The organism is Nocardiopsis sp. ATB16-24 (genome assembly GCF_030271535.1).
Taxonomy (GTDB): Bacteria; Actinomycetota; Actinomycetes; order Streptosporangiales; family Streptosporangiaceae; genus Nocardiopsis.
On record NZ_JASCXJ010000001.1, the window covers coordinates 230,687 to 346,029 of the forward strand.

Here is a 115,343-nt window from a genome sequence, read left to right on the forward strand (position 1 = left end):
AACGGCGGCCAGAGAGGTCGTGAAGCTGACCACGTCCTCCGCGAGGGAGACCATGGGCGCGGCGCAGCCCGCGGTCACGGTGTTGACGACCGGTCGGGCCAGGGCCTTGGCCACGTGGAAGAGCAGGGCGATGACCACGCCCGCGACGACGGGTCCCCAGGAGACCCCGTCCGGGGCGGAGGCACCGGAGGCGGCGCCGGTGATCTCGGCGAGCTCCACCGTGGAGGCTCCGGCCCCGAAGGTGATGCCGCCGGAGGTGGGCCGCACCACCGTCTGGATCACGTCGTTGACGCTGTCCAACGCGGGCACCTTGTCGGCGGCGAACTCCACCACCAGCAGCACACCGAGGGTCACGAGCGTGACGGGGTGCTCCAACCACTGCCAGGAGGCGCCGAGCGGGAGCAGGTCGGTGAAGCGGGCGATCAGGCCGATCACGAGAAGAGGGATGTAGGCGTTGAGCCCGGCGGCGGAGGACAGGCCCAGACCGGTGAGTGTGGCGACCATGCGTTTCCTTGCGTGCTCCGAGGGGTGGGGGGCGTGCGGTCATCGCCCCGACTCCGATGTACAGATGTCGACGCCCGCGGAGCTCACCTGGTTTCGCCTTCCGATGCCTACTGGGGGTAGTTCCGCACCTCCGAGGCGGGACGGATCTCGGCCTCGTCGGGATCCCGGCCGGCCTCACTGCGGGCCCTGCGCTGTCGGAGCAGGTCCCAGCACTGGTCGAGCGCCTGCTCGATCTGCCTCATGCGTGCGCGCTCACGCTCGTCCACCCCCTCGGGGGTGGAACGCAACGCGTGCTCCTCGTCGATCAGCCCCCGGATGGTGGCCAGGATGTCCTTCTCGGCCTCGTCGGTCATAGCGTCATGTTCACCCGACGTCCGGCCCTTGGGCAAGGACCGCCCTCCGGCGGTTCTTCGCGGCCTCCACCCGATGGGGCCCGGTCGGGTACGCACCTTCGAGGCCCCGCGGCCCCCGGGGTCTGGAGAACTCCTCCCGACGGCCGCTCGGGCGAACGCGCGCGTACCCGCGCGGCACACACCGGCGGAACGCCCTCCTCCTCCCTCCGGGGGATACCGCAAGGGGGTATGGTGACGGCATGCGGGCAGGAACGACACGGAAGCAGGAGCATGGCTGCGACCCACGGTTACAGTAACGACAAGCAGAGTCACATCAACCGGCTGCGCCGTATCGAGGGGCAGATCCGCGGCCTGCAACGCATGGTGGAGTCCGATCAGTACTGCATCGACATCCTGACCCAGACCTCAGCCGCGAACAAGGCGCTACAGTCCTTCGCGCTGTCCATGCTCGACGAACACCTCAAGCACTGCGTGTCCCACGCCGTCGCCAACGGCGGGGCGGAGGCCGACGAGAAGGTGCGTGAGGCCTCCGAGGCGATCGCTCGCCTGGTCCGCTCCTGAGCCATCGGCCATCCGGGCCGGTGGACCGGGACGGCCCGTCCGGCCCGGACGGCTCCTCAGTCCTCTCCGTAGCGCTCCCGTAGGTTCTCCAGCAGGCGCTCGCCCTCACGTCGCGTTCTCTGGGCGTCCAGGTAGTCGACGGCCTCGTTGGCCACGAACGACGACGGTCGCCCCTCGTGGGCGAAGCCCAGCCGCGCGGTGTCGCCGCCGGTGAACCTGCGGATCGCCCAGTTGGCGAGGATGCGCGCCCGAGCGGTCGTGGAGGGCACCGACAACGTGTGGTATCCACGGGTGACGGCCAGGGCGGGCAGACCGCTCAGCTCCATCTGCATGATGCGTGCCAGAGCGTCGTTCCCGCTCAGGTCGACGACCAGGCCCATGTCCCGGTGTCGGAACTCCTTCAGCCGCCGCCCCAGGATGGAGGAGACCACGTTCTCCGCGACCGTCGCCGCCTGGCGACTGGCGTACTGGGCGGTCGGCGGGCAGTAGGCGCTCTCCTCGTGCGCGAGGTTGGGCACCGCCGCCGCGTCACCGAGCGCGAACACGTCGTCGAGACCGGGCACCCGCAGATCCGCCCCCACTTCCAGACGCCCCTTCTGAGTGGGCTTGTCCAAGGTCTCCATCAGCGGGCTGGGAGAGACCCCCGCCGTCCAGATGAGGGTACGGCAGGGCAGCGCGCGTCCATCGGTGAGCACCACCTTGTCCGCGGTCACCTCGCGCACGCTCACCTTGAGCTTGACCTCGATGCCCATGGACCGCAGCAGGTCGAGCGCCTTGCGGCCCAGGCGGTCACCGAGTTCGGGGAGCACCTTGGGCGCGATGTCCACCAGGTGCCAGCGGATGACGGAACGCAGTTCCGGATAGCGCCTGGCCGCCACCTCGCACAGACGCATCAGGGAGGCGGCGGTCTCCACACCGGTGTAACCGCCCCCGACCACGATGAACCGACAGCGCTCCTCACGCTCGATCGGATCGCGGCTGTCGTTGGCCAGTTCCAGTTGTGCGAGCACGTGGTCACGTAGGAGCACCGCCTCGGCCAGTGTCTTGGCCCCGTAGGCGTGTTCGGCCAGACCCGGGATGTCGAAGGCCCGGGTGACCCCTCCGGGAGCCAGGACCAGACGGTCGTAGCGGACCGGGGCGAGTTCCCCGGTGGGCCGGCACACGATGACCACGCGAGACGCGGGGTCCACGCCGATGGCGTGTCCGGGAACGAGCCTGGTCTCCTTGGTGAGCCGGTGGACGGACATGGCCACCGATTGCGGTGTGAGCAGCCCCGAGGCCACCTGGGGCAGCAGCGGACTGTAGAGCATGTAGTCGTGTGGCGCGACGAGGGCGATGTCCGCCATCCCCGTCGGGATACGGCGCTCAAGGTGGCGCACGGTGTGCAGACCACCGAAACCCGCGCCGACCACCACGATCCGAGGCCGAGACATAGACGGCGCTCCTCTCCGTGACGTGGGTCGGGACTGGTACCGCTGGTCGCAGCACTACCCACTTCGACCGCGGCGAATGTCCGGTCCTGCGCGTCCCCGGGCCCCGCTCCCAGACCGTTCTCCGGCTTTGCCCTCCGTTGAACCGCGCATGGAGGTGTCGGTGGACCGTTCCGAAACTCCCGACCGTCGAGGGGTTCGTGACACCGAACACCATGTGTAACAGAATAATAACGGTACGTGTTTCCGCTCGACAGGAAGGGAGTCGTGAACGCGTATGCGTGCGTTCACCAGGATCACCGCCACCATGGTGTTGGCCGCGGGGCTGGCCGTGCCCGGCTCGGGGGCCGCTCTCGCCGCCACCGCCGAGGGCGACGAGCCCGGGGGCCCGCTCCAGGGCATCTTCGGTCTGCTTCTCGGTGATCTGCTGGGCCAGGGCGACACCACCGCCGAGGCCAACCCCGAGGACGACGCCGACCCCGTTCCGGCGGATGTCCCGGGCTCGGCCGGGGCGGAGACCCCGACCACCACCGCCCCGGCGGAGGGGGCACCGACCGAGGAGGCACCGAACGAGGGGGCACCGGCCCAGGAACAGCCCACCGAACAGGCGCCGTCCGAGGGCGCCCCTTCGAGTCCCACGGCCACCGAGGAGGCTCCCGTGGAGGGGTCCCCCACCGCGGGCACGTCGGAGGCCGACGGAGCCCTGCCGTAGGACACGTGTCCGACCAGGAGGACGGGCCGTCCCCGGTGGGCGGCCCGTCCTTCGTCCTGTCGCACGCGGCGTCCGCCCGCCCCGCTCCCCCGCATGAGGAGACCACCCCTCCGGTCGTTCCCGGTCGAGGAGCGGGCCTCAGCTCGACGCCGCCGTGGGGACGGTCAGAGCGGCTCTTCCCATGTCCAGCAGCAGCCGCTCCATCTGTTGGCGTGGTAGTTTCCCCCGGCTGTGCGGGGTGGAGTTGAGCAGCCCGAACACGGCGTGCACCGCGGCCCGCAGAACGTGGAGCGGGGTGTGGGGACGCAGGTGGGCGAGCACCCCCACCCACTGTTCGACGTAGCCGCGTTGCAGACGACGCACACGACGGCGATCGCCGTCGGTGAGGTTGCCCAGTTCCCGGTCGTGCACGGTGATCAGGGCGGGCTCGTCCAACGCGAAGGCGATGTGCCCGCGCAGCAGTTCCTCCAGGGCCTCCTCCGCGTCCCCGGCGCTCTCCACCAGTTCCCGGCCCCGGCGCTCCAGCCGTTCGCTGATGTCCACCAGGACCTCCCCCAGGAGCGCCTGTTTTCCGGAGAAGTGCCGGTACAGGGCGGGCCCGGTGGTGCCGACGGCACGGCCCAGGTCGTCGATGGACACCCCGCGGTAGCCGTGTTCGGCGAACAGATCCGCCGCGGCGCCCAGGATCGCCGTCCGGCGCCGCCCCCTGACCGTCATCGACTCCCCTTCCCTGTGCCCTGGACACCCATGTTAGTAGTCACTAACATCTGGGATGTTAGCGAGCATTAACATCCCTCCACGAGAGGACACCATGAGCAGGGCATCTGTGCTCGACACGGCGGTGGACACCGCCGGGCCCGCGTTCGCCGCCAACGACGCGGCGAACCACGCCCTCGCCCTGGAGCTGCGCGAGCGGATCGCCACCGCGGCCCTGGGCGGCCCGGAGAAGGCCCGGGCACGACACGTCGAACGCGGCAAACTCCTACCGCGTGACCGTGTCGACCTCCTTTTGGACCCCGGCTCCCCCTTCCTGGAGATCGCCCCCCTGGCCGCCTACGGGCTCTACGGTCGGGACGGTCAGGACGCCCCAGGGGCCGGAATGATCGCGGGCGTGGGCCGGATCATGGGGCGGCCGATGGTCGTGGTCGCCAACGACGCCACGGTCAAGGGCGGCAGCTACTACCCCATGACCGTCAAGAAGCACCTGCGCGCCCAGGAGGTGGCTCTGCACAACCGCCTGCCGTGCGTCTACCTCGCCGACTCCGGCGGCGCGTTCCTGCCCATGCAGGACGAGGTCTTCCCCGACCGCGAGCACTTCGGGCGGATCTTCTACAACCAGGCGAACATGTCGAAGCTGGGCATTGCGCAGATCGCGGCGGTACTGGGCTCCTGCACCGCGGGCGGCGCCTACGTGCCGGCGATGAGCGACGAGGCCGTCATCGTCCGCGAACAGGGCACGATCTTCCTCGGCGGCCCTCCCCTGGTCAAGGCCGCCACCGGAGAGGTCGTCAGCGCCGAGGACCTGGGCGGCGGCGACCTGCACTCACGGGTGTCCGGGGTCACCGACCACCTGGCCGACGACGACGCCCACGCCCTGAACATCGTCCGCGACATCGCCGACACCCTGGGTCCGCCCGAGCCCCCCGCGTGGCGGGTCCGTGAACCGCGACCTCCCGTACTGGACCCCGCCGAACTGTACGGCGTGGTGCCCGCCGACACCCGTACCCCCTACGACGTGCGCGAGGTCATCGGGCGTGTGGTGGACGGCAGCGAGTTCACCGAGTTCAAGGCCGAGTACGGCACCACCCTGGTCACCGGGTTCGCGCACATCCACGGCCATCCGGTCGGGATCATCGCCAACAACGGCATCCTGTTCTCCGAGTCCGCGCTCAAGGGCGCCCACTTCATCGAGCTGTGCGACCGCCGTGGTGTGCCTCTGGTGTTCCTACAGAACATCTCCGGGTTCATGGTCGGGCGCGACTACGAGGCGGGCGGCATCGCCAAACACGGCGCCAAGATGGTCACCGCCGTGGCCTGCGCCCGCGTCCCCAAGTTCACCGTGGTCATCGGCGGGTCCTTCGGGGCGGGCAACTACAGCATGTGCGGCCGGGCCTACTCCCCCCGGTTCCTGTGGATGTGGCCGAACGCCCGCATCTCGGTGATGGGCGGTGAGCAGGCCGCCTCGGTGTTGTCCACGGTGCGCCGCGACCAGCTCACCGCGCGGGGCGAGGAGTGGTCGGCCGAGGACGAGGAGAGCTTCAAGGCCCCCATCCGCGACCAGTACGAGGAGCAGGGCAGCCCGTACTACTCCACCGCCCGTCTGTGGGACGACGGTGTGATCGACCCCGTCGACACCCGCGACGTCCTCGCCATGGCCCTGTCCGCCGCCCGCCACGCGCCGCTGGACCCGGTGGGCTACGGCGTCTTCCGGATGTGAGGAACCCTTGACCACGTCACGACCACTGCCCCCCGCGACGGTGCTCGTCGCCAACCGGGGCGAGATCGCGCTGCGGATCCTGCGCACCCTGAACCGCATGGGGATCGGCTCGGTCGCGGTGTACACCGACGCCGACGCCGACTCCCCGCACACCCTGGCCGCCGACCTGGCGCTGCGGGTCGAGTCCTATCTCGACTCCGACGCGATCGTGGCCGCCGCCCTGGAGGGCGGCGCCACCATGGTCCACCCCGGCTACGGCTTCCTCTCCGAGAACGCCGACTTCGCCCGAGCCTGCGCCGATGCCGGACTGGTCTTCATCGGTCCTCCCGCCCCGGCCATCGAGGCGATGGGCGACAAGATCCGCGCCAAGGACACGGTGGCCGCCGCGGGCGTACCCGTCCTGGGCGGATTCACCGAAGAACCCGGCCGACCGCTGAACGACGAGGAGTTGCTCGACGCCGCCGCCGAAACCGGCTACCCCCTGCTCATCAAGCCCTCCGCGGGGGGCGGCGGCAAGGGCATGCGCGCGGTGCACACGGCCGAGGAACTGCTCACCCACGCCGCCGCCGCGCGTCGGGAGGCCCTGGCGGCCTTCGGCGACTCCACCCTGCTCGTGGAACGGCTGGTGCGACGGCCCAGGCACATCGAGGTTCAGGTCCTGGCCGACGCGCAGGGCAACGTCGTCCACTTGGGCGAGCGCGAGTGCAGCCTGCAACGCCGCCACCAGAAGGTGGTGGAGGAGGCTCCCTCCCCTCTGCTCACCGACGCCCAGCGCACGACGATGGGCGAGGCCGCCGTCGCCGCGGCCCGCTCATGCGGGTACGTGGGCGCGGGCACGGTGGAGTTCATCGCCGAGACGGGGACGGACGGCGAACTGTCCTTCTCGTTCCTGGAGATGAACACCCGCCTCCAGGTGGAACACCCCGTCACCGAGGAGGTCGTGGCCCTGCGCGGAAAGCGCGGCATCGACCTGGTCGAACTCCAGGTGCGGGTGGCCCTGGGCGAACCGCTGCCCTTCGCCCAACAGGACGTGTCCTGGCAGGGGCACGCGGTGGAGTCACGGATCTACGCCGAGGACGCCGATCGGGGCTTCCTGCCCACCGGGGGCCCGATCCTGGCGCTGACCGAGCCGGCGGGGGTCCGGGTGGACTCCGGCATCGCCGTGGGCGGCGAGGTCACCTCCTCCTTCGACCCGATGTTGGCCAAGGTGATCACCTGGGGGCCGGACCGCGCCGAGGCACTACGCCGGATGGACGCGGCCCTGGCCGACCACCTGCTGCTGGGGTGCGTCACCAACACCGCGTTCCTGCGCCGCCTGCTGCGCCACCCGCGTGTGGTGTCCGGTGATCTGAGCACCGACCTGATCGAGTCCTCCCCGCCCGAGCCCGCACCGGAGAACGTCCCCGAGCACGTGTACGTGGCGGCGGCCCTGGACCACCAGCTGGACCTGGAGGGACCCGCCCGCGCGGACCGCTTCTCCGTCCCCGACGGGTGGAGGATGGGCGACCCGGCGTGGACGCCATGGCGGCTGCGTGCGCCCCGGCACGACTCCGCCGTCGTGCACGTACGCCGCGACGGCGCGCCCGGGTCGTACCTGGTGCGTCTGGAGGGGCCCGCCTCCGAGGTCTCCTCGGAGGCGGAGCGACCCGTCGCCGCCCACGCCCGTCGCTCCCCCGACGGCTCCCGGCTCACGGTCACCCACGCGGGCCGGACCCGCACCTACACGCGTGCCCACGACGCGGCCACCGCGCACCGGTGGCTGGGGAACGAGGGCACCGCGTGGGTTCTGCACGAGGAGCCCGTCGCCTCCGCTCTGCGCGAGAGCGACGCCGCCGCCGACGGGACCGTGCGCAGCCCCATGCCCGGTACGGTGCTCGCCGTCCCGGTGACGGTGGGGCAGAAGGTGGAGGCGGGCAGCCCGCTCGCCGTCGTCGAGGCCATGAAGATGGAACACTCCGTCACCTCACCCGTCGACGGGACCGTCACGAACGTGGCGGTGCGTCCGGGCGCGTCCGTACCCATGGACGCCGTCCTGGTCACCGTCGAACCCTTCCAGGACGAGAGCGCCGGCACACAGGGCGCGTCCGATCCCGCCACCAGCGAGGAGATCCAGCGATGAACCGTCACCAACTCTCCACCGAGCACGCCGACCTGCGGGCCGCCGTGGAGGAGTTCGCCCGCAGCGAGGTCGCCCCGGTCATCGGCGACTACTACGAGCGGGAGGCCTTCCCGTACGAGATCATCGCCAAGATGGGCCGCATGGGCCTGTTCGGGCTTCCCTTCCCCGAGGAGCACGGGGGGATGGGCGGTGACTACTTCGCGCTGTGCCTGGCGTTGGAGGAGCTGGCACGGGTGGACTCCTCGGTGGCCATCACCCTGGAGGCCGGGGTGTCGCTGGGTGCGATGCCGATCTTCCGGTTCGGCACGGAGGAGCAGAAGAAGACCTACCTGCCCCGGCTGTGTTCGGGCGAGGCCCTGGGGGCGTTCGGCCTGACCGAGCCGGACGGCGGGTCCGACGCGGGCGCCACCAAGACCACCGCCCGGTTGGAGGACGGCCAGTGGGTGATCAACGGAACGAAATCCTTCATCACCAACTCGGGCACGGACATCACCGCCCTGGTGACCGTGACCGCCGTGACCGGCAAGCGTGAGGACGGGCGTCCGGAGATCTCCTCGATCCTGGTCCCCACGGGTACACCGGGGTTCTCGGTGGGCCAGAAGTACTCGAAGGTGGGGTGGAACGCCTCCGACACCAACGAGCTGGTGTTCGAGGACTGCCGGGTCCCCGAGACCAACCTCGTCGGTGAGCGCGGGCGCGGGTACGCACAGTTCCTGCGGATCCTGGACGAGGGGCGCATCGCCATCGCGGCGCTGTCGGTGGGCCTGGCCCAGGGCTGCGTGGACGAGAGCGTGCGCTACGCCCACGAACGGCACGCCTTCGGTAACCCCATCGGGGGTTACCAGGCGATCCAGTTCAAGATCGCCGAGATGGAGGCCCGTGCGCACACCGCGCGGTTGGCCTACTACGACGCGGCCTCACGGATGCTGGCGGGAGAGCCGTTCAAGAAGGAGGCGGCGGTCGCCAAGCTGGTGGCCTCCAACGCCGCCATGGACAACGCGCGTGACGCCACCCAGGTGTTCGGCGGATACGGGTTCATGAACGACTACCCCGTGGGCCGCTTCTACCGCGACGCCAAGATCCTGGAGATCGGCGAGGGCACCAGCGAGGTGCAGAAGATGCTCATCGCGCGCGAACTGGGTCTGCCCGCCTGACCGGAGGGAGGGGTCCCCGGTCGTGCCGCCGGGGACCCTCCCCACCCGAGGCCCCCGTGTGCACTGCCGCGGTACACGAGGACCTTCCACCGCGATGACGCGTCCCCTTCCCGACCGCCGTCCTCCCCCTCGACGTCGGTTTCCGAGCTCGTGGCCGGTTCCGGACACGTTCTCACCCTTCGCGCCCGATCCACCACCCAAGGTTCGCCCTTGGCCGGGAAACCCCTGTGCCGCACGATGCGCAAACGACGGGCGAAGGCGGAGGAGGGACGCGTTCTCCCAGGTGGTGGCCGCGCACGGGGCTCCGTGACGGCCCCGAGTCACACGACCCGGGCGAACGGGACGGGCGTCGTGACCATCCCCTCACCTCCCCGACCCCCTCGGGGCACGATGGTGAGGGGTGACAAGTTTCCGCAATCGGAACAGAATGGGTCCGTAAGGACGGCGTGGACCTCTTGCTTCTGTGCTCCGCGCATGCTGGTCCGTCACGGATCCACGGCCACTCCCACATCCCCCGCCCGGAGGAGACACCGGATGGAAGGCGCCCTGCCCACGATCGCGTTGGTCGCCGTCGTCGTGTCGGCCGGCGCGATCGCGGTCGCCGCGCACTTCCGTAAGGAGCGGGCCGCCGCGTTACGCGGCTGGGCCCGCGCACACGGTTGGACCTACACCGACCACCTTCCGCACCCGCTGGGGGAGAGCACGCTCCCCCGCTCCACCGTCGGCCCGCACTCCCGTAGCCGCCACGTGCTCGCCGGACGCCGTGGCCGGCACCCGGTGATCGCCTTCGAGCAGACGCACACCGTCGGCAGGGGCACGGACAAGGACCGGCGTACCCACAGGATCGTGGCCGTGCGCACCCCCGGTCACAACGCCGAACTGCAAATTCTGCACAGGCGCGACCCGAACGTCTCCGAGGACGCCTTCGGCGACGCCTTTCACGCTACGGGCAGCGATCCGGAGTTCACCGAGGCCGTGCTCGACGGCACGGTCACCACGTGGATGCTGCACGACCCCCGGTCCCGCTCCCTGCCCATACGCTTCAGTGGGGACTACGTCCTGACCTGGGCCGCCATGCGGTTGGACCCCGACCGCGCCCTGACCGCCGCCGACTACCTCATCGACCTCGTGGAACGGATCCCCGTGGACGCCTGGAAGCGGCGTACCTCGGACCTTTGATCCGCCTCACGCCCCGAGCGGAGGCGGATAGGATCCCGCTTGCCCCGTAGCAACAAGGAGTAACACCCTCATGAGCGACCCCAACGCCACCCACCGCATCTCCCGCGCGGAACTGTTCCGCGACGACGACGAGGACACGACCCCCGACCCCAACGCCACCCACCGCATCTCCCGCGCGGAGCTGTTCCGCGACGACGACGAGGACACGAGCAAGGACGAGGGCCGCTGAAGCGGAAAGGAGGCGCCCACCCGATCCCCGGGTGGGCGCCTTCCTCGTCATCTCACATGGTGCCTCGGGCACCGCGTCACCGCGCCGGAGCCGGCCCGGGGTCAGCGCCGCTCGCGGATGGCCTCCACGATCTGGGAGACGGCCTCGTCGACCGGCACACCGTTGTTCTGGGAACCGTCCCTGTAGCGGAAGGACACCGCGTTCTTGCCGATGTCCTCGTCGCCGGCCAGCAGCATGAAGGGCACCTTCTGCTTCTGGGCGTTGCGGATCTTCTTCTGCATGCGGTCGTCTCCGGCGTCCACCTCGACGCGGACGCCCTCGGCGCGCAGCTTGGCGGCGACCTCGCGCAGGTAGGGCACGTGCTCGTCGGCGATCGGGATACCGACCACCTGGACCGGGGACAACCAGGCCGGGAACGCGCCCGCGTAGTGCTCCAGCAGAACGGCGAAGAACCGCTCGATGGAGCCGAACAGGGCGCGGTGGATCATCACCGGGCGTCGGCGTGAACCGTCGGCCGCGGTGTACTCCAGGTCGAACAGCTCGGGCAGGTTGAAGTCCAGCTGGATGGTGGACATCTGCCAGGTACGGCCGATGGCGTCCTTGGCCTGCACGGAGATCTTCGGTCCGTAGAACGCGGCGCCGCCCGGGTCCAGGACCAGTTCCAGGCCCTGCTTCTCCGCGGCCTGGCGCAGGACGGCGGTGGCCTCCTCCCAGACCTCGTCGCCACCGACGTACTTCTCCGGGTCCTTGGTGGACAGTTCCAGGTAGAAGTCCTCCAGGCCGTAGTCGCGCAGCAGGTCGAGCACGAAGGTCAGTAGCGAGTCGAGCTCACCGGCCATCTGCTCCTTGGTGCAGTAGATGTGCGCGTCGTCCTGGGTGAAGCCGCGGGCGCGGGTCAGCCCGTGCACCACACCCGACTTCTCGTACCGGTACACGGTGCCGAACTCGAACAGGCGCAGGGGGAGCTCACGGTAGGAGCGCCCGCGCGCGTCGAAGATCAGGTTGTGCATCGGGCAGTTCATCGGCTTGAGGTAGTAGTCCTGGCCGCCGTCGAGCTGCATCGGGGGGTACATGCCCTCCGCGTACCAGCTCAGGTGCTGGGACTTCTCGAACAGGGTGCTCTTGGTGGCGTGCGGGGTGTAGACGAACTCGTACCCGCTCTCCTCGTGGCGCTTGCGGGAGTAGTCCTCCATCACCCGACGGATGACGCCGCCCTTGGGGTGGAAGACCGCCAGACCGGAACCGATCTCGTCGGGGATGGAGAACAGGTCGAGTTCGGCGCCGAGCTTGCGGTGGTCGCGCTTCTCGGCCTCCTCCAGGAAGGTCAGGTAGGACTTCAGCGAGTCCTTGTCCTCCCACGCGGTGCCATAGATCCGCTGTAGCTGCGGGTTGGTCTCCTTCCCGCGCCAGTAGGCCGCGGCCACGCGCATGAGCTTGAAGGCCGGGATCACCCTGGTGCTGGGCAGGTGCGGCCCACGGCACAGGTCCTTCCAGCACAGCTCTCCGGTACGCGGGTGGATGTTGTCGTAGATGGTCAGCTCGTCGGCGCCGACCTCCACGCCCGCACCCTCGGCGGCCTCCCCGGCCCCGCCCTTGAGGCCGATCAGCTCCAGTTTGTAGGGCTCGGTGGCCAGTTCGGCGCGGGCCTCCTCGTCGGAGACGACCCGACGGTCGAAACGCTGCCCTTGCTTGATGATCTGCTGCATCTTCTTCTCGATGCTCTTCAGGTCGGCGGGGGTGAAGGGCTCGGCGACGTCGAAGTCGTAGTAGAAGCCGTTCTCGATGGGCGGGCCGATGCCCAGCTTGGCCTCGGGGAAGAGCTCCTGCACGGCCTGGGCCAGGACGTGCGCGGTGGAGTGGCGCAGGATCGCCCGACCCTCCTCGGAGTCGATGGTGATCGGCTCGACGGTGTCGCCCTCGCCCAGTTCCCAGAAGAGGTCGCGCGGCTCGCCGTTGACCAGTGCCGCGATGACGGTCCTGCCGTCGGCTTCCAGAGCCTGACCCGCCGTAGTGGTGGCCGCCACCGCACGCTGGGTTCCGGCGAGGGTGATGTGCAGCTCAGGCGCGGCGGACACGGTGACTCCTAGAAAGACGTGGATCGCTGTCGAAGGCGCGGGCGACCGCCCCGTACGGGAGGTCGGGCGTTCGCCTTCGATGCTATCGGCTCCCGGCCGGGCCCGCCCCGCTCAACCCCAGGTCGGCCGGCCCCGCCGTCGGCATGGTCTCCTCGCGGGAGACGGGGATTCGGACTGAGGGCCGGTCATCGGCAAGGCGTCCGAATGAAGAGCAGGAGACAGGGAAGAAGGGGAGGTGGAGGTCTGGTCTGCCCTGGAAAGTCGCCTTTTCAGAAGTCGTCCACAGCTTCGCGAAGGACCATTGCTCCTCGCACCGGGATCAGTGAGAATCAGCAGACGCCCGACGACCGCCCCCAGTCGACCCGAATGCACCCACCCGCTTCGACCGAATACTGTGAGCGCATGTCACCGAGCCCACCTCACGGCCCGCCGGCCCCGGAGACATCCCCTGGTCGCATCACCCGTGTACGCAGGTGGCGGCGGCTCCGGGCGAGACTCCGCCTGTTCCGCAGGCGCATGCACGCCCATCCTGTCCTGCGCCTGCCCTGGCGCCTCGTCGTGGGCGTCGTCGGCACCCTCGTGCTGCTCGCCGGACTCGTGATGATGGTGACCCCCGGGCCCGGTGTGGCCGCGGCGCTCCTGGGGCTGGTGATCCTCAGCACCGAGTTCTGTTGGGCGCGACGGCTGGTACGGCCCGCGCAGATCTGGTTCCACCGCGCGGAGCGGTACGGCGTGCGACTCAAGAACGATCTCCTCCGGCGCTCACGTGAGCGCAGGGCCGCACGACGTCGGCCGCCGACCTCCGAGTAGACCGGGCAGGCCGCGGGGCGATCCCGTGCCTCTGAGGGCCGTGCTCGCCGAGCCCTTCCCAAGACCGTGGAGACGAAGAAAGGGTCGGATCCACGTGATGTGGACCCGACCCTTCGTCCTGTGGGCGATACTGGACTCGAACCAGTGACCTCGTCGGTGTGAACGACGCGCTCTAGCCAACTGAGCTAATCGCCCCGCGTGCTTCCGTCCGCTCCGTCGTTCGGACAAGAAAGACTCTAGCGCATGTTCGGGGGTGGTCGGCGCACACGACCCCCCGACCACCCCTCTATGCTGTGTTCGAGGTCACATTACCTTTTCGGGAGGTTCGCTTGAGTGTCCGCTTCGGGCCGCGAACCCCCCAGTGATAAGGAGTTCCAGCCTTCATGGCCCCGCCGAGGATCGCCCCTACACCGCCTCCGCGTGACGCGGGACACTCGACATTGGGAAATCTTTGGTTTCTCCTGGTCATTACAGTGACGAAGGATCGTGGAGCCGCGCCGCGGCGCGCTGCTTCCGCTGGGCGGGCAGCGAGACCTCCGGTCCCACCCACCAAGAAAGCCTCCGTACTCACGTCATGTCCTGCGGGAAGCCGCGTTGGAGCCAGGTGAGACGGCAACCGACCCGCGCCGCGACAGCAAGGGCGGACGAGAAAAGGTTTGGCGAACATGAACAGTAGCGACACCACTGCCACCGCCGAGCTGGGCCTGCGACTCGTGGTGCCCGAACGCACGGCGGTCCCCTTGGTCGCGCGACTCGACTACAGCGCTGACGACCCCTATGCCATCCGGGTCACCTTCAACACCGGCGAGGACAGTCCCGTCGAGTGGATCTTCGCTCGTGAGCTCCTCACCGTCGGCATCGTGCGCCCGGTCGGCGAGGGCGACGTCCGTGTGTGGCCCTCCAAGGACGAGAACGGCGAGCGCACCGTGAGCATCGTCCTGTCCTCCCCCTTCGGACAGGCCGAGTTCGACACCCAGGTCGCCCCTCTGGCCGAGTTCCTGCACAGGACCTACGAGATCGTGCCCGCCGGCCAGGAGGGTCGGTTCATCGACCTCGACGCGGAGATCCAGCAGCACCTCTACTCCTGAGCACACGATCGGGCATTCCCCACATCGAGGGGGCGACGCGGGCGCGTCGCCCCCTCGGTCGTCTCCGCCCCTCGCCGGTCAGGGATCGATGTCGGCGGCGGAGCGCTCCGCGAACACCTTCATGGCCTCGACCGTGACCGGACCCGGTTCCTTGGAGATCTCCCGGTCGTCGATGTGCAGGATCGGCTGCACGTCACGGCCCGTGGAGGTCAGGAAGGCCTCGGTGATCTCGGGAAGGCGCTCCATGGGAACGTCCTCCTCCTCGCCTCCGTACCATTCCAGGACGAGCTCCCGGGTGATGCCGGCCAGCGGCCCCGCCGACAGCGGTGGGGTGACCAGCCTGCCGTCCAGCACCACGAAGACGTTGCTGCCGGTGCCCTCGCACAGGTTGCCGCTGGTGTTGCCGAAGATCGCCTCGCCGGCGCCCCGCTTCCTCGCGTAGGCCAGGGCGCGCACGTTCCCGGCGTAGGAGGTGGTCTTGAGCCCGGTGAGGACCCCGAACTCGTTGCGGGGCCAGGGAGCGAGGGCCACGTCGGTGTGCGGGGCGATGCCGGGGAAGGGCGCCAGGGCCACGATGGCGGTCTGTTCTCCCGGGGAGCGGTCCGAGCCCAGGGGGCCGATGCCGTCGGTCACCGTGATGCGCACCCGTGCGTCGGTCAGGTCGGGGTTGGCCGCGACGGCCCGGGCGACGCCGTCGGCGAGCAGATCCAGATCGGGTTCGGCCATCCCCAGGCCCTCGGCGGAGCGGGCCAACCGCTTCAGATGGCGGGTGAGGGCGAACGGACGGCCCTCCTGGGCCCGCACCGTCTCGAAGACCCCGTCTCCCACCGTGATCCCGTGGTCCAGCACGGGGATACGCGCCTCGTCAGCGTCGACGACGGTGCCGCGGCCGTACCCGGCACCCGCGATCCACACCTTCATGTCCCACTCCCACGTTCTCGATCGCCCAGGTCGGGCCGGTGTCACCCCGATCCTGCCACCTCGTCCGGGCTCCCGGCCTCCTCCTCCCGTTACCCGCCATCCCGGAAGTTGGCAAGGCCCCTGACCGGCACCGGCCGTTCTCCCAGTACATGCGGCATGATCACCATGTCATCGCGACTGGTCACAGGCTTTGACCAGGGAGGCGATCCGGCCGGAACACGCTGTGGCGGCCGGACAGATAAGTTACGAATGACTATCATCTGGGCAACGCTTATGCGGGACCGATGACAGCCGGCCGTTCCCTCTCCCCCAGAAGGCCGGTGCCCCCGACGTACGTGTCCCCGATCACGCCCACGGACAGAGCAAAGAGAGACATGACCTCACCGAGTACCGCCCGCGGAGAGCTCAGCTGGCTGCTGGACGACCTCCTCACCCGGGCCTCCGGTACACAACACGCCATCGTCCTGTCCACCGACGGCCTTCTGATGGCCACCTCCAGCGGCCTGGATCGTCCCGCCGCCGAGCATCTGTCCGCGATCGCCTCGGGGCTGCACAGCCTCGCGGGTGGAGCGAGCAAACAGTTCTCGGCCGGAGGCATCCGCCAGAGCATCATCGAGATGGATCGTGCCTTCCTCTTCGTGGCCGCGGCCGGCGAGGGGGCCTGCATGGCCCTGATGTCGGACTCCGACAGTGACGTGGGGCTCATCGCCTACGAGATGAACAAGGTGATCGAGAGGGTCGGTCAGTACCTCTCGGCCCCGCCCCGTCCCGACATACCCTCCACCCCCGCCCACGTGGAGCAGTAGCCTCACCGCCTCGGTGGGTCGTCCCCTGGACCCGCCACGGCGGGGGCGCGCCTCCACCGATTTCACGCTTGGCCGGTGGATCGGCTAGAGTTCTTAACGCAGCGACCGGCGCTTGATCAGCAAGCCGCCGGCCTCGCCGCGCGGACGTGGCTCAGTTGGTAGAGCATCACCTTGCCAAGGTGAGGGTCGCGGGTTCGAATCCCGTCGTCCGCTCGAAAGCGGTTCCGACCCGCCGTCCTGGTCACGGCTGGACGGTTCCGGCTCCGGGTTTCCCCGGTGCACACGCGGACGTGGCTCAGTTGGTAGAGCATCACCTTGCCAAGGTGAGGGTCGCGGGTTCGAATCCCGTCGTCCGCTCGGAGAGGCCCGCATGGGTGTCATCGGACGATTCCCCATGTCGTTCCGGCGGAGTGGCCGAGTGGTTGAGGCAAGGGACTGCAAATCCCTGTACACGGGTTCGATTCCCGTCTCCGCCTCGCGTCAGGCTTGACCTCATCCCCCGATGAGGGCGGTTAGCTCAGTTGGTTAGAGCGCTACCTTGACACGGTAGAGGTCACAGGTTCGAATCCTGTATCGCCCACCACGTAGTACCAGTTCAGGGCATGTTCCGGAGCGATCCGGCACATGCCCTGAGTCGTGTCCCTCCCTCTCTGGGCCGGGACACGGGACGTCACCGGGCGCCCTCGCCCCTCGGTTCCGGTAACGCGCCGGGCCAGAGCCACAGGCCGCGTGCCACCGCCACCGCGTGTTCACCGACCACCCCGATGGACTCGTGGCACCACGAGAGCTTTGAGTCCTCGCGTGGAGGGCGCGTGGAACGTCCCAAGCCGTTTCGGGCGGATGACCACCAAGGGCTCGCCATCGTCGACGTCGGAGTCGGTACCGACCGAGAACACCTCCGCGACCAGGTGTCAAGGTCAGTGATGGTCACACACGGTCACCCACCGCGCGTGACCATCACATCGCAATATGTCGTTTCGGCGATCCCTCGAACCCGCTCAAGGAAGAAGTGGGACTCTCCACGCGGCAACAACCGGCCGGCATGATTCCGGTGAGTTCTCCAAGACACGCCGACGGCGCCACCCTGCGACTGAGCAGTGTAGGACTCAGGCGTTCGTGGCGGAATCGAAACGTACGGCAAGCGCACCCGATACCGGCCGGAGTTGGCACGCAAGCGTGAGACCGGCGGCCTTTTCCTCATCGGACAACCCCAAGTCCACTTCCATCTCAGCATCCCCTATGAGTACGGAGCATTGGCAGGTGGAGCAGATACCGGCACGGCACGAGTAGGGCGCTTCGAGTCCGGCGCTGAGCATGGCCGAGAGCAGATTCTCGTTCTCAGGCCAGCTGACCGCGTGGGTCTGACCGAAGAGGTCGATGACAGCGGTGGCCACAAGCGATGTGGTGGAGGCGCCCTTGGGAACGCTCCCGGTTCCGAACGACTCGACGGCAAGGCGTTCGTCGTCGATGCCCATGTTCGAGCACGTTTCCTTGACGAGTCGGCAGAAGCCATCAGGGCCACAGACGACCACGGCTGCGTAGTGGTCCTGGCTACCGATGAGACGTGTGATATCGGCCTCGGTGGGGCGCCCTTGGCTCGTGGAGTTCCAGGTGGTCCACGACCTCGGTGTGTTCGATGGAATCTCACTGACCAGATGCTGGGTCAGGGCCTGGGGAATCGCCGCGCAGTCTTCCTCCCTTCCGACGAACACGATGTCCGCGTTACTCAAGGTGTGATTCTCGGCCAAGCCTCCGAGAATGGAGATTCCCGATCCGGCGACCAGGCAGAGGATCTCGCTGTCCGCGACAACCGGGGGAAGTGTCATGGTCGGGATCGAGTCCCCCATCCACATCGTGTCGCTTGGTTCGAGTGTGGAGATGAGGCCGTCGGAGACGCCGCCGGTGCCGGTGGATCGTATGAGCAGACTGATCTCACCGTGGGAGTGGGTACTGAGGACGGTGAAGGAGGAGACCCTGCGTACTCCAAGTGGCGGTTGCAGGCTGAGGTTGACGGTTTGTCCGGCGACGAGGTTGGTCAGGGTCCCCTGGGGGCGTATGCGAATGATGTGGCATGACGAGGTCAACCGCTCGCGCCGGATGATCGTGGCGGCCATCCATGGGTCAGCGCGCATGGTCGACCTCTTCCAGCATGGAGTCAAAGGAGCGGCGTAACCGCAGGGCGTTGACCATGACGTCCTCGTCGTCCGTTCCCGAGACGAACACCAGGCCCAGCGCCTCGGAATCCAGTAGTGAGTGGGTCTCGGGGTAGGTCGTACCGGGGCGCGCGGGAACCTCTCCGGACAGTACGAAGTCCTGGTCGAGGATCTCGGTCGGGTTCGCGTCTTTCCGGACCGTCGCCGGCTTATCGAGGCTGAGGAACTCGATCGCTGCGTGAGCACCGAGCTGATAGCCGGTCGGTACGGAGTCCTCCAGCCCCGCCGCCGTGGCGACTTCCGCGTGAAGCTGCGAGGACCCGGTCAGCGTGTAGGTCTTGAGAGGATGTCCCGCCCCGTGGGGCCGGGCGCCCAGGTCGATCAGGCACGGACCGTCCTTGTCGAGGATGGCCTCCATGTGCACGGAGCCTTCGCGGTGGTCAAGCGCTTGGAGGACACCGAGTGCGTAGGCGGTGAGCGTGGCGGTCTCCGAGGACTCCCAGTCGAGCCAGCGCAGACGGTCGTAGACCATCGTGCCGTTCGAGGAGGGATGTTTGTCGTACGTACAGACCGCGACGACGCGGTGGTCCCCTGCGTGCGAAACGGTGTCGATGACGTATTCGCGGCCGTGGACGAACTCCTGGACGACCGCAGAGGGCTGTTCCCCGCCAAAGAACCCAGGGGCCGACACGATGGATTCGATCGCCTCCAGGCACTGCTCCACGGTGTCGACGATACACACGCCGACGCTGCCGGCTCCGACGTCGGGCTTGACCACGACGGGGAAGACCGCCGTTTGGAGCACGGAACGATGGCGGCCTGATGCCACGTCGTGCGCGGTGAACGCTCCGATCTGCTCGGGCACTCGCACCCCGGCATCGCGCACCGTGGCGTAAAGAAGGGGCTTGTCCCAGAACCGTCGTCCTTGGTCCTCGAAGGCACCGGAGGCGAGACCGAGTTGAATTTTGAGCGCCTCAGCCAACGGCACCCCGGACTCGGCGCCTGTGATGACCACATCGACGCCGCGGTCACGGCAAAAGCGCACGATGTCGTCCAGCTGTTCCTCCACAGCATGGTCGACCACCAGGGACGGCACGGCTTCACCGGTGGACAGACCGCTGTCCAAAGCGCGCTGGGTCCGAATGGTGTGGTAGGTGAGACCGGCTTCCTGTAGGAGGCCGTGGTAGTGGACACCGGAGCTGAAGGGGTCAACGAGAAGCACGGACACGTTGTCTCCTAGCACTACTTGAGTGCGCCGCGCGGGCGAAGAGGACGAGGAGGGCGGACACGAGGGTCAGCACGAGGAAGCCGATCCACGCGCCGCCGGCGAGGAGGAGGAGCATCCAGCTGCCGATGCCCGGCCCAAGAGCCGCGCCAACGGACTGGAAGGCCGCGAGGCGTCCTTGGGAACGAGACTGGTCCGCCTGCGTGGACAGGTCCGCCACGTAACTGTTGGACATGGGAGCGAAGATGCACTCGCCGATGGAGAACAGAACCCAACCGACGATGGCGATCACGGCAACACTGGCGAAGCTGCCGGTGATGGTGATGCCAGTACCCATGATCACCACACCAAGGGCTAGAGCGACCTGTGCGGGCATCCGCTTGGTCACGTAGCTGAGTGGGTATTCCACGGCGATCACGATCACGGGATTGATGATCAGCAGCAAGGAGTAGAGCTGCACGCCGTTGGGCTCTGTATCCAGCCGCAGTGGCACGGCGCTCTGGTGCTGCGCGTAGACCACCATGGTCAACGCCATCGCCACGTAGACCAGAAGCAACACCCACCGAAGACCTGGAGTGGGTGGAACAGCCTCTCCGGGATCCTGCTCGGAGGTGTCCTGAGTGCCAGGAGACGCACCAGAGTCCGGCCGGCGGGGTCTGACACCCGCGAGCAGGATCAGGGGCACGATCACCGATCCGACCATGGAGAACCAGAAGAGAGTGTCGAAGTGGTCTCGTCCGATCAGTCCCACCATCGCAGGTGCGACGATGCTTCCCACGTTGATGAAGATGCGGTAGAACGCGAATCGGGTAACTCGGTCACGCCCGTCAGTCGATTGAGCGACAAGCGCCGATGCCGGTCCCACAAACGCCTGTGAGGCCATCACGCTGACGGCCGAGATCCCGACCACCCACCACGTCTGCGTATAGTCGATCATCGCCAGGATCGCGAAAAGCACCACGTTGATCAGAGTGCTTCCCAAAAGCACCGGGACTTTGCCGAACCTGTCCGCCAACTGCCCACCGAGGAGCGATCCTCCGACGCCGGCGACCCCGACGATCAAAAGTGCGACGGCAACCGTGGTCGCGGTCATCCCCGTCTCGGAGAAGAAGATGGCCGCGAAGAGTCCCAGGAAGCCGGTGGCCCGGTTGATGAACGTGGCGAAGGACAGCGCCCAGATATCGCGTCCGATACGTCGACGTTCTCTCATGACTCGTAGTGGTGGGTCTCGGCTGCTTTGCCACCCTCGGGAAGGATGAGGTACTGGCACACGCCGTCATGACTCGTGGACTGATGGATAGTGTTCGCAGGGAGGTTGATCACCGCTCCCGGCCCCACCTCGGCGCTCCCAACGATGTTCTGCGGGGGTCCATCGTCCCATTCGAGGGTCATATGCCCTTTCAGAACAATGAGAGTCTCTTTGACAGAGTGGCTGTGCCAGGCGTGGATCTTGCCGGCCCGATCAGTCTGGAATTCGATGCCGCCCTGCTCGGGAGCAAAGGCATCGATCGCTTCGGTGAGAGTCAGTCGCTTGCCGAAGTCAATGGTGGGGGTAGGCATGGTCGTCTCTCTTCTAGGTGGCTCGTACTGACAGGATAGAGAGGTCAGAAGTGCTTGAAGGGGCAGGCCGCCGGCACGTCCGAGGTGTTTCCGTCGTCAAGATAGTACTGATTCCATTCGCGGTTGTTCTCGTCACCGAAACTGCCTAGGTTCTCAGGAAGGGGAACGGCGTCGTAGGCCGCGAGGCGCCCGCGGACCATTGTCCGAGCCGCATCCCCTCGCGGAGTGCCTTCGGCGATGTCATCGAAGACGAACCGCAGCTGGAAGGTGATGCCCACGCGGGACATGCGCCGACTCATCCGGTGTTCGTGGAGCTCGGTGTCGACAACGACGAACAACGGCTGACCGTTGAAAGTGAACTCGAATTTCGGATCGTCCAGGGTCCTGGAGATGTCTTCCGGCCACGGGACGTCATCGAGGTCGGAGACCTCAACTTTTACTACGTTACCTTAATTTGCTCGACTTTGTCTCGGGGGGCAGTAGATCACGGCGAACCGGGAGGTGATAGATATCCGGGACTATAATCCCGACCAGGTACGATGCGAGATGAGAACTGATCTGGCTCGCCTAGACCGTTGATGGAAAATCGCTGAACCGGTCCGTGGACACAGCGAAGGGCGCAAGGTCAGTGCGTGTCAAGACAAATCTGGAAGCCCTTCTGTCAGCGCTCTACGTCCATCTGGACGACAACGTGTTCCTTGCTCGTACCTTGATTTTCATCGTCTTCGGACAGCCAGCCAGGGCCACCCCCGCCTGGCACGACGAACTGCGGCCGATGGACGGCACTCTCGCCCCGTGCTGCGCCTCGCGCACCACCGTGGAACGCTCCGATCCGAGTGAGACGTGCGGCTACGGGCGCGATACCTCCCACCACCGGTTCCACCGGGGGTCGAACTCGTACTCATCACCATCGCCGAGGGCGCCGTGACGGCCTTCTCCCTGGCCCATCCCAAGGAACTGGACGAACGCGAACATACCCTGTACCCGCTCCATGGATGTTGCTTCGGCTCGATGAACAGGTGGCCGCTTCCGGACAGCTTGCCGTCGAACGAAGAGATCGCAGTGCCCAAGACCCGCCCGCGTACCCGCCGAGATGCCATGAACGGCCAGATCAGCCCGGTCGGGTATGAATGCCGTCACGTCAGAGCCATTCACGACAAGCTCGCGGAGCCACCACAGGCCGCGTGGAATTCCCGCTCACAGGTGTCCACCGAACTGAGGTGACTTCAGCACCAAGGCGCACCTGGTCATGGACCAACACTCGGTCCACCGGCCCAAGTCCGTGCGCGCCTGATACGCCATCAGAATCATCTGGTTCCGGCTCAATGGTGCCGCTCAGCCAGTACTTCAACGGCATGCTCGGTCGTATTGCTCCGCTGTCGAGGCCCGCGTTCTTTCAACCGGCCTCCCCAGCGTTTCTTGCGGTCGAAGCGCTCAGCGACCTGCGCACCCGTTGGCGGCACGCCACCCTTACGACCGTGTCCGACATCGCTGAGCGACGTCATGGAGGCAGCAGCACCCATGCCGTCCACCGACAGCGGGAAATCGAGGTCCTGAACCCACCTTGACACGGACCCCGACCCGCGCGGGCCCCCGCGCGAAGCCCCGATCCGGCACCGTTCCGGCCGAACCGAGGTGCGCCTCTCCCGTTCCCCACCCGTCCACGGCGCCGTCGGTGTCCGTCCTGTCCCGGTCCTCTCCCTCGGGCCGGCGGTCGAGACACGGAGGCGGAGTCGCGAAAACCCTCTCCCGATGTCCGTGTCCCCACCCGCCGGCGCACGTCGACCCTGGAAGGATGACCCGTCGTGGAGATGCGCACGTTCCACGTGCCGGGGTCATCTCCCGTCCCAGGACGACTCCCCCAGAAAGGGTGCCCCGTGAGCCTGTCCCGACCAAGGCCCTCGGGGCCCGTCCACTTCGCGGCCGTGCCCATGGCCGCCGTGCTGATCGCACCCCTGGCCCTGCTCGCGCCGCCCCAGGCGAAGGCCGACGTCGTCGCTCCTTCGGCCGGGATCGTCGGTGCGGTGGAGGAGCGGGTCGCCACCGGGGTGGACCTGGTGTCCGGCCCCGTCCCCGGCCCCGGAGGCGGCGAAGCGCAGTTCGTCGGTCTGCTCACCGTCGACCTCACCGAGGAGGTCGGTGTCGAGCACGTCGACGGGGGCGCCCTCACCTCACCCGCGACGGTCGAGGACATGGCGGCCGCGGCCGAGCCTCCGGAGGGTTCCACGGTCGTCGCCGCGGTCAACGGCGGTTTCTTCGACATCGGTGCGACCCAGGTCCCTTTGGGCGCCGGGATGCGCGACGGGCGCGTGCTCACCTCGCCGGAGGCGGGGTTCGCCCACGCCGTGGTCATCGACGCCGACGGCACGGGCGGCGTGCGTCGGGTGGCCTTCGAGGGGACCGTCTCCCTGCCCACGGGCGATCTCGACCTCGACGTCCTCAACGCCTCCACCGTCCCCGAGGACGGTGTCGGCCTCTACACCTCGGACTGGGGAGACCACCCCCGCGCGCACGTGGTGTACGCACCCGGGACCTCCTCCGGGGACACCGATCCCGCTCCCGTCGCCGAGGTCGTCCTCTCCGAGGGCACGGTCGAGCACGTCGGCGACACCCCCGGTAGCGGCCCGATCGACGAGGATGACCAGGTCCTGGTGGCGCGGGGCTCCGCGGCGGAGCGGATCGCCGCCCTGTCCGAGGGCGACCCGGTGGACCTGGAGCACGCCCTCACCGCCGAGGACGCCGAACCTCGTCTCGTCCTGGGCGGGCGGCACGTGCTGGTCCGCGACGGCGAACCCGTCCCCGTCGACGACCGGTCCCGCGCACCGCGCACCGCGATCGGGTTCTCCGAGGACGGTGACGTCATGCACGTGGTGTCCACGGACGGGCGCAACCCCGTCACCGCCGGGTCCACGCTCACCGAGGTCGCCGAGCTGCTCGCCTCGGCAGGGGCCACCGAGGCCCTGGAGCTGGACGGCGGCGGGTCCTCGACCCTGCTCGTCCGCGAACCCGGGGGCGTCCGGCCGGTGCTGCGCAACCGTGCCGGCGACCACCTCCGGCGGGTCCCCGACGCCCTGGTGATCACGGCGCCCGAGGGGTCGGCCCGGACCACGGGCCTGTGGCTGCGGCCCGCGCTGGAGCCCCGTCCCGTGTACGGCTCCGCCACGCCTGCCCAGGAGGACCCTCGCCGGGTGTTCACCGGCATGCGCCGTACCCTCGCCGCGACCGGGCACGACGAGGCCTTCGGACCGTCCGGTCCCCGTGCGCCCGACGCCCCCGACGACCGCACCGACGAACTCTCGCTGTCCGCGCCCACCGGAGGCGGCGACGGCCCCCGGTTCGTGGCGGGGCCTCCCGGCCCGGTGACCGTCACGGGAAGGGCGGGCGGCGTCGGGAGCACCGTGGATCTGGAGGTGCTGCCCGCTCCGGCCGCGCTTCATGCCGTGCCGGGCCGTCTGGGGCTGGCCTCGTCCGAGGACACCGCCTTCTTCGTCCTCACCGGGGTCACGGAGGAGGGGACTCGGGCGCCCGTCGAACCCGTCGACACCGACGTCGAGGTCGACCCCGAACTGGCCGAGGTCGTGGCCCGAGGCGACGGCCGCTTCGAGGTGCGGCCACGTGCCGAGGAGGGGAACGGCGCCGTCACGGTGACGGCCGGCGGCGTGAGCACCGAGGTCCCCTTCTCCATCGGTACGCGGACGGCCCCCGTGGTGACCTTCGACGACGCGCGGGAGTGGACGGCGCGGTCCGCGCGCGGCACGGCCGAGACGCGCCCCGTGGACGGCTCCGACGGCCCCGGACTGGCGTTGACCTACGACTTCACCCGCGACATCCGCATCCGGACCGCCTCCGTCCACCCGCCCGCACCGATCGCCCTCGACCACCAGGCCTTCGCTTTCACGGTGGGTGTGCGCGGCGACGGCAACGGTGCCCGCCTCATGCTCGGTCTCACCGACGGCAGCGGTGTCGGCCACGCCTTGAAAGGGCCCGCGATCGACTGGAGGGGCGGGCGCGAGGTGCGGCTGGAGGTGCCCGACGGTGTCGTGCACCCGGTCACGGTCTCCCGTGTGTACCTGCTGGAGGACGACCCGAGCCGCGCCTACTCCGGCGAGGTGGTGCTCGACGGCCTCACCGTGGAGACCGCGACGCGGCCCCACTCCCTCGGGTGAGCCCCGCGACGGAACGGGTGGAGGCGGGAACAGGCGACACGCCGTTCCGGTTCGCCATGGCGTGAGGCGAGTGCGTACATGTGAGCGCAGGAGGCCCCCTGTGACCATCGGGAGGCCCCCTTACGATCACTTCTTCCGTGTGTGATCAAGGAACGCCCTGAACCACGGAGACCTTCGGAAGCGGGTCGCCGCGGTGCCTGGAATACCTGGCGCGACAAAGCATGCGACCGGGCCCGCTTCCCGTGTCCTTCCGTCTCCTCAGACCTTCCGCAAGGGGTTGAGCGCGGAGGCCCCCAGTTCCTCACGGAACTCCGGCTCCGTGACGCCCATACCCTCTTCCGGGGCCAGGCACAGGACACCGACCTTCCCGATGTGCTGATTGGTCTGCACGAGGCGGGCGGCCTCACCGACCTCGGACAAGGGATAGACAGTGGAGAGCACCGGGACGATCTTTCCCAGTCCGAACAGTCGACCACATTCGAACTGCTCCTGGAGGTTCGCGGCGTGGCTCCCGATGATCCTCTTGGAGTTCATCCAGAGATAGCGGTTGTCGTACAGGTGGTGGAAACCAGTGGTGGAACCACAGGTGACGATGGTGCCACCACGGCGTACGACGAACACCGACAGACCGAAGGTCGACCTACCGACGTAGTCGAACACCACGTGCGGGTCCTCGCCCACCGCGTCGCGAATGGCCCTTCCCAGACGTTTTCCCTGCTCGATGGTCTCCTCGGGGGTGGTGGCCGTGCCCACCCCGAGCTCGGTCCGGTTGAGGATCACGTCACAACCCAGCGCGCGCAGCGCTTCGGCCTTGTCATCGGAGCTGACCACACCGACGGGGATGCCTCCGGCCTGTTTCACCAGCTGCACCGCGAACGCCCCGAGGCCGCCGGCTGCACCCCAGATCAGCACGATGTCCCCGATTTTGATTCGAGCACCCTTGTCGCTGATCAGCATGCGGTAGGAGGTGGCGGCGGTGAGCATCGTACTCGCCGCTTCCTCCCATGTCAGATGCCCTGGTTTGGGCAGGAGCTGGCTCGCCTTGACCACCGCGTACGTGGCCAGACCGCCGAAGTTCGTCTCATACCCCCAGATGCGCTGGCCCGCGCCCAGCATGCCGTCCGCGTGCGTCGCCGGCTCGTGGTCGTCGACCTGGACACAGCTGATCACGACGTGGTCCCCGACGTTCCAACGGCTGACGGCGGCACCCGTGCGGACCACGACGCCGACGCCGTCGGACCCGACCACATGGTGCGGTAGGTCGTGGCGTGCCGCGAGTCCTCCCTGTCGCCCGTGCCGTGCCAGGAACTCGAATGTCGGCAGCGGTTCGAAGGTCGCCGACCACACGGTGTTGTAGTTGATGGCGCTGGCCATCACCGCGACCAGGGTCTCGTCCGGAGCGAGTTCGGGCATCGGCACCGAACCCAGGCGAAGTGATCTGCGCACGTCCTTGTCGGCAACACCGTCGAAGACGCCCACGTCCTCCGATCTCAGATGAGCCGCGAGGTACTGGTCGGGCAGAGGCGTGGCCGAAATTTCTTCCGGCCGCGCCCCAGAGATCACTGCTTTGCTCAAGACGTCCATGTTGTCCTCCTGCGGAGACATTCCAAGAGCTTTCACACGACTGAACTCCGGCCGCCATATTCCGGTGGCTCTCCGACTGAGGCGCCCGAACCGTTCGACGCACACATCAGAGTCGCCCCGGAAGAGCGAACTTATTTTCTTGATTTTTGTTTGGAAATGGGGTGGCCGAATGTACTGATCAACACCGAGATGTTTCGCCGGCGAGTGATGTGCATAGACTTCGTGGGGGCCTCGGCGTGCTGTGACAGCGTATATCCGATGAGGCCGGTTGGGTACCCGTGAATTCCTCGAATCGGGTGAAGAAAGCCTCGAATTATTCTGCTTCCACCCCGACCGCGGGCCGGTTGGCGAAGGTGGAGCCTCGGTCGCGGCCGCCGTGCCGGCCCGCGCTGGGTCTCCTTGATTCCAGGTCGGACCACCGGCCGGTGTCGGCACGTGTTCCCGCGGTCCGAACGCGTCCCGGCAGCACTCGCAGGCGATCACGCAGATCGCTCCAGGACGGCCGGCGCTGCGACACCGGGATCGGTCGGCGGAGCTCGACGCCCTCATCGGACGGGAAGGTCATGTCCCGGTTTCTTCACGAAAGAACCGGAAATCCTTTTCAGGCGGGAGGAAGCCGGTGAGGGCGCGGTTCGGGGAAGTGCCGTGGAAATGGTTCGGGCAGGGGATTCGACACGCCCCCACATCGTGGGAGCGCACGTCACCCCTGTCCCTGGGCGGTCACGGAGAACGGCGGATCCGAGCCGAGCACGAGAACCTCTGGACAGACCGCCCGAACTCGGTTACGCGGTCGTCACTCGCGATCGTTCGCGGGTTCCCTTCCCGCGACACGGGGCTGACCACCGCTCTCACGTGTCATGTCCGTCCTTTCCAACAGTTCGGCCTCCTCCTCCACCGTCAGACCCGCCTGCCGTTCGCGCTCGATCCCGAGTGCGTATTCGTACTCCAAGGCGGCCACGGCGGTTTCAGCGACCGGCCGGAAGCGCAACCCCGCTTTCAATGCGGGGCCGGTGTCCCGGTCGACCACGCCATGGTGGCTCTCGGGGAGCCAGAGCGGCAGCGAGCGTGGGCCCTGCCACGGCATCACCCCCGCTTCGGCGAGACTCTCCGTGGACACCGGAACCAGCTCCAGGTCGAGCGCGCCGACAGCGCTCGCCATCTCCTCCAGTACCGATCCCAGCGTCATCGCCGGACCGGACGCGTCGAAGACGCCCGTGAGCCCTCGCTCGCCGGAGACCACGATCCATTCAGCGAGATCGCGCACATCGATCATCTGGAACGGCTGTTCGGGTGCGTCGGGAACCAAGGCGCGCCCACCCCGGGCGAACCGGGCCGGCCAGTATCCGAAACGGTCGTACGGGTCACCGGGACCACAGACCAGGCCGGGGCGCACCACCAGCGCGCGGTCGCCGACCACCTCGTCGACCGCCTGCTCGGAAGCGACCTTGATAGACCCGTACGCGCCGAAATCCTCCGGACCCTCCGGATCCGTGTAGCGCGGCTCCAGCAAGGGGGCGTCCACACCATCGCCGCGACGAGACAGGTCGGAGTACACGTTCATCGTGGAAACGAACGTCCAGTGCCCGGCCGTGTCTCCGAACTCGGCCAGGGCCTCGCGCACCCAGCGGTAGGAGATGATGGCCGTGTCGACCACGGCGTCGAACCTCTCACCTCGCAGCGGGGCCAGCCCGTCGTCGTCATCACGGTCCACTCGCACGAACCGGGCCCCCTCGGGGACGGGTCCGGACTCGCCTCGCGCCGCGCAGACCACCTCGTGCCCACGTGCCACCGCAGCGGCTGCCACCTCCCGGGACAGGAACCGCGTACCGCCCAACACCAACCAACGACTCACCGAAGAACTCCTAACCACGTCGAATAACGGCTCGGACGCTGATGATCAATCCCAAAAGGCACCACACGACGAGCACCAGCAAGGCATGGCCGCTCGGCTCGAACCTGTCCGAAAGCAGACCGGCGCGCAGCAGATCGGCAGCGGCCTGGAAAGGGAGTAGGCCATGAACGGCCTGGAACCAGTCGGGCAACTGGTCTTTGGGAAAGGTGATCGGTGAGAAGAGCATGACGAAGAACACCATCACCTGGCTGACCAACTGCGACAACATCGGCGACAGCAGCACCGCTATCGCATAACCCACCGAGACGGCCATGACCGTGGTGAGCACGAAGGCCCCCGCCAACAACAGCCAGTCGAATGAATAATCGATTCCATAACTCAGATGAGCGACCAATACCGTCACGGGGATGCCGGGCAGGGCGATGACCAGCCAGACGACCAGATCGGACACCAGCAGCAGCGGGCGCGGCACCGGCAGAGCCCGTTGGTAGGTGAAGGTGCCGCTGGTCCGGGCGCCGGCCACGCCCCACGGGCACAGGACCAAGCCGATCACCAGGATCAGGATCGTGGGGGCGCCGGTGGACAGCAGCTCCGCCGTGGGGGTGTCGATATCGGGGATGAGGAGCCCGAACCCGACGATGACGGCCCCCGCGATGGCCGCTTGGACGACGACGAACAGCGGCAGCATCGCCCCCGTCTGGGCCATCGTCCAACGCAGCAGGGTCCAGACCGTCATTCCCAGGTTGGCGCGCGGGGGGACCGCGAGGAGGCGCCTTTCCTCGGAGGGTGCTTGCATGGTCGATTCAGACATGGACGGGCTCCTCGTCGCTCGGCTCCGTACCGGCGCCGGCCGTGGCCGCGAGGTAGGCGTCTTCGAGAGTGATGGGCGAGAGCGTGTATCCCTCGATGCGGTCGGCGGCGCGAAGCGCGGTCGCCCAGGCCACCGCGCTCGCGGCATCGGACGCCGCAAGGGTCAACAGCACCCGGCGTCCGGTTCGGACACGACGGGCGAACCGGACGGGCGGCTCACCGAGAGTCCCGGACGGATCCTCACCGTCCAGCGGTAGGGAGAACTCAAGGCGCAGTTCCTCTCCCTCGGCACCGCGCAACTGACTCGGTGACCCGGCGGCGACCACCTTGCCGTGGTCGAGCACCACCGTCTCGTCCATCACGTGTTCGGCTTCAGCGACGTTGTGGGTGACCAGCAGTACCCCGGCGCCTTCGTCGCCGAGCCGACGGACCGTGTTCCACAGCCGCCTACGACGGGCCGCGTCCACGTCGTTGGTCGGCTCGTCGAGGATGATCAGCGGCACGGGGGCGACCGCGGCCATCGCGAACGCCGTCAAGCGACGCACCCCGCCGGAGATCCCCCCGCCGTCCGGTGTGGCCCGCCGGTTGGCCCAGTCTCGGATGTCCAGATCATCGACCATACGCTCGGCGGCTTCCCGTGCGGCCGCACGGGACATGCCGCGCAGTCGACCGGCGATCTCGATCGCCTCCAGCGGCGTCAGCCCGTCCAAGGGTGCCTGGGCCTGGGCCTGGAGCGCCACGCAGCGGCGCGCTGTCGCGGGGTGGGCGACGGCGTCGACCCCTACGACCCGGATGGACCCGCTGTCGGGCCGGAGCAGGCCCACGACCTGCGACACCAGAGTGGTCTTGCCGGCGCCGTTGTGTCCCAGCAGCCCGACCACTTCACCCGGCCTGACCCGCAGGCTGATCGCGTCGTTCGCCAGGACCGAACCGAACCGCCGTGTCAAGCCCTCGATTTCAAGTATCACGTCACTCATGGTGACCTCCGTAACTTCTTCACGGCTTTCAGACCAACGGACTTTTAATACCGTGAGTATCTGAGTAACGACAGTAGTTCCATACCGACAGAACGTCAAGGACGGATGTGCCTGCTCAGCGAAGTCCTCCCGCGACCGGAAGGAGCTCGATCAGGCCGCTCAGCGGGACCGCTGAGCCACTGTGCGGGTTCCAGTGGTCCAGAAGCGGCCGGTTCGGCAGCCACGGAGACGGGATCGCTCGACCGCCTCGGGAAGAGACCGGTGGTGCCGACGCGGGGCGAGGTCCTCTCACGCGTGGGGTCCCGTCGCATCCGTCGTGGAGGACCTTCTCGACACCCGGCACGGGGAAGGCCGCCGGGTCGGCGACCCGGCGATACGTCGAGCACACCCGCGCGTCCCCTCTGCTCCGGCGGGCGCGCTACCGGCGCCGGCAGCCGCCGCGTGAGACTCCCGGTGGGTCAGCGGGAAACACAGTCCCTCGGCGCGCCACGCCCGAGTCGCGCGGACGCGGTACCCTCCCGGACTCCCCCAGCGCACTCCCGGTCTCGCCTTGGTGGCCGACGGGTCCTCGGGCGGATGTCCGCAACAGACGGGACGCGGGCGACGCCGGGCCAGGCCGGGAAGAGGCCGGAACCAGCGGTGGGCGTCGGCGTGCCCGACGTCGGCCGGGTCGTCGGTCCTCTCCTGAGATCGGTTCGAGGCCTGGGCGGACAGCACCACCCGCCGGACGGCACGCGGCTCACAGCCCGTGATCATGCCAGGCCCACACCTCTCCCACAGAGCTTTTGAGACGGGCTCTAAGCGACATTGCGCCAAGAGCTATAATGCGGCCATGGACCAACATCGGCTGATGCCCGCACGACGAAAGCGACGGACTCGGGCCGAGCAAAAGCGGGAAACCCGCAACGCTCTGATCGAGGCGGGGCTGCTGACCTTCAGCCGTGATGGTTACCATGGCGCCTCATTAGAGGAAATCGCCGACACAGCCGGTTTTTCCAAGGGAGCGGTTTACTCGAATTTCGGTGGCAAGTCCGAGCTCTTTCTCGCGGTGCTGGACTATAACCTCAGCACGCTGCGCGGTGAGCACTGGGACCCCTTGGCCCTCGCCGGAACCGCCGGGGACGCCCTCTCGGAGCAGCTCGCCGGCGATCGGAACCAGGCCGAGAAGCTGGTTCGCGGGTTCGAGCTCGCGACACTGGAATTCATCACCACCGCCGCCCGTGACGACGCGCTCGTCCCGGCGTTGCGCACCCGGATTCAGACACTGCTCGATGCCTACAAGCGTGTCGTGACCGCCCACCGAGCACCGGACGAAGAACTGGCGGGTGACGAGATCGCCCAGCTCATGGCCGCGCTCGAGCAGGGCGTGTCCGTCCTCGCGCTCAGCGGCATCGCTTCGATAGACGGTTCTCTGTTGCGTCTGGGTATGCGACGACTGCTCGGCGACTCGGTCGGCACCGCCGATCGGTCCGGCCACACCTCACTGCTGCCCACGGTCGAGCAGGTACAGCGGCTGATCAACGACAGCGCGGCGGAGCCCGAGGTCCCCGAGTAGGCCTCCTTCTCGGGAACGCCGGGCTCCGGTGACGAACACGGCCGGGTGTCGCGGTGCGTCGAGGCCCCGCCGCCGGCCCGACGGCGGTCGGGGACCTCCTCCACAGGCGTCTCACTCGCACGTCAGTACCGTTGGAACTCGAACATGGTGAAGTCCACATGGACGACGCCCTGTTCGTCCGCCGCAGCGGCGGCGGCCGGCGGAGAACCCATGAGCGCTACGGGAATCCCGATCTCCTCACTGCGATACACCCGGTTCGAGAAACCGGCATCGGCCGCCAGCGACCGCAACCCTTCGGGGTCACCCAGCGTTTCGCTGGTCAACATGTAGATCCGCCCGCCATCGGCCAGATGCGGCCGGACCTCCTGGAAGAAACGCCGGTGCAGCGTGTATCCAGGGTCGAAGACCGACCGCTCGATCTGAGTGGCGTACTGGCGTGAGTCCGGTGCCCTGACCAGCGGAGGGTTCGAACAGATCAAGTCGAATTCGTCACCTGGGTCCAGGCCGGCGAACAGATCACTGGTCAGCGCCTCCACCCGGCCCGCCACGCCGTGCCGGGCCGCGTTGCGCCTCGTGTTCTCCGTCGCGGCGGGGACGACATCCAGTCCCACGACCCGCGCACACCCGCTCCGTGCGGCCACCACACAGGTGACGCCGGCGGCACAGCCGACCTCCAGGAACCGGGTGCCATCGGTGAGCGGCAGCCAAGAGGTGAACAGGCGGGTACCCGGATTGGGCTTCCAGACGCCGGGTAACACGTCCCACCGCATCCCCATCAGAGTCGTGGTCGATCGCGCGCCGCCCGATCCTCCTGTTCGCGACAGCAGCCAGTCGCCCACCTCGGCGGCAAGGGTGCTCTCCATGTCTTTCTCCTTTCTTCCCGTGTTCGCGGCCGGCCCCTCAGCGGGCCTCGCCCTCCGGGCGCCCCGACGTGCCCGCGACCGTGTGCGCCTCTCCCAACTGCCACGACAACTGGATCTTCAACTCCATCAGCGACGCCATCGCCGTACGATGCCGATCCAGGAAGAAGTGCCCGCCGTCGTACTCGTTGACGTCGAGCGGGTGAGCGGTGTAGTGCTCCCACTGATCCGCCGTCACGGTGTCGTCGCGCCCCAGCATCAGCACGATGGGGCACCGCAGCGGCACGCGCACGAGGTCCTGGTAGGAACCCAGAAGGCGCAGATCCGCCTTGATGACGGGCGCGAAGTACTTCATGTAGTCCGCGTCCCGCAGGTACTCCTCCGGCACTCCGCCGTAGTGCATCAAGACGTCCCGGAAGCCCTCGGGCGTGTCCAGGTCCTCCGCCCTGGTGAACCGGGCACGGCACGGTGCCGCGGAGCCGGAGCTGAAGAACGTCAACGGCGGACCGCCCAACCGCTCCTGACAGAGTTTGGCCACCTCGTAGCCGATCACGCTGCCCATGCTGTGACCCCAGATCGCATACGGTCCGCGAAACACATCTTCGAACTCCGCGAAGACGTCCTCCGCGAGCTCCCCGACCGAGGCGGGCATCGGGGTGTGCATCCGCTGCTCACGCAGGGGGTACTGAACGACCTGTAGGTTCACGAGGCTGCTGAAGGCGTGCTGCCACGGGCTGTAGTAGAACCTGCCGGCACCCGCGTGCGGGAAACACACCACTGGAATGCTGTCCATAGGGATCACCGGAGACCTTTCGAGTCGACGTTGGAGTCCGGGTCCTCTGCCCCGGTCAGGGCCTGCCGCGCCAGGTACTCGACCTCCTCATCGAGGATGGAGACCACCTCGGCGGGGTCCTTGACCCAGGTGGACAGGATCACGATGTCCTGCCGGGTCCCGCTGACCTTGGACACGCAATAGCAGTCGGCGTAGTCGAGCGTGTCCTGGTCCTCGGTGAGCAGTTCGAGGGTCATGTCCCAGATGGCGTCGTACTCGGCCTCGGCGTTACCGGCGAAGTTGAGCATGCACGACGGCCGGAATCCCGGCCCCCGGGCCGCCTTGGTCGTCTGAAAGACCTTCCCGTACTTGAGCGCCGTCAGCGGACCCGTGACCAAGTTCGAGAAGTTGACGTTGTACTTGTTCATCAGCTGGAGTTTCTGCTGGATGAGCGCCTCCAGGTCGTCGCGCACACCCTGCTCCCCGGAGACCACCACGGGCAGGACGTCCGCGACCATCCCCATCACTCCGGAGTAGTCCACGTCCTCGTACACACGGGAGTTGAAGACCAGGTCGAGCGCGACCTTGTCGACGCCGAGCAGACGGGCCACCAGGCGCGAGTAGAGGTACAGGACCAGGGAGAACGGCTCGACCTCCTTCCCGTCGTCCCCTTGCAGACTCCGCAGGTCGACCGAATAGCGAACGTCGCACATCCGCTCGGTCCCCAGGCGCTCCGACGCCGCGAGGATCTCCTTGCCGTACCGACCCCACGCGTGGAGGTCGAACTTCTCGATGATCTCGTCGGCGCTGATACCCACCGGCCCCTTTCCGGTCTGCTCCTTCAAGTGCCGGAAATTACGGGTGCGGGGCAGCGCCCTGGTGGTTCCCTCCATCAGCTCCTGGTAGCGCTTCAGCAGGTCGCTGCGGAAAGCCTGACCGGACGCGCCGTCGAAGATCGAGTGGTCGAACTGGAAGATCAGGTCGTAGCTGCGCTCGTTGTACTTGACCAACACCGCCTGGTACATGATCGTGTCGGTCTTGAGGTCGACGTTCCACTCCCTCTTGACCAACTCCGCCCGCACCTCCTCCTGGCGCCGCAGCGGCAGCGCCGAGAGGTCGACCCGGGGCAGTACGAACGCCATCGGGGGTTCATGCTCCTTCCACCGCCACCGGCCGAGAGACCTGACGAGAACGCTGCGCATGAGCCCGTGGCGTCCGACGACGTCGCCCAGCGCGCGCTCCAGCACGTCGACGTCGATCAGCTCCCGGAACTGCACCAGGTACAGCTGCGGACGCGCCCCCCGCGAGAAGTAGTGCTTCTGGGTCCCGCTGATGGGATAGGACCACCGCACGGGCCGGGACAGGATCGAACGCCGCATGTCCTCCTGACGCCGGTCGATCTCGTCGAACAGGCGGGCCGTCCCGCCCTCTTGGGAGGTCGGGTCTTCCCCGAGCCGCAGGGAGGCGAAGTCCCGCCCGTCCAGGAACTCCCGTTCGTCCGATCCGGGCAGGATGTAGTGCGGTGTGAAGGCCTGCGGCAACCGCAGTTCGTTGATCTGCCTGACGACCGACTCCCGCTCCTCCTCCCCGAGGCCGTCGACGAACAGGGCGACCTCCTCCTCATCGGCTCCAACGGCGACCTGGTGAAGAGCACACCTGGTGTTCAGACGTTCGCTGAGCAGGACCGCCGCGCTCTCCAGCGAGTCGCAGTCCTGGTTGACCTGCTTGTTCGACCGGGCGAGCAGGCCGGCCAGCTCACTGACGGTCGGGTGGCTGTGCACCTCACTGGCCAAGACGGTGTAGCCGTGTCGTTCCAGGGCGCTGGTGAACTGGATCAGTTTCAGGGAGTCGAGCCCGATGTCGAACAGATCGACACGCGCGTCGATCGCCTCCACCCCTACCAGAGCCGCTATCTCCCGCTCTATCACGGCGGCGATGGCACTCCGTTCGTCGACCGCACCGGATTCCTCCGAGGCACCGACCGTCTTCCGTGCCGCCGTCATCTCCAGCAGGTCCATCCCGTGGTAGCCCGTCCGCACGTCGGAGGCGCGCATCTCGTGCAGCAGGTCCAGCGCGGACAGGCCCTCGCCGCCCAGACGCCCGAACGAGTACAGCCGCACGCCGTCGGTTTCGGCGTCGAGCGCCATGTTCTCGGTGAACCGGGCGGTGACGTCCGCGTTCCACGCGAACCGGGCGAGGTCGAGGCGGGACACCACACCGTAGGAGATCCCCATCTCGCACACGGCCTGGCGGAGGCCGTGCGACGGTGTCCACGGAGTGTCGGAGTCGGTACGGGCGGCGTCCTGCAACGACGTGTCCCAGAGCACCAGTCGCTCCGTCCCCGTCAGCGTACGAAGCCGAGAGAGCAGTCCCGCCGTGATGTCCGCACCCGTACGCCCAGGGACGGCGTCCATGACGGTACTCCGCCCCACCACCCGAGCACCGACGTCCTTTGAACCGTCCGCTCCGGGGGCGAAGGGCAGCACGTCGACACTGCGGTCGGGGCCGGCCGCAGCGAGCACCTCGTCGACCGCGTCGGTCGGGCACACGACCACCGTCCGCCCGGAGTGGGCGGCGGACTGTCCGCGGTGGCCGTGCAACGGAACCATGCTGGGGACGTACCGGGCCCCGCCCCGGTACCGGGCGGCGACGGCATCCTCCTTCTCCGCCTCCAACTCCCTGCGCAGGCCTTCGCTCCAGGCTCGCGGGCCCTGCCGGGCGGTCAGCGCGGTGTCGCACCCCAGTACCCGGATCCGCAGCTGCGGGTACTCCTGATTCAGGCCGATCACCTCCGACAGCAGGCGCCCCTCCACCTCGGCCTCGACGTGGTCGGTGGCCTCCAACACCACCAGGTCGTGCACCTGCCCGTCCCGCATCCCCGAGACGACGTCGCACAGTTGCCGCACCATCGTCGACGAGACCGCTCCCGCCCGCTGGTGGACGACCACGGTGTCCCCGACCAGCGCATGTTCCTCCAGGTCCGCGGCCAGTCTCCGAATGTCGCCCTCGTGCCCCCGACGGATCTGGGCGCCGGCCGCGCCGTCGAAGCGGTACTCTTCGCCGAACCCGACGTAGAGCGGCGTCCAGTACGGGACCTCGTCCATAACGCGCCGGATCCGCGGCCGGTCGTCGGTGAACACCAGGAGCACCCTGTGCCTGCCGCTCCCGCCCGAGTCCGGGAGCAGGGCCCGTGACCACGTCAGCCGCAGAGCGTGCAGCGGTGTCTCTACGGCGGGAGGGGACTGTGACGGCCGCCGTTCGGCCACAGGGCGCGGCCGTTCCTCGGCGGAGGAGAGAAGCTGCTGGAACTCGCTGATGTCGATCGGGTACTCGGTGCGGTCGAACGCATAGAGCGGGAGCCGTACCTTGCGCGGTGCGCGGCCTCGGTGGAACGCCGCCCAGTCCAGAGCAACGCCCGCCTCCCACAACTTCTTGACCGCCGTGGCGAGATGCTCGTCGTCACCGACCTCCTCCAGCCGGTGACGCAGCATGTTGACCGCACTCGTCCGTGTGCCCCGGGCCGTGCCACGCACGAACGACGACAGCGACTTTCCGGGGCCGACCTCGACGAACAGAACGTCGCCCCGTTCCATGATCGTCTCCACGCCGTCCTTGAACCGGACCGTGTGCCGGATGTGTTCGCAGTAGTAGTCGGGATCGGTGGCCTGCTGCGGTGTCACCCACGTGCCCGTCACGTTCGAGACATAGGGGAGCTCGGGCGGTCGGAAGGTCACCGACGCGGTGATCTCCCGGTACTGGTCCAGGATCGGTTCCATGTACTGCGAGTGGTAGGCGTGGTCCGCATCGACGTGGGTGAAGGTGATCCCCTGCTCGGCGCACTGTTGCTCGAACGCGGCGATCGCCGCGGAGGTGCCGCTGACGGTGCAGTTCTCCGGCGCGTTCACCGCCGCGAGGGAGAGCTCGTCGGTCAGCATCGGCCGGATCGTGTCCTCGGAGGCCTTCACCGAGGTCACCGCCCCCTCGCGGGTGGTCTCCACCAGGGCGCCCCTGGCCAGCACCAGCCGGATACCGTCCTCCAGCGAGAACACACCGGCCACGCACGCGGCCGCCAGCTCGCCGGTGCTGTGCCCGATCATCCCGCGCGGCCGGACGCCCCAGTCGAGGAGTGTACGGGCCATCGAGTACTCGACGATGAACAGCAACACCAGGCTGAGGGCGATGCTGTCCAACTGCTTCTCCTGCGCCACGGTCTCACCGAAGAAGACCTCGCGCACCACAGGTTTTCCGGACGCGTCGGTGACGGCCAGGCAGTCGTCCACATGGGCCCGAAACGAGCTCTCCGTCTCGTAGAGGCCACGGGCCATGCGCAGGTGCTGCGCCCCCGCACCGCTGAAGAGGAGATAGACGTCGCGCCGCCCGTTCCTGGGCAGGTGCGCCGGCTCGTCCCCGGCGTCCAGCGACTCTTGCAGGCGCTCCCGAAGCTGTTCTATCTCCCCGAAGCCGACGGCGTAACGGTACGGAAGGTCGCGCTGACGGTTCTGGAGGGTCCAGGCGAGATCGGCGCCGTCCAGGTCCGGGTGCGCTGCCAGATGGTCGACGAAGCTCTGCTTCATCCGCGTGATCGCCTCGCTGGAGGCCGCCGACAGCACGAAGGTGTTGTGGGCGCGGCCGTCGGTGGCCGGGCGCTCGGGCGTCGGGGCCTCTTCGAGTACCAGGTGGGCGTTGGTTCCGCCGATACCGAACGCGCTGACGCCCGCCCGCAGCGGAAGCTCCCGCCCCGAGGAGGACCGCTTGCGCCGCATCTCCTGCTGCTTTCCGGCGATGTAGAAAGGGGTGTCGTCGAGCCTGATCCCCGGGTTGAGGGTGTCGAAGTGCAGGCTCTGCGGGATGAGGCGCTCTTCGAGTACCTTGCACGCCTTGATGAACGAGGCGACCCCGGCCGCGGTGTCGAGGTGTCCGATGCTCGCCTTCAGCGATCCGACACCGCACGAGCCCGGCTCTCCGGGGCCGAACGCCCTGGACAGTGCCTCGATCTCCACCGGGTCACCGAGGGCTGTACCGGTGCCGTGCGCCTCCACGTAGGAGATCTCGTCCGGCTTCACCCCGGCGACGCGGTGGGCCTTGCGGATGGCCTCCGCCTGCCCCTCGATGCTGGGTGCGGTGTAACCGACCTTGCGGGTGCCGTCGTTGTTGACCGCAGAGCCCTTGATCACCGCGTAGACGCGGTCGCCGTCGCGCAGTGCGGTCTCCAGCCGTTTGAGAGCCACGATCCCGACACCGTTGCCTTCGACGGTGCCGCCTGCCGCCGCGTCGAACGCCCGGCAGTGCCCGTCCGGGGAGTGCACCATGTTCGGCCGGTGCCGATAGCCGTTCTTGTGGGGCAGGCTCAGACCGCTGCCACCGGCCAGCGCGACCTGGCACGAGCCGGTCCAGATGTTGCGACATGCCACGTCGATGGCGACGAGAGAGCTGGAGCAGGCTGTGTGCAGGGTGAACGCCGGTCCCCTCAGGCCCAGGGAGTGAGCGATCCGGGTCGCCGCGAAGTCCTTGTCGTTGAGCTGCATACCGGAGAAGGCCGACCCCGCGTCCTCGTTGAACCGCCGCTGGGTGTCGACCTCCCACGGCATGTTGTTCGTCGCGCCCAGGAACAGACCGATGGCCTCGTTGCGCCCCTCCGCGGAGTAACCGGCGTCCTCGAGGGCGTGGTAGACCTCCTCGTGCAGGGCACGCACCTGCGGGTCCAGTACGGTCGCGTCGGCGGGCGTGTAGCCGAAGAACTTCGAGTCGAAGAACTCGATGTCCGGGAAGACGCCCTTCGCCCGGACGTAGTTCTCGTCTTCCAGCGCCCGCGGGGAGACCCCCATCTCGATCAGTTCGTCGTCGCCGAACCGGGAGATGCCCTCGACGCCGGCGAGCAGGTTCGCCCAGAGGTCGTCGACCGATGTGGCCGCCGGAAACCGGCCGGCCATTCCGATGACGGCGATCTCGAGTCCGGTGTACTGGTGGTCGGGCTCAGCCGCGTCAGACATTGTCGACGCCCCCTTCACTGTCGTCCATCATCCGAGTCATCAGCATCTGTGTCCTGACCACCTGCTCCTGTTCGAAGCCGTCCGGCTCGTCCGCGGCCTCCTCGCGCGTGGGCGGTCCGGTGCCCGTGGCCGAGTCGAGGTGCATCGCCAGCGCGGAGATCGAGGTGAACTCGAAGAACAGCGTCAGCGGCAGGTCGCGGCCCACCTTCGTGCGCAGCCGGTTCCTGATCGCCAGCAGGGTCAGCGACGTCACGCCCAGGTCGAAGAAGTTCTTCTCGACGTCGACGTCACCGCTGTCGGCCTCCAGGACATCGGCCACGACCTCGTGCAGGATCCGTTCGGTGTCGGGGACCGGCCCTCGATCCCGGTGGGCGCGTTCCGCCCTGCCGGGGGTGCGGGACCGCGCCAGCTCCTCCTTGTCGACCTTCCCGTTGCGGTTGAGCGGGACGGCCTCGATCCGTGTCACCGAGGCGGGGATCATGTAACCGGCCACCTTCGTGCCCAGCTCCTGCCGCACACGGTCCGGGGTCGTCGCCTCGTCGGCCACGTAGTATCCGGCGAGCTGTGTGCCGCGCTCCCGCTCGACGGCGATCACCACGGCCTCCTCCACACCCTCGACCGACCGCAGGGCGTTCTCCACCTCGCCCAGTTCGACCCGGAAACCGCCGACCTTCACCTGGTCGTCCATTCGGCCGATACAGTCCAAGGTTCCGTCGGGGAGCCCACGGACCAGGTCTCCGGTGCGGTAGAGACGTTCTCCGGGAAGTCGTGCGAGGGAGACGAACTTCTCGCGGTTCAGCTCCGGGCGGTCGTGGTAACCGGCGGACACGCCCTCCCCTCCGACGCACAGCTCTCCGATCGCCCCCGGCGGCAGGGGGTTCAGGCCCTTGTCCAGGACGTAGGCGGTCGAGTGGCCGACCGCCCGCCCGATGGGGATGCGTTCCCCTTCGAGGTCTTGAGGGCGGATCGTGTGCGTGGTGGAGAACACCGTGTTCTCGGTCGGCCCGTATCCGTTGATGAGCTTCACCTCGGGGCAGGCCTCGGCCACGGCCGCGACGTGCCGGACCGACAACGCGCTGCCCACGATGCACAGGTATCGCAGCGACGCGAAGATCTTCGGGTCGTGGTCGCAGTGCTGGTTGAAGAGGACCGTCGGGATGGTGACGTTCCGGATTCCGTGGCGGACCACCGTGTCCCGGAAGCGGTCCGCGTCGAGCAGGTCCAGCTCGTCGTCGGGAAGGACGAGGGTCCCTCCCGTCAGGATCGCCCCCCACACCTCGAGGGTGCTTCCGTCGAAGGCCGGCGAGTTGACGAACAGGACGATCTGCTCCTCGCGGAAGTCCACGAACTCTTGATCGGCGAAGAGCCGCAGTACGTTGCGGTGCGTGATGACGCAGCCCTTGGGCACACCCGTCGACCCGGAGGTGTACATGAGATAGGCGCGGTCCTCGTTGCCGACGCGTGGTAGCGCCCTTGGGGCGTCCTGACCGGCGTCCGCTCCGGGTTCCTCGACCACGACGGTCTCCACCGAGCCGGGGACCCGATCGGTGAAGTCCGTGACAGTGCACAGGTGCCGTACCCCGGCGTCGGCCAGGACGGTCTCGATACGCGCCGGTGCGTCCTTGACGTCGACCGGTACGTAGTGATTCCCGGTCTTGAGAATCGCGAGGAGGGCGACCACCAGTTCGGGGCGACGGTCGACCAGGACCCCGATCCCGGTGGCCCGGCCGACGCCTCGGTCGACCAGGACCCGGGCGAGGGCGTCCGACCAGCGATCCAGCTCCCGGTACGTGTACTCCGTACCCCGCCAGACCATGGCGGTCCGGTCCGCGTGCGTCCGAACGACGTCCTGGAAGACCTCCACCAGGGAGGAGTCGAGCGGGATCGAGGACGGCCCGGTCGGCACGGGCACCGCGGTGTGCGGCTCCGGTTCCCACAACCCGATGTCCTTGACGCGGACGCCCGCGTCCTCGACCACGGAGGCCAGGACACCCATCAGGCATCGCTCCAGCGTCTCCATCAGACCGGCCGAGTGGACACCGGCGTTGTATAGGAAGGCGACGCCCAGGCGTGCGCCGGGAGTGACCACGATGTTGAAGTCATAGCTGGTCCGCTCGAAGACCTCGACGCCGTGGAAGCGGGGGCCGTCTCCTTCCCCGGCACCGAAGTCCCGCAACTGCTCCGACAACGGGTAGTTCTCGAAGGCGATCACGTGGTTCAGCAGCGCGTTGCGCAGCGGCGACAGGCTCTGTACCTCGTGCAGCGGGAAGTGCTCGTGGCGGCTCGCCCGCGAGAAGGCCGCGTGCACCGCGCGGCACAGGTCGTCGAAGCCCGTGTCCTCCTCCGCCCTCACCCGCACCGGCTGGGTGTTGGTGAACAGGCCGAGCATGTCCTCGATACCGTCCATGTCGGCGTTTCGCCCGGAGACCACGCTGCCGAAGACGACGTCATCGGTGTGGTTGAACTTCTGTAGCACCACGCCCCACACCGTCTGGAAGACGCTGTTGGGCGTCACCGCGAGCCGGCGTGCAAGGGAGATCAGCCCGTCGTGAAGGTTCTGCGGTAGTTCGAAGCGATGGGTCGCGTCGACGTAGTCCGCGGTTCTCCCGGGGGCCGAGAGCGGTGCGCCGCGGCGGTCCCGTGGGAGCGAGGCGGGGCGTTCGTAGCCCTCCAGTGCCTCCGCCCAGAACCGGCGTGCCTCGTCCTCGTCGTGCCGGTCCTCGTACCAGGCGATGTAGTCGGCGTACGGGCGGGCCTCGTACCGTTGCGTGAGCGAACCGGTGCGGACCAGTTCGTCGTAATACCCGAACCAGGTCTGGAACAGCGGCGCCAGCGACCAGCCGTCCAGGATGATGTGGTGGAAGGTGACCACCAAACGCCATCGGTCGTCGCCGGTCCATATCACGGCGGCCCGCAACAGCACGTCCCCGCTGAGGTCGAAGCCCCTGGCCCGGTCGGCGGCCTTGAACTCCTCGACCGCCAGGTCGGCGTCGTCCCGGTCGCGGTAGTCGACCGCCTCGAGTCGCGGCGGCCACTCCTTGAGGACCAGCTGGTACGGGTCGTCGGTCCTTTCGAAGGAGAAGACCGTCCGCAGGACGCTGTAGTGACGCGAGGTGGCCGTGAGCGCCGCACGTAACAGGTCGGCGTCCACCTCTCCGGTACCGGTGAAGTCGAACTGTTCCACGTACGCGTCGGAACCGGTGTCGACGGCGTAGCTGAAGAACATGCCCTTCTGCATCGAGGCCAGGCCGGAGACCGACTCGATGTTGTCTGTGTCAACCATGAACTGAGCTTTCTCTGTGCGCCACGGGCGATACGGACGCGAGTCCTGAGGGATGGGGGGCGGTGCTCGGGCGGAGCCCGGTGATGGTCATCGTCGGTCTCCGCCTCCGATACCGGAGAGGATGTCGTCCAGCACGCCCGGCCGGACCGACGACGAGGTGCGAAAGCCCGGTCGGCCCTGTGTCGTCACCGCGTCACGGACCGTACGAAAGGACTCCCGGACGGCGTCGGTCAGAGCCCGGCCGTCGCCGCGGGCGTGCCATGCCGCCGGGTAGCGCAGTTCGATCAGCAGCGCGCCGTCGCTGCGCCAGGCGATGACATCGAGAATGTGGGGTGAGCGGAGGTCCTCGTCGACGGTGACCTCCGCCGGCAGGTGGGTGACCCCGATACCTTCTGTCCTGCCTCCCTGTTCGCCGAGGTAGTTGACGCCGACCTGGGGACGGACCCCGGTGAGCAGTGCCCTGTCCTCGCCCAGCCCCGGATCGAACCGGCACAGTGGTCCGTAGCCGCTTCCCTTGCCGGGCAGTCGGTCGAAGGAGCGGCGAATGGCGTGCAGGGTGTCCCCGACTCCGTCCTCGAGCCGTACGAGGTGGGGGAAGGTGGCGGTGAACCAGCCCACCGTCCGGGTCAGGTCGCGTTCCTCGGCGAACCGTTCCCGCCCGTGCCCTTCCAGGGTCACCAGGATCCGGTCGCGGCCCCGCCACGCGCCCAGGGCTCGGGCGACGACGGCGAGGACGGTCTGGCCGTGCTCCGCTCCGTGTGCCTTTCTGGCCGTGTCGAGTACGTCCGTGACCTCCGCGGCGGGGAAGCGGAGCACCTCCGAGACGGTGTCCGCACGCCGGATGTCGTCCTCCTCGAACATCCTGCCCGCCGCGGCCGCCCGCCGGGCCAGGCCGGTCCAGTAGGGCAGCTGCCCTCGAAAGCCTCCGTTCCGCGCGTGGGCCGCCAGCTCCGCGGTCCATGAGGGGAACGGCATGGATTTGGGAGCGAGCGGGGCGGAGGGGTCGGCGAGGCAGGCCAGCAGGTCCTCGATCAGGATCCCCCACGAGACCACGTCCACGGCCAGGTGGTGGATGGCCAGCGCGCACCGCTCGCCCTGCTCCCCGAGCCCCGTGGCCAGGGCGACCGCGGGACCGGTACGTACGTCCACCCGTTCCTGTAGCGCCCTCAGATAGTCGGTGAGATCCTCCCCGGTCAGACCGGCGGGAGCCGTCTCGGCGTGGACCAGCCTTTCCTCGTCGGGGTGGCACAGCACCAGCTCGTCGCCGTCGATGCGGACGCGCAACGCGTCGTGAAAGCGGGTCAGCCGCTCGACCGCGTCCACCAGGGCACCGCCGGGCAGCGGAGTCTCGGAGGTGATCAGCACGCATTGGGTGAACACCCGGCCACGGTCCTCGACCGCGTCCACGAACGCCTGTTGGACGGGGCTGGGAACCATCGGCCCCGACACCGGCGCCTGGTCGTGGAGTCGCTCCTCCCCTCGGTCGACCGACGCCTGCTCGGCCAGCATGCGCACGGTCTGGTTATCGAGCAGGTCCGAGGCCTGGATCGCAAGTCCGTCACTCTTGAGCCCGGCCGCGATCTGGATCGCTTTGATCGAGTCTCCGCCGAGCGCGAAGAAGTTCGCGTCGATGTCGGTCACCTCGGTACCCAACGCACGCGACCAGGCCGCGGCGACCCGCCGTTCGGCGTCGGTCCGCGGTGGGGTCGCCGACACCGCCGCGGAGAGGTCGGGAGCGGGCAACGCCGCCGTGTCCAGCTTGCCGTTACCGGTGAGCCGAACGTCCTCGTCCACCCGGACGATGAACGACGGCACCATGTAACCGGGGAGCCGCCGGCCGAGGGAGGCGCGCAAGCGCGCCTCGTCGGGTTGCGCACCGTCCTCGTAACGGACCCACAGGCACAGGCTTCTCCCCCCCTCCTCGGTCTCGTGGACCGCGGCGTGTGCCCACCGGATGTCCGGCTCGCCGGCGGCGACGTGCACGATCTCGGCCATCTCGATGCGGTAGCCCCGCAGTTTGACCTGCTGGTCGATGCGGCCGGTGTAGAAGAACAGCCCGTTGCTCCGCAGAGTGACCAGGTCACCGGTCCGGTACAACCGCACACCGGGAACGTCGGGCGACTCCACGAACCGCTCGGCGGTCAACTCCGGTTGGTTCAGATAACCGTCGCCCAGTCCGGCGCCGCCGATGCAGAGCTCGCCGGGGACGCCGATCGGTCGCAGCCGGAGATCCTCGTCGAGGACGTACAGCGAGGTGTCGTTGACGGGTCGGCCGATGGGGACGGCCTCTCGTTCGTCATAGGAGTCGAAGACATGCACGGCGGCGAAGACCGTGGACTCCGTCGGCCCGTAGCCGTTGGCGATCCTTCCCGGCCCGAGGAGGCGGAACGCCCGCTCCACATGTGCGGGTGACGCCGCCTCCCCCCCGAAGATCAGCCTGCGGACGCTGCCCAGCCGCTCGGGGACGTTGTCGATGAGGGCGTGGAACATGGTGGCGGTGATGAAGAAGCTGGTGACGCCGTGGCGTTCGATCGCCGTACCGAGCCGGTCGAGGTCCAGAACCTCCGCCCTGTCCAGGACCACGAGCGACGCGCCGTTCGTGAGCGCGGCGAACATGTCGTAGACCGCCCCGTCGAAGGAGTAGTCCGACATCAGCAGGAAGACGTCGTCGGGGCCCGCGGGATAGAACACCGGTCGGCGCACCACGCGTAGCACGCTCTTGTGCCGGATCACCGTGCCCTTCGGCACCCCGGTGGTGCCGGAGGTGTACATGACGTAGACCGGGTCCTCGCCACTGCTCGGCAGATCCGGGTCGGTGCCGTCCTCGGCGGTGGCCGCCGACTCGACCGAGGACAGCTCCACGGTCAGAGCCAGTCCATCGGCGAGCCCGCCCGCCCACTCCACCCGCCCGGCCGTCGTCACGAGGAACTCCGCGCCCGAGTCCCGCAGCATCAGCCGGAGGCGTTCGTCGGGGAAGTCGGCGTTGAGCGGGACGTAGTAGCAGCCGGCCTTCAACACGCCGAGGACGGCGACGACCATCTCCGGGGAGCGGTCCGCGAGGATCGCCACCGGTGACCCCGGCGCGGCCCCCCGCCGGGACAGGTGGTGCGCGAGCCGGTTCGCCCGCGCGTTGAGTTCGCCGTAGGAGATCCGTTCTCCCCCGGTGATCAGTGCCGTACGGTCCGGGGCGCCGGCAACCTGACGTTCGAAGACCTTCGCGATACCGCGGTTCTCCAAAGGCGGGGCCGGCGTTGTGGCGAAGTCGCGGATCAGCGCGGTCTCCCGCTCCGGTATCAGGGGGAGCTCGCCCACCGCGTCCGCGTCGTCCGCCGCGAGGACGGAGCGCAGCAGCGTCGCGTAGCGGTCGGCGTAGAGGCGCAGCGTCTCCTCCCGGAACAGCGTGGTGGAGTATTCCCACTCCAGCAGCAGCTGCCCGCCGGCCTCGCGGGCGCTGAGCGTGATGTCGTACTTGGCGCTCCCGTCGTCGAACGTCACCACCCGTTCCCCTGCCTGTTCCAGGCCCATGTCGGTGTTCTGGTAGACGAAGCAGGTGTCGAACAGCGGACTGCGCCCCGGCTCACGCGGAGGCCGCAGGTCCTCGATCATCAACTCCAGTGGGCAGTCCTGGTGCTCGAACGCCTCCAGCACCGTGGACCGCAGGTCGGAGTAGAACTGCCCGACCCCGCGTTCGCGTTCGACGGACGTCCGCAGCGGCAGTGTGTTCACGAACATGCCGACGACATCGGCGTAACCGGCGTCGGGCCGACCGTGGACCGGCGTGCCGACGACGATGTCGCGTTGTCCGCTGAGCCGGCTCAGCAGCTGCTGGAAGACCCCGAGCAGGACCATGAAGGGCGTCAGGTTGCGAGCCCGCGCATACTCCTTCACCGCGTCGAGCGTCCGGGCGTCCACCTCGGTGAACAGAGTCGCGCCCGTGGCGGAGGCGGTGTCGGTCCGCTGCCGGTCGGTGGCCAGGTCCAGCACCGGGAAACCGTCGGCGAACCGGCTGCGCCAGTAGTCGCGCCCGCGTAGAACCTCTGCGGACTTCTCGTGTTCGAGCATGCCGAGCACCGCCGAACGGTAACCGCGGGGCGGCGTCTGGGGTTCGGCGCCCTCCACGATCGCCGCGAGATCGCGAAAGAGGATTCCCATCGACGTGCCGTCGGTGACGATGTGGTGGAAGTCGATCGCCACGCAGCTCACACCGTCGCTGAAGTCGAAACAGCCGATACGGAAAAGCGGGCCCTCGTCCAGCCGGAACGGCCGGACGAAGTGCGCCATCTGTTCCCGGGCCCGCCCCTCATGGCTCTCCCCGGGGCCGGGGGCGTCGAGGCGATGGTGTTCCACCGACACCTCGACCTCGGCCCGGATGCGCTGCACCGGTTCGCCGTCGACGAGATGGAACGTCGCACGGAGGCTGTCGTGACGGCGTACGAGATCGCGCATGCCCGCTTCGAGACGGGTGACGTCGATCGTCTCGTCGCTGATCGTCAGCCCGGTGATGTTGTACGCGACCGAGTCGGCCACCAGGTGGGAGGAGTGGAACATGGCCCGCTGGGCCGCCGTGAGCGGAAGCTCGTATTCGGGGGGTTCCTCGTCACCGGTGCCGTCGCCGAGCCCCTTGTCGTACTCCTCGCGCCTCGGGCCACGGTCGAGACGGCTGCGGATCTGATCCGCCCCGAGCCCGAACTCCTCGACGACGGTCTCGACGAAGTCGTCGAACACCGGCCTCCTCAGCAGCAGTGGCGGCGGTACGCCCAGGTCGAACTCCGTGTTCAGCCACTGGACGATCTTCAGGGAGGACACGGAGTCGCCACCGAGCGAGAAGAAGTCCTCGGATCCGCTGATCTCGGGATAGCCGAGAATCTCCGACCACACCGCTGCGATGACCACACGTGCCGTGGGCGGCTCGGAGGCGTCGTCGGCCCCGTTCCCGTTCCCCGCCCACCGTGCCAGGACGTCTCGGAGCCTGTCCGTGTCCGCCGGCCCACCCGGTCCGTCCTCGGTGGGGGACGACGGGGAGGGGGTCACCGTCTCGTCCCAGTAACGGGCGTGGTCGAAGGGTTGTGGTGGCAGCGGGACGCGGCGCCCGCCCGCCGCGACGGACTCGAAGGGCCTGCCGCGGTGGCCGAGATAGGCGGTCGCCGCCTCCCGATGGCGTCGGAACCGTTCGGGGAGGTCGTCCCACCGGTCGGTTCCGGCGCTGAGGGAAGGAGTGGCTTCCCCGGTCTGCGGTTCGTGGGCGACCGCAGAGGGTTCTGGACGCCCGCGCAGGACGGCCGTGCGTCCGTCGGGGAAGGGCTCCTCGTGCTCACCGCGGGGACGAAGCAGACGCGCCAGGCCGGCCCGCAGGCCGGCACGGTCGTCGCAGAGGACGACGGCCCGCACCGGCTGGTGCTCACGGCCGACGCGCATGGTGTGGCAGATGTCGTCGAGGCGGTGGTCGGGACGGCTGTCCAGGAAGTCCAGGTGCCGCGCCGCGGACCGCGCGAGGAGGGACTCGCTGCGCGCGGAGATCACGTAGAGGTGGGACTCCGCGCTCACCCGTGGTCGCGGCGGTGTCCGCGGCGCCTCTTCGAGCACCACGTGGGTGTTGGTCCCGGTCAGGCTGAAGCTGCTCACCCCCGCGCGCCGGGGCGTCGCACCCGCCTCCCACTCGGCGAGCCGATCGCTGACGTACACCGGTGAGTCGACGAGGTCGAGGTAGGGGTTCGGAACCTCGAAGTGCAACGACGGCGGGAGCATCCGGCGGTCGAGGCACAGGACGGTCTTGACCAGTGAGACCAGGCCCGCGGCCCCGACTGTGTGCCCGACGTTCGACTTCACCGAGCCCAGCGCACAGAACTGTCTGCGGTCGGTGAACTCGCCGAACGCGGCCTTGAGACCCTTGACCTCGATGGGGTCGCCGAGGGCCGTTCCCGTGCCGTGCGCCTCGATGTAGGACAGCGACTCCGGATGGATACCGGCGCGCTTCCAGGCCTTGACGAGCACCTCTTTCTGGGCCCGTGCGTTGGGCGCGGTGATGCCGTTGCTGCGACCGTCGTTGTTCACCGCGTTGCCGACGATGACGCCGTAGACGTGGTCTCCGTCGGCCGTGGCCCTGTCCAACGGCTTGATGTGGACACCGACCACGGCCTCGCTCCAGACCGTGCCCCGGGCCCGGGAGTCGAACGCCCGCACGCGGTCACCGGATTCGGTCTCGCTACCGAGGCTTCCCGGGGAGAGGAAGAGGTTGATCCCGGCGACGAGGGCGGTGTCGCAATCACCCTGGCGAATGGCCTTCATCGCCGAGTCCAGCGCCACCAGCCCTGAGGAGCAGCCGGTGTCGGTGACCGCGGCGGGCCCTCGCAGGTTCAGGTGGTAGGAGAGCCGACTGGCCAGGATGCCCGGCCACGACCCCGTGAACGCCGCGAAGTCCGCCTCGGACAGGAACGGCAGGTAGGACATGCTCAACCGGTGCGAGTGGTCGTTGCCGACGAAGACACCGACCGATGCGCCGTCCATGCCGTCGCGGGCGTACCCCGCGTCCTCCATCGTCTCGATGAGGATCTCCAGCATCTGCCGGTGGTAGGGGTCCAGTTCCGTGGCCGCCCGAGGGGGAATGCCGAAGTACTCCGGGTCGAACAGGTCGATACGGTCCAGGAATCCGCCTCGGCTGAGATCGGTGGGATTCGGCAGGACCCGGCGGAGGTCCTCCATGCGGGCCGGGGGGAAATCGCCGATCGACTCACGCCCCGCCACGAGGTTGTCCCAGAACCGCTCCTTGTCCGGCGCTCCCGGCAGTCTGCAAGCGATCCCCACGATGGCGATGGGGGTGTTACGGGGACCCACCGCGCCATCGGAGGGTTCGACCGCGCGGATGAACTCCTTCGCCCGCTCGACGTCCAGCCGCTCCTCCCGCACCTGCGTCAACAGGTACTTCAGGAGCTCCTTGCGTGTCTTTTCCCGGGTTCCGGTCACCATCGCTCCCCGTTGTCCTCGATGTCGTCGAAGACGGAGATCAACTCCGTGTCGCCGATCTCGGCCAGCGCCTCCCGCAGGGACCGGTCACCTCCCCGGTCGACGGTTCCGCCCGCGTCCGCGCCGCGTTGCTCGTCTATGTAGACGGCGAGGTCGACGACGGTGGAGTACGAGAAGAGGTCGGCGACGTCCACCGTCTCCGGGTAGGCCAGCTCGATCTTCGCCAGCAGGTCCGTGGTCATCAGCGAGTTACCACCGAGCTCTTGGAAACCGGCGTAGGCGTCGATCTCCGTAAGGCCGAGCACCGCGCCGTAGATGGACGCGATCCGGCGCTGGGTCGGGGTCGGGTCCGACAGGCCGGTCAGGACGACCTCGCCCATCCCCCCACCGGACTCTGACGGCGTCTCGGCGGTGTTACGGGCGGCCGCGGCGACCTCGGTCGGAACGGTGAAGGGAAGCGTGTCCCACTCGCTCCGCAGTACCGGCAGGTTGAAGTCGGCCGGAATGGCGCCGTCGGCCGGATGGCGCAGGAAGTACGCCAACCAGGCCAGCCCCTCCTGGACCGACACGGGGGTGAACGGGGAGTCGTCCGCATCCACTCCGTGGTCGACGGCCATGCCCGCCCCGGTCCATGTGGGCCAGTTGACCGACAGGGCGCGCGTGCCCGCCGCCCGTGCCCTGACGGCCAGAGAGTCCATGAAGGCGTTGGCCGCGCCGTAGTCACCCTGGCCGAATCCGCCCGTGATCGAGGTGATCGACGAGAAGAACACCACGAACGGATCCGGATGCTCCGCGGCGAGATCCAGCAGCGCGACGCTTCCATCGATCTTCGGGGCGAGGACGGCGTCGTAGACCTCCCTCTGTTTGGACCCGAGGAATCCGTCACCGGCGACACCCGCCGCATGGACGATGCCGGTCAGGCGCACCCCGTCGGTCTTCAGGCGTTCGCCCAGACTCCGGACCTCCTCGGGCCGAGACACGTCGCAGCGCACGTACTCGGCCATGTGGAGCCGCTCCAGCCGCCGCCTCGTCGACTCGTCGAGCACCGAGCGGCCGAGCAGGACGATCCGTTCCGCTCCCTGCGCCGCCATCTCCTCCACGATGTTCAGGCCCAGCCCTCCCGCACCACCGGTGACGAGGAAGGTGCCTCCGGTGTAGGGCTTCTCGGCGGCTTCGTCCTCGGCCGCGGTGACGCGCTCCAGGCACCGGGTGTACAGCCGGGATCCACGGATCGCCCGCGGCGAGGCGCCCGGAGCACCCAGGCACTCACGGACCAGCAGGTCCACGGCCGTGCCGGGCGGCGCGTCGACGACACCGACCGGCAGGTGTTCCTGTCCGATCACCATGGCCAGTGCCGCGGTGGCCGCCGCGTAGGGGTCCGTGGCGGTGTCGCCGTCGACGACCCGCCAGGCGTTACCGCCGAGCACCCGCAGTCCGAGCGGAAGCTTGACCCTGTGGGTCAGCAGCCCCCGGTACAGCTCGAACAGCGCGTCGACACCGCCGCCGCGACGGTCCGCGTGGGTCAGGCCTTCTCCTGCGGTGAAGTCGGTGGCGAACAGCAGGCCCTGGGCCTCCTCCGAGCGCAGCCGTGTGCACAGAGCCCCTACGTCCTCCTCATCGGGGGCCTCAGGTCCCACATAACACGGGATGATTCGCACTCCCGCCCCTGTGAGCGCCGCGACGAGATCACGGCCGGCCGAGGTTTCGCTCACCACGACTCCCCAGACGGCGTCCGTGCCCGCCCGTCCTTCGGCCGGCACGGCCTCCTTCCAGCCGACCTGTAGGAACCGGCGGGCTCCTGTGACGCTGAAGCGCGTCCAGTCGACCTTCTTGACGGTGTAGCCGCTGATCTGCCCGAAGACCGTGCCGTCGAGGTCGATCAGATCGATGTCGAAGGTGATCGTCTCGGCGCCGGGACCGCCACGGACCGTGTGGACCAGCGAGTAGTACGATTCGGGCGCCGTCCGGTGCAGGACGAAGTCCTTGTACATGTAGGGCAGATAGGTCTGGCCGTCGCTCTGCGAGCTGACGTTGACGGCGTTGTCGAGCATCGCCGGGTGCAGCCCGTAGATCGTGGACTCGGCGTCGACACCCTGCCGCATCCGCAGCAGCGCCAGCGTCCGGGCCTCGCCTCGCCACTCCGCCCGTACGGAGTCCCAGCGCGGGCCGAACCGGAAGACGCCGGTGTCGGCCTCGAAAACGACCGGGTCCACCACCGTGGTGGCCGTGCCCCGCACCGCCGGTATGTCGACGGCCTCCGGCGGCTTGCCTGCCGGTGCCCCGCCCACCCTGCCTTCAACGTGCGGGACCCAGTCCTCACCGTCCTTGCTGACCACCTGGAACGTGTAGCCGTCGCCCGACCGCTCCAGTCGGGTCCGGACGACCGCCTCGGCTCCGGCGTCGACGGAGAGCGGCATGCGGAAGACCACGTCCTGGAACCGCACGGCCCCGCCGCCGGCGACCACGGCATGGGCGGCCCTGGCCATCTCCAGGTACGCCGTGCCCGGCACCACCGCCCTGCGGTCGATCAGGTGGTCCGCCAGCACCCAGTGCTTCTCGGCCGACAGCGCGTTCTCGAACACGGCGCCGGCGTCCGACCGGCTGACCTCCGCGCCGAGCAACGGGTGTGTCTGGGTGCTCCTGAAGTCCTGTACCCGGGTCCGCAGCGGCCGGGCCCAGTGGCGGGTCGGTGCGAACGGGTAGGTCGGCAGCGGAACCCGTCGTCGGATGTCCCCCTGGTGGTAGCGGGTGAAGTCGATCCGCGCGCCCCGTACGTAGAGGGAGGCCAGCCTGGCGAGCACGTGCTCCTCGCCGGAGGCCCGGTCGGCGACGACCGCGTCGGCCTCCGCCGAGAGGCGTTCCAGCGACTGCCTGGTGATGTCGCCGGGAGCGAAGGCGCCCTTCTTGTCACTGACCACGGTGTGCACCCCGTAGTGGACGCCCTGCTCCTGGTCGGTGCAGAGGCCGCCGGTACGGACGCGGTCCACCGACTCCGCGAGCTGCTCCTTGCTCTCCGCGGTGATCAAGAGCCGGTATTCGTGGTGCGTACGCCCGACGTTGGAGGTGTAGCAGATGTCGGCGAGCGACCACGGACTCCCGCTGAGCAGCAGAGAGTAGCGGTCCAGCAGCTCTTGCAGGGCCTCTTCGGTCCTGGCGCTGACGGTGAGGCAGTAGCGCCGTCTGCCCTGCTCTGTGGGGCGGTAGGCGGGAGCCTCCTCCAACACCAGGTGGCAGTTGGTCCGAACGAAGCCGAACGAGCTGACCGCGGCCCTTCTCGGGGTCCCTGCGGGAGTGTCCCAGTCCGCCAACCGGTCGTGGACGTAGAGCGGACTCTCGGGGAAGTCGATGTACGGGTTGGGTACCTCGAAGTTCGCCGTCGGGGGCAGCACACCCGTTTCGAGCGCCTTGACCACCTTGGTGACGGCGGCCACGCCGGAAGCGCCCACCATGTGTCCCATGGTGGTCTTCAACGAGCCGACCCCGCAGAACTGCCGACGCGAGGTGTGCCTGCGGAACGCGTCCGACAGGCCCTTGGTCTCGATGGGATCGCCGAGTGCGGTACCGGTGCCATGGGCCTCGACATAGGTGATCGTCTCCGGGTCGACGCCCGCTTTGGACCAGGCGTCGAGGATCACCCGCTCCTGGAGCTCCGCTCGTGGGGCGGTGATACCGCTGGACATGCCGTCGTTGTTGATGGCCGATCCCTTGATGACCGCCCGGATGTGGTCGCGGTCGGCCAGAGCACGTGCCAGCGGTTTGAGGACGACCATGCCGGCGCCCTCGCCCCACACGGTCCCGTCGGCTCGGGCGTCGAAGGTGCGTACGGCGTAGTCCTGGGACTCGACACTGTCCATCGTCGCCCCGGACATGTAGGCGGCCTTCACCTCACCGACCTGCGACATGTTGAGACCGCCCGCGAGCGCCATGTCGCACTCGCCGTTCTGTAGCGACTGGACGGCCTGGTGAATGCTCACCGCGCCCGCGGAGCAGGCGGTGTCGGTCATCAGGCACGGACCGGTGAGATCCAGCACATAGGAGATCCGACTGGCCACCAGCCCCTCCCACGAACCGGAGAGCTGCATCGGATTGCGTTCGGAGAACATGCGGTAGTACGAGTAGTTCGTCTGGTCGCGCCCGAGGAAGACCCCGGTCCGTGTGCCGCGGACGCCGTCACCGCCGTATCCGGCGTTCTCGAGCGCCTCGTACGCGATTTCCAGACCGATCCGCTGATACGGATCCATGTAGTCCGCCTCCAACGGCGGAATACCGAAGAAACGGGCGTCGAACCGGTCGATCTGATCCAGATAACCGCTCTTGGAATAGATCCGGTCCAGATCGGACTCGTCCACGACCGCGCCGAGGATGACCTCGGAGTAGTACGGGTTTCGCAGGATGTCGTACATATCTGCCTTGCGTGAGCGCGGGAAGTCACGCACGCAGTTCTTGCCCTGCTGGAGGAAGTCCCAGAACTCCTCGACGTCTCCGGCCGCGGAGTACCGGCCGGCCATCCCGATGACGGCGATGTCGGGATGGGATGACGACGCGGCCGTCACCTCCTGCAACAGCGTCTTCGCCTCTTCCTTGCCGAGCCTCCGATGCGCGACCTGTTCGAGGATGAAAGCCTTCACCTTGTCCATCTGGCATCCCGATTCTGTCGAAAAAGCACGATCTCGCTACAGAAGGCCACGGGTCTCCTCCACCGTGATCTCTCCTTGCTCCACCATGTCCAGCAGCCGGTCGAGATCGTCGGTGCCGGCCGCGCCGGTCGTCGGTGCCGGATCGCCGCCCGCACCGTCACCGTCCCCCTCGGCACCGAGGCGGGACGCGACACACGCCGCCTGGTCGGCGATCGTCGTGAATCGGAACAGGTCGGTGATGTCCATGAGGTTCGGAAAGCGCTCGTCGTAGTGCCTCAACATCTGCGAGGTCAGCAACGAGTTGCCGCCGAGGTGATCGAACTCGTCGTAGGCGTCCAGTTCCGCGACGTCGAGCGTCCTCGCCCAGATCTCGGCGACGGCCTGCTCAACGGCTCCGACATGGTCCAGGCCGTAGAGGACGACGGAGCGGGCGTCGGCCATGTCGGCCTTCCCGGCCTGCGAGGACGATTGCGCCGCCCCCGGCGCCGGCCGTTTTCTGCCGGGCATGACGACCGTCGGGTGCCCTTCCCCCGCCATGAGCGCCCGGAGCAGGTCGGTCCCCTCAGCGGGGTCCAGCGGCGGGAAGAGCTCCTCCTCGTCCACGGCGCCCAAGCGCTCGGCCATCCCGGTCCGCCGCCACGCGGGCCACTGGATGCTCAGCGCGGGCAGGTTCTGGGCGCTGCGGTACTGGGCCAGACTGTCGAGCACCAGGTTCGCGGCCGTGTAGTCGGTCTGACCGTGGCCCGGCAGGAACCCGGACACGCTCGAGAACGCCACGAAGAAGCGCAGGTCGTCGTCCCGGGTGGCGTTGTGGAGGGCGACACCGCCCAGCGCCTTCGGACGGTACACGGCCATGAACTCGTCGGTGGTCTTGGTGTGCAGGAAGCCGATGCCCGGCCGCCCGGCGAGGTGGATCACCCCGCTGATGCGGCCATGGCGTTCCCGAATCCCACGAACGGTCCGCTCGACCGCCCCCGGCTCTCCCATATCCAGACGGACGACCTCGGCGACGGCGGGATCGTCCTGCGGCCCGAACGCGGGATCGGACGTGGGCTCCTCCCTCTGCGAGCCCAACAGGACGAGGTTCTGGAACCCCTGCCGGGCCAGGTCCCGGGCCACGACGGCGCCCAGGCCGCCCGTGCCACCCGAGATGACGACGGCACCGTCCGGAGGGACCGGCCCCGATGTCCCGTCCCCCGGCACGATGGCGTGCCGTTCGACGACCGGTTCGTAGCACCGATCCTCGCGATGGAACAGCAGCGGCGGCCGGGCGGTGGCGCGCGCCTCCGCGATCAGGACCTTCGGCGGGACTCGCTCGTCGATGTCGACGCAACGGATCCCCAGGGTCCGGTACTCGAGCGTGGCGACCCTCATCAGGCCGAGCACACCGGCCTGGCCTGGGTCGGGTGCGGGTTCCTCACCGGTGACGGCGAGCGCGCTCCGGGTCACCGCCAGCAGGCCACCGGTGAACTCCGGCCGGCGGGCGGCCAGGCCCTTCAGCAGGGAGACGGTCCTCTCCACGGGCCCCACCACCCGCTCGGTGAGAGGTGTGGTGTCGTGGTCCGGGGTATCGGCGATGATCCCGAAGGCGAACGTGCGGCCCTCACCGACCTGGTCGTCGTCGGCCGCGGACACATGCAGGTGGTCGTAGCCCTCCGACCGGAGCCGACCGATGAGGGGGTCGAGCATCGGGCCGAAGTCGCCGCAGAGCAGGACCCGGCCGGCCTCGGCGCCGACACGGGTGTCGGCGCCGGTCGGAGGGTCGACTTCCCGGTAGCCCTGCACGTACCCGTATCCGCCGGAGCCGCCCAGGTCGAGGTCGACCGCCGACTTGATGCAGTAGTTCTCCACCGTCAGCACGACCCGTCCGGCGGGGTCGGTGACCGTCACGTCGAACGCGTACAGCCGGCCCTCGACCGAGGTGGGGCGTTTGCGGAAATGCGCCAGCACGCGGGCCGGCAGCGGGCCGTGAACCGTCAGGCTGCCGTAGGAGAGCGGCAGATAGAGCCGGTCGTCGTCATAGAGGCTGTTGGCCGCGTTGATCAACGTGTCGAGCAGCGCCGGGTGCAGGACGTAGTCGTCGGTCTCACCGTGGTACCGCGTCGGCAGTTCCAGTTCGTAGAGCATCTCGGTCAACCCGGCGTCCGCTCGGCCGCCCCGTAGGCTCCCGGTCCACCGCTCGCCCAACGTCAGCCCCTTGGACCGGTCGAGCTGGTCGTCGTAGTCCAGTTCACGGACCAGCCGACCCCGTAGACCCTCCGGGTCGATCGGCTCCGGCACCTCGGTGACCGGCTCGACGACGAGTTCGGCGGTGGCGTTGCGCACCCATGCGCCGTCCGCGCTCCGGGCGGCCACGGTCACCTCGCTGACGTCGCCGGTCCCGCCTGCCGGGTCGAAGACGATGTGGACCTCGGACTCCGCACCGTCGTCGACGGCGAGCGGGGTGGTGAACCGCAGGTTCCGCAGCGTCATCCCGGAGCCGCCGTGGCCGAGCCGCCGGGCGGCCTGCACGATCAACTCCAGTATCCCGGTGCCGGGAAGCACACTGACCCCGTCGATCCGATGCTCGGACAGCTCCCAGAACCGCTGTGGGGAGAGCCGGCACACGGCGATGTCCACGTCCAGCGAGCGCACCAGGCGCAGCTCCGCGGCCGGTCCGCCCAGGCGCTCTCGACCGTCGGCCCTGAGCCAACAGCGCAACGGCTCGAACGGATAGGTCGGTAACGAAATCCGACGGGCACCCGGTGCCGCGCCCCGCTGCCAGTCGACGTCGGCACCGCGAGCGTAGAGGCGGGCCAGGCGTCGCAGGCCTTCCCGGTCGGGTGCCCCGTCGAGCAGCCGCGCCGCCTCGCGGTCCAGCCGCTTCTTCTCGTCGGCGGTGAGGCTGCGGGGGTCGCGCCGCCCGCCGCCACCCGCCGTGAGGCGGAACTCACCGGTGGCGATGTCGTCGACACCCTCCAGACCATCGGCGAAGCTCGCCAGGAGCGCCGACAACTCCTCCTCGTCCTCGCACACGAACGCGGCTCTGACCCGGTGGTGCACACGCCCCGTCGACGCGGTGTGGCACAGGTCCGCCAGGTTCACCCGGTGCCCGCCCAGAAACTCCCGGTAGCGCTCCACCAGCCGCCTGAGTCCGGCGATGTCCGGCGCGCTCAACGGGAACAACACGGGACCGGGCGCCGCGACCCGCTCCGGTTCGGGCTCTGGGTCTGCGCTGCGCACCACAAGGTGGCAGTTGGTCCCGCTCAGGCCGAAGCTGCTGATACCCGCGTACAAGGTCTCGCTCGGATCGCTCCCCCACGGCACCGTGCGGTCGTTGACGTACACCGGCGACAAGGGGAAGGCGATGTTGGGGTTGGGTTCCTCGAATCCAAGGCTCGCCGGCAGGGTCCGGTGCCGCATCGACAACACCAGCTTCGCCAGGCCCGCCAGACCGGAGGCGTTGTCCATGTGGCCGATGTTCGTCTTCACGGTGCCGATTCCGCAGAACTGCTTCCGCGAGGTGTGCCGGGAGAACGCCCGCTCGATTCCGCCGATCTCCACCGGGTCGCCCAGGCGGGTCGCGGTGCCGTGCGCCTCGATGAAACTGATCCGCTCCGCGGGGACCCCCGCGTCCGCGAGCGCCGCGTCGATGAGGTCGGCCTGTGCGTCCGCGTTGGGAGCGGTGATGCCGTTGGAGGCGCCGTCCTGGTTGACCGCGCCGCCCAGGATGACCGCGTGGACGGTGTCACCGTCGCGCTGTGCCCGGTCGAGCGCCTTCAGGACGAAGACGACGCAACCCTCGGCCGCGCTCGTCCCGTCGCTCCTGCGGTCGAAGGTCCGCGTGTGGCCGTCCCGCGACGAGGTCTCCTGGAGGTCCTTGATACCGATTCCCGAGCCGTCGGCCACGACCGGGAGCAGGTCGCTGTTGACGGCGCCGACGAGCGCCATGCCGCAGTCCCCGCGCTGGATCGCGCGGCATGCGGTGTGTACGGCGACCAGGCCCGAGGAGCAGGCGGTGTCGATGAGCATGGAGGGCCCGCGCAGGTTCAACAGGTACGCGATCCTGCTCCCGATGATCGACTTGACGTTTCCGGCGACGGATATCTCCGGGGCGTCGGGGGCGACGGCCTGGAGCATCGTCCGGTAGTCCTCGCCGAAGTCGCTCGACATGCCCACATAGACCCCGACCTTCTGGCCCTGGATCTCGGCGTTCAGATGACCGGCGTCCTCCAGCGCGGCCCACGCGGTCTCGAGGAAGATCCGCTGATCGGGGTCGACCGCCCTGGCCTCCTGCCGGGACATGGAGAAGAACCGGTAGTCGAACTCGGCCACGGAGGGCAGGCGGGTGCCGCCCCAGTAGCGTTCGGGGGAGGGCGGCGGCGCGCCTCGGGCGGCCAGGTAGGCGTCGACGTCGGCGCGTCGCTCCTCGGAGAGCTCGCGGTGGCCGCGCTCACCGCGCACGGTCATCTCCCAGAACTGGTCGAGATCCGCGGCCTCGCCCACCCGTCCGCTCATCCCGATGATGGCGACCGGGACGTTCTCACGCCCGGGTCCGGAGTGGTCGATCCGTACCTCGGTGTCCTCGGGAAGGTCGGCCAGGTCCAGGCCGTCTATGGACAGCAAGGGATTCATGACACCGCCACCCCGTTCGGCTCGAACAGCTCCGTGTCGCCGGTGCGCCGCAGGATCGACGCGATCCGCTCCCGCTGCTCGGCGTCCGGTACGCCCTTCGTCACCATGACCGTGCGCAGCAGGTCGAGAGCGTCGCGCTTCTGCGCCTCGGTGAGCTCCTCGTCGTCGACGGAGGCGAGCTTCTGGAGTCGGCGGTAGGGTGCGATCACACCGGCCGCGTACTCGTCGTCGTCGAAGTTCCTGTTCCGGGTCGCGGCGGCCGCACCCAGGCACAGTCCGACGAGACCGGGACGGTTCCTTCGTTCCTCGATGGCCCGGTCGAGCGCCGCGTACGCCCCTTCGGTGTCCTCGTCGAGACTGTGGGCCCTTGCCTCGGCCACGGCACCGGCGACCATCTTGGTGAGTACGCCCTTCGGCCCCACCTCGATCCACAGCGTGACACCGTCGGCGGCCAGCGTGGACACCACGGCATCCCATCGGACCGGACTGGTGAGCTGTACGGAGAGGGCCTCCCTGATCTCCTGGGCGCTCTCGTACACCCGTCCGCTGACGGTGCTACAGACCGGGACCGCCGGCTTCGTGAACACGGTCTTCTCGACCTCCGCCACATAGGCGGGGACGGCGTCGGCCATGTACGTGCTGTGGAAGGCGCCGGCCACGTTGAGCTTGGCGACCCTGGCGCCGCGCTCCTCCAGCAGGACGGTCATTCCCCGCAGATCCTCGAGGGTGCCGGCCAGCACGGCCTGCTGCTCGGTGTTGTAGTTGGCCACCTGGACGTGGTGACCCTCGGAGTTGAACTCCTCCACCCACTTCTCGACCTGGGCCACCGGCATCCGGAGTGCGGCGATCATCCCCGTTCCGCCGTCGGCGGTGCAGGCTTCCATGGCCTCGCCCCGGGCCCTCACCAGGCGCACCGCGTCCTCGAAGCTCATCGCTCCCGCCGCGAGCAGCGCGGTGATCTCCCCCAGGCTGTGCCCGGCCATGTGAGAGACGGGCGGCTTGCGGTCCTTGGTGAGCACCTCGTACATACCGAAGCTCAGAACCAGCAGCGCGACCTGTGCGTGCCGCGTCCGGGTGAGTTCGGCCGGGGGCCCGGTGAAACAGAGTTCGGCGAGCGAGTAGCCCACGATCTCCGATGCCTGTTCGAAGCGTTCTCGCACGCTGCTCTCCGACTCGAACCAGGAACGGCCCATTCCGGAGAACTGGGATCCCTGGCCGGGAAACACGAGCGCAAGGTTGGTCATGACTGATCCTTCCGGTCCGGTACGTGCGAGTGTCCAGGTATGGCGTCGGCCGCACGGGAGGAAGTGCGGGAACCGGAGGCGGCCGTGGGCGGATCGAGGAGTCCCAGCAGCCTTACGTAGCTGTCGAGCAGCCGGTGTACGGCTTCGGGTGCGATCTCCCGCCGGTGGGCGAGGGTCACGGTCGCCGGTTGTGCGGTCAAGGCGGTTCCCAGGACGAGGTCGGCGTGCCGGAGGAGACCGCCCTCCTCCGTCCACCGACGGTCTGCGCACACGACGAGCGCCCTGCCGTCGTCGCCGCGGCCGGGGTGTAGCCGGTCGAGCCCCACCTCACGGTCGGTGTCTCCGACAAGCCGCAGGTAGTCGTCGACCAACTCGGCGAGGTCGGTCCTGCCGACGAGATCGAGGGGGACCGGGACGGCCCTGCCTGGTCCGGACACCACGTGAAGCGTGACGTCGTCACAGGCCAACGTCTTACCGACGGTCAGCGCGAACGCGGCGTGGGCCAACGCCCGCACCGCGGCATCGCCGCCTGTGCCATGCCGGTGCAGCGCGGCCCGTACCCGGGCCGGCAGGGCGACCTCCGCGGTTCCGTCGGCCCCTTGGTCCTGTACGAACCAGGTCTCGGGCAGCCGCACGCCGGTGCCGGTGAGGGCGCCGTCCGAGTGGCGCCGTGCCAGTCTCCTCTCCAGCAACTCCTGCTGCCCGCCGAGGGTCGGTCGGGCGAACAGGTCACTGACATCGAGCTCCCCGGGGAAGGCGGCGTTCAGCTTCTCCAACAGCAGGATGAGACTGAACGAGTTGCCGCCCAGGTCGAAGAAGCTCTCGTCCGGGCTCACCGACACGTCGCCGAGCACCGCCTTCCATGCCATGAGCAGGTCCTCGTTCACCGCCGAGGGCGCGTCCGCCCGGTCTCCTCCGGGCGGCGCCGCCTCCATGCGGGCCAGGGTCGGGCGGTCGATCTTGCCGCTCGTCGTCATCGGCAGGGCGGCCACCGCCGTGAGCGTGGCGGGGACCATGTAGCCGGGCAGCTTCCGGGACAGGAAGTCCCTCAGCGACTCCGGCTCCACCTGGGCCTCTCCCTTCACCTCGTAGAACCCGCGGATGACCCGGTTGCCCGGCGAGACCTCGTCGACGATCACGCCGGCCCCGGCCACCTGCCCGTGCTCGGCGAGGGCCTGTTCGATCTCCTCGAGCTCGATGCGGTAACCGCGGACCTTGACCTGGTTGTCCGCCCGGCCGAGGCAGTGGACCTCACCGTCGCGCCACAGGGCGCGATCCCCGCTGCGGTAGATGCGTCCCTCGCCGAAGGGGTCGTCCCGGAAGGCCTCACGGGTGAGTTCGGGACGGTGCAGGTACCCCGGGGACACACCGTGTCCGCCGATCCACAGGTCGCCCTCGGTGCCCTCGGGGACGAGCTGGAGGTCGTCGTCGAGCACGTAGAAAGTGGTGTTGGCGATGGGCGTGCCGATGGTGACGGGGGCCTGGCGGGTGAGTTCCTTGACGCTGGACCAGATGCAGGTCTCGGTGGGCCCGTACACGTTGAAGATCTGGCACGACGACCGGGCCCACAGATCCGGCAGCAGGTCCTCGGGGAAGGCCTCACCGCCGACGACGAGCTTCTCCAGTGGTTCGCATGCCGTACGCGCCGCGTCCGGGTCCGCGCACAGCATCCGCAGCCGGCTCGGGGTCATCTGCAAGTACGCGACGCCGTTGTCCGTCACGAACTCCGCGATCGCCGCCGGTGTCCCCGTATCCCTCTCGTCTGCCATGGCCACCGTCCCGCCGGTGACCAGGGTCATGAGGGTCTCCAGAAGGTGGATGTCGAAAGACGGGGTCGTCAAGCACGCCACCGTCGCGTTCTCCCGCCAACCCAGCGCCTTCGGCATGGCCCACAGGAAGTTGGCCAGCGAGCCGTTGGTGACCATCACGCCCTTGGGACGGCCGGTGGAACCGGAGGTGAAGATGGTGTACGCGAGGTCGTCGGGCTCTTCGGTCGTCGGTGCCGGTACCGACGCGGCCGGCAGGTCCCGGTCGCGGATCGTCAGCACCCTCCCGTCCGACCCCTCCGCCCCGTCCGGTTGAAGGACCACCGCGGTCCCCGGGGAGCACAGGACCTTCGCCGGCTCCGCGGCCTCGATCACGGAGCGCAGTCGGTCCGGCGGGTCCGTCACCTCCATCGGCAGCCAGGCGGCACCGACGCGGTGGACCGCCAACATGGCGGCGACGAGCTCCGGCGACCGCGGCAGCAGCAGTCCGACCAGGTCCCCCTTCCCCACCCCGGAGCCACGGAGCAGGGCGGCGAGCCGACCGGCCCGTTCGGCCAATCGGTCGTACGTCGTCACCTCGCCCTGGAAGCGGATCGCCGGACGCGTGGCGTAGGCGGTGAACGCCCGGTCGAACTGCTCCGCGAGGCCGGGGACGCCGGTCATACGCTGACCGGTGCCCCATGACAGGAGCCGCTCCGTCGTGTCGTCGTCGATGAGCGGGATCTCACCGATTCTGAGGTCGGGGTTCTCCACGGCCCTCGCGACGAGGGCGTGGAACCGTTCCATCAGACCGGCGATCCGCTGCTCGCTGAACACGCCGGAGTGGTTCAGGTCGACGAACAGACCACCGTCGCGCTCGGTGAGTTCCAGGGTCAGGGCGAGCATCGAGCCGCTCATGCCGAAGTCCTCGGTGGTGGCGTTGAGCTCACCGAAACGGCGCGCGCGTTCCCGGGCGTTCGTGTAGATGAACATCGTGTCGAACAGAGCGTTACGGCCGTAGTCGCGCTCCAGGTCCAGTTCCTCGATCAACGTCTCGTAGGGGTAGTGCGCGTGCTCGATCGCCGCGAGTCCGGTGTCGCGTACCCGTCGGAGGTAGTCCGACAACCGGGTCTCGGGCGTCGGCCGCAGCCGCAGCGGCAGCGACTGGGCGAACATGCCGACCGTGCCGCCGAAGGGGCCCAGCGCCCGCTGGTCCAGCGGCACCCCGACGCACAAGTCGCTCTCCCCGCTCGTTCTGGCCAACAGCACCGACCACAACGACAGATAGAAGAGGAACGGCGTCGTCCTGTGCCGGTGGATGACCGCGGTCGCCGCCTTGTGCACCCGGGGGTCGATCTCGGTGTAGTAGTGGTGCCCGCTGAAGTCGTTGATGGCCGGAAGAGGCGCATCGGTCGGGACGGCGAGGGGTGGAGGCAGGGTCTCGAACTCGCGCAGCCACCACCGCCGATGCTCCTCATAGCCGGACCGCCCAGGCAGCTCGGACCGGGTTCGGACGTATTCGGCGTAATCCGCGGGCTCTTCGGTGCTCGTCAGCCGCCCGTTCGTCAGGTGATCGGCGAGCTCGTCGACGATCAGTTCCAGTCCTCTGCCGTCGACGATGATGTGGTGGAACGAGACGACGAGGTCATCGGTGCCGTCCTCGCCGACGACGATGCCGTAACGCCACAGCGGTGCCCTGGCCAGGTCGAGCGGCGCGTTCATCGCACTCGCGACCTCCTCGGGACTCGCCCCCTCGAAGAGGTGGACCTCGGGCTCGACGTCTGGCAGGACACGACAGACGACATCATCGGAGTCGACCTCGTAGCGGCTGCGCAGCTTGGGGTGTCTGCGGGCGATGGCGCGAAACGCCGCGTCGACCCGGCTCGGGTCCAGCCGGCCGTCGAAGTGGAGCCGGAGCGGGACCTGGTACGCCTCGTTTCCACCGCGCATACGGGAGTTCACATAGACCCGTTTCTCCTCGGCGGAGAGCGCCATGGTGACGGGCGTGCCCTGAGCGGCCGCGAGCGTCCCTCCGTCGTCGGTCCCGCCTTCACCGGTACGGACGGCCGAAGGCGAGCGTCGGAAGTCGAAGCCCCCGGCCCTGATCTCCCGCACGACCGCCCCGAACGCCTCCAGGATGCGGTCCTTGTGCTCCTCGGTGTGGGCCCACGAGAAATACCCCGAGCGGCGCTCCCACACGAACACGCCGTGGTGGGCCAGCAGCTTGAAGAAGAGGTTCGTGGTCAGGGTCATCATGGCCACGTCGCGCGGCGCCACGTTCTCGTACTTGTACATCGAGGCGCAGTGCGTCAGTCGGATCGGCACCTCCTCGCGGTCGAAGAAGTCGTTGGCCCTCCGCACGAAGTCGTCCGTGAACCTGTTCAGTTCGGCGATCCGCTCCTCGCCGCTCTCCTTGAGGGTGGTCAGCACCGCCCGGCAGGCCGCCATGGTGAGGGGGTGTTTGCAGAACGTTCCGGCGAAAAAGGTCGTCGGTACCGCGGGTCGGGAGTCGTCGACGTCGGAGAACGCCCCGCCGTCCACGGCGTCGAGGTAGGTGCTCTTGCCGGCGACGATGCCCACCGGCATACCGCCGCCGACGAGTTTGCCGTACAGCGACATGTCGGACTCGACCCCGAAGTATGTCTGCGCACCGCCCAGTTCGAGCCGGAAGCCGACGATCATCTCGTCGAAGATCAGCGCGATTCCGTGCTCGGTGCAGATCTGTCGGAGCTCGCGCAGGAACTCAGCGGGCTGTAGGCCCGGATTGCGCGACTGCACCGGCTCCACCAGCACGGCGGCCAACTCGTCGCCCTGCTGCCGGATGCGCTCCAACGACTCCTCGGCTCCATAGCGAAGCACCACGGTGTTCTCGATCATGGCCGGGGGGATGCCGATGGTCAGCGGAACACTGTCGGTTCCGTCGCTCTCGGCCAGGACCGCGTCGGAGCCGCCGTGGTAGGAGTCGGTGAACCGGACGATCCTGTCGCGCCCGCTCACCGCCCTGGCGAGCCGCAGCGACACCATCACGGCCTCGGTGCCGGTGTTGCAGAAGGCGACCCGTTCGGCGCCGGTCATGTCGTGGATCAGCTCCGCGACCTCACCAGCGACCCTGTTCTGGGGTCCCAGCTCATAGCCGGCCTCGAGCTGCTCCTGTACCGCGCGTACGACGAAGTCGGGCTGGTGACCGAAGAAGTGGACACCGTAGCCGATCCCGGTGTCGACGTACCGGTTGCCGTCCACGTCCCAGAACTCGGCCCCCCGGGAGCGGGAGGACACCAGCGGGTAGGAGACCTCCTTCAGACTCGTGTCGAAGTTGAGCGAGTTGATCCAGTCCGCCAGGTGTCGGCGATGGGAACGGGCGTACGCCTGCGACCCCGCGGTCCTGGCGGTGTAGCGGGCGACGAAATCGGTGATGAACCGTTCCTGCTGCGTGGTGAGCTCGGTGGCGCTCAGCGAGATGTTGTTGTCGTACGTGCCGACCTTGCGGGGCGTGCGCGCGGGCCGACGCTTCGGTGCGGGCTCGGGGGCCGTCTGGGGTGTCGGCGCACCGATCGCACCGGCGCCAGGCGCCGCGCCGCCGAGCATCTGAAGCTGCTGTTGCATGACGGCCAGCTGAGAGTGGACCACCGCTTCGAGCCCGGAGGCGGAGGGAACGCCCTGGCCGGCCGCGGGTGCGGTGGTGGGCACGGGCGGTACGGCGCTCCCCCGCTGGTCGGGAACGGCCCCGGGCGGCGGGTTCGGCCGCGGGTCCGGCTCTGGGGGAGGCTCGGGTTCGGGGCGGTTGCGCAAGACGAAGTCGGTCACCTGCCCCACCGTGTGGAGCGACTCGAAGAAGGTGGTGATCGGAATGTCGAGCGCGTAGTGCTTCTCGATGCGCTTGCCGAACTGCACGAGCATGAGCGAGTCGACACCGAGCGAGAACAGCTCCACACCCGGGTTCAGCTCCGTGGTCGCCACGCCGGTGACCTCGCTCAGCGCCTGAGTGATGACCTCTCCGACCACTTTCTCCTCGTCCGCCCGGCGGGCGTCGGCCGCGGCGGCGTCCGCTTTGGCCGCGAAGCCGTCCGCCGGACCGTTCTCCGCGGTGCCGGTCGTCGCGAGGTCGTCCACTCGACTGCCCATGGTCGTGTCACCTGCTCCGGTGCGGTCTCGGTACCAGATCCTCTGCCTGTCGAACGGGGTGTGCGGCAGGTCACGGAGCAGCCGCCCCGCGCCCGCGATCCGGCCGGGGTCCAGCTCGGCGCCCAGCTCCCACAGTCGGCCGGCGGACTCGAGGAACTGCCGCGGGTCGGACCTGTCCTTGCGCAGACTCGGGAGGACCACCACGTCGTCGCCGAACTCCTGGGCGATGAGCCCACCGAGAGTCGCCGTGGCGCCGATCTCGACGAACGTGCCCAGCCCCGTCCGTACGACCGAGGCGACGGCGTCGCGGAACAGAACGGGTTCGACCATGTGTCGGCTCCAGTGGTCGGCGTCGACCGGGGAGCCGGGTGTGACCGGCCGGGCGGTCTGCGCGGAGATCCACTTGACCGACGGGGCGTTGAAACGCCACTCGCGGATCCGGTCCCGGAGGCGCTCGGCCGCCGGGGTCATCCGCTCCGAGTGGAAGGGGTGCGACACTTCGAGTCGTTCCGTGAAGACACGCTGTCGACGTGCGGCCTTCAGTACCGCGGCCAGGCTGTCGGCCGGACCGGAGACGGTGACGTTCTCCGTGGCGTTCACGGCCGCCAGCGAGACGTCCGGGGTGTCGGTGAGCAACTCTCGCGCCCGTTCGACGGAGCACAACAGGGTCGCCATCGCGCCGTCGGCCGAGGAGTCCGCTACCACGCGCGCCCGGTGTGCGACCAGCTCAACGGCCTGTTCTCGGCTCATGGCCCCGGCGAAGCAGGCCGCCGCGTACTCGCCGATGCTGTGGCCGATGACCGCCGCGGGCGTGACACCACAGCTCACCCAGTACCGGGCGAGCGCCAGTCCGACGGCGAAGATCATCGGCTGGGTGTACAGCGGCGACTGGAAGCGTTCGTCGGCCTCCTCTGCGAACATGACCTCCAGCACGGAGATGTCGGCGACTCTGCGGAACTCACGGTCGAGCTCGTCCAGTTCGCGGCGGAACCCCTCCGCGTGGTCGTAGAGTCCACGGGCCATGCCCTGGTACTGCGTTCCCTGTCCTGAGAAGACGAACACCGGCCCCGCCCCGCGCGGGTCGGCCGCGACCTTCTCTCCGGAAGGGCTCGCCGCGGCGGTCCGCAGTTCCTCCAGCGAGGTGCAGACCAGGGCCTTGCGGTACTTCAGGCCACGCCGTCTGCTCAGAGTGTGCGCCACGTCGTCGAGGTCCACCGCGACGCCGGAACTCCAGTCGGCGAGCTCGCGCAGCCCGGTCCGCAGGGCCGCAGCGGAGTTCGCCGAGACCGGCAACAGTCGGGGCGTGTCCACATCGGTGCGAGGGGGGACCGGCTCCCTTCGCCGCGGCCCGTACTCCTCGACGATGACATGGGCGTTGGTCCCGCTGACACCGAACGAGCTGATCCCCGCCACACGTCTTCCGGTCGGGGGGTCCCACGGAACCTCCTCGGTGATGACCTCGAGGGGGGCGCTGTCCCAGTCGATGAGGCGGTTGCCGCTGCGGAAGTGCAGTGTGGCCGGCAGGCGCCTGTTCTGGAGACTGGTCACGACCTTGCAGAGCGCCGCCATGCCGGCGGCGGACTCCAGATGCCCCAGGTTCGACTTGACGCTGCCGACACCGACCTTCGCCGTACGCCCTGCGAAGACCCTGGCCAGGGAGTTGATCTCCTGCGGGTCGCCGATCGGCGTGCCGGAGCCGTGGGCCTCGACATAGGAGACGTCCTCTGCCCCGACCCCGGCCTCGGCCATCGCGTCCCTGATCACCTGGCTCTGGGCGGCCCCGCTGGGCACGGTGAACCCGCCGCTGCGGCCATTGTGGCTGACCGCGGAGCCGCGCAGCACGGCGAGGACGTCGTCACCGTCGCGTTCGGCGTCCGCCAGCCGCTTGAGGAGGACGACGACGCCGCCCTCGCTGCGGATGTAGCCGTCCGCGCCGTCGTCGAAGCTACGGCAGCGACCCGACGGCGACAGGGCGCCCAGCCGGGACCACGACAAGTGCCCCTCGGGACTGAGGATCAGGTTGACTCCCGCGGCCACGACGAGGTCGCATCCGCCCTGCTTCAACTCCCGGCCGCCCAGGTGCAAGGCGTACAACGAGGACGAACACGCGGTGTCGACCGCCATGCTGGGGCCCTGGAAGCCGAAGGTGTAGGAGATACGCCCTGCGGCGGCGTTCGCCATGTTGCCGGTGTAGGTGTACGCCTCGTGGGAGTACCCGAGGTTCTGCCCCACCTGGCGGTAGTCGTTGTTGTAGATCCCGACGAACGTTCCGACCCGCCCGGCGGCACCCGCGGCGTACGGGTCGAGGCCGGCGTCCTCGAACGCCTCCCATGTCAGTTCGAGAAGCAGCCGCTGCTGCGGGTCGATCAGCTCCGCCTCGCTCGGCGAGATGGCGAAGAAGGTCGGGTCGAACCGGTCGATGTCGCGCAGATAGCCGCCCTGTGTGGTGGTCACCTCGCTGACGTCCAGGGGGCTGTGCGCCCACCGGTCTTCGGGGACGGGCTCCACGACGTCGATCTTCCCGCTCAACACCTCCCAAAGCCGCCGCCGGTCGGCGATGCCGCCGGGCAGCCGCATCCCCATTCCGACTATCGCGATCGCGTCGGACGGCTCCGCCGGAGCAGGGGCTCGGGAAGGCCGAGGAGCCGGGGCCTTCGCCTGCGCACCGCCGAGGGCGGCGCGCGTCCGCCGTATCTCCTCGACCAACGCCGCCGGCTCGGGGTGGTCGATGATGCAGGTGCTCTCCATCCGGACATCGAGCCGGCGCTCGAGCTTGGCCTGCAAAGAGACCAGGCGGACCGAGTCAAGGCCGAGATCGAACAGGTTCGCCTCGCGCAGCGCCGGATCCAGGGCGGCGGCCTCGGACGGTCTGCTCTCCAGCTCGCCGACGACGTACGAGACGATCGCGTCGACCAACGCGCGGTCTTCTGCCACCGGATCGGCGGGCGCAGCCGGTCCGGTACCGTCGTCGACCCTCGGCAGCGGTCGGCTCCAGTCGACCGGTACGCCGTGCACCCACGCCTCCGCCAGCGAGGCGACGAAGCGGGCCGGGCCTTGCCGGTCACGGCGCAGCGTGCCGATCACCGGCACGTGGTCCCCGATCGCGGCCACGATCTCCCTCGTAGGGCGAACGAGCACCGGATGCGCGCTGAGTTCGACCAGCGCACGGTGGCCATCGGCGAGCACGGCCCGTGCGGCCTGCTCGTACATCACCGGGTTGCGGAGATTGCGGTACCAGAACTCCGCGTCCAGCTCAGCGGTGTCCACGCGTCCACCGGTGGTACTGGAGTAGAAGGGCAGCTCCGTCGTCCGCGGGCGAACACGGCCGAGCGAGGCGAGCAGGGCCTCGCGCTGCGGTTCGACCCGCGGGGAGTGCGCGGGGAACTCCACGGACAGCTTCTGGGCGTAGGTCCCCTCGTCGCGCAGGCTCTCGACGATGCCGTCGATGACAGGGTCGGCACCGGCGATCACCACCGAGCGGGGGTCGAACACCCCGGCGACGTCAATGGCGTCGGCGGAGTCGGTCCCGCGGGCACCGAAGCGTTCCCGGACCTCCTCGACGGTCAGCCCGACCATCGCCATGCCGCCCTGGCCCACCATCGGAACGTGCGCCCTGCTCCACAACACGGCGATGCGCGCGGCCTCGTCGAGCGGCAGTGCTCCCGTCACGCACGCCGCGGCGATCTCGCCGAGGCTGAAGCCGACGACACCGCCCGGCTCCACTCCGTGGGAGCGCCAAAGACCGGCCAGCGCGACCATGATCGAGAAGAGGACCGGCTCCACGACGTCCGGCCGCTGTAGCTCCTGCGCCGGACCCTCACCTCGTAGAACGTCCACGAGCGACCAGTCGACGTGCGGGGCGAGGGCGTCGGCGCACTCGCCGATCCTCCTCGCGAATTCCGGGGACGCCTCCAGCAGACCGACGCACATGCCCGGGAAGACCGTGCCCTGCCCGGGAAAGACGAACACCGGACGCGCGTCGTCGGTGGCGACGCCCCGTACCACCCGCGAACTCGGGCGTCCCTCGACCACCGCGGTCAACGGCTCCAGCCAGTCGTCGCCCTGGGGGAGCAGGACCGCCCGGTGCGCGCGGTCCGGGCGCTTGGAGGTCAGGGAGCCGGCCGCGTCAGAGGAGCCTGCCTCGCCTTTCTCGACCTTCCGCCGCAGCCGAACCGCACGATCGCGCAGAGCCCTCCTGCTCGGAGCACTCAGAACCCACGGAGCAGTCATCGGCAGCGCCCCCCGCGATGTAAAACGACCAGAGCGCCGAAGATGTTCATCTTTCCCGACCTAACCTTTCTTAGTGAATGTGGTGAGACCGAAATCAGCGATGAGCGTCTGCTGCACCTGCGAGGTTCCCTCGATGATCTCCAGAATCTTCGCCTCCCGAAAAAGGCGTTCAGCCGGGTACCCGTTCCAGCACCCGTTTCCACCGAGCACCTGAACCGCGTCCGAGGTGACGCGACAGGCGACGGTCGAGGAGAAGTACTTGGCGATGTTCGTTGCCGCGATCACCTCCGGACTGCGTTCGGCCCTCAACCGTCCGGCTCTCCGGCACAGCTCACGCGCGGCGGACACGCCGGTGACCGCGTCCGCGATCATCCGCTGTACCAGCTGGAACGATCCGATCCTGCTGCCGAACTGGACACGACGGGCCGCATACGTGCACATCTCCTCAAGGGCCGCCTGAGCAAGCGCCACACCCGCCCACGCGATGCTGTAGCGTCCGTGGAACAACGCCGTGTTGGCGACGAAGGCGAATCCGGCCCCGATTCCGGAAACGAGGTTCTCGGCGGGGACCTCCACTCCGGAGAGGACGACCTCGGCCATGTGCGCGGCTCTGTTCCCGAGCATTCCCGACATCGGTCGGATCTCGACCCCTGGCGTTTCCCGGTCGACGAGGAAGGCGCTGACGGTTCCGTTGTCCGTCGCGAAGACGAGAAAGACGTCAGCGATCCCCGCGAACGAAATCCATTTCTTGTGTCCGTCGAGAACGAAAACGTCGTCTTTCTTCACGTACCTCGTGGACATCCCCTCGGCGTCGGAGCCCGCATCGGCCTCTGACAACGCGAAGCACGCGATCCTCCGCCCGCTTGCGAGATCGGGCAGGTACTTCTCTTTGATCCGCCGTGATGTCCGACCCGCCAGCGTCTCGGCGACGAGGGAGGTGTGAACGGTCAACAGTGCCCGGGTCGAGGCACACGCCTTGCCGATGACCTCGGTGAGCTCGCCGTACTCGAGCGGGGTCAGACCCAGGCCGCCCCACTCGACCGGCACCGTCGCCCCGAGGAACCCCGAGTCCGCCATCCGCTCGACCACCTCGCGCGGAAGGTGCTCCTCCCTGTCGAACTTCGCCGCCCGGGGCGCCAGCTCCGCGGCGAAGGCCCTGGCCCGTTCCAGGACCGCGTCCGAGGAGCGGTCAACCACGACGCACCTTCCTCAGCTCCTCCACCATCTCCGTCATCCGCTCGACCGAGCTGAACCGTTGCAGGCTGAGGTAGTCGTCGGGGACCTCGACGTCGAAGGTGCTCTCGATGTGGGCCAGCAGTTGCATCGCGAAGATCGAGCTGACGAACCCCTTGTCGAAGATGTTGTCGTCGTCGCGCAGTTCGTCGTCGCCCAACACGGTGATGTTGTCCCGGAGATAGCCCCGGATGCTCTCCCGGACGTCCACACCGGGAGCCGCGTCAACCGGAGATCCACTGTCATGCATCGACGTTCACCTTCACGTGGTCGGGGTAGGCACGGACGATCGAGAGGTCGTTCTCGAAGAGGTGGTCGGCTCCGTCGCGCGAGACGACATGGAAGTTCGCCAACTGGTAGGTGAGGAGCATCTGGCGGTTGCGGTCGGTACGCCGGAACCTGGCGAGAAGGCGGGTCCCGTGAGCCTCCGCCCGCTGGATCAGAAATTGCAGCAGCACCGTGCCGACGCCTTTGGAGACCGTTCGGCAGGACATGAGCAGCAGCGCGATCGTCCACTGGCCGCCGGACTTCTCCACCAGTGCCATCCCGATCTTGCCGTAGGAGCCGTAGCGGTCCCTCAGCTCGCAGACCCACAGGTCATGGCCGGGGTCATCGAGGAGCTTCTCGAGCTCGTCGTACGAGTAATGGATGCCGGTGGAGTTGAGCTGGCTGGTCCTGTGGGTCAGCTCCTCAAGGCGCAGCAAGTCGTCTCCGCCGGCTCGGGAGATGGTGAGGACCATGCCGAGGCTGCGTAGAAACTCGTCGTGGGGACCCTGGAACTCGAGTTCTGACCGATCGCGCCGCTCAGCCTCTTGATACGCCAGGCGCCTGCGCCGCGCGTCCTCGGTGACATGGGCCGGAGACAGCCGAGGCAGCGTCGTCAGGAGGAAACGGTCCGCGGCATCGATCGTCTCCACGTCCGGATGGACGAAGGTGACCTCGTCGCGTTCGAACTCCTGGTCGTCGATGAAGACGAAGGTGTCAAGGCCGATGTTCAGCTTCGCCTGTAACGCCGTGAGGGAGCTGGACTTACTGTTCCAGTTGATCTGCGGATGGAGGAAGTACTCGGCCATACCGAACTCCTCGAGCTTCCGCATGGCGTCATCATGGTTGTTCTTACTGGCAATGGACTGTAGGATTCCACGCTCATCCAAGGTCTTGACGGTCTCGATGATCTGCGGTTCCACGACTATGTCGTCTCCGGCTGAGAGGGTCCCTCGCCAGAGTGTGTCGTCGAGGTCCCACACGACACATTTCGCCATCTTCACCGGTACTTCACTCCCCTGCCCGAACCGTTACATGGGTCTTGCGGTCACCGAGAAACGCCGTAGGTGTAGAAACCCTGTCCGCTCTTACGACCGACCAGTCCAGCGCTCACCATTTTTTTCAGCAGGGGACAGCAACGAAATTTCGGATCCTGCATGTCGTCGTAGAGGACCTGTAACGAATCGACCACGGTGTCCAAACCGATCAGATCAGCAGTGGCCAGAGGCCCCATCTTATGGCCGTAGCCAAGAGTGAATATCGCGTCGATCTGCTCTGGCTCCGCGACCCCTTCTTGAACAAGAAACGCCGCCTCGTTCATGAACAGATGGGATAACCGATTAGAGACGAACCCCGGGTTGTCACGTACGACGACAGGCCGCTTCCCCAAGGCCTGCACGAAGGCCTCTGCCTGCTTTGCCGTCTCGTCGGACGTACGGTGCCCGCGCACGATCTCGACACACTCGGTGAGAGGGACCGGATTCATGAAGTGCATGCCGATCACCGACTCGGGCCGCGCGGCGGAGGCGGCGATCCTCGTGATCGAGACGCAGCTGGTGTTCACCGCGATCAAGGGGCCTTCTCCGCACACCTCCCGCAGCTCTCGGTGGACCTTTTCCTTGACGGCGACGTCCTCGATGACGTTCTCGACGACCCAGTCGGCCTCGGCGAGCGCGGCCATGCCGTCCGCGACGCGGATACGACGGTGAATGTCCTTGTCAAGCCACCGCGAGTCGCCCGGCGACATGAGGCGGTAGCGCCTCACAAGGGTGCGTATGTCGCCGCCGGCCGTTGCCAGGACACCAGGGTCGTGATCGTAGAGCACCACACCATACCCGTGGGCGGCACAGGTGACGGCGACGTCCTTACCCATCACTCCAGCTCCAATGATCCCGACCACCGGCATCGCCGCCACACCTCTCCCGAAAGCGTCATTCAGCTGTTCTTATTACGCTCCGTAAAATTCCCAGATGGCTTTTCACCCTAGCGTCGCCAAACGCATCAGGGAAGGGTGGACTTCAGATTTATTCTGACCCGACCCGGACGTCTCCAGGATGTTTAAGCGAGCTTCGTGAGCATTAATGCTGGCCAGAGGAGCGCATGCAGCCCCGGATTGGCCTACTAATGCCAGGGAGACTCGCGAGCGTGTCGTCGAAGTTACCCAAAGTAAAGGAAGAAGCACAAGGGCGAGAGTGCAACTGAAAGAGAACACAGACTCACCGGGAGTAGCAATATGCAGCTCAAGAAGGATGCGAATGATATTTCACCAATGAGGCGGCATTCGAAAACCCGACAAAGCTCATGAACATCTGCATAGCAGACAACGAGGATCTGGGCAGTACATAGATGAATCCCAAGGGTGAATATTCTCTTTCGCAAGGCGGCATGCCGAACCAGAGGATTCACGTTGATCTCTCATTCCACCGCGTCCGGCCTTCCGCATGAGGCGACGGAGTCCCGGCCCCCTGAGGGCAGTCCGTCACCGGGCCCTGAGACCGGCCCCTATCCGGTGGCATCGCCCGTGTTTCCCTCGTCCTCAACCGGCGAGGCAGCGATCCTCGCTGATAAGATCCACCGAGGTTTGATCATCTGGCCCGAAGTTCAAGGCCGACATGGAAGATGAACCCTTTGACCAGGCCAGATCGGCGTCGAATGCGACACGGCCCCGAGCGCGTGGCGGCGGCCGATTCGGCGAAAGCCGGCTGACACAGTGGGGCCGGAGTGCGCTCGCCCCTCCAGCCGGTCCCACTCGGTCGTGGGGCGAACCGCTGCCCGCTTCCGGCCGCGTGCGGGCCTTGAGGGTATGAGGGGTCCGCCAGATCGTGCCTGGCGAGGAGGGTCGAAGCCTTGAGTACCCGCAGGGCCTCGTCCAGCGGTGTGATCGGCTCGCGGTGACGGCCGGGCCCTGGCCGGCAAAGGGCCCGCTTCGGCCCCAAGGACGTTCTCAACCCTGCTGGAGCGAGCCCCGACACGGTGGTGAGAGGCATTCGTCGGAGCGGCGCCTGTGCCTGCCACAGCCTGTCAGGGGTACGACAGGAACGCGACGCCTTCGGTGTCGGCCCGACACGGTGCGGACCGACGCCGAAGGCCGTGAGGCGGGGCCCTCAGTCGATGCGCCCGATCAGGCGCGGTCGACCATGAGCTGTCCGTCGGCGGCGCTCCGACCCGCCAGTCCACCGCCGTAGTTGGCCTCCACGCGCGAGCGCTCAGAGGCGTTGGGGTAGGCGTTGGTGCAGTTCACGCCACCGGTGGAGCCTGACATCAGCGACGAGCACGGGCCGGGCTTGACGTCGGGCAGACCCAGGCTGTGACCGAGCTCGTGCGCGGCGATGCGCACCGCGTCGTAGCCCTCGGCGGTGCCCTGACGACCCATCCAGACGGTCACCTGTCCGCCCGGACGCACCGGACCCAGGTGAGCGCGGGGCCAGCCGTCGTCGGCGATGACGCGGATCTCGGCGCGCCGTCCGGCGGGGGCCGGTTCCAGGCGGACGTTGCTGACGCTGGAGTTCCACACACGTACGGCCGAGGAGACGGCGGAGGTGTACTCCGCGGCCCGGCTGGCGTCGTAGTAGAGGACTGTCTGGCGCAGCGGCTGGGACTGCTCCGCGGGTGTCGCGGTGGCCGGTGCGGTCCCCACCATCGTCAGCGCCAACGCGCTCATGAGAACCAGGAGGGGTGTGAGGATGCGTCTCAGCATGGGGGTCTCCCTGGGGGTAAGGGTGCTGATGCCTGCTGTGACCCGGTGGGGTCGGCCTGATGCTATGGGTAGCGACTTATCACCACAAGATGTGCAGAACGTCTATTTAGGACAATGTGCGCGCCACCCAGAGGAGCCCAGGTCGGCGAGGGTCTCCGGGACTCCGTCCCTGGGGAGTCTCACACCCGGTGGCGGCCTTTTCGGAGGGAGAGCACAGACGTACGCCGGATCGTTCACCCGCGCGTCCTCGGAGTCGATCGGGCCCTCACCCTCGCCCAAATCGACGAGAGGCTCTAGTATCCAGAAGTAATAGGACGTCCTACTAAATGAGGGAGCACCTCGTGAACGACCTGCATGTGCCCCGGAACCCCGTCCGCCTGGTCACCGCGTCGAGTCTGTTCGACGGACACGACGCCTCGATCAACATCATGCGGCGGATCTTCCAGAGCCAAGGCTGCGAGGTCATCCACCTGGGTCACAACCGTTCCGTCCAGGAGGTGGTCGACGCCGCTCTGGAGGAGGACGTGCAGGGCGTCGCGGTCTCGTCCTACCAAGGCGGCCACATCGAGTACTTCGAGTACCTCGTGGAGTCGCTGCGGGCGCGGGGCGCCGGCCACATCAAGGTCGTCGGCGGGGGCGGCGGTGTGATCGTGCCCGCCGAGATCGAGCGACTGCGTGCCGCCGGCGTGACGATCTTCTCCCCCGAGGACGGGCAGCGGATGGGGCTGGCGGGGATGATCAACTCGGTCGTCGCCGCCTGCGACTTCGACCTGTGGGCGGACAGGCAGGTCACCTTCGAACAGGTGCTGTCCGGCGAACGGCTCGCCATCGCCCGCGCGGTGACCGGGGCCGAGACCGGCAGGCTGGACGAGGAGACGCTCACCTCCGTCCGTGACGCCGCGCGCGACCGGTCGGTGCCGGTCCTGGGCATCACCGGCACCGGTGGCTCGGGCAAGTCGTCCCTGACCGACGAACTCCTCCGGCGGTTCCGTGTCGACCAGCGGGACGGGCTGCGCATCGCGGTCATCGCCGTCGACCCGACCCGGCGCAAGGGCGGCGGCGCGCTGCTGGGCGACCGCATCCGCGCGAACGCGCTCGACGGCGACCGGATCTTCTTCCGCAGTCTGGCCACCCGCGGCAGCCACGAGATCCCCGAGCATCTCGCCGACGTGATCGCCGTGATGAAGGCCGCCGGCTTCGACCTGGTGGTCGTGGAGACCCCGGGCATCGGACAGGGAGACGCCGGCATCGTGCCGCTCGTCGACCACAGCCTCTACGTCATGACCCCGGAGTTCGGTGCCGCCAGCCAGTTGGAGAAGATCGACATGCTCGACTTCGCCGACACCGTGGCGATCAACAAGTTCGAGCGACGCGGCGCCAAGGACGCGCTGCGCGACGTCGGCCGACAGCTCGTCCGCAACCGCGAGGCGTTCGGCAAGAAGCCCGCGGACATGCCGGTCTTCGGAACCAGCGCGGCCACCTTCAACGACGACGGGGTGACCGCGCTCTACCAGCACCTACGGGACGAACTCGCCGGCAAGGGGCTCGGCATTGAGGAAGGCGCCCTGCCCCGGGTCGAGGTACGCCACTCCTCCGGCATCAGCCAGATCGTGCCGACGGACCGCGTGCGCTACCTGTCCGAGATCGCCGAGACGGTACGGACCTACCACGCCCGCACCGAGGAGTACGCCGAGGCCGCGCGCCGCGTCCAGCGGATCGAGGCCGTCCAGGACGAGCTGGCCCGGAGTGGAAGGTCCGAGGGCGAGGTCTCCGCCCTGCTGGAGGAGGCCCGAAGAGAGCTCCCGCACGAGGTCGCCGAGCAGATCGGACAGTGGCCGCGGGTCGTGGAGGCCTACTCCGGCGACGAGCAGATCGTCAGGGTCCGTGACAAGGAACTGCGCACACGACTGACACGGGAGTCGCTCTCGGGGAACAAGATCCCCCGGGTCGCGCTTCCGAGGTTCACCGACCACGGTGAGCTGGTGAGGTTCTGGCGGAGCGAGAACCTGCCGGGCCACTTCCCCTTCACCGCCGGCGTGTTCAAGTTCAAGCGCGACGGTGAGGACCCCGCGCGCATGTTCGCCGGAGAGGGCGACCCGTTCCGCACCAACCGGCGCTTCAAACTGTTGTCGGCCGACAGCGAGGCCACACGTCTGTCGACGGCCTTCGACTCCGTCACCCTCTACGGGCGTGACCCCGACGAGCGTCCCGACATCTACGGCAAGGTCGGGACCTCCGGGGTGTCGGTGGCCACGCTGGACGACATGAGGGCGCTGTACGACGGTTTCGACCTGGTCGCCCCGACCACGAGCGTCTCCATGACCATCAACGGCCCCGCCCCCACGGTGTTGGCGTTCTTCCTCAACAGCGTGATCGACCAGCAGGTCGACGCCTTCCGGGAGAGGGAGGGACGGGAACCGGACGAGGGCGAGCGCGCCGAACTGGAGGCGTACGCCCTGGCCAACGTGCGAGGCACCGTGCAGGCCGACATCCTCAAGGAGGACCAGGGCCAGAACACCTGCCTGTTCTCCACCGAGTTCTCGCTGAAGCTGATGGCCGACATCCAGGAGTGGTTCATCGAACACGGGGTCCGTAACTTCTACTCCGTCTCGATCTCCGGCTACCACATCGCCGAGGCCGGGGCGAACCCGATCAGTCAGCTCGCCTTCACCCTGGCCAACGGGTTCACCTACGTCGAGGCCTACCTCGCCCGCGGCATGGACATCGACGACTTCGCCCCCAACCTGTCGTTCTTCTTCTCCAACGGCATGGACCCGGAGTACTCCGTGCTGGGCCGTGTGGCCCGCCGCATCTGGGCGATCACCATGAAGGAGAAGTACGGCGCCAACGAGCGGTCCCAGAAGCTGAAGTACCACGTGCAGACCTCGGGTCGGTCGTTGCACGCGCAGGAGATGGACTTCAACGACATCCGCACCACGTTGCAGGCGCTGATCGCGATCTACGACAACGCCAACTCGTTGCACACCAACGCCTACGACGAGGCGGTGACCACCCCCACCGAGGAGTCGGTGCGGCGCGCGCTCGCGATCCAGCTGATCATCAACCGTGAATGGGGCCTGGCCATGAACGAGAACCCCTTGCAGGGCTCGTTCATCATCGATGAGCTCACCGACCTCGTCGAGGCCGCCGTCCTCGCCGAGTTCGAGGCGATCAACGAGCGTGGCGGGGTGCTCGGCGCCATGGAGACCGGTTACCAGCGCGGTCGGATCCAGGACGAGTCACTGCTCTACGAGCACCGTAAGCACGACGGTTCACTGCCCATCATCGGGGTCAACACCTTCCTCAAGCCGGACGCGGCGGCCTCTCCGGTCGAGATCGAACTGGCGCGCGCCACCGAGGACGAGAAGGAGTCGCAGATCAAGCGTGTGCGCGCCTTCCAGGACGCACACGTCGCCGAGGCCGAGGAGGCGCTGGCCAGGCTCAAGGAGACCGCCGTCTCCGGTGGGAACGTCTTCGCCGCCCTCATGGAGGCGACGCGCGTTTGCAGCCTCCAGCAGATCACCGAGGCGTTCTTCGAGGTCGGCGGCCAGTACCGCCGTAATGTGTAGGACCACATGTCCCACGACGACCTGGGCACCGCCTTCACCGCTCGCGCGCCCGCGCGCCGCGTGGTGTCGTTGGTGCCCTCCATCACCGAGAGCCTCGCCGATGTCCGGGCCGAAGCGCTGGTGGGGGTCACCGACTGGTGCACCAGACCGGTGGATCTGGCGTGCGCCAGGATCAGGGGGACCAAGAACCCCGACCTCCAAGGCATCGAGCGGCTCAGGCCCGACCTCGTCATCGCCAACAAGGAGGAGAACCGCAGGATCGACGTGGAGCGGCTGCGCGCCCGGGGCGTCCCCGTCTGGGTCACGGACATCGAGAGCGTTCCCGACGCGATCCGCTCCCTGGAACGTCTCTTCGATCACGCCCTGCGCTGGCCGAGACCGGACTGGCTCGGTCGGGCACGGGAACTGTGGTGTGGGGATCGGCTTCCGCCCGTGACCCGCCGCGTGGTGGTGCCGATCTGGCGCGACCCGTGGATGGTGGTGGGGTCCCGCACCTTCACCGGCGACCTGCTCCGCCGGCGCGGTTGGGAGAACGTGTGGGCCTTGGAGACGCACAACCCCGAACAGAAGCGTTACCCGCACAGCACAGCGGAGGCGATCGACTCCGCGGGTGCCGACGTGGTCCTGCTGCCCGACGAACCGTACGTCTTCACGCCGGAGGACGGACCCTCGTCCTTCGTGCGCACCCCGACCGAACTGGTCAGCGGTCGGTTGCTGACGTGGTACGGGCCTTCGCTCGTACCCGCGTGGTCGAGTCTGGAGAGGTGACCGACGCGCTCTTCGACGGCCGGCGGTGGACGACCGCCGACCTCCCGGCCGAGGTCCCCGGCGACCTCGGCCGGCAGGTCGGTCACGCGTTCCCCACGGGAGACGGGGCCGACCCCGTCTCCACACAGGGGCGTGTCGGGCCGAGGGACACGCGGAGGAGGTGCCCGGGGACCGTCCGCCCACGGATTCACCGGCACGTCATCGACGGCGTGAGCGCTTCGAGGTCTCAGCGGTCGCGGGGAAGCGGGCCGACGTCGGAATGCCCGCCCGGTAGGACGCCCGCGTGCTCCTGGCCGGGCCCGGGACCGGAACGTGCGGCGAGGGCGTCGGAGACGACACCGGTGGTGAAACCGTAGACCGCCTTGTGCAGCAGGTCCACGACGAGTTCGGGACGCGGCCAGGTCTGCGGCGGAGCCCCCACCCCGGTGGCGTTCTCCAGAAGCTGGTCGTTGGTCAGCCTGACCACGGTGAACATCGCCGAGGACCACGACCCCCGGAGTCCGGCGTGCGCCATGGCCGAACGCAGCACGCCGAGCACCGCGGCCTGGCCGAAGTGCATCGCCCAGTTCACCGGCAGGGGCTGCTTCCCCGGCCGCTCCGCCGCACCCGTCAGACGTTCCAGGACCCGAGCGGGAACATGGGAGTCGGGACGGCCCGTCATCTGCTGCTCGACCTTCTCCGCCAGTGTCATCACCGCCGCCCCGGCGGTCCCGGCTGCCAGCCCCTGCCACAGTACGCGTCCGATCATGCCCCGACGCCTACCCCCGCGCGCCGGACCCAACCACCGGCGGGAACGCCTCGACAGAGCGCTCCTGGGCCCGGACCCGACGCCCGGACGCCACAATGGCGGCATACGGCCGACGACCCGGCGCGCACCCGGACTTCTTTCGGCGCTCCGTTCGACTCGTCGGCGAACGGCCTCCCGCCTCAGTGCCCGGCTCCGTCCATCGACGCTCGTCCACACCTGTACCACGCCACGAGCCGGCCGGCCTCCATCAGGGCGTCGAGCAGGTAGGTCGGAGCGATCCGCCCCTTGGGCACGTAGACCAGGTCGACGGCCAAAAGGACCGCCGCCGTGCTCACTCCGGTGCGGGCGGCGTGGCGTACGCCCTCCGGGGTGCGGGAGGCACGGAGCTGTGAGAGGCCGCTGGTCACCAGCAGACCGGCGACGGTGTACTGGAGCCATTCATCGGCTTTGGGGCCGAAGACGACTTCGAAACTGCGCCGGTGGAACAGCGGCCAGGCGCCACCCAGCACGTTGAAGACGCCGTGCGCCCGAGCCAGTCCTCGCGGATCCATCATGTCCTCCCGTCCGACCGCACCACCGCGGACGGCGGAAAGCCCGCGACGGCGGGTTTCTGCGCGTCTCCGCAGGCCGGTGCCGTCCTTTCGACGCACAAGGCCCCGCACACCAGATGTACTGACCGCCCACACCCGGCCGGAAACCTCACCACGTCCTTCCGTGATGGCAGGACGTGGACGGCCTCCACCTGGGAAGATCTCCTGAAGCGGCCGGGTGGCGGACTCCCCCTTTCCCGCACCGGCGTCGTCCTTCCCTGCCCAGGGACCGCCAACGAGAAGAGGGGGACCCCGATGCCGACGAGACCATGGACGATGTCGAGCCCGGATGCACCGCCGGGGGAAGAGCCCCTTCCCGAGTACGAGGGGTTCCTGGGGTGGGTCCTGGACCTCATGGTCACCTTGGGCGAGCCCGGTGTGGGCGTGGCCCTGCTCATCGAGACCTTCTTCCCCCCGATGCCCAGCGAGGCCGTTCTGCCCGGTGCGGGCTTCCTCGCCTACACCGGGCAGATGAACGTCTGGCTCGCCATCGTGTGGGCCACCGTCGGCGGTCTCGTCGGCGCCTGGGGCCTCTACGCGCTCGGCGCCCTCCTGGGCCGGGAGCGCACCATGTGGCTTCTTCGCAGGACCCCGCTCCTGGAGGCCGAGGACTTCCACAGGTCCGAGCGGTTCTTCGAGCGTTTCGGAGGCTTGGCCGTCCTGTTGGGCCGTTGCGTGCCCCTGGTCCGCAGTCTCATCTCGATCCCGGCCGGCATCGCGCGGATGTCACTGGTGAGGTTCTCCCTCTACACCGTCATCGGGTCGGCCGTGTGGAACGGCGTCTGGATCGGCCTGGGCTACGCCTTCGGGCCGGCCATCGAACCCGCCCTGGTCCACTGGAGCGACCTGATCGGCAACATCGTGCTGGCGGTCATCGGCCTGCTGGTGGTGTGGTTCGTGGTGGTCCGGGTGAGGAGTCTCAGGGCACGCGCCCAGGGCAGGCCGACCGCCTGACGCCGGGCGGAGGCGGTCGGACCGGTGTCGGGGCGCCGGGTCCGGTCCGCCCTTCGAGGATCGACGCGGTGAGCGATCGAGGTCGTCACGGTGCCGCCGAAGAAGGCCGGTGCGGTCGCACCGCCGGCGTCCGATCCCGTTTCCTTCACGTCGGCCGAGTCGGAGACATGTACCCGCCTGAGCGCGACCAGAGGAGAACCGTATGGACCGCGCCCGTGCCGTCGACGGTCGAATCCTTGTCGGTAAGGTGTGCACGGCTCGAGCAGAAACCGCTACCGCACCACGCACATCGTGCCGAACAAGGCGAGCGGGTCCTCCGTCCGTCGCCGACGAGTGAAGGCAGACAAGTGGGCCACACCTTCGATCCCCCCGCCCCGAAGAACATACGAACCCCCTTCCGTTTTCTTCTGTGGCTGGTCGCCAGCCAGAAAGGAAGGATCGCGACCGGGGCGTCTTTGGGGATCCTCTGGATGCTCGGCCTCTCCGTTCCTCCCTATCTGCTGTCGCGGGCGATCGACGACGGCCTGGCCGGGAACGACGACACCGCCCTGCTCGCCTGGGCCGCCGTCCTCCTCCTGGTCGGCGTGCTCAACGCGGCACTGGCGATCGCCCGGCACCGCACCATGACCAAGGTCCGGATGGACGCCTCCTTCCGGACCGTCCGGGCGACGGTCAGGCAGGCGGTCCGGTTGGGTGACACGCTCCCCCGTCGTGTGTCCGGTGGCGAGGTCGCCGCGATCGGGATGAGCGATGTTCGGGTCATCGCCCAGTCGCTCACGGTCACCGGCCCGGGTGTGGGGGCCGTGGTGGCCTACGTGGTCATCGCCGCCCTCCTTCTGGCGATCTCACCGTTGCTCGCGGTCGTCGTCCTCGCCGGGGTCCCCGCCCTGGTCCTGGTCGTCGGTCCTCTCCTCCATCGGCTGCTCGGCGTCACCACCGGATACCGCGAACGGCAGGGTGCGCTCACCGCACGCCTGGTCGACGTGGTGAGCGGTCTTCACGTCCTCAACGGCCTCGAGGGCAAGGGCGTGTTCGCGTCCCGTTACCACGAGGAGTCCGAAGAGCTGCGGGACAAGGGTTATCAGGTCGGTGCGGTGACCAGTTGGGTGAGCGCCTTGGCTCTGGGCCTGCCCGCCTTCTTCCTCGCCGTCGTCACCTGGCTGGCGGCCAGGTCGGCCGCCGCCGGCGCGATCACCGTCGGAGACCTCGTCGCCGTGTACGGGTACGCGGCCGTCCTGGTGGTGCCCGTGTCCGGTTTCATCGAAGGCGGATCCGACATCGCCCGAGCGTTGGTGGCGGCCAAGCGGGTGACACGCTTCCTCTCCCTCGAACCCCACCACTCCGACCCGGTGACGCCCCTGCCCGCCCCGCCGCCGGGGTCGGCACTGCACGACCCCGGGTCGGGACTCCTCGTCCGCCCCGGGGTGCTGACCGCCCTCGCCGGAGCACGGCCTTCGGACACCGCCCGGATCATCGACCGACTGGGACGTTTCGAGGATTCCGACGTCACCTGGGGGGACCTCCGCTTGGACGCCGTCGCGCTCGGCCACGTCCGTGAACGGATCCTGGTGGCCGACAACGACGCCGACCTCTTCTCCGGCAGTGTGCGTGACGCGGTCGCCGGGCGCCACGACCCCGACGACGAGGTCGTACACGCGGCGCTCCACGCGGCCTCCGCCACCGACATCGTGGAGGCCATGCCGGATGGTCTGGACTCCGCCCTGGCCGCCAAGGGACGCAACCTGTCCGGCGGCCAACTCCAGCGCCTGCGCATGGCCCGCGCCCTGTACGCCTCCCCGGAGATCCTGCTCCTGGTCGAACCCACCTCCGCCGTCGACGCCCACACCGAGGCGACCATGGCCTCGCGCCTCCGGGCCCACAGGCGGGGACGCACGACGGTCGCCGCGACCACCTCGCCACTGGTCCTGGCCCAGGCGGACGTCGTGGTCCACCTCGTCGAGGGCCGGGTCTCGGCGGTCGGCGCCCACCGGGAGCTGCTGCGCACCGAAGCGGGCTACCGTGCGCTGATCTCACGCGACGCCGACCGGGAGGTCGTGCGATGACCGTGTCCCTTCCCGTGGCGGACCGGGCACAGGTACGCCGTGCCGCTCTGGAGGAGATCCTCGCGGACCGATGGACGTTCGTCCTGATGGTCGTCCTGAACGCGCTGGCCGCGCTCACGGGCCTGGCCGTGCCCTGGCTGGTCGGAAGCATCGTGGACACCGTCCAGCGCTCACCAGGCCTTGAGGCCGTGGCGAGCGTGGACCGTCTGGCCCTGGCCATCGTCGGGTTCACCCTCGTACAGATCCTGTTGTCCCGCTACGCCCTCTATGTCGGGCACCGCTTCGGTGAGCGCACCGCGGCGCGCATCCGTCAACGCTTCCTCGACCGGTCTCTGGCCCTGCCCGCCTCGACGGTGGAGCGGGCCGCCACCGGCGACCTGGTCACGCGGGGCACGGCCGATGTCACCAGAGTCGCCGAGGCTCTGCGCAACGCGTTCCCCGAGGTGTTCGTCGCCTCCACCCAGGCCCTCTTCCTCATCGGCGCGGTGTTCTTCCTCGACCCCTTGCTCGGGCTCCTGGGCATGGGGTCGATGGTCACCGCCGTGTTCGCGTTGCGCTGGTATCTGCGCCGGGCCCGCGAGGCCTACCTGGCCGAGGGCGCCGCCAACTCCTCCTTGGCCGAGACCCTGACGAGCACGGCGTCCGGGGCGCGGACCATCGAGGCACTGGGGTTGCAGAGCCGCCGCGTCGACGAGACGGAGAAGGCGATCCAGACGAGCCGACGGGCACGCCTGCGCACGCTCCGGCTGCGCACCGTACTGTTCCCGAGCCTGGACGTCTCCCTGGCCCTCCCCCTCGTCGGAGTGCTGGTGGCCGGTGGTCTGATGTACCAGAACGGTCTGGTGACCCTGGGGACCGTCGTGGCCGCGACCCTGTACCTGCGTCGGCTCAGCGTCCCGTTGGACACGATCCTGCTCTGGGTCGAGGAACTCCAGGCCAGTGGTGCCTCGTACGCGCGTGTGGAGGGCATCGCGGCCGTTCCGCCCGCCCCACCGTCCACATCCGACGTACCCGTCGACGACCGCATCGAGATCTCCGGCGCCCGTTACGCCTACGAGGGCCGAAAGGACGTGCTGAGAGGCATCGACCTGGACCTGCGGCCGGGTGAGCGGATCGCCGTCGTGGGGGCCTCGGGAGCCGGCAAGTCCACCCTCGGCAGGCTCCTGGCCGGGCTCGACCGACCGCGTTCGGGAAGAGTCGACGTCGGCGGCGTCCCCATCGCCGACCTGCCCGCGGAACGCCTGCGCCGCCAGGTCGTCCTCGTCACCCAGGAACACCATGTCTTTCGCGACACCCTGCGGAACAACCTCCTCATCGCGAACCCGTCTGCGGAGAACGCACGACTGCGCGAGGCGCTCGCGACTGTCGGGGCCGACTGGGTGGGGGAGCTCCCCGAGGGCCTGGACACCCGCCTCGGCGTCGACGCCCACACGCTGGACGGAGCCCGGACACAGCAGGTCGCCCTGGCCCGTGTGATCCTGGCCGACCCGCACACCCTCGTCCTCGACGAGGCCACGGCCCTGTTGGACCCGACCACCGCGCGCGACACGGAACGCGCCCTGGCCGCGGTCCTTCGGGGGCGCACGGTGATCGCGATCGCGCACAGGCTCCAGACCGCGCATGACGCCGACCGGATCGCGGTGATGGATTCGGGCAGGATCACCGAGATCGGCACGCACGACGAACTCGTCGCGTCCGGTGGCGCGTACGCGTCGCTGTGGCGTTCCTGGCACGGGGGTTGACCCGGGGCCGCCCCGGCCGGGAAGCGGTCGGCCGGTGGTGGCGATGCGGGCGACGGCGTCCGGTCGGCCGGGCCGCTCCTCGGTCCGCCGACGGCACGGAACGCACAGGGCACCGAGAGTGACACGCCGAAGGAGGCCCCACGGGAATCCGGATGACAGGTCGCGACGGGCAGGATAGAACGGCACGAACGTCCTGGCACCGATGAACGAGGAGCACGATCCCTTGACGGACAATCCGTTCCTGTCCCCCAGTGAACTGCCCTACGAACTCCCCGACTTCGCGGCGATCCGCGAGGAGCACTTCCTGCCCGCCTTCGACAAGGGCGTGGCCGAGCACCTCGCCGAGGTGGAGGCGATCGCCGCCGATCCGGAACCGCCGACCTTCGACAACACGATCGCGGCGCTGGAGCGCTCGGGCCGACTCCTCCAACGAGTGCAGACCGTCCTTCACACCCTGGCCGGTTCCGACGCCACCGAAGGCATCCAGGAGATCGAGCAGCTGCTCGCTCCCCGCTCCTCACAGCACTTCGACGCCGTCCTGCTCAACCGGGATCTGTGGGCCCGTATCCGTCGAGTCTCCACCGACGATCCGCAGGAGGCCTGGCTGTTGGAGCGCTACCGCCTCGACTTCATCAAGGCCGGTGCCGAGCTGGGAGAGGAGGAACAGGCCCGGCTACGGGAGCTGAACACCGAACTCGCCGAGCTCTCCACCGAGTTCGGGCGCAACGTCCTGCGGGCCACCAGCGAGTCCGCCCTCGTCACCGACGACGTGACCGACCTCGACGGGCTGGACCAGGCCCAGATCGACGCGATCGAGGAGGACGGAAAGTACGTCCTTCCCCTGATGAACACCACGGTGCACCCAGCGCTGGCCCGGCTCACCGACCGCGACACCCGCAGGCGACTGTACGAGCTGAGCACCGAGCGCGCCCCCGAGAACCTCGACATCGCCGTGCGCATGGCGACCCTGCGCGCCGAGCGGGCCGAGCTGCTCGGCTACCCCGACCACGCGGCCTACAGCGTCGCCGACCAGACGGCCAAGACCGTCGACGCCGTGGAGGAGATGCTCGCCCGGCTGGTGGGCCCGGTCCGACGCAACGTCGACAAGGAGGCCGAGGCGCTGGCGGAGCAGGCCGGTCACGACATCGAGCCGTGGGACTGGCCCTTCTACGCCGAGCAGGTCCGCAGGACCCGCTTCGACTTCGACGAGAACGCCCTGCGTCCCTACTTCGAGCTCGGCCGGGTGATCGAGGACGGGGTCTTCCACGCGGCGTCCCTGTTGTACGGGATCACCTTCACCGAGCGCCCCGACCTGCGGGGCTACCACCCGGACGTGCGGACCTGGGAGGTGTTCGATCGTGACGGCTCCCCGCTCGGCCTGTTCCTGCTGGACCCCTACGCCCGGCCGACCAAGCAGGGCGGCGCGTGGATGCACAACCTCGTGGACCAGTCCTTCCTGCTGGACCGACGGCCGGTGGTGGTGAACAACCTGAACATCACCAAGCCGGTCTCGGGTCCCACCCTGCTGACCTTCGACGAGGTCGAGACCGCCTTCCACGAGTTCGGCCACGCCCTGCACGGCCTGCTGTCGGCGGTACGGTTCCCCCGGGTGGAGGGGACCAGCGTTCCCCGCGACTTCGTCGAGTACCCCTCGCAGGTCAACGAGATGTGGGCGTTGTGGCCGGAGGTGCTGTCCAGCTACGCCAAGCACCACGAGACCGGCGATCCGGTGCCCGCCGAACTCGTGGAGCGGCTGACCGCCGCCCGCAGGTTCAACCAGGGCTTCGAGACCTTCGAGTACCTCGCCGCCGCCCTCCTGGACTGGGCCTGGCACCGTCTGGCTCCGGGTGAGACGGTGGAGGATCCCGCCTCCTTCGAGACCAGGGCGCTGGAGGCGGTGGGGGCCCTGCACCCGCTGGTCCTGCCCCGTTACCGGAGCACGTACTTCCTGCACGTGTTCAACAGCGGCTACAGCGCGGGCTACTACTCCTACGTCTGGAGCCAGGTCCTGGACGCGGAGAGCGTCGAGTGGTTCAAGGGCAACGGCGGTCTCACTCGTGAGGGCGGGGACCGCTTCCGGGAGAAGGTGCTCTCCGTGGGCGGCAGCGTGGACCCGATGAGGGCGGTCACCGACTTCCTCGGCCACAAGCCCGACATGGGACCGTTGCTGGCGCGCAAGGGTCTGATCTAAGGGGCTTCGGGGGGTGTCCGGGGGCACACCACAGGTGCTCTGATGGAGGTCCCGCCTCACGACAGGGATCCTCTCATGTCCTCAGCCACACCCCCCGGCGCGGCTCCGACCTCCCGGAGACGGTTCCGCGTCGACACGCGCGCCCTGCGCGCCGACCTTCGACTCATGACCCTGGACGCGACCGCGGCCCTGGCCGTCACCGCGGTGATCTTCGCGCTCCTCTACTTCCGGGTCCACACGGGCGTCTCCCCCACCGTCGTGGTGATGCCGTTCATGGACGACGCCCGTCTCTACTGGCTCTACTGGGCCTGTCAGGCCTTCGGTTGGTCCGCCCTGCTCTGGGCGTGGATCACCGTCATGCTCGGGCTGCTGCGCTCCACCGCTCCAGGCCGGTGGAGCGTGGTGTCCCACGCCCGCGTCGAGCGCCTGCACCGCACCACCAGCCTGACCACGCTCGGGCTGATGTTCGCGCACGCGTTCGCCTTCTTCCTCGAACTCGTGAGGGAGAACGCCGACGGCCTCGGATGGGGTCCTTTGGTGGTGTCGGCCTTCGTCGACGTCTTCGTCCCGGGAGGTTACGCCTCCGGGACGGGACAGGTGGCGATCCTGCTGGGCCTGATCGCCTTCTACCTGGCGATACCGCTGGGGGCGGCGTTCTACGTGCGCGCCTGGACGGGGTCCCGGCTGTGGCGGGCCCTGCACCGGTTCGTCATCGTCGTGTACGTGCTCAGCGTGTGGCACACACTGCTGTACGGGACGAACGTGTGGTTCGACGGCTGGTTCCGGACCGTGGTGTGGGCGCTCCAACTGCCCGTGGCACTGCTCTTCCTGGTCAGGCTGCTGTCACCCCTGCGCCCCTCCGAACGTCTCACCCGGGACCGTCTGCTGGGCCCGGACCGGTGGCGGGCGTCGGCCGGTCTCGTCGGTCGCCTCCTCGTGGCGGCGGCCACCGTGGTCCTGCTCCTGGTCACGGTGACGGGCCGCGACGGCGGCAGGGTCCCGGGGGAGGAGACCGGGGAGATGCTGGTGACCCAGGGCATGGTCTGGGCCGGACTGGCCGTCCTGCTGACCGTGATCGGGGCGGTGGCCGTCACCGTCGGGAGGAGGACCACCGCACCCGATCCGGTGGAGCCCCCACGTTGACCCCTCTCCGTGGAGGGGCGGCGGGCTCAGTGGTGGTCGTGTCCGGAGTCCTCACCGTGTCCCGCGGTCATCGGCTGCACGGGGACGGTGACCGCCACCTCCTCCTCACTGGCGAAGGTCAGGGTGAGGGTGAACTCGTCTCCGACTTCGAGGGGGTGGGCGAGGTCGTTGACCATCACGTGGTAGCCACCCGGGGCGAGTTCGGCCTCGCCCTGGGCCGGCACCGGGACCCGCTCCACCCGGCGCATGACCGCGGCTCCGGAGTCGGTGGTCTCGGTGTCGTGGATCTCCGCGTCGTCGGAGACGTCGGTGGACACCGACGTGAGGGCGTCGTCGGTCTCGGCGTGGTTGGCCACGCGCAGGTAGACCGCGCCCACCTCGGGGTTGGCCGGTTCGGGCATCCAGGCGTCCCAGACCCGTAGGTGCGCGGTCTCGGCGTGGCCGCGCCGTTCCTCCCACGCCTCGGTCCGCGCGTCCTGTTCGGTGTCCTGCCCACCGCCGCATCCCGTGGCGAGCAGGAGTGCGGTCAGGGCCGCCGAAGCGGCGCCGAGTCGGCGATGTCCTCTGGGGGTCCGTACACGCGGCATGGTTCCTCGGGGTCCTCTTCCTGTGCGTTCGTGTCGGGACGTGGTCCCGTTCCGGTGTCCGATGGTGCTGCGCGCGCCTCTCCGGTGAGATACGGGACCGCGCTCAGAACAGGGAGTGCGCCACATGGGGTTCGTCCTCTCTCAGGGGCGGTACCGCGAACAGGGCGCTCCCCTCGTGCCTGATGTAGGCGTTGAGCGCGTCCCCTCCCTCGTCGAGGTTGCGTTGCACCGCGGTGAAGCCGGTGCGCGGATCGGCCTGCCACGCGGTGAAGAGCAGGCCCGCCTGCCTGCGGCCTTCGGCGTCCCAGCCCAGGTCGTAGTTGAAGCTCCGGCGCAGCATGCGCGCACCCAGGGTGCTCTCGGGGCTGGCGAGCCGGATGTGGGCGTCGCGCGCGATGACCGGTTCCCCTCCGCCGTCACGGGCCGCCAGGTCGGGGAGGTCGTGCTCTCCGTCGCCTCCCAGGGGCGCCCCGTCGGACAGGCGTCGGCCGATGACCTCCTCGCGTCGCTCGGGTTCCAGTGCGAACCAGTCGTCCAGCAGCATGCGGATGCGTCGTACGACCACGTAGGTGCCGCCGTCCATCCAGGCCAGGGGTCTGTCGGTGTGGGAGGCCAGGACCTGGGGACCGAACAGCGCCTCGTCGGGACGTGGGTTGACCGTCCCGTCGACCTGTCCCATGAGGTTGCGCGGTGTGGCCCCCGGGTCGGCGGCGGCCACGGCCGACCTTTGGAATCCGGGGAGGGCCCAGCGCACCCGGGTCCGGTCCCCGGCCGTGCGCAGCAGGTGGTCGACCGCCGAGCTGAGGACCAAGGGGTCCTCAGCGCCCACGTACAGCATCAGGTCCCCGTCGCACCATGCGGGGTCGAGGTGGTCGGTGCCGAACTCGGGCAGGTCCTCCATCTGTGGCGGACGCCGATCGGCCAGCCCCGCCCGCTCCAGGAGGGAGGGGCCCAGACCAAGGGTGACGCCCAGGGAGGCGGGGTGCAGGTCCTGGGAGGGAGCGCCCTCCACCAGGGAGGCCAGACCCTCGTCGTGCAGGGAGCGGGCCTGTTCGCTCCAGGCGGCCAGGACCTCCCTCGCCGTCCGGCGCACGTCCGGCCCGTCCTGGGCCCGTACGTCCACCGCGACCACCTGGACGTTCGCCGGCACGGGCGTGAGCAACGCCGGGGGCCTGCCCTCCCGCGGTGCGACCCTGGACCGCGCGGAGACGAGGGCGGGGTCCTCCCCGTCCGCGGTGTCGGTGGCCGTGCCGGAGAGGTGTCCCGCCAGCCCTCCGGCGCCCAGACCCGCGATCCCGGCCGTCCCCATGGCGGCCAGCAGACCACGGCGTGAGACGTGACCCCGTTCTCGGTCGCCTCTCACAGCAGTGCTTCCCTGAGCGTGGGCAGGAGCTCGGCGATCTGGTCCGCGTCCACGCCCTCGTCGAACATGCCCGCCGCCTCCCCGTCGGGCAGCAGCACCACGACACGTCCTCCGTGGGAGACCAGGTAGTCGCCGTCGGTCTCCTCCGGCGCCTCGATGGGGATGCCGTAGTCGGCGGCGGCCTCGATCGTGGTGTCCATGTCCCCGCGCACCCCCTGGTATCCGGGGTCGAAACGGTCCAGCCAGGAGCGCAGCTGTTCGTCCGTGTCGCGTGCGGGGTCCGTGCTGACCATGACGACGTCGTAGTCCTCGGCCGTCTCGCCCGCCCGTTCCAGCGCCAGGTCGATCTCGGCCATGGTCATCGGGCACACGTCCGGGCAGCTGGTGTAACCGAAGAAGAGCAGGGTGAGGCGGTCGTCGGCGACGTCGGAGAAGGTCCAGGGGTCGCCGTCGACCGTGGCCAGTTCCACGCCGGAGGCGGCCATCGGATCGTCCGACAGGTCCAGGTAGTACTCCGTCTCCGCGAGGGTGTCGGCCGCGGTCGCCGAGCAGGCGGTGAGCATGGCGAGGGCGGCCGCGGCGGCCGACACCCGTGCGGCACCGAAGGGGCGCGGTCGGATGGTCATGTGTCCTTCTTTCTCGTGTCACCGCGCCCGCGGTCGAGGGTCGTGAGCGGGGCGGCACGGCGTCTGTCCGGGCCGGGCCGCAGGCTGCGGGCGGGCTCGGTTCGTGGTGCCTCGGTCCGCGGGCACCGTGGGATCGCGACAGGACGCGGCCTGAGGGGGCGGCGCATACGCGCGGGCCGGGCGCTGTCACGGCGGTCGCGGACCGCCGGACGCGGGTTCCGGCATGGGCTCCGCCTCTGAGGGCGGCGGGACGCCGAAGGCTCAGGCGTCGAGAAGAAGGATAGGCGGGCCTCGCAGGACGCGGGCGTGACGGAGGTAGGGCAGGAGCGACGGGGCGCGCTCGTCACCCCCTCCTCCGGGGGCGACCGCCCCGGCGGGTGGCACGCAGGCCCGGTCCCGGAAGAGCAGGACCGGCAGGAGGGAGAGCGCCATGAAACGCAGGAACGCGAAAAGCGCGTTCTCCCCCCGGTGCAGCCACCACGCACTGACCAGCGCGGTCAGCACGTGCACGACGATCATCCACCCTCCGGACGGGGAGGAGGCGATCGCCTCGGTGGTGGTGTGCGCGGCGTGTCCCCGTCCCGCGTTCTGGGCGTGGCTGAAGGCCACGTGCAGGGCGAACTGTCCCCACAGCATCCAACCGAAGAGCGTCAGCGGTCCGTGGCGGCGCGCGGCGACGACCCACGACACGCCCAGGACCACGGCGATCCCCATCAGGAGACCGGTGAGGGGGACGTCGTGTCCGGAACAGAGCGCGTGGCCGTGCGCGGACAGGCTCGCGCACACCAGGGTGAACACCCCGGCGCGCAACGGTCGACACGGTCGGTTCTCGGACATCCCTTCGATCGTCTCACCTTCGCGAGGAGACCTCCGAGCGGGGATGGCCCTCACCGACTCCGCACGGCGTTCGTCCGTGTCCGGGGCCGCGAGGCCCGCCCCGAGCGACGCGGGGCGGGCGGCGGCCCTCCCGAGGTGGCTCCCCGAGGGGCCGCGGCGTTCCTCCAGGTCCTCTAGGCCAAAACCAGCTCCGGAGCCGGCTCGGCGGCCTGCCCGGCGGCCTGTTCCGGGACGGGCTCGGGGGTCGTGTCCGAGGTCGGCGTCCAGGTCGGGTCGGGGACCGGCTCCGAGGCGAGGGCGGGAACGCTGTCCACGTCCTCGATCCAAAGACGGATGACCGGCGGGTCGGTGTGCGCCCGCACCGCCGACAGCAGGCCGCCGACGTCGCGGGCCTCCACCATGTCGGTGGGGGTGATCGCCCAGAAGGACTGCGTGGCCTCACCGAAGTAGACGATCAGGTCACGGTGTCGCGCCTGGACGGCGGCGGCCTGGGCGTGTTCGACGGCGAACTCGGACCGGTGGCCTCCCAGTCGCGGAAGGTTCTGGGCGCGCCGTGCCCTGCAAGAGGGGTGGCCGCACACGGAAGGGGGCTGCTCCGAAGGCGTCCTCCGGACGTCGTGGAGGGCGGGCAGTGGGCAGAAGGGCCCGGCGAGCGGAGCACGGTGCGGCTGTGCCGCGAGGGGACGATCCTCGTCGGAACGACGGGGCGAGGGGATAGAGTGACGCATCAGATCCTCTTTTCCTTACTTATGTGTGGTTTGGTTTGGGGGTTCAGGGCCCGCAGGGTGTTGGCGCACCTTCCGGGCCCGTCTTGTTGCCCGACCTTGGTGGAGCACGAGTCTCAGCGATTAGTTATCAGTGTCCCACTAATTTTTGGCCAGGTCATAAGTCAGATAGAACCACACTGCGCGGACCTCCGTGTCGTCGTTCTCATCTACGCGGGAACGAGGGTCCCCCCTACGACCCACCCCGTCCGAATTCGGTGGGCACATCCCTCCCCCCGACCTCGGATCCGTGTCCTCCCTTCTCCCTCCCCGGCCTTCCCGGCAGGGCGGAACGGACATGGCGCCGTGCGTCGACGACGCGCCGGGTCCATCTGACCGCCTTCGAATCCGCTGTTCACAGGGGTGCCCACGTCTCACTCCGCCACGGACGCCCCGGAACGAACCCACGGCGTCCGCGGACACGACACAACGTCGAGAGATCCTCCGACCCGAGGTCGATCGGGACCCACACCGCGGAACCTCCTCAAGGAGCCACCGCCTCACCGGAGAGCGAAATATGACAATCCCACCTTTCTGAGGGCCGATCTCCATTCCCGACACTCAAGCCGCAGGACCGCCGGGATCCCTCACGGTGATCGTCACCCTTCCGATCCCGCGACCACGCTTTCTCAGTGAGTCCTTATTTCCACCAATACACCGACCGGAAACGTTAACGGCGTGATGTGAGTAGCCCTTTTCGGGGCGATCTTTGCCTCGCGGTCACCTTCGGAACCGCGGGCGACACCGGAACGGAACCGTCACGGTCCAGCCCCTCGGGCCGCGCGCCTCCAGCCGGGGAGTCGGCCTCCGCCTCGGAGCGCTTCGGGCCCTCGCGCGGCGCGGCCCTCGACGCAAGGCGTGCGGAACCGACCTCCATGAGACGTTCCCACCAGGGCGGTCACTCTGCGCGATCACCACATCCGCAGGTCGCCACCGAAGTCACCACACAGAGCAATGAAACATGCCTCTTTTGTAGTTCTCCTCACACTGTACGCTCCCCTGAAATTAGGCTAGCCTCCCCTTGGTTAGGCCGCCCTTACCCGTGATGTTCGAACAGACCCCCATGCCCGCACTCGACTTTCGGGCGCCGTCGGCATGCCTGTTTCCAGGAGGTCCCTTTCATGAACCCCCCCGCGCGGGCCGTACCGGTCCCGCCGCACGGGAACACCCGCACCGGCTCGCGACGGCCGGCCCCGCTCGACCAGGAGAGCGATCCACGGGCTCAGCTGTTGGACGGGCACAGCACCGAGCGCTACCGCGAACTGACCGCCGAGGCCGCCTCCCGGGTCGCGGGGCGGATCGCACGGGCCAAGGGCCCCTTCACCGGTGCCACCGCCGAGAATCTACGCCCCGGAATCGACAAGGTCGACCTCGACCGGCCGATCGGTGACCCGGCCACGGCCCTGGACGAACTCGAACACCTCTACCTCGACGACGCCGTCTACTTCCACCACCCCCGCTACATGGGCCACCTGAACTGCCCCGTGGTGCTGCCCGCGCTGCTCGGCGAGACCCTCCTGTCCGCCGTCAACTCCTCTCTCGACACCTGGGACCAGAGCGCCGGGGCGACCCTGATCGAGCAACGGCTGATCGACTGGACGTGCGGACGCATCGGCTTCGGCGACGGCTCCGACGGCGTCTTCACCAGCGGCGGTAGTCAGTCCAACCTTCAAGCCCTGCTCATGGCCCGGGACCAGGCCCACCGGCACGCCGCGGAGGACGGCGGGGCCGAGAACGTCCGACTGGCCGAACTGCTGCCCCGCATGCGCGTCCTGACGTCGGAGGCCGGTCACTTCAGTGTCGCCAAGTCGGCCGCGCTGCTCGGGCTGGGCTATGAATCCGTCATCACCGTGGCCTGCGACGATCGCCGGCGTATGCGACCGGACGCGTTGGCCGCACAGCTCAGGCGGTGCCGATCCGAGGGCGCCCTTCCCATCGCGGTCGTGGCCACCGCGGGGACCACCGACTTCGGCAGCGTCGACCCGCTGCCCCGGATCGCCGACATCTGCGCCCGTAACGGTGTGTGGATGCACGTCGACGCCGCCTACGGCTGCGGTCTGCTGGTCTCACGGCACCGACACCTGCTGAGCGGCATCGAACGCGCCGACTCGGTGACCGTCGACTTCCACAAGTCCTTCTTCCAACCGGTCAGCTCCAGCGCCGTGGTGGTCCGCGACGCCACCGTGCTGCGTCACGTCACCTACCACGCCGACTACCTCAACTCCCGCACCGACGACGGCTCCTCCCACCTGTGCCCCAACCAGGTCGACAAGAGCCTCCAGACCACACGCCGCTTCGACGCGCTCAAACTGTGGCTGACACTGCGCGTGATGGGCGCCGACGGCGTGGGCGCCCTCTTCGACGACGTGCTGGACCTGGCCGCCGACGCCTGGTCGTTGCTCGACGCCGACCCCCGTTTCACCGTCGTCACCCGACCCACGCTCAGCACCCTGGTCTTCCGACGGGTCCTCCCCGGGGCCGCCCCCGAACTCCTCGACGCCGCCAACCGGTACGCGCGGGAGGCGCTGATGGCCTCGGGCCGCGCCGTCGTGGCGCGCACGGTGGTGGACGGTCGGGCGTACCTGAAGTTCACCCTTCTCAACCCCAGGACCACGCGGGACGACATCGCCGAGGTCCTGGACCTGCTCGCCGAGCACACCGACCGCTTCCTCAGACGACACGGAGCGGCACCCGAGGCGGGTGCCTCGGAACCGACCACGGACACGGTGTCGGCCGACGACGCCCTGTCGACCACCCCCGGGAGGCACAGTTGACCGGCCCCACCGCACCCGCCGCCAGCGGCGGAAAGGACCACGTCCACGACTTCGTCGCCGTCGGAGTCGGCCCCTTCAATCTGGGCCTGGCCTGCCTGACGGCGCCCATCCCCGACCTGGACGGGCTCTTCCTCGACGAGAAACCGGAGTTCGACTGGCACAGCGGCATGCTGTTGGAGGACGCCGAACTCCAGACCCCGTTCATGTCGGACCTGGTCACCCTCGCCGACCCCACCTCGCCCTTCTCCTTCCTCAACTACCTGAAGGAGTCCGGTCGGCTCTACCCCTTCTACATCCGTGAGCGCTTCTACCCCCTGCGCGCCGAGTACGACGACTACTGCCGCTGGGCGGCGCGGAGACTGGGCGACTCCGTCCGCTTCGGCCGTCGGGTGGAGACGGTGGAGTACGACGAACGGGAGCGCCTCTACCTGGTCCACTGCACCGACACCACGACGGGCGACCGGCACGTCCATCGTGCGCGACGGCTGGTCCTGGGCACCGGTACACCGCCCCACGTCCCCGAACCGTGCCGGGACCTGCCCGGCGACGCCGTGCACAGCTCCGACTACCTGTCCGCCAGGGAGGGGCTCCGTGGCAAAGGGAGTGTCACCGTCGTCGGCAGCGGCCAGAGTGCCGCGGAGATCTTCCACGACCTGCTCCAGGGCATGGACGCGCACGGGTACGCGCTGAACTGGATCACCCGCTCGCCGCGCTTCTTCCCCCTGGAGTACACCAAGCTCACGCTGGAGATGACCTCGCCCGAGTACGCCGACCACTTCCACGGACTGCCCGCCCGGACCAGGGACCGGCTCGTGTCCTCGCAGAAGGGTCTGTACAAGGGGATCGACGCCGACCTGATCAACGCGATCTACGACCTCCTCTACACCAGGAGCCGCGGCGGACCGCTGCCCGTGCGCATGATGACCAGTACCGAGGTCACGGGCGCCCGGTACGACGCCACACGCGGCGCGTACGTCCTGGAGCTGCGCAACACCGATCAGGACCGCGGTTTCACGTTCGCCACCGACGGTCTGGTGCTCGCCACCGGGTACCGGTACCGTCTGCCGCGCTTCCTCGCCCCCATCACCGACCGACTCCGCTGGGACGACTCGGGACGCCTGGCCGTGCGCCGCGACTACCGCGTGGACCGGGCCGAGGAGGAGACCTCCGCCGGGGCGGACCAGGAGGGGTTCGCGCTAGGCGCGGTGTTCGTCCAGAACGCCGAACTGCACACGCACGGCTTCGTCGCCCCGGACCTGGGCATGGGCGCCTACCGCAACTCCTGCATCCTGCGCGCGATGCTGGGGCGGGAACCCTACGCCGTCGAACGGTCGATCGCCTTCCAGGAGTTCGGCGTACCCGCCGTGAACGCCCCCGAGGCGGGCATGTCCGCCCCGGGCGTCCCGGTGGGCCCCCGGCCCCCTGGCGCGGGCACCGGAGTGGACGAGACCTCGAAGGCGGCGAAGCGATGAGCGAGACGGCACCTCCCGCGCACGCGCCCGTCCTGACCCGTACCGACCCCCGGCTCGGCGAGTTCCGCGTCCGCCCCGTCGACCCGGAGGCCGACGCACCTCTCCTGCGCGATTGGCTGGTCCACCCCAAGTCCCGTTTCTGGCTCATGTCCGACGTCACCGTGGACGACGTCGCCCGCGGTTACCGACGGATGGCCGCCTCCGAGCACGAGCACGCCTACGTCGGGGAGTGGCGCGGACGTCCCTGCTTCCTGGTGGAACGCTACGCACCCGCCCACAGCGAACTCGCCGAGCACTACACGGTGCTGCCCGGCGACGCGGGCATGCACTTCCTGGTGGCCCCCACCGACACCCCCGTCCACGGTTTCTCCCGCGCCGTCATCACCACCGTGATGGAGCTGATGTTCTCCGATCCCGCCACCGAACGCGTCGTCGTCGAGCCGGACGTGCGCAACCACGCCGTCCACGTGCTCAACGCCGCGATGGGTTTCCGCGTCGTCGCGACCGTCGACCTGAAGGACAAACGGGCCCACCTGAGCACGTGTACCCGTGAACAGTTCCGCTCCGCCCTCGCCGCGGAGGCGCACACGGCGGGAGGGGACAGATGACCACGCACGTGTCCGACACCGGGCCCGGTCCGAGGGCCTCGGACCCGTCGGCCCCCCGAAGCGCCCCGTTCCCGGCACACGATCTCCAGGACCCGGCGTCGGTGACCGCCCACCTGTCACCCCAGGCGTGGGAGGCGGCCAACCGACTGCTGGCGCGCAAGGCCCTGGCCGAGTTCTCCCACGAGAGACTGCTGCGTCCCGAACGCGGTGCCGACGGCCTGTACTCGGTCCGCGGCGACGACGGTGCCGTCGAGTACCGTTTCGCCGCACGCGTCATGGCCCTGGACCACTGGCGGATCGACGCCGACAGCATCGTCCGGCGTGACCTGCGGCGCGACGGCGCCCCCCTGCCGTTGGACGCGCTCGACCTGGTCCTGGACCTTCGTGGGTCCCTCCCCCTGGGAGAGGACGTCCTGCCCGTCTATCTGGAGGAGATCAGCAGCACCCTGGCGAGCAGTGCCTACCGCATGTCGGTCCCCGCGCTCGACGCCGCCGAGTTGGCGCGCGCGGACTTCCAGGAGATCGAGGCGGGGATGACCGAGGGCCACCCGTGCTTCGTGGCCAACAACGGCCGCCTGGGGTTCGACGCGATCGAGTACCACGCCTACGCCCCCGAGGCGGCCCACCCCGTACGACTGGTGTGGGTCGCCGCCCGCCGGGAGCGCACGGTGTTCACCTGCTCGTGGGACGTCGACCGTGACGGGCTGCTGCGGGAGGAGCTGGGCCCCGAGGTCCTGGCGTCCTTCTCCGCGCGTTTGACCGGGCTCGGGCTGGACCCCGACGACTACCACCTGATCCCGCTCCACCCCTGGCAGTGGTGGAACCGGCTGGCGGTGACCTTCGCCGCCGACGTGGCCCGCCGCGACCTGGTGTGCCTGGGGTACGGTCCGGACGAGTATCGGGCACAGCAGTCCATCCGCACCTTCTTCAACGCCTCGCGGCCACGGCGCCACTACGTCAAGACGGCGCTGTCGGTACTGAACATGGGTTTTCTGCGCGGGTTGTCGGCGGAGTACATGGAGGCGACCCCCGCCATCAACGACTGGGTCGCCGAACTGTTCGCGGGCGACCCGGTCCTGAGGGGGACGGGTGCCCGGATCCTGCGCGAGCGGGCGGCGGTGGGCTACCGCGCCGCGCACTACGCGCGGGCGGCTCCCCAGGGGTCGCCCTACCGGAAGATGATCGCGGCGTTGTGGCGCCAGAGCCCGGTCCCCCTGCTGAATCCGGGCGAGCGCCTGGCGACGATGGCCTCCCTGTTGCACACCGACGCGGAGGGCCGCTCACTGGCGGGGGCGTTCATCGACGAGTCCGGGCTGGATCCGGCCGACTGGCTGCGCCGCTACCTCGACGCCTACCTCGTCCCCCTCCTGCACTCCTTCTACGCCCACGGCCTGGTGTTCATGCCGCACGGTGAGAACGTCATCCTCGTCCTACGCGACGGGGTGCCCGAGCGGGTCCTGCTCAAGGACATCGCCGAGGAGGTCGCGGTGATGGACGACCGGACGCCCCTGCCCGCCGGGGTCGAGCGCATCCGCGCCGAGGTGCCCGAGGCCGTCCAGGTACTGTCCCTGTTCACCGACGTCTTCGACTGCTTCCTGCGCTTCCTGAACGGCATTCTCGCCGGGGAGGGCACGCTGGACGAGAACGCCTTCTGGGGCACGGTGGCCGCCTGCGTCGCCGACTACCAGGCCTCGCAGCCTCGTCTGGCCGACCGGTTCGCGCGTCACGACCTGTTCGTGGAACGCTTCCCGCTCTCGTGTCTGAACCGTCTCCAGTTGCGGAACAACCGCCAGATGGTCGATCTCCAGGACCCCTCGTCCGCGTTGCAACTGGTCGGCACGCTGGACAACCCGATCGCCCCGTTCCGGCCCGGGGACCGGGCCCGGTAGGCCCGTCGCGCGGGCCCGGGATCCTGCCCGCGCGAAGGTCGGGCCCCGTGCGCTCGGTGGACCGGGCGCACGGGGTCTGTTCGTTGTCGGGGAGCCGGCACCGGGCGTGTGCTCGCGCATTCGCGGGAATCCGTCGGCTTGGAACCGATCGGAGGGCTCAGACTGCCGACCAGCCGTTGTCGACCGGCAGGACGGCGCCGCTGATGTTGCTCGCGGCGTCCGAGGCCAGGAAGACGATGGCCGCGGCGAGTTCCTCGGCCCTGGCGATCCGGCCGATGTTGGCGGCGTACGCGCCGACGACGGTCGGGCCGTCGGGGGCGGGTGCGGCGTCGACGTTGATGGAGGTGGCGGTGCCGCCGGGGGCGACCGCGTTGACCCGCACGCCCTTGTCCCGGTACATGACCGCGGTGGACTTGACCAGGCCGACCACGCCGTGTTTGGCGGCGGTGTAGGCGGTGCCGGCGGCGCTGCCCCGCAGCGAGGCCTCCGACGCGGTGAACACGATCGACCCGGCGCCCCGCTGCACCATGTGCGGCAGGACGGCGCGGGTCAGGAGGAAGGGCGCGGTCAGGTTGACGCGGATGAGGCGTTCCCAGACGGCGTCGGTGACGTCGGCGGTGGCGGACAGGTCGTCCATGATCCCGGCGTTGTTGACCAGGACGTCGATGCCGCCCAGACGGTCCAGGGCCGTCGCGACGACCTCCTCGACCACGCGCCGGTCACCGAGGTCGCCGATGACGGTCTCGGCCGTCCCACCGTCCGCGCGGATCCGCTCGGCGGTGCTCGTGGCGGTGTCGGCGTCGAGGTCGGCGACCAGGACCCTGGCGCCCTCCGCGGCGAAGCGCAGCGCGCTCGCCCTGCCGATCCCCGAACCCGCTCCGGTGACGATGACGTTGCGGTCCCGCAGCCCTGGGTCGATCACGGTGTCTCCTTTCGGGCCGTGCGGGTCGTTCCGGGGAGCACGACCAGGGGGCGCACCGCCGCTGTTCCGTCACTCTATGACTATTTGTCGCTCAGTGACAAATAATATTGTGACAAGCCCGGGACCAGCCGACAGTAGGGTGGGGCCGTTTCCGGGGCGGCACGAAAGGATGGCTGTGGTCGAGCAGGCGAAGACCGCTCCTCGGTCGGGGCGAGGACGTCCGCCCATGACCGAGCGGCGCAGGGAGGCCGTGCGCCTGGAGATCGCGCGTGCCGCGGTCCGACTGTTCACCGAGAAGGGGATCGCGGGCACCACCGGCGACGACATCGCGCAGGAGATCGGCGTCTCCACGCGTACCCTGTGGCGCTACTTCCCCAACAAGGAGAGCTGTGTACGGCCCCTGCTCACCGAGGGCCTGCGCACCATGGCCGGATATCTGCGCGCCTGCCCCCCGGACACCCCGCTCCTGGAGTACCTGGAACGCGAGCGCGTCTTCGACCACGACGAGCCGCTCGTGCACGGCCCGGTGATCGACCTGATCAGGATGACCCGAAGCGAACCCGCCCTCATGGCGGTCTGGCTGGAGGTCCACCACTCGGCCGAGTCGGTGTTCGCCGAGATCCTCGCCGAGCGCACCGGCGCCTCCCCCGACGACCTGACGGTCCGCCTCCAGGCCGCCACCCTCAACGTGGCGCTGCGTCTGGCCGCCGAGGAACAGGTCCGTCTCTCCTCGGAGGGGCGGGGCCCCTGGACGGAGGGCCCCGGGGCCCTGGTCCGCACCGCCCTCACCGTCGCCGCCCGGGGTCTGCCCGCGTTCGATCCCCAGGGCGGCGACTGAAGGACCGGGCGCCGGCCCACCGGGACGCGAGGCCGTGGCCGACGTGTGCCACGCCGGGAATCCGGGTAGCCGCGATAGCACGCATGGCGTCGGTGCGAGGGAGAAGTGTCGATGCAGGTCAAGGACAGCGTGGCCGTGGTGACGGGTGCCTCCAGCGGAATCGGGCGGGCCACCGCCCTGGCTCTGGCGCGCCGAGGCGCCTCGGTGGTACTGGCCGCCCGGAGCGAGCGGGCGCTGGAGGAGGCCGCCGAGGAATGCCGCTCCCGTGGTGGACGGGCGGTGGCCGTGCTCACCGACGTGACCGACCCCGAGGCCGTCGAGGATCTCGCCCGACGCACGGTGGAGGGGTTCGGCCACATCGACGTGTGGGTCAACTGCGCCGCGGTGTCGCTGTTCGGTCCCTTCACCGAGGTACCGCTGGAGGACTTCCGCCGCGTGGTGGAGGTCAACCTCATGGGCTACGTGCACGGCGCCCGTGCGGCCCTGCCCCGTTTCCGGGACCGGGGGCGCGGTGTGCTCATCGACGTCTCCTCCCTCGTGGGCGTCGTCGCCCAGCCCTACACCCACGCCTACGGGGCCTCGAAGTTCGCCGTACGCGGCCTGGGCTCCTCCCTACGACAGGAGCTGGCGTTGGAGGGGGCGGACCAGATCCACGTGTGCACCGTGCTGCCCGGGGCGGTGGACACCCCGATCTTCCAGCACGCGGCCAACTACACCGGACGCAAGGTGCTGGCGATGCCCCCGGTCTACACCCCCGAGAGCGTGGCCCGCACCATCGTGGGCGTGGTACGCAGACCCCGCGATGAGGTCGTGGCGGGACCGGTCCGGGGACTGGTCTCCCTGGCGCGCAGCGCGCCGGAGAAGGCCGAGCGCCTCATGCGTGACCAGGTCGAACGCTCCCACCTGTCCCACACCGAGTCCGCCGAGCACGGCAGCGGCAACCTGTACCGGCCCGGCGGCGGCAGCGTCCACGGAGGCTGGCACGGCGGACGACGCACCGCCGTCCGCCGACTGGTCACCGCGGGTGTGCTCGGCGGAGCCGCCGTGGCGTTCGCCCGCAGGAGCACGCGACGGGAACGAGGGCGGCGCCCGGGGCCCCTGCGCGCGGCGCTGACCCGCTGACCGCTCCACCCGACTCCGAGGAACCCGGGCCCGGCCATGGCCGGGCCTTCGCCCTTTCTTGACCGAACCGGAACCCGCCCCGTGCAACGGCTGCGTTCCCGGCATGGCCCGTGAAGGGCGGTAGGTTGCTTTTCCCGGTCGAATGAGATTCAAACCACCAATAAGCAACTCGTTGTCCAAAACGTTACTTTTTCGTTTAGTCTGAGGCGCGATGCGACGTCAACCGGACGTCCGCGCAGCTCAGAGGAGTTCTCCCTTGACCCTTGGACGACGAGCCGGCCTCTCACCGCGCTGGCGCTCCCGGTGGATGGCTGTCGCTGCCGCCTCGGGGCTGATGCTCTCCACGTACGCCCTTGTCGGCGCAGCCGGATCCGACTCCGGTTCTCCCTCCGCGGCTCCCGGGGCCGGGCCCCGGTCCTTCGCCGGATGCGAGGCGACGCATGACAAGCGGCAGATGCGCGGCGCGTGGCTGACCACCGTCGGCAACATCGACTGGCCCTCCAAGCCCGGACTGAGCGCGGAGGAGCAGAAGAAGGAGATGGACGAGCGCCTGGACGAGGCGGTCGACCTCGACCTGAACACCGTCTTCCTGCACGTGCGCCCCACCGCCGACGCGGTGTACGAGTCCGACATGGAGCCGTGGTCGAAGTACCTGACCGGTGAGCAGGGCGGCGACCCCGGATACGACCCGCTGGAGTACGCGGTGGAGGAGGCCCACAAGAGGGGCCTTGAGTTGCACGCCTGGTTCAACCCCTACCGGGTCGGCATGAACTCCGACATCGAGGAGCTCGCCGACGACCACCCGGCCAAGGAGAACCCCGACTGGCTGGTGACCCACGGCCGGGAGGGCTACTTCGACCCGGGCAACCCGGACGTGCGCAACTGGGTGACCGACGTGATCATGGACGTGGTCGAGCGCTACGACATCGACGGCGTCCACTTCGACGACTTCTTCTACCCCTACCCCGCCGAGAACGCCACCTTCGACGACGACGAGTCGTGGGAGGAGCACGGCGAGGGCTTCGACGACCGCGACCAGTGGCGTCGTAACAACGTCAACCAGCTCATCAGGGACGTGGACGAGCGGATCGAGGAGACCAAGCCCTGGGTGCGCTTCGGGATCTCGCCGTTCGGCATCTGGCGCAACGACACCAGCGACTCCAGCGGCTCGCCGACCTCGGGCCTGGAGTCCTACTCCGCCCAGCACGCCGACACCCGCGCCTGGATTCGCGAGGAGATCATCGACTACGTCGTCCCGCAGCTGTACTGGGAGCGCGGCTTCGACGACGCCGACTACGAGAAGCTCGTGCCCTGGTGGTCCGAGGAGGTCAAGGACACCGACGTGGACCTGTACATCGGACAGGCCGCCTACCGGGCCGAGGACAAGGGCTGGAACGACAAGACCCTCAGCAAGCAGCTGGACTACTCCTCCGACTACTCCGAGGTGGACGGTGACGTCTACTTCTCCTTCAAGTCCCTGAAGAACGTCGGGGAGAAGGCCTACGAGCGCGTGCGGGACGACCACTACGGCGACCCCGTACTGCCGCCGCTGGCCGACGAGTCCCGCGACGGCGAGCCGACGGTGGGGGCGGTGGAGGGCCTCGACGCCACCACCGACGACGATCGTACGAAGCTGGAGTGGCAGCCGGTCGAGGGCGCACGCTCCTACGCCGTCTACAAGCTCGACTCCGAGGACGCCGCCAAGGTGGCGACGGGCGACCTGGAGCAGTACTGCGACGTGCTCTCGGAGGACAACCTCGTGGCCATGACCGGTGAGACCTCGGTGAAGGAGAAGACCGACGAGGACGCCTCCTACGTGGTCACCGCGCTGGACGACTACCGCGTGGAGGGCCCGGCCGAGGAGGTCGTGACCCCGAAGGGCTGATCCGACCGGGTTCGTCGAGGGCACGCGCCCGCCAGATCGGGGCCCGCCGCTCCTGTGAGGGACGGCGGGCCCCACCATTCGCCGCGACCGTGTTCCTGTGGTCATTCTCGGCTTCGAAAGTGACCACCAGAACACGGCCACCGTTCATCCGCAGGCGGTTCGGTCGCGGGCGGGCTTCTGGGGACCATCCCCGCGTGCGCGGGGAGCACGTCTTCTCGACGCGGTCGCGCTGTCCTCGGACACCTCCTCCGAGAGCCGCTGAGCCGCTCCTTCTGTGCGGTGTGTCATATCCCCGGCTCCCACCTGTGGAAAGGCCGACCCCGGATTGTCCTCCCGAACCGTCTTCTGGTTATCGTGCCCGTGTTACCCACGTCCGTGGGGCCCGGCAACGGCGCCGACCCTCGGCATGAGACATGACCGATCAGGAGGCACCGCCATGTTCCGCAAAGTGCTCGTGGCCAACCGGGGCGAGATCGCCATCCGCGCGCTACGTGCCGGGTACGAACTGGGCGCCCGTACCGTCGCGGTCTTCCCGCATGAGGACCGCAACTCCCTGCACCGGCTCAAGGCCGACGAGGCCTACCAGATCGGCGAACCGGGTCACCCGGTACGCGCCTACCTCTCGGTGGACGAGATCATCCGTGCCGCCCAGAAGGCCGGAGCCGACGCCGTCTACCCCGGTTACGGCTTCCTCGCGGAGAACCCCGAGCTGGCCCGCGCGTGCGAGCGCGCCGGGATCACCTTCGTCGGCCCGCCCGCCGAGGTGCTGGACCTGACCGGCAACAAGGCCAGCGCCGTGGCCGCCGCTCGAGAGGCCGGCGTTCCCGTCCTGGAGTCCAGCGAGCCCTCCGACGACGTCGAGACCCTGCTGGCCGCCGCCGAGGGGATCGGCTTCCCGCTGTTCGTCAAGGCCGTCGCCGGTGGCGGTGGTCGCGGCATGCGTCGTGTCGCCGGACCGGAGCAACTGCGCGACGCGGTCGAGGCCGCCATGCGCGAAGCCTCCTCCGCCTTCGGCGACGCCACCGTGTTCCTGGAGCGGGCCGTGGTCGACCCCCGCCACATCGAGGTGCAGATCCTCGCCGACGGCCAAGGCGGCGTCGTCCACCTCTACGAGCGCGACTGCTCGCTGCAAAGGCGTCACCAGAAGGTCATCGAACTGGCCCCCGCCCCCAACCTGGACCCGGCCCTGCGCGACCGTATCTGCGACGACGCGGTGCGCTTCGCCCGCAGGATCGGCTACCGCAACGCGGGCACGGTCGAGTTCCTGGTCGGTGCGGACGGCAGCCACGTCTTCATCGAGATGAACCCGCGCATCCAGGTCGAGCACACGGTGACCGAGGAGATCACCGACGTGGACCTGGTGCAGTCGCAGCTGCGCATCGCCGCCGGTGAGACCCTGTCCGACCTCGGCATCGCCCAGGAGGACATCTACGTTCGCGGTGCCGCGCTGCAATGCCGCATCACCACCGAGGACCCCGCCAACGACTTCCGGCCCGACACCGGGATCATCAGCGCCTACCGCTCCCCCGGTGGTTCGGGCATCCGTCTGGACGGCGGTACGTCGGCCGCGGGCACCGAGATCAGCCCGCACTTCGACTCCCTGCTGGTGAAGCTGACCTGCCGGGGCCGGGACCTGGCCACGGCGGTCAACCGCGCGCGCCGGGCCGTGACCGAGTTCCGCATCCGCAGCGTCGCCACGAACATCCCCTTCCTCCAGGCGGTGCTGGACGACCCCGACTTCCAGGCGGGACGCGTCACCACCTCCTTCATCGAGGAGCGCCCCCACCTTCTGACCGCGCGTCCCTCCGCCGACCGTGGCACCCGCATGCTGACCTACCTGGCCGACGTGACGGTGAACAAGCCGCACGGGGAGCGGCCCCCGTTGGTGGACCCGGCCACGAAGCTGCCGGCGCTGCCCGAGGCCGGGACGCCACCGCCGCCGGGGTCCCGCCAGCGACTCGCCGAACTGGGCCCGGAGGGTTTCGCCAGGTGGCTGCGTGAGTCGCCGAACCTCGGCGTGACCGACACGACCTTCCGTGACGCCCACCAGTCCCTGTTGGCCACCCGGGTGCGTACCAAGGACCTGTTGGCGGTGGCCCCCACGGTCGCGCACACCCTGCCCGAGCTGCTGTCCCTGGAATGCTGGGGCGGGGCCACCTACGACGTGGCCCTGCGCTTCCTGGCCGAGGACCCCTGGGAGCGCCTGGCCGCGCTACGCGAGGCCGTGCCCAACATCTGCCTACAGATGCTCCTGCGGGGCCGTAACACGGTGGGTTACACCCCCTATCCCACCGAGGTCACCCACGCGTTCGTGCAGGAGGCCGCGGCCACGGGCGTGGACGTCTTCCGGATCTTCGACGCGCTCAACGACGTCGAGCAGATGCGTCCGGCGATCGAGGCGGTGCGCGAGACGGGTACCTCGGTGGCCGAGGTGGCGCTGTGCTACACCGCGGACCTGTCCGACCCCGGCGAGAAGCTCTACACCCTCGACTACTACCTGAGGCTGGCCGAGAAGATCGTCGAGGCGGGCGCACACGTGCTCGCCGTCAAGGACATGGCCGGGCTGCTGCGCGCTCCGGCCGCGGCCACGCTGATCTCGGCGCTGCGTCGCGAGTTCGACCTGCCCGTGCACGTCCACACCCACGACACCACGGGCGGGCAGCTGGCCACCTACCTGGCGGCGGCCGAGGCCGGAGCGGACGCGGTGGACGGCGCGGTCGCGTCGATGGCGGGCACCACCTCCCAGCCTTCGCTGTCGGCGATCGTCGCCGCCTTCGACCACTCCGAGCGCTCCACCGGGCTCAGCCTGGACGCGGTCAACGAGCTGGAGCCGTACTGGGAGTCGGTCCGCCGGGTCTACGCGCCCTTCGAGGCGGGGCTGTCCGCCCCCACCGGGCGGGTGTACCACCACGAGATCCCGGGCGGTCAGCTGTCCAACCTGCGCACGCAGGCGGTCGCGTTGGGGCTGGGCGACCACTTCGAGGAGGTGGAGGCGATGTACGCCGCCGCCGACCGGATGCTCGGCCGTCTGGTGAAGGTCACCCCCTCCTCCAAGGTGGTGGGCGACCTGGCGCTGCACCTGGTGGGCGCGGGGGTGTCCCCGGCCGACTTCGAGGCCGACCCCGGACGCTTCGACGTCCCGGACTCGGTGGTGGGCTTCTTGCGCGGCGAGCTGGGCGTGCCTCCGGGCGGGTGGCCGGAGCCGTTCCGCACCCGGGCCCTGGAGGGCCGTCCCGAGGCCCGGGCCACCCAGGAGCTGAGCGAACAGGACCGCGAAGGGCTGGCCAAGGACAGGCGGACCACCCTCAACCGGCTGCTCTTCCCCGGTCCGACGAAGGAGTTCGAGGAGCACCGGGCCGCCTACGGCGACACCAGTGTGCTCTCCAGCGCCGACTTCTTCTACGGTCTGCGCGCCGGCGAGGAGTACTCGGTGGACCTGTCCCCGGGCGTGCGGCTGCTCATCCAGCTGGAGGCCGTGGGCGAGGCCGACGAGCGCGGGATCCGCACCGTGATGGCCACGCTCAACGACCAGCTGCGTCCGCTCCAGATCCGCGACCACGCTCTGGCCTCCCAGGTGAAGGCGGCGGAGAAGGCCGACCGTGACGACCCGGGACAGGTCGCGGCCCCCTTCGCCGGCGCGGTCACCCTCACGGTCTCCCAGGGCGACGAGGTGGAGGCCGGGGAGACGGTGGCCACCATCGAGGCGATGAAGATGGAGGCCGCCATCACCGCGCCCGTGTCCGGGCGTGTCACCCGGGTGGCGATCGACCCGGTCCAGAAGGTGGAGGGCGGCGACCTGCTGGTCTGCCTCGGCTGACCGACCCTCTCCTCTCGGGGCGGGCCCCTCACCGGGGCCCGCCCCACCTGCGCGTACGGTCGGGGCTCGGATGCACCCGACTCGGGGCGGCGCATACCCTCGAAGGGTGAGGAACTCGTTCGACGCCGACGACTGCGCGGCCCTGGCCGCTCGGATCCGCGAGGCCCTCGGTGAGGGCCCCGTGGTCGCGCTGACCGGGGCGGGGGTGTCCACCGACTCGGGCATCCCCGACTACCGTGGGCCCGACTCGCCGCCGCGCACACCGATGACCTACCAGCAGTTCGTGGGCGACGCGGCCTTTCGTCGCCACTACTGGGCCCGCAACCACGTGGGGTGGCGCCACGTGCACAGGACCCGGCCCAACGACGGCCACCGCGCGCTGGCGGCCCTTGAGGACCGTGGTCCCCTGGCGGGGATCATCACCCAGAACGTGGACACCCTGCACGAGGTGGCGGGCAGCAGACGGGTGATCGACCTGCACGGCCGCTACGACCGTGTGATCTGTCTGTCCTGTTCGTCCGTGGTCCCCCGGGCGAGCCTGGCCGAGCGTCTGAGCGCGCTCAACCCCGACTTCGTCGACACGGTGCCCGACGTGGAGATCGCCCCCGACGCGGACGCGGTCCTGGCCTCCACCGAGGGGTTCCGGGTGGCCGACTGCGACTCGTGCGGCGGCATGCTCAAACCCGACATCGTCTACTTCGGGGAGAACGTGCCCAAGGCGCGGGTGATGGAGGGCTACGCCATGGTGGACGAGGCGGAGTCGCTGTTGGTGATCGGCTCCTCCCTGACCGTCTTCTCGGGGCGGCGCTACGTCAAGCGCGCGGTGGAGCAGGGAAAGCCGGTGGTGGTGCTCAACCGGGGACGGACCCGGGCCGACGACGTCGCCGCCCTCACCGTCGACGCGGGCTGCTCCCAGGTGCTGACGGCCCTGGTCTCGACCTACACCCACGACCCTCGCGCGGTGAGGTAGCTCCGCTCAGCCGTTCGTCTCCAGGTGGGTGAGGAAGTCCACCAGCGCGGCATTGACCTCCTCGGGGCGTTCCTGTTGGGTCCAATGGCCGCAGCCGGGCAGGACCGTGCTGGAGTACAGCTTCGGCGCGATCTCGGGCAGGGCCTCGACCAGTTCGGGAACTCCGCGCATGGCCTGGACCATGTCCCTGTCCCCGGTCACGTACATCGCCGGGACGTCGATGCCGCGTCCCTGGAAGGGCGCCATGAGCCCCTGGTTGCGTTCGATGTTGCGGTACCAGTCGATCGGCCCGGTGTAGGCCTTGTCCCCGTGCAGGGCGTGGTCGCGCGCGAAGGCGGCCACGTCCTCCTCGGTGAGCCAGTCGGGCAGCTCCCGTGGTTCGGGAAGGGGGTCGAGCAGGGTGCCGCCCTCGGGGACGATCCACAGGCGGGGCTCGTCCTCCTGCCGGCCGTCGCCCGAGGCGCCGACCAGGATCCGGCGCAGGAACGAGACGGGGTCGGCGGCCAGTTCGGCGTCGGCCAGGCCGGGCTCCTGGAAGTAGACCTGGTAGAAGCCCTCGCCGTAGATCCTCCGGGTCACGGAGGGCGGGGGCATCATGGCGGGCGGGAACGGCGGGACGCTCAGGCCCGCCACGCCGCGGACCAGGTCCGGGCGCATCAGCGCGGTGCTCCAGGCCACCGGGGCGCCCCAGTCGTGGCCGACCAGGACCGCGTTCTCCTCCCCCAACGCCAGGATCAGACCGACCACGTCGCCGACCAGGTGCGCGAGCGTGTAGGCCTCCACCTCCTCGGGCCGGTCGCTGCGGGCGTAGCCGCGCTGGTCGGGGGCGACCACCCGGTATCCCGCCTCGGCCAACGGTGCGAACTGGTGGCGCCAGGAGTACCAGCTCTCGGGGAATCCGTGCAGGAGGAGCACGAGCGGTCCGCTCCCCTGCTCGGCGACGTGCAGTCGGATCCCGTTGACCTCGACGTCCCTGTGTTCCACGTCCATCGTGTCCTCGCTCCTCGACCGGGGTGGGTCGGACCACGTTATCGCCGAGGGGCGTCGGGGGCGGGCTCCCGGGGCCGTGCGGGTCGGCTCCGCCGGAAGGGCCGACACGCCCGTCCAGGTCAGGGCTCCGTCGTCCCGGTGGTCGTCTCCTCGGTCGGTGAGACCCTCCTCGACCGGGAGGACCTCCTCAGCCGGTGAGGAGGAGGGCGGCGACCAGGGCCACGAGGACGAAGAGCGTACCGAGCGCGGACACGCGACGGACGGTCGCCTTCCGGTCCTGTGCCCGTACGGGCAGAGACGGCCAGCGCAGCACCGCGGACGCGACGGACGCCGCCGTCAGGGCCAGGACCGCGTACCACACCGCCACGGGAAGGAGCGTCCACGGGGTCAGCAACAGCGCCAGCAGCAGCCAGAAGAGGGTGTCGATCGTCCTGGCCGCCGCGTCCCAGCGGTCCAGGAGTCGGTATCGCCCCTTGTTCCGCCAGGACCTCAGAAGGAGACCGAGCGCGTTCAGGGCGCACGCCCCGTTGAGGAACAACGCCACGGCGTAGGGCAACAGGGTCAGCGGGTCCATCAGGAGTCCTCCCCCGTCAGCAGCTCCAGCGCCGGGAGCTCCAACCCGGTGGTGGTGTTGCCGAGCATGACCACCGCGCGTTCACCCTCCCTGTCCAGGGCGATCATGGAGGAGAACCCTCCCGTTCCCCCGTTGTGCCAGGTGACCTCGGTACCGTCGTACTCGTCGACGACCCAGGCGAACCCGATCCGCCCGCCCTGGCCGTCGTCCCAGCGCGGTTCCATGGCCTCGGCCCCCGGCGCGTCCCCCTCCAGCAGTGCGCGGGCGTAGCGTTCCATGTCGGCGGGGGTGGAGCGCACTCCGCCCGCGGGGGCGTAGGCCTGGGCCAGCCAGGGATCGGCCCGTCGTCCGCGTTCGCTGTACCCCATGGTCGCGTCCGGGGGGAGGTCGGTCTCGGAGGCGGGCAGGAAGGTCTCCTCCATGTCCAGGGGGTCGAGCAGCCTCTCGCGCAGCAGGGTGGCGTAGTCGGTCCCCGCGGCCTCGGCCAGCGCGTACCCCAGGACGGCCGTGCCCAGGTTGGAGTAGTGCGACTCGCCGCGGTCGGACAGTTCTGCGGCGGCGACCTGTGCGACCAGTGTGTCGTGGTCGTGGCGGTAGGGGTCCCGGCCCAGGGCGGAGGCCAGGCCCCCGGTGATCTGGTCGGACGGTCGACCGGGCAGTCTGGGCAGCCCCGAGCGGTGACCGGACAGCTCGGCCAGGGTCACGTCGGCGGCCGGGGCCCCGTCGAGCTCGACCAGGTCGCCCAGACGGGTGTCCTCGGCGACCTCGCCCCGTGCGATGGCCTCGGCGAGTAGCGCACCGGTCATCGTCTTGGTGATCGATCCGATCTCGTAATCGGTGTGGTCGTCGGCACCGAAGTGGGCGAAACGGGTGCGGTCGCCGTCGATCTCCACGACGCCGACCCGGTCGTGGACGCCCTCGGACAGCAGGGGGCGCACGCGGGCCAGGAGGTCGGGGTCTCCGCTCTCCCGGTCCGACAGGGACGGCACCAGCGGCCGTGCGGCGATCCCGACGGCGATGACCAGTACGGCCGCCACGCAGGCGACGACGATGGTCCGGGGCGCGGGTCTCATGGCGGACCTTCCCTTCTCTAGGGCGTGCCACTCGCCGCGGTCAGGATGACGAGCAGGGGGACGACACGCTCGGGGGGAATGGTGTAGTGGCCGCGCCGGAGGGTGGTGAGCCATCCCGCGGCGACCAGGTGGTTGACGTGGTGGTAGATCTGGCCGGTGGTGCCGAAGTCGGAGCGTTCGACCAGTTCGGCGACGGTTCTGGTGCCCTCCCAGACCGCGTGCAGTACCTGGAGACGGACCGGGTTGCCCAGGGCGTCGAGGGCGGTGGCCATGCGAGACCAATCGGCACCCACCAGGCGCTCGACGGGAAGTCCCTGCTGCCACTCCAGCGCGTCCTCTCCCTCCTCGCCCCGGACGATTCCGGCGAAGACCACGCCACCGCGCCCGGTGACGTGTGCGCGCAGGGCGTTGAGCGCGAAGAACACGTCGCCGGACGCCCCCTCGACCTCGCCGGGACGAGCCGGCCCCCGCGCCGCGGCCTCCTCCAGTGCGGCGATCCGTGCCTCCAGGTCCGCCAGTCGCTGTTCGGTCGTCCGTGCCATCACATCTCCACTTTACATGAGTTTCCGTAATTACGTAATTACATCTCCACAGGTGTGGAGTTCACGGCTTTGCCGGATCCGAAGACATCGGTGAAGGGTTGCTGACCCGGCGGGGCCGATGATGAAGACGAGGCGCGCGGATCACGGTCCGTGAGGGGACATCAGGAGCGGCCGCCTCCCCGTCCCGAAACGCGACCGAAGACCCCGGCGGCCGGGAAGGAGCCGACATGCGCACGCAGGAAGCCAACGGATGGCAGTACTTCTCCGCGACCCTGCTGATCATCGCCGGAGTGATCAACATCATCCAAGGGCTGGTGGCGCTCTACCAGCCCATCTTCTACACGACGGGGAGCATGGACCTGCTGCTGTGGGAGTACAACGCCTGGAGCGGCCTGCTCGGTGTGCTCGGTGTGGCCCTGATCGTGGCCGCCCTGACCCTGCTGACCCGTCATGTGGCGGCCCGCGGCGTCGCCCTTCTGCTCGCGGCGATCAACGTCATCGCCCAGGTCGGCTTCGTCGCGGCGATGCCGATGTGGTCCCTGGTGACCCTCGCCCTGAGCGTCATCGCGATCTACGGCCTGACCGCGGGCTGGCAGTCCGGGATGCGTGAGCGGGAGCGCCCTGAGGAGGACGCCGTCTACCGCAGCGGATACAGGGCCGCCCACGCGGCTCCCCGCTCCTCGCGGTCGACGGAGACGACCGGAGCGACCCGGGAATCACAGCAGACCAGCGAGCAGGGTTCCTGAGGAGGGCCCCTTCCGGTCCGCCCCCGTGCCCTCCGGGCCGGGGGCGGTCTCCTGCGCCCGACGGCCCGGAGGGAACGCCGCCCCCGTGCGAGGGGGACGACGGACGTGACGCCCCGGCCGCCGCCCCGGAGTACCGGGCGGCGGCCGGACCCGTCAGCGCTTGCGCGGCTGCAAGTGACTGGTGACGGCCAGCCTGTTGTACAGGTTCATCATCGCGATCGCGGCGATGAGCGCGGCCAGGGTCTGCTCGTCGAAGTGCTCGGCGGCGGCGTCGTAGACCTCGTCGGAGACCCCGTGCTCACCCATCCGGGTGATCTCGTCGGTGAGCGCCAGAGCGGCCCGCTCGGCGTCGCTGAAGATCCCGCCCGACTCGTACCAGGCGGAGACCAGGAAGAGCCTCTGCTGGTCCTCCCCCTCCTTCAGTGCCTTGGTCGTGTGCAGATCGACGCAGAAGGAACAGCCGTTGAGCACCGAGGAGCGCAGTTTGACCAGTTCAAGGAGACGAATGTCGACGTGCTCGGCGATGATCTTGTCGACCTCGTCCAGCTTTTGATAGACCTCGGGAAGCTTTTTCGCCCAGATCACGCGTTCTTTGGCCACGGGAACCGTCCTCCTGTCGGACACCTACGTCGTTTCCGCCCCGTCGGCCGGGGTTCGAGGCCCACGCTACCAACGCTTCCCGTGGACCGCCCGGGAGTCGGACTTCGAAGATGAGAGAAAGAGAAGGATCTTCTGTTCGCCCTTCTTCTCGCGATCCCCACGTCTTTCGAAGAAGCTTTTTCACTTCGCCCTGATCTGTCAGAGGTGTTAGGTTTCCAGATGCCCGTAAGGAGCGGATTTCCCTAGGAGAGAACCGATGCCCCCCGAGTCCGGTTCGGACACCGACGGAGAACCCCCTGGCTCCCTCGACGTCGCGGAACCACCCAAGGACGTCTCCTCCGTGGGCACGGTGGCCCGCCGGATCACGGGCAAGGCGATCCCCCTCTACCTGTCCATGCTCGCCACCATGGCGGGCGGCGCCGTCACCGCGGGCGTGCTCGGCAACGCCGCGACCACGCAGCTGGCGGCGTACGCACTGGTCATCGCGGTGTTCAATCCGGCGTTGATGGTCGTCCAGGGCGCGCTGCGCGGATCGATGCCCTTCATCTCGGAGAAGGAGGGAGACCCGCGGGCCCTGGCCCCCGTGGTCCGTGACGGCCTCTGGCTGGCCCTGGTCCTGGGCGTGCTCGGCGGTTCCCTGGTGGGCACCGCGCCACTGTGGGGGC

71 protein-coding genes, 5 tRNA genes and 2 pseudogenes (2 of these 78 running past the window's edge) are annotated in these 115,343 nt (G+C 69.0%); 35 read left to right on the forward strand and 43 right to left on the reverse strand.

The genetic code is table 11. The annotated features are described in order from the left end of the window. Positions 1–504, reverse strand: partial view of a DUF4126 domain-containing protein gene (locus PFX91_RS00985; protein WP_285728711.1) — the 5' portion only. It extends 180 nt beyond the left edge of the window; the window shows 504 of its 684 coding nt (coding positions 1–504); the start codon lies at positions 502–504; the stop codon falls past the left edge of the window. Between the two features lie 107 nt (positions 505–611). Next, positions 612–857: a DUF2630 family protein gene (locus tag PFX91_RS00990; protein ID WP_285728712.1), complete on the reverse strand. Its 246-nt coding sequence runs from the start codon at positions 855–857 to the stop codon at positions 612–614. A 270-nt stretch (positions 858–1,127) separates the two neighbouring features. Here PFX91_RS00990 and PFX91_RS00995 point away from each other — a divergent pair, with 270 nt between their 5' ends. Then, positions 1,128–1,418 (forward strand): metal-sensitive transcriptional regulator, encoded by a 291-nt coding sequence (locus PFX91_RS00995; protein ID WP_285728713.1) that lies wholly within the window; start codon positions 1,128–1,130, stop codon positions 1,416–1,418. A gap of 56 nt (positions 1,419–1,474) precedes the next feature. On the opposite strand, the gene PFX91_RS01000 is transcribed toward PFX91_RS00995, so the two are convergent. Beyond that, positions 1,475–2,851: an NAD(P)/FAD-dependent oxidoreductase gene (locus PFX91_RS01000; protein WP_285728714.1), complete on the reverse strand. Its 1,377-nt coding sequence runs from the start codon at positions 2,849–2,851 to the stop codon at positions 1,475–1,477. 274 nt (positions 2,852–3,125) lie between these two features. Between PFX91_RS01000 and PFX91_RS01005 the strand changes: the two genes are divergently transcribed. Further along, the gene (locus tag PFX91_RS01005; protein WP_285728715.1) at positions 3,126–3,560 is read left to right on the forward strand and encodes a hypothetical protein; all 435 of its coding nucleotides are present in this window, start codon (positions 3,126–3,128) and stop codon (positions 3,558–3,560) included. Between the two features lie 138 nt (positions 3,561–3,698). Here the strand turns inward: PFX91_RS01005 and PFX91_RS01010 are convergent, their stop codons facing one another. Then, positions 3,699–4,277 (reverse strand): SACE_7040 family transcriptional regulator, encoded by a 579-nt coding sequence (locus tag PFX91_RS01010; RefSeq protein WP_285728716.1) that lies wholly within the window; start codon positions 4,275–4,277, stop codon positions 3,699–3,701. 109 nt (positions 4,278–4,386) lie between these two features. Here PFX91_RS01010 and PFX91_RS01015 point away from each other — a divergent pair, with 109 nt between their 5' ends. The 5 genes from PFX91_RS01015 (at position 4,387) to PFX91_RS01035 (ending at position 10,678) form a co-directional block, all read left to right on the forward strand. Beyond that, positions 4,387–5,997, forward strand: coding sequence for a carboxyl transferase domain-containing protein (locus PFX91_RS01015; protein ID WP_285728959.1), 1,611 nt, complete (start codon positions 4,387–4,389; stop codon positions 5,995–5,997). Positions 5,998–6,094: 97 nt separating this feature from the next. After that, complete coding sequence (locus PFX91_RS01020; RefSeq protein ID WP_285728960.1) at positions 6,095–8,116, forward strand: acetyl/propionyl/methylcrotonyl-CoA carboxylase subunit alpha; 2,022 nt, start codon at positions 6,095–6,097, stop codon at positions 8,114–8,116. Beyond that, positions 8,113–9,270, forward strand: a complete 1,158-nt coding sequence (locus PFX91_RS01025; protein WP_285728717.1) for an acyl-CoA dehydrogenase family protein — start codon at positions 8,113–8,115, stop codon at positions 9,268–9,270. Before PFX91_RS01020 ends, PFX91_RS01025 begins: the two co-directional genes overlap by 4 nt. Before the next feature lie 534 nt (positions 9,271–9,804). After that, positions 9,805–10,449 (forward strand): hypothetical protein, encoded by a 645-nt coding sequence (locus PFX91_RS01030; RefSeq protein ID WP_285728718.1) that lies wholly within the window; start codon positions 9,805–9,807, stop codon positions 10,447–10,449. Positions 10,450–10,519: 70 nt separating this feature from the next. Beyond that, positions 10,520–10,678 carry a hypothetical protein gene (locus tag PFX91_RS01035; protein WP_285728719.1) on the forward strand — a complete coding sequence of 53 codons (159 nt, stop codon included), beginning with the start codon at positions 10,520–10,522 and terminating at the stop codon, positions 10,676–10,678. 101 nt (positions 10,679–10,779) lie between these two features. On the opposite strand, the gene thrS is transcribed toward PFX91_RS01035, so the two are convergent. Then, on the reverse strand, positions 10,780–12,753 hold the full coding sequence (gene thrS, locus PFX91_RS01040; RefSeq protein ID WP_285728720.1) for a threonine--tRNA ligase: 1,974 nt from the start codon (positions 12,751–12,753) through the stop codon (positions 10,780–10,782). 516 nt (positions 12,754–13,269) lie between these two features. On the opposite strand from thrS, the gene PFX91_RS01045 reads away from it, so the two are divergent. Further along, the gene (locus PFX91_RS01045) at positions 13,270–13,563 is read left to right on the forward strand and encodes a PGPGW domain-containing protein (RefSeq protein ID WP_285728721.1); all 294 of its coding nucleotides are present in this window, start codon (positions 13,270–13,272) and stop codon (positions 13,561–13,563) included. Positions 13,564–13,684: 121 nt separating this feature from the next. On the opposite strand, the gene PFX91_RS01050 is transcribed toward PFX91_RS01045, so the two are convergent. Further along, a tRNA-Val gene (locus PFX91_RS01050) sits at positions 13,685–13,758 on the reverse strand. Between the two features lie 470 nt (positions 13,759–14,228). Here PFX91_RS01050 and PFX91_RS01055 point away from each other — a divergent pair. Next, positions 14,229–14,651 (forward strand): SsgA family sporulation/cell division regulator, encoded by a 423-nt coding sequence (locus PFX91_RS01055; protein ID WP_285728722.1) that lies wholly within the window; start codon positions 14,229–14,231, stop codon positions 14,649–14,651. Between the two features lie 78 nt (positions 14,652–14,729). Here PFX91_RS01055 and PFX91_RS01060 read toward each other — a convergent pair whose 3' ends face one another. Further along, positions 14,730–15,572, reverse strand: coding sequence for an aminotransferase class IV (locus PFX91_RS01060; protein ID WP_285728723.1), 843 nt, complete (start codon positions 15,570–15,572; stop codon positions 14,730–14,732). Between the two features lie 374 nt (positions 15,573–15,946). Here PFX91_RS01060 and PFX91_RS01065 point away from each other — a divergent pair, with 374 nt between their 5' ends. From PFX91_RS01065 to PFX91_RS01085, 5 genes are all read left to right on the forward strand, one after another. Then, positions 15,947–16,378: a roadblock/LC7 domain-containing protein gene (locus PFX91_RS01065; protein WP_285728724.1), complete on the forward strand. Its 432-nt coding sequence runs from the start codon at positions 15,947–15,949 to the stop codon at positions 16,376–16,378. Positions 16,379–16,518: 140 nt separating this feature from the next. Then, a tRNA-Gly gene (locus PFX91_RS01070) sits at positions 16,519–16,591 on the forward strand. Between the two features lie 71 nt (positions 16,592–16,662). Next, positions 16,663–16,735 (forward strand) — tRNA-Gly (locus tag PFX91_RS01075). 47 nt (positions 16,736–16,782) lie between these two features. After that, positions 16,783–16,854 (forward strand) — tRNA-Cys (locus PFX91_RS01080). A gap of 30 nt (positions 16,855–16,884) precedes the next feature. Beyond that, positions 16,885–16,961, forward strand: a tRNA-Val gene (locus tag PFX91_RS01085). Between the two features lie 523 nt (positions 16,962–17,484). Here the strand turns inward: PFX91_RS01085 and PFX91_RS01090 are convergent. From PFX91_RS01090 to PFX91_RS01110, 5 genes and pseudogenes are all read right to left on the reverse strand, one after another. Continuing rightward, entirely contained in the window at positions 17,485–18,510 is a 1,026-nt protein-coding gene (locus PFX91_RS01090; RefSeq protein ID WP_285728725.1) for a flavin reductase family protein, read from the reverse strand. Beyond that, on the reverse strand, positions 18,500–19,759 hold the full coding sequence (locus PFX91_RS01095) for an ATP-grasp domain-containing protein (protein WP_285728726.1): 1,260 nt from the start codon (positions 19,757–19,759) through the stop codon (positions 18,500–18,502). Before PFX91_RS01095 ends, PFX91_RS01090 begins: the two co-directional genes overlap by 11 nt. Further along, complete coding sequence (locus PFX91_RS01100; protein WP_285728727.1) at positions 19,740–20,966, reverse strand: MFS transporter; 1,227 nt, start codon at positions 20,964–20,966, stop codon at positions 19,740–19,742. Before PFX91_RS01100 ends, PFX91_RS01095 begins: the two co-directional genes overlap by 20 nt. After that, positions 20,963–21,316: a cupin domain-containing protein gene (locus PFX91_RS01105; RefSeq protein ID WP_285728728.1), complete on the reverse strand. Its 354-nt coding sequence runs from the start codon at positions 21,314–21,316 to the stop codon at positions 20,963–20,965. Before PFX91_RS01105 ends, PFX91_RS01100 begins: the two co-directional genes overlap by 4 nt. A gap of 44 nt (positions 21,317–21,360) precedes the next feature. Next, positions 21,361–21,732, reverse strand: a pseudogene (locus tag PFX91_RS01110) (YqcI/YcgG family protein); the annotation flags it as partial. Positions 21,733–21,995: 263 nt separating this feature from the next. Here PFX91_RS01110 and PFX91_RS23215 point away from each other — a divergent pair. Both PFX91_RS23215 and PFX91_RS01115 read left to right on the forward strand, forming a co-directional pair. Beyond that, positions 21,996–22,309 (forward strand): annotated as a pseudogene (locus PFX91_RS23215) (IS982 family transposase); the annotation flags it as partial. An 884-nt stretch (positions 22,310–23,193) separates the two neighbouring features. After that, positions 23,194–25,482, forward strand: coding sequence for a phosphodiester glycosidase family protein (locus PFX91_RS01115; protein WP_285728729.1), 2,289 nt, complete (start codon positions 23,194–23,196; stop codon positions 25,480–25,482). Positions 25,483–25,740: 258 nt separating this feature from the next. Here the strand turns inward: PFX91_RS01115 and ccrA are convergent, their stop codons facing one another. The 4 genes from ccrA to PFX91_RS01135 form a co-directional block, all read right to left on the reverse strand. Beyond that, positions 25,741–27,066 (reverse strand): crotonyl-CoA carboxylase/reductase, encoded by a 1,326-nt coding sequence (gene ccrA / locus PFX91_RS01120; RefSeq protein WP_285728730.1) that lies wholly within the window; start codon positions 27,064–27,066, stop codon positions 25,741–25,743. A 793-nt stretch (positions 27,067–27,859) separates the two neighbouring features. Beyond that, on the reverse strand, positions 27,860–28,918 hold the full coding sequence (locus tag PFX91_RS01125) for an NAD-dependent epimerase/dehydratase family protein (protein ID WP_285728731.1): 1,059 nt from the start codon (positions 28,916–28,918) through the stop codon (positions 27,860–27,862). A gap of 10 nt (positions 28,919–28,928) precedes the next feature. Beyond that, positions 28,929–29,729 (reverse strand): ABC transporter permease, encoded by an 801-nt coding sequence (locus PFX91_RS01130; protein WP_285728732.1) that lies wholly within the window; start codon positions 29,727–29,729, stop codon positions 28,929–28,931. Further along, positions 29,722–30,705, reverse strand: coding sequence for an ABC transporter ATP-binding protein (locus PFX91_RS01135; RefSeq protein WP_285728733.1), 984 nt, complete (start codon positions 30,703–30,705; stop codon positions 29,722–29,724). Before PFX91_RS01135 ends, PFX91_RS01130 begins: the two co-directional genes overlap by 8 nt. Positions 30,706–31,537: 832 nt before the next feature. Between PFX91_RS01135 and PFX91_RS01140 the strand changes: the two genes are divergently transcribed. After that, a complete protein-coding gene (locus PFX91_RS01140; protein WP_285728734.1) occupies positions 31,538–32,260 on the forward strand; it encodes a TetR/AcrR family transcriptional regulator in 723 nt (240 codons plus the stop codon). Between the two features lie 122 nt (positions 32,261–32,382). Here the strand turns inward: PFX91_RS01140 and PFX91_RS01145 are convergent, their stop codons facing one another. The 14 genes from PFX91_RS01145 to PFX91_RS01210 all read right to left on the reverse strand — a co-directional run bounded on the left by PFX91_RS01145 (position 32,383) and on the right by PFX91_RS01210 (position 75,911). Then, positions 32,383–33,123: a methyltransferase gene (locus tag PFX91_RS01145; protein ID WP_285728735.1), complete on the reverse strand. Its 741-nt coding sequence runs from the start codon at positions 33,121–33,123 to the stop codon at positions 32,383–32,385. Between the two features lie 37 nt (positions 33,124–33,160). Continuing rightward, positions 33,161–33,913, reverse strand: coding sequence for a thioesterase II family protein (locus PFX91_RS01150; RefSeq protein ID WP_285728736.1), 753 nt, complete (start codon positions 33,911–33,913; stop codon positions 33,161–33,163). A gap of 5 nt (positions 33,914–33,918) precedes the next feature. Beyond that, positions 33,919–39,882: a type I polyketide synthase gene (locus PFX91_RS01155; protein WP_285728737.1), complete on the reverse strand. Its 5,964-nt coding sequence runs from the start codon at positions 39,880–39,882 to the stop codon at positions 33,919–33,921. Continuing rightward, complete coding sequence (locus tag PFX91_RS01160) at positions 39,875–43,165, reverse strand: non-ribosomal peptide synthetase (RefSeq protein WP_285728738.1); 3,291 nt, start codon at positions 43,163–43,165, stop codon at positions 39,875–39,877. The genes PFX91_RS01155 and PFX91_RS01160 overlap by 8 nt, the downstream gene beginning before the upstream one ends. An 87-nt stretch (positions 43,166–43,252) precedes the next feature. Continuing rightward, on the reverse strand, positions 43,253–50,128 hold the full coding sequence (locus PFX91_RS01165) for a non-ribosomal peptide synthetase (protein ID WP_285728739.1): 6,876 nt from the start codon (positions 50,126–50,128) through the stop codon (positions 43,253–43,255). Beyond that, entirely contained in the window at positions 50,122–54,762 is a 4,641-nt protein-coding gene (locus PFX91_RS01170) for a type I polyketide synthase (protein ID WP_285728740.1), read from the reverse strand. Before PFX91_RS01170 ends, PFX91_RS01165 begins: the two co-directional genes overlap by 7 nt. A 36-nt stretch (positions 54,763–54,798) precedes the next feature. Next, complete coding sequence (locus PFX91_RS01175; protein WP_285728741.1) at positions 54,799–59,376, reverse strand: type I polyketide synthase; 4,578 nt, start codon at positions 59,374–59,376, stop codon at positions 54,799–54,801. After that, positions 59,373–60,620 (reverse strand): ACP S-malonyltransferase, encoded by a 1,248-nt coding sequence (fabD, locus tag PFX91_RS01180; RefSeq protein WP_285728742.1) that lies wholly within the window; start codon positions 60,618–60,620, stop codon positions 59,373–59,375. The genes PFX91_RS01175 and fabD overlap by 4 nt, the downstream gene beginning before the upstream one ends. Next, positions 60,617–70,717: a non-ribosomal peptide synthetase/type I polyketide synthase gene (locus PFX91_RS01185; protein ID WP_285728743.1), complete on the reverse strand. Its 10,101-nt coding sequence runs from the start codon at positions 70,715–70,717 to the stop codon at positions 60,617–60,619. Before PFX91_RS01185 ends, fabD begins: the two co-directional genes overlap by 4 nt. 60 nt (positions 70,718–70,777) lie before the next feature. Then, positions 70,778–71,914 carry an acyl-CoA dehydrogenase family protein gene (locus tag PFX91_RS01190; protein WP_285728746.1) on the reverse strand — a complete coding sequence of 379 codons (1,137 nt, stop codon included), beginning with the start codon at positions 71,912–71,914 and terminating at the stop codon, positions 70,778–70,780. Beyond that, complete coding sequence (locus PFX91_RS01195; protein WP_285728748.1) at positions 71,907–72,200, reverse strand: phosphopantetheine-binding protein; 294 nt, start codon at positions 72,198–72,200, stop codon at positions 71,907–71,909. Before PFX91_RS01195 ends, PFX91_RS01190 begins: the two co-directional genes overlap by 8 nt. Beyond that, positions 72,193–73,212, reverse strand: coding sequence for an HAD-IIIC family phosphatase (locus tag PFX91_RS01200; protein WP_285728961.1), 1,020 nt, complete (start codon positions 73,210–73,212; stop codon positions 72,193–72,195). Before PFX91_RS01200 ends, PFX91_RS01195 begins: the two co-directional genes overlap by 8 nt. Before the next feature lie 50 nt (positions 73,213–73,262). Then, positions 73,263–74,120 (reverse strand): 3-hydroxyacyl-CoA dehydrogenase family protein, encoded by an 858-nt coding sequence (locus tag PFX91_RS01205; protein ID WP_285728964.1) that lies wholly within the window; start codon positions 74,118–74,120, stop codon positions 73,263–73,265. Positions 74,121–75,335: 1,215 nt separating this feature from the next. Beyond that, positions 75,336–75,911: a snapalysin family zinc-dependent metalloprotease gene (locus PFX91_RS01210; protein WP_285728749.1), complete on the reverse strand. Its 576-nt coding sequence runs from the start codon at positions 75,909–75,911 to the stop codon at positions 75,336–75,338. Between the two features lie 350 nt (positions 75,912–76,261). Between PFX91_RS01210 and icmF the strand changes: the two genes are divergently transcribed. After that, positions 76,262–79,480: a fused isobutyryl-CoA mutase/GTPase IcmF gene (gene icmF, locus PFX91_RS01215; RefSeq protein WP_285728966.1), complete on the forward strand. Its 3,219-nt coding sequence runs from the start codon at positions 76,262–76,264 to the stop codon at positions 79,478–79,480. Between the two features lie 6 nt (positions 79,481–79,486). After that, positions 79,487–80,248 carry a helical backbone metal receptor gene (locus PFX91_RS01220; protein WP_285728750.1) on the forward strand — a complete coding sequence of 254 codons (762 nt, stop codon included), beginning with the start codon at positions 79,487–79,489 and terminating at the stop codon, positions 80,246–80,248. Positions 80,249–80,474: 226 nt separating this feature from the next. On the opposite strand, the gene PFX91_RS01225 is transcribed toward PFX91_RS01220, so the two are convergent. Together PFX91_RS01225 and PFX91_RS01230 are read right to left on the reverse strand one after the other, a co-directional pair. Continuing rightward, on the reverse strand, positions 80,475–80,996 hold the full coding sequence (locus PFX91_RS01225) for a hypothetical protein (RefSeq protein ID WP_285728752.1): 522 nt from the start codon (positions 80,994–80,996) through the stop codon (positions 80,475–80,477). 179 nt (positions 80,997–81,175) lie between these two features. Then, positions 81,176–81,550 carry a hypothetical protein gene (locus tag PFX91_RS01230; RefSeq protein WP_285728754.1) on the reverse strand — a complete coding sequence of 125 codons (375 nt, stop codon included), beginning with the start codon at positions 81,548–81,550 and terminating at the stop codon, positions 81,176–81,178. Positions 81,551–81,862: 312 nt separating this feature from the next. Between PFX91_RS01230 and PFX91_RS01235 the strand changes: the two genes are divergently transcribed. From PFX91_RS01235 to PFX91_RS01255, 5 genes are all read left to right on the forward strand, one after another. Continuing rightward, positions 81,863–82,540: a DedA family protein gene (locus PFX91_RS01235; RefSeq protein ID WP_285728756.1), complete on the forward strand. Its 678-nt coding sequence runs from the start codon at positions 81,863–81,865 to the stop codon at positions 82,538–82,540. Positions 82,541–83,010: 470 nt separating this feature from the next. Beyond that, positions 83,011–84,603 carry an ABC transporter transmembrane domain-containing protein gene (locus tag PFX91_RS01240; RefSeq protein ID WP_285728757.1) on the forward strand — a complete coding sequence of 531 codons (1,593 nt, stop codon included), beginning with the start codon at positions 83,011–83,013 and terminating at the stop codon, positions 84,601–84,603. After that, the gene (locus PFX91_RS01245) at positions 84,600–86,345 is read left to right on the forward strand and encodes an ABC transporter ATP-binding protein (protein ID WP_285728758.1); all 1,746 of its coding nucleotides are present in this window, start codon (positions 84,600–84,602) and stop codon (positions 86,343–86,345) included. The genes PFX91_RS01240 and PFX91_RS01245 overlap by 4 nt, the downstream gene beginning before the upstream one ends. 223 nt (positions 86,346–86,568) lie before the next feature. Beyond that, positions 86,569–88,536 carry a M3 family metallopeptidase gene (locus PFX91_RS01250; RefSeq protein ID WP_285728759.1) on the forward strand — a complete coding sequence of 656 codons (1,968 nt, stop codon included), beginning with the start codon at positions 86,569–86,571 and terminating at the stop codon, positions 88,534–88,536. Positions 88,537–88,611: 75 nt separating this feature from the next. Then, on the forward strand, positions 88,612–89,679 hold the full coding sequence (locus PFX91_RS01255; RefSeq protein ID WP_285728760.1) for a ferric reductase-like transmembrane domain-containing protein: 1,068 nt from the start codon (positions 88,612–88,614) through the stop codon (positions 89,677–89,679). Between the two features lie 26 nt (positions 89,680–89,705). Here PFX91_RS01255 and PFX91_RS01260 read toward each other — a convergent pair whose 3' ends face one another. The 5 genes from PFX91_RS01260 to PFX91_RS01280 form a co-directional block, all read right to left on the reverse strand. Next, positions 89,706–90,266 carry a copper chaperone PCu(A)C gene (locus tag PFX91_RS01260; RefSeq protein WP_285728762.1) on the reverse strand — a complete coding sequence of 187 codons (561 nt, stop codon included), beginning with the start codon at positions 90,264–90,266 and terminating at the stop codon, positions 89,706–89,708. Positions 90,267–90,369: 103 nt separating this feature from the next. Further along, on the reverse strand, positions 90,370–91,575 hold the full coding sequence (locus PFX91_RS01265) for a Dyp-type peroxidase (protein ID WP_285728967.1): 1,206 nt from the start codon (positions 91,573–91,575) through the stop codon (positions 90,370–90,372). Between the two features lie 50 nt (positions 91,576–91,625). After that, positions 91,626–92,255: an SCO family protein gene (locus PFX91_RS01270; RefSeq protein WP_285728763.1), complete on the reverse strand. Its 630-nt coding sequence runs from the start codon at positions 92,253–92,255 to the stop codon at positions 91,626–91,628. A 261-nt stretch (positions 92,256–92,516) separates the two neighbouring features. After that, positions 92,517–93,092 carry a hypothetical protein gene (locus tag PFX91_RS01275; protein ID WP_285728765.1) on the reverse strand — a complete coding sequence of 192 codons (576 nt, stop codon included), beginning with the start codon at positions 93,090–93,092 and terminating at the stop codon, positions 92,517–92,519. 173 nt (positions 93,093–93,265) lie between these two features. Beyond that, a complete protein-coding gene (locus PFX91_RS01280) occupies positions 93,266–93,820 on the reverse strand; it encodes a hypothetical protein (protein WP_352231610.1) in 555 nt (184 codons plus the stop codon). A gap of 1,157 nt (positions 93,821–94,977) precedes the next feature. On the opposite strand from PFX91_RS01280, the gene PFX91_RS01285 reads away from it, so the two are divergent. The 4 genes from PFX91_RS01285 to PFX91_RS01300 are packed head-to-tail and all read left to right on the forward strand — an operon-like array spanning position 94,978 to position 100,599. After that, complete coding sequence (locus tag PFX91_RS01285) at positions 94,978–96,630, forward strand: pyridoxal phosphate-dependent decarboxylase family protein (RefSeq protein WP_285728766.1); 1,653 nt, start codon at positions 94,978–94,980, stop codon at positions 96,628–96,630. Next, positions 96,627–98,102 (forward strand): lysine N(6)-hydroxylase/L-ornithine N(5)-oxygenase family protein, encoded by a 1,476-nt coding sequence (locus tag PFX91_RS01290; RefSeq protein WP_285728768.1) that lies wholly within the window; start codon positions 96,627–96,629, stop codon positions 98,100–98,102. The genes PFX91_RS01285 and PFX91_RS01290 overlap by 4 nt, the downstream gene beginning before the upstream one ends. Beyond that, positions 98,099–98,710, forward strand: a complete 612-nt coding sequence (locus tag PFX91_RS01295; protein WP_285728770.1) for a GNAT family N-acetyltransferase — start codon at positions 98,099–98,101, stop codon at positions 98,708–98,710. Before PFX91_RS01290 ends, PFX91_RS01295 begins: the two co-directional genes overlap by 4 nt. Beyond that, positions 98,707–100,599, forward strand: coding sequence for an IucA/IucC family protein (locus tag PFX91_RS01300; protein WP_502888224.1), 1,893 nt, complete (start codon positions 98,707–98,709; stop codon positions 100,597–100,599). The genes PFX91_RS01295 and PFX91_RS01300 overlap by 4 nt, the downstream gene beginning before the upstream one ends. A 157-nt stretch (positions 100,600–100,756) precedes the next feature. On the opposite strand, the gene PFX91_RS01305 is transcribed toward PFX91_RS01300, so the two are convergent. Further along, positions 100,757–101,518, reverse strand: coding sequence for an SDR family NAD(P)-dependent oxidoreductase (locus PFX91_RS01305; RefSeq protein ID WP_502888234.1), 762 nt, complete (start codon positions 101,516–101,518; stop codon positions 100,757–100,759). Positions 101,519–101,747: 229 nt separating this feature from the next. On the opposite strand from PFX91_RS01305, the gene PFX91_RS01310 reads away from it, so the two are divergent. From PFX91_RS01310 to PFX91_RS01330, 5 genes are all read left to right on the forward strand, one after another. Beyond that, a complete protein-coding gene (locus PFX91_RS01310; RefSeq protein ID WP_285728776.1) occupies positions 101,748–102,359 on the forward strand; it encodes a TetR/AcrR family transcriptional regulator in 612 nt (203 codons plus the stop codon). 111 nt (positions 102,360–102,470) lie between these two features. Beyond that, a complete protein-coding gene (locus PFX91_RS01315; protein ID WP_285728777.1) occupies positions 102,471–103,481 on the forward strand; it encodes an SDR family oxidoreductase in 1,011 nt (336 codons plus the stop codon). 307 nt (positions 103,482–103,788) lie between these two features. After that, on the forward strand, positions 103,789–105,366 hold the full coding sequence (locus PFX91_RS01320) for a glycoside hydrolase family 10-like protein (RefSeq protein WP_285728778.1): 1,578 nt from the start codon (positions 103,789–103,791) through the stop codon (positions 105,364–105,366). A 436-nt stretch (positions 105,367–105,802) separates the two neighbouring features. Further along, positions 105,803–109,183 carry a pyruvate carboxylase gene (locus PFX91_RS01325; RefSeq protein ID WP_285728780.1) on the forward strand — a complete coding sequence of 1,127 codons (3,381 nt, stop codon included), beginning with the start codon at positions 105,803–105,805 and terminating at the stop codon, positions 109,181–109,183. 70 nt (positions 109,184–109,253) lie between these two features. After that, entirely contained in the window at positions 109,254–110,153 is a 900-nt protein-coding gene (locus tag PFX91_RS01330; protein WP_502888225.1) for an NAD-dependent protein deacetylase, read from the forward strand. 6 nt (positions 110,154–110,159) lie between these two features. On the opposite strand, the gene PFX91_RS01335 is transcribed toward PFX91_RS01330, so the two are convergent. The 4 genes from PFX91_RS01335 to PFX91_RS01350 all read right to left on the reverse strand — a co-directional run bounded on the left by PFX91_RS01335 (position 110,160) and on the right by PFX91_RS01350 (position 113,332). Beyond that, positions 110,160–111,143, reverse strand: a complete 984-nt coding sequence (locus PFX91_RS01335; protein ID WP_285728783.1) for an alpha/beta fold hydrolase — start codon at positions 111,141–111,143, stop codon at positions 110,160–110,162. Positions 111,144–111,330: 187 nt separating this feature from the next. After that, a complete protein-coding gene (locus tag PFX91_RS01340; protein ID WP_285728784.1) occupies positions 111,331–111,717 on the reverse strand; it encodes a hypothetical protein in 387 nt (128 codons plus the stop codon). Then, positions 111,717–112,790 carry a serine hydrolase domain-containing protein gene (locus PFX91_RS01345; RefSeq protein WP_285728785.1) on the reverse strand — a complete coding sequence of 358 codons (1,074 nt, stop codon included), beginning with the start codon at positions 112,788–112,790 and terminating at the stop codon, positions 111,717–111,719. The genes PFX91_RS01340 and PFX91_RS01345 overlap by 1 nt, the downstream gene beginning before the upstream one ends. Positions 112,791–112,807: 17 nt before the next feature. After that, positions 112,808–113,332, reverse strand: coding sequence for an ArsR/SmtB family transcription factor (locus PFX91_RS01350; RefSeq protein WP_285728786.1), 525 nt, complete (start codon positions 113,330–113,332; stop codon positions 112,808–112,810). A 227-nt stretch (positions 113,333–113,559) separates the two neighbouring features. On the opposite strand from PFX91_RS01350, the gene PFX91_RS01355 reads away from it, so the two are divergent. Next, positions 113,560–114,078 carry a DUF7144 family membrane protein gene (locus PFX91_RS01355; RefSeq protein ID WP_285728787.1) on the forward strand — a complete coding sequence of 173 codons (519 nt, stop codon included), beginning with the start codon at positions 113,560–113,562 and terminating at the stop codon, positions 114,076–114,078. A 153-nt stretch (positions 114,079–114,231) separates the two neighbouring features. Here the strand turns inward: PFX91_RS01355 and PFX91_RS01360 are convergent, their stop codons facing one another. Beyond that, complete coding sequence (locus PFX91_RS01360) at positions 114,232–114,678, reverse strand: carboxymuconolactone decarboxylase family protein (protein ID WP_285728788.1); 447 nt, start codon at positions 114,676–114,678, stop codon at positions 114,232–114,234. 256 nt (positions 114,679–114,934) lie between these two features. Here PFX91_RS01360 and PFX91_RS01365 point away from each other — a divergent pair, with 256 nt between their 5' ends. Beyond that, a protein-coding gene (locus tag PFX91_RS01365) for an MATE family efflux transporter (RefSeq protein ID WP_285728789.1) crosses the window boundary here: on the forward strand, positions 114,935–115,343 show its 5' end (the start). 974 nt of this gene lie beyond the right edge of the window; the window shows 409 of its 1,383 coding nt (coding positions 1–409); it begins with the start codon at positions 114,935–114,937; the stop codon falls past the right edge of the window.

Bases quoted from the DNA above. Each gene is read 5' to 3' on its own strand.
- PFX91_RS00990 (WP_285728712.1), bottom strand. From the start codon at position 857: ATGACCGACGAGGCCGAGAAGGACATCCTGGCCACCATCCGGGGGCTG.
- PFX91_RS00995 (WP_285728713.1), top strand. From the start codon at position 1,128: ATGGCTGCGACCCACGGTTACAGTAACGACAAGCAGAGTCACATCAAC.
- PFX91_RS01000 (WP_285728714.1), bottom strand. From the start codon at position 2,851: ATGTCTCGGCCTCGGATCGTGGTGGTCGGCGCGGGTTTCGGTGGTCTG.
- PFX91_RS01005 (WP_285728715.1), top strand. From the start codon at position 3,126: ATGCGTGCGTTCACCAGGATCACCGCCACCATGGTGTTGGCCGCGGGG.
- PFX91_RS01010 (WP_285728716.1), bottom strand. From the start codon at position 4,277: ATGACGGTCAGGGGGCGGCGCCGGACGGCGATCCTGGGCGCCGCGGCG.
- PFX91_RS01020 (WP_285728960.1), top strand. From the start codon at position 6,095: ATGGGGATCGGCTCGGTCGCGGTGTACACCGACGCCGACGCCGACTCC.
- PFX91_RS01025 (WP_285728717.1), top strand. From the start codon at position 8,113: ATGAACCGTCACCAACTCTCCACCGAGCACGCCGACCTGCGGGCCGCC.
- PFX91_RS01030 (WP_285728718.1), top strand. From the start codon at position 9,805: ATGGAAGGCGCCCTGCCCACGATCGCGTTGGTCGCCGTCGTCGTGTCG.
- PFX91_RS01035 (WP_285728719.1), top strand. From the start codon at position 10,520: ATGAGCGACCCCAACGCCACCCACCGCATCTCCCGCGCGGAACTGTTC.
- PFX91_RS01045 (WP_285728721.1), top strand. From the start codon at position 13,270: ATGCACGCCCATCCTGTCCTGCGCCTGCCCTGGCGCCTCGTCGTGGGC.
- PFX91_RS01055 (WP_285728722.1), top strand. From the start codon at position 14,229: ATGAACAGTAGCGACACCACTGCCACCGCCGAGCTGGGCCTGCGACTC.
- PFX91_RS01060 (WP_285728723.1), bottom strand. From the start codon at position 15,572: ATGAAGGTGTGGATCGCGGGTGCCGGGTACGGCCGCGGCACCGTCGTC.
- PFX91_RS01065 (WP_285728724.1), top strand. From the start codon at position 15,947: ATGACCTCACCGAGTACCGCCCGCGGAGAGCTCAGCTGGCTGCTGGAC.
- PFX91_RS01090 (WP_285728725.1), bottom strand. From the start codon at position 18,510: ATGCGCGCTGACCCATGGATGGCCGCCACGATCATCCGGCGCGAGCGG.
- PFX91_RS01100 (WP_285728727.1), bottom strand. From the start codon at position 20,966: ATGAGAGAACGTCGACGTATCGGACGCGATATCTGGGCGCTGTCCTTC.
- PFX91_RS01105 (WP_285728728.1), bottom strand. From the start codon at position 21,316: ATGCCTACCCCCACCATTGACTTCGGCAAGCGACTGACTCTCACCGAA.
- ccrA (WP_285728730.1), bottom strand. From the start codon at position 27,066: ATGGACGTCTTGAGCAAAGCAGTGATCTCTGGGGCGCGGCCGGAAGAA.
- PFX91_RS01130 (WP_285728732.1), bottom strand. From the start codon at position 29,729: ATGTCTGAATCGACCATGCAAGCACCCTCCGAGGAAAGGCGCCTCCTC.
- PFX91_RS01135 (WP_285728733.1), bottom strand. From the start codon at position 30,705: ATGAGTGACGTGATACTTGAAATCGAGGGCTTGACACGGCGGTTCGGT.
- PFX91_RS01140 (WP_285728734.1), top strand. From the start codon at position 31,538: ATGGACCAACATCGGCTGATGCCCGCACGACGAAAGCGACGGACTCGG.
- PFX91_RS01145 (WP_285728735.1), bottom strand. From the start codon at position 33,123: ATGGAGAGCACCCTTGCCGCCGAGGTGGGCGACTGGCTGCTGTCGCGA.
- PFX91_RS01150 (WP_285728736.1), bottom strand. From the start codon at position 33,913: ATGGACAGCATTCCAGTGGTGTGTTTCCCGCACGCGGGTGCCGGCAGG.
- PFX91_RS01155 (WP_285728737.1), bottom strand. From the start codon at position 39,882: ATGTCTGACGCGGCTGAGCCCGACCACCAGTACACCGGACTCGAGATC.
- PFX91_RS01160 (WP_285728738.1), bottom strand. From the start codon at position 43,165: ATGGTTGACACAGACAACATCGAGTCGGTCTCCGGCCTGGCCTCGATG.
- PFX91_RS01165 (WP_285728739.1), bottom strand. From the start codon at position 50,128: ATGGTGACCGGAACCCGGGAAAAGACACGCAAGGAGCTCCTGAAGTAC.
- PFX91_RS01170 (WP_285728740.1), bottom strand. From the start codon at position 54,762: ATGGACAAGGTGAAGGCTTTCATCCTCGAACAGGTCGCGCATCGGAGG.
- PFX91_RS01175 (WP_285728741.1), bottom strand. From the start codon at position 59,376: ATGAATCCCTTGCTGTCCATAGACGGCCTGGACCTGGCCGACCTTCCC.
- fabD (WP_285728742.1), bottom strand. From the start codon at position 60,620: ATGACCAACCTTGCGCTCGTGTTTCCCGGCCAGGGATCCCAGTTCTCC.
- PFX91_RS01185 (WP_285728743.1), bottom strand. From the start codon at position 70,717: ATGACTGCTCCGTGGGTTCTGAGTGCTCCGAGCAGGAGGGCTCTGCGC.
- PFX91_RS01195 (WP_285728748.1), bottom strand. From the start codon at position 72,200: ATGCATGACAGTGGATCTCCGGTTGACGCGGCTCCCGGTGTGGACGTC.
- PFX91_RS01200 (WP_285728961.1), bottom strand. From the start codon at position 73,212: ATGGCGAAATGTGTCGTGTGGGACCTCGACGACACACTCTGGCGAGGG.
- PFX91_RS01205 (WP_285728964.1), bottom strand. From the start codon at position 74,120: ATGCCGGTGGTCGGGATCATTGGAGCTGGAGTGATGGGTAAGGACGTC.
- PFX91_RS01210 (WP_285728749.1), bottom strand. From the start codon at position 75,911: ATGCTGAGACGCATCCTCACACCCCTCCTGGTTCTCATGAGCGCGTTG.
- PFX91_RS01220 (WP_285728750.1), top strand. From the start codon at position 79,487: ATGTCCCACGACGACCTGGGCACCGCCTTCACCGCTCGCGCGCCCGCG.
- PFX91_RS01225 (WP_285728752.1), bottom strand. From the start codon at position 80,996: ATGATCGGACGCGTACTGTGGCAGGGGCTGGCAGCCGGGACCGCCGGG.
- PFX91_RS01230 (WP_285728754.1), bottom strand. From the start codon at position 81,550: ATGATGGATCCGCGAGGACTGGCTCGGGCGCACGGCGTCTTCAACGTG.
- PFX91_RS01235 (WP_285728756.1), top strand. From the start codon at position 81,863: ATGTCGAGCCCGGATGCACCGCCGGGGGAAGAGCCCCTTCCCGAGTAC.
- PFX91_RS01240 (WP_285728757.1), top strand. From the start codon at position 83,011: ATGCTCGGCCTCTCCGTTCCTCCCTATCTGCTGTCGCGGGCGATCGAC.
- PFX91_RS01245 (WP_285728758.1), top strand. From the start codon at position 84,600: ATGACCGTGTCCCTTCCCGTGGCGGACCGGGCACAGGTACGCCGTGCC.
- PFX91_RS01255 (WP_285728760.1), top strand. From the start codon at position 88,612: ATGTCCTCAGCCACACCCCCCGGCGCGGCTCCGACCTCCCGGAGACGG.
- PFX91_RS01260 (WP_285728762.1), bottom strand. From the start codon at position 90,266: ATGCCGCGTGTACGGACCCCCAGAGGACATCGCCGACTCGGCGCCGCT.
- PFX91_RS01265 (WP_285728967.1), bottom strand. From the start codon at position 91,575: ATGGGGACGGCCGGGATCGCGGGTCTGGGCGCCGGAGGGCTGGCGGGA.
- PFX91_RS01270 (WP_285728763.1), bottom strand. From the start codon at position 92,255: ATGACCATCCGACCGCGCCCCTTCGGTGCCGCACGGGTGTCGGCCGCC.
- PFX91_RS01275 (WP_285728765.1), bottom strand. From the start codon at position 93,092: ATGTCCGAGAACCGACCGTGTCGACCGTTGCGCGCCGGGGTGTTCACC.
- PFX91_RS01280 (WP_352231610.1), bottom strand. From the start codon at position 93,820: ATGCGTCACTCTATCCCCTCGCCCCGTCGTTCCGACGAGGATCGTCCC.
- PFX91_RS01285 (WP_285728766.1), top strand. From the start codon at position 94,978: ATGAACCCCCCCGCGCGGGCCGTACCGGTCCCGCCGCACGGGAACACC.
- PFX91_RS01295 (WP_285728770.1), top strand. From the start codon at position 98,099: ATGAGCGAGACGGCACCTCCCGCGCACGCGCCCGTCCTGACCCGTACC.
- PFX91_RS01300 (WP_502888224.1), top strand. From the start codon at position 98,707: ATGACCACGCACGTGTCCGACACCGGGCCCGGTCCGAGGGCCTCGGAC.
- PFX91_RS01310 (WP_285728776.1), top strand. From the start codon at position 101,748: ATGACCGAGCGGCGCAGGGAGGCCGTGCGCCTGGAGATCGCGCGTGCC.
- PFX91_RS01315 (WP_285728777.1), top strand. From the start codon at position 102,471: ATGCAGGTCAAGGACAGCGTGGCCGTGGTGACGGGTGCCTCCAGCGGA.
- PFX91_RS01320 (WP_285728778.1), top strand. From the start codon at position 103,789: ATGGCTGTCGCTGCCGCCTCGGGGCTGATGCTCTCCACGTACGCCCTT.
- PFX91_RS01325 (WP_285728780.1), top strand. From the start codon at position 105,803: ATGTTCCGCAAAGTGCTCGTGGCCAACCGGGGCGAGATCGCCATCCGC.
- PFX91_RS01330 (WP_502888225.1), top strand. From the start codon at position 109,254: ATGCACCCGACTCGGGGCGGCGCATACCCTCGAAGGGTGAGGAACTCG.
- PFX91_RS01335 (WP_285728783.1), bottom strand. From the start codon at position 111,143: ATGGACGTGGAACACAGGGACGTCGAGGTCAACGGGATCCGACTGCAC.
- PFX91_RS01340 (WP_285728784.1), bottom strand. From the start codon at position 111,717: ATGGACCCGCTGACCCTGTTGCCCTACGCCGTGGCGTTGTTCCTCAAC.
- PFX91_RS01345 (WP_285728785.1), bottom strand. From the start codon at position 112,790: ATGAGACCCGCGCCCCGGACCATCGTCGTCGCCTGCGTGGCGGCCGTA.
- PFX91_RS01350 (WP_285728786.1), bottom strand. From the start codon at position 113,332: ATGGCACGGACGACCGAACAGCGACTGGCGGACCTGGAGGCACGGATC.
- PFX91_RS01355 (WP_285728787.1), top strand. From the start codon at position 113,560: ATGCGCACGCAGGAAGCCAACGGATGGCAGTACTTCTCCGCGACCCTG.